A 115343-nucleotide genomic window follows, 5' to 3' on the forward strand; every position below is an offset into this window, starting at 1 on the left:
CCGCGCGCTGCGCGGGCCGCGCGCCCCGCCCAGGCAAACACGTAGAAGACCTCCGTCTCGCCGGTCATGACAGGCGTCTCGGGCATCGTCCCCGGCAGGTCCGGTGCCGAACCCGGTATCTCCGCAGGCATCCCGCCCGGCATCTCGGAGGGCGCCTCGGGCGGGGTCTCCGCTGGCGTGTCGCCGGGAAGCTCTGCCGGTGGGGCAGGGGGGGCCTCGCCGGGGGTCTCGCCCGGCAGCTCCGCCGGCTCGGGCTGCGGCTCCGGAAGCGGCTCGGGCGGCAGGTCGGGCTCTGGCATCTCCTGCGGCTCGCCGGGCGGCAGGTCGGGTTCGCGCGGGGGATCCTCGACGGGGGCGGGATCGGGCCGGTCCGGTTCGGCCGGAGGCGGCTCCGGCACGGGGGCGGGATCGGGCGTCTGCGCCTCGGGCGCCGCCGCGGCGCGGGCGCTGGCCGCTTTGGGCATGCGGAGCTTCGGCCGCTCGCCACGCTGGGCGCGGTAGCCCAGCCCCTCCATCAACTTCGCGAACTGTTCGAGCGACAACCCCGTGATCGACAGCATCTCGGGCGCGGCCTCGAATCCGGCCCGGCTGTCGCGCTCGCGAAGCAGGTCGGCCAGGCGTTCGAGCATGTCGATGCGGATCGCCCGTTCGCCGGCTGCGCGGAAACCGGCCATGGCCCAGAACCCGGCGGGATGGCTGCCCTGGGCGGGAAGGGTGACATGGCCGGGCGGCGGAGCGGGAGGAAACTCCTCGAGCCCCTTCCACAGCGACCACAGGACAAGGCGCAGCCGCGTTGGCGCCGGCTTGAGCAGCGCCGGCAGGAAGACCGTGAACTGGCCGAGCCGCACCGCATGGCGCCTCAGGGCGGCCCGCGCCTCGGCATCGAGCGCGCGCACCTCCTCGGCCACCTCGCTGCGCGGAATGATGCCGAAATGCTCGCCCAGACGATAGGCGAACCCGCGCGCAAGCGGGGGCATCGCCTCGTCCTTCTGCAGGGCGATCAGCGGCTCCATGGCCGAGGCGATCCGCCGGTCCATGAAATGCTGCAGCCGCCGCTGCACCTTCTGGGCGATCTCCGGCCCCGCTTCCTCGTCCACGAAGGCGACGATCTCCGGCTTCAGCGGATCGGCGCCGCGGGCCAGCCGTCCCACCGCCTGATCGCCCCACATCAGGCCGCCCTGTTCGGTGAAGTCGATCTCGCTGTCGGGGGCGTTGTAGAAGCGGTCTGCCCGCAGGGAGAACTGGGGAGCCAGCGCCTGCACTGCCGCCTGACGCAGCGTGCGCGCCTCCTCGGGATTGGCGGGGCGCTCGGCGCGAAAGCGGAAGCCCTCGAGCCGCCCGACGGGATGCCCCTCGACCGTCACTTCGCCCTTGTCGCTCACCTCGGCCAACAGGACCTCCTTCTGCCTCAGCCGGCGGGCGAGCGTGCTCGTCCGCTTGTCCACGAACCGTTCCGTCAGCGCCCGGTGGAGCGCATCCGACAGCCGGTCTTCTACAGCGCGGGTTTCCTCGCGCCAATGGGCCTCGTCGGGGACCCAGCCCCGGCGCTGTGCCACATAGGTCCAGGTGCGGATATGGGCGAGCCGCCGCGACAGCGTGTCGATGTCCCCCTCCGTGCGGTCGATTCGCCGCACGGCCTCTGCGATCAGGGGTTCGGGCACGCTGCCGCGCTGATGGAGATGGGTGTATATCGTGCCCAGAAGCGCGGCATGTTCCGTGCGCGAGATGCCGCGGAAATCCGGGATCCGGCAGACATCCCACAGCAGCCGCACCGAGGGGCCGTCCGAGGCGCGCGCCGCCACCTCCGCATCGCGGGCCAGCAGGCGCAGCGCGGCCAGATCGTCGCTTTCCCGCACCCGGCCGAGCCAGGGATTGTCGCTCTGTTCCTCGAGCGACCGGATCAGGCTGTCGATGCTGCCGAAACGCAGCCGCGAATTGCGCCATTGCAGACGCGTGACGGGGCGGAAACTGTGGGTCTCGATGGCCTCGACGACATCCGGGGAAAGCTCGGGCGCCTCGCCGGTGACGCCGAAGGTTCCCTGCGCAAGATGCCGGCCCGCCCGTCCTGCGATCTGGGCCAGCTCGTCGGGCCGCAGCTCGCGCATCCGCTGGCCGTCGAACTTCACCAGACTCGAGAAGGCGACATGCCCGATGTCGAGATTGAGTCCCATGCCGATCGCGTCGGTCGCGACCAGGTAATCGACCTCGCCCGCCTGATAGAGGGCCACCTGCGCATTGCGCGTGCGGGGGGACAGCGCCCCCATGACCACCGCCGCCCCGCCGCGCATGCGCCGGATGTATTCGGCGATGGCATAGACGCTCTCGATGGAGAAGCCGACGATGGCCGACCGTTCGGGCAGGCGCGCGATCGTCTTCGGTCCCGTATAGCTCAGGGTAGAGAAGCGCTCGCGCGACAGGAAGGTGACACCTGGCACCAGCGCGGCGATGGCGCTGCGCATCGTGGCGCTGCCCAGGAACAGCGTCTCCTGCAGGCCGCGGGCATGCAGCAGCCTGTCGGTGAAGACATGGCCCCGCTCGGGATCGGCACAGAGCTGGATCTCGTCCACGGCCAGGAAATCCGCGCCCATTCCCTCGGGCATCGCCTCGACGGTGCAGACCCAGTACTGCGTCCGCTCCGGGACGATCCGCTCCTCGCCCGTCACCAGCGCCACGACCGACGGACCCCGCAGCCGGACGATGCGGTCATAGACCTCCCGGGCCAGAAGGCGCAGCGGCAGCCCGATGATCCCCGTGCGATGCGCGAGCATCCGCTCGATGGCGTAATGGGTCTTGCCGGTGTTGGTCGGGCCGAGGACCGCGGTCACGCGGGGCCGGTCGGGCATCATGGTCATCGGGCGGCGTCCCCCGCACCAGGATCAGAGGCTGCGCCCTTCCAGCTCGAGCGCGAGGCGGGCCGCCTGCATCTCGGCCGCGGCATCCTGCGGGTTGATCTCGGTCACCCGACGCCAGACTTCAAGGGCCTCCGCCCGCATGCCGATCTCCTCGAGCAGAACGGCCAGCCCCTTCATCGCCTCCCAGTGATTCGGGTTGAGCGTCAGCGCCGCGCGCAGATCGTCGATGGCCGGGCCGGCCAGGCCGATCTGGTAATAGGCGGCGGCGCGGGCGGCATGGGCCTCGGCAAAGGTCGGATCATGGTCGATGGCGGCGGTCAGATGCTCGATGGCGGCCTGCCAGTCCCCGCGCGCCAGGGCGTCCTGCCCGCGCCGCAGAAGCAGATCGATCGCGGCCGATCCCGATTGCGACCACAGCGCCTCGATCTCACGCTCCACCAGGGCGGCGGCATGGGGGGTCTCCGCCGCGCGGAGCTGCGCCAGAAGCTCGGCCTCGCGGTCCTGCGCGGGCGCCGGCAGGGCTAGGGACAGCCAGAGCGCCGCCGACGTGACGGCATGTTGGACGAAGGGGACGGACAGCCGCATATCCTCACAGTAGCGGGCCGGCGTGCCGCCGCACAGGGGGCCCGGCATCACGATGAACGGAAGGACGGCAGCCATGAGCGCAGTGATCGATCAGGCGGTGACGGAACTGAACCAGCGGCTCGGGGGGCGCGGTTTCGACGGGACGGCGCGTTTCGTGCTGACAGGAGAGGGCAGCATCCTGCTCGATGCCGCTGGTGCACGCGCGGGCGAGGGCGAGGCCGATGTCACGCTCACCGCCGCGCCCGAGGTCTTCCGCGACATCCTCTCGGGCGAGACCTCGGCCACCGCCGCCTTCATGACCGGCCGGCTTCAGGTCGATGGCGACATGGGCGCGGCCATGCGGCTGGCCTCGGTCCTGTCCTGACGACCTTGCCCGCGCTTCTGCACAGACCGGAGCCGGAAGGGGCGCCGCTTCACGAGAGGATCGCGGAAGGTCCGCCGGGGGGACGGGCGGCATGGATCGCCGCCGATGACGGCGTTCGCCTGCGCGCCGTGCACTGGGTGCCGCCGGATCCCCGCGGAACGGTGCTGATCTTCACCGGCCGCACCGAATATGCCGAGAAATACGGCCCCCTTGCCGGCGATCTGGGGCGGGCCGGCCTTGCCGTCCTGACGATCGACTGGCGGGGGCAGGGGCTCTCGGCGCGGCTGCGGCCGGGCCGGATGCTCGGTCATGTGGGGCGCTTCACGGATTATCAGCGGGATGTGGCGGCTCTGATCGCCCATGCAGAGGCCCTCGGCCTGCCGCGCCCGTGGTTCCTGCTTGCGCATTCGATGGGCGGGGCCATCGGATTCCGCGCCCTGTGCGAGGGTCTGCCTGTCCGTGCGGCCGCCTTCACGGCCCCGATGTTCGGCATCCGCATGACCGGCGCCACCCGGTCGCTGGCCTGGGCGATCACCTCGCTGGGCCGCGGCGCGGGGCTGGGCCATCTGCTCACCCCCGGACAGGCGCGGCTGACCTATGTCCTGATGGCCGACTACGAGGGCAATGCTCTCACGAGCGATCGCGCCACATGGGACTGGCTCCGCCGCCAGGTGACCGAGGTGCCGGACCTCGCCCTCGGCGGCCCGACACTGCACTGGCTGAACGAGGCCCTGCGCGAAGGGCGGCGCCTGATGGCGCTGCCGCCGCCGGCCGTTCCCGCGCTCGGCCTGCTCGGCAGCGAGGAGATGATCGTGGATCCCGACCGCATCCGGCACCGTTTCGCCGACTGGCCGGGGGCCCGTCTGATCGAACTGCCCGGCGCCCGGCACGAGCTGCTGATGGAGGCGCCGCCGATCCGTGCCGCATCCCTGGCCGAGATCCTTGCGCTGTTCGACGTCCGGGGCTGAGGCCGACTTTCCAGGATAGGGGCGGATCGGGGGCTGTTGCGCAGCCGTCCGCTGCACCGTTCGCGGCCTTAACGGATCGTCAACCTTTCCCGGTGCAGGCTGACCGCATGATCACCCGCACAGGAGAGGCCGACGAATCACGACCGAATCACGACCCATCCGTTCCGCCCCGTGTGCCGGCGCCCGGACGGCCGGGTTCCGGCCTCTGCCCCCCTCTCTTCCCCTGCCCGAATCGCGGCCTGCCAGGGCCGCCCGATTCTCTCATGGAGAACCCCGCAGCCATGCCATGGACCGCAATGCCGAAGGCTCTCCTCCGCTCCGGCCAGAGGGGGGGTGCGGGCCGCCCGTCGCTGCACCTTTCAGAGAGCGGCGGTGACGATGATCTCCACCCGGTAGTCCGGCGCGGCCAGCCTGGCCTCTCCGGTCCAGCGGGCGGGGGGATTGGCAGGGTCCACCCACTGGTCCCAGACGGCGTTCATGGCCGCGAAATCGGCGATGTCGGCCAGCCAGATCTGTGCAGTCAGCAGCCGCGCCTTGCTGGTTCCAGCCAGCGCCAGAAGGCGGTCGATCTCGGCCAGAACGGCGCGGGTCTGCTCCTCGACCGGGGCGCCCGGCGCGCCGACCTGTCCGGCCAGGTAGACGATGCCGCCATGCAAGACGGCCTGGCTCATGCGCGGGCCGGGTTCGATGCGGGTGATGCTCTGGCTCTGGGTCATGATGGGTCCCTTCGTGAAGGCGCGGCCTCCCTAGAGGGACCGATGCGGAAGGGGAAGAGGCGGAAGGAAAAGACTGGAGCGGGCGAAGGGAATCGAACCCTCGTCGTAAGCTTGGGAAGCTTCTGCTCTACCATTGAGCTACGCCCGCCTCGCGCGCTTCAGGTAGCGGCTGGCGGGGCGCGCGTCAAGCTGCCGCCCGGTTCTGCGGCGCCTGCGATCCGGGTTGCGTTCAGGCGTCGGCCGCGATCAGCCCCGACGCCGCCGCCGGCCCTCTCCGCCGCCGCCTGTGTTGAAGGATGGCTCGGGCAGGGTCACGATCCGGGCCAGATTGGGGAAGGGGTCGCTGGCATGCGGGATCGCGTTGGCGGCGACGAAATGCTCCTGGAAGCGCGGTTCGATCGCGGTTTCGACCTTGTGGATGCGGCGGACCAGGCGTTCGACCTCCCGCCGTGCCGCAACCGAGCAGAGGGCGATTCGCGCGCCCGTTCCGGCGGCATTGCCCGCGCTGCGCACGGCCTCGAGCGGAACATCCGGGATCATGCCCAGGACCATGGCATGCTTCGGGCTGATATGGGCCCCGAAGGCCCCGGCCAGCACGACACGGTCCACGCGGTCCGTGCCCATCGCGTCCATGAGCAGCCGCGCCCCGGCATAGAGCGCCGACTTGGCCAGCTGGATCGCGCGGATATCGCCCTGGGTGACACTGATGCGCGGACCGCCTGTCGCGGTTCCGTCCCACAGCAGATAGGCATGGGTGCGGCCCTGTGCCTCGCAGCGCGGACTGCCCACCTGTTCGGCCGAACCGATGAGGCCTGCGGCATCGACGATGCCCGCCATGCGCATCTCGGCCACGGCCTCGATGATGCCGGATCCGCAGATCCCCGTGACGCCGGTTCCGGCGATGGCTTCGGCAAAGCCGGGCTCGTCGGACCAGAGGTCGCAGCCGATGACCTTGAATCGCGGCTCCTTGGTGACGGGGTCGATGGCGACGCGTTCGATGGCGCCGGGGGCGGCGCGCTGGCCGGCGCTGATCTGGGCCCCCTCGAAGGCTGGCCCGGTGGGCGAGGAACAGGCGAGGACCCGCTCCCGGTTGCCCAGGAGGATTTCGGCATTCGTGCCGACATCGACGATGAGGACCAGGTCGTCCGACAGGTCCGGCCGTTCGGACAGGGCTACAGCGGCGGCATCGGCGCCGACATGGCCCGCGATGCAGGGCAGGACATAGATGCGCGCGGCCTCGTTGATCTGCCGCAGCCCGAGATCCCGCGCCTCCAGATCGAGCGCCCCCGACATCGCCAGGGCGAAAGGGGCCTGCCCGAGCTCGACCGGATCGATACCCAGCAGAAGGTGATGCATCACGGGGTTGCAGACGAACACCGCCTCCACGATGTCGCGGGCGGTCACGCCGGCTTGCTGGGCCAGGGTGTCGGCCAGGCCGTCGATGGCCTCGCGCACGGCGCGGGTCATCTCGCGGTCGCCGCCGGGGTTCATCATGGCATAGGACACGCGCGACATCAGATCCTCGCCGAAGCGGATCTGGGGATTCATGACTCCGGCGCTGGCCCTGACGGTGCCGTTGCGCAGATCGGTCAGATGCGCGGCGATGGTCGTGGAGCCGACATCGACGGCCAGGCCGTAGATGCGCCCCTCGTGGAAGCCGGGCCAGACATCGATCACCCGCGCCGGCCCGTCGTCTCCGCGCCAGAGCGCCACCGTGACCGACCAGTTCCCCTTGCGCAGGGCGGTCTGGAGGCGGGCGAGGACGGACAGGGGGACGACGGTCCCGGCGATGCCCCATTGTTCGCGCAGTGCCTCGGCCAGTCTTTCGCAATCGCCGCGCGGCTCGTGCATGTCGGGTTCGGCGACCTCGACGAAATGGAGATGCGTCGCCGGGTCCATGACGATGGCGCGGGCATCGGCATCCTTGCGGACGACCTGCCGGTGGACCTGGCTTTCCGGCGGCACATCGATGACGATGTCGCCCTCGATGGTGGCCTGACAGCCCAGGCGCCGCCCCTCCTCCAGGCCGCGGATGCGATCATAGCGGTCCTCGACGGCATTGCGCGGCGAGAGGGCGTCGGGGGTTGCGGTCAGGCCGTGCTTGGGAAACTCGCCGAACTGGGGGGCGATCTGGCACTTGGAGCAGATGCCCCGTCCGCCACAGACCGAATCGAGATCGACCCCCAGCATCCGCGCCGCCTGAAGCACGCGCGTGCCCCTGGGGACATGGCCACGCTTGCCGGAGGGGGTGAAGACGACCAGCGCCTCCTGCTCGGAGGGATCGGCGTCGGGCAGGGGCTCGGGCAGGCTCACGGGACGGCTCCTCTGGGGGCAGCGGGGCCGTTCTACTCCCGCGGCGCGGGCCTGCAAGGCACGCAAGCGCCGTCTGCGTGCGGGTTTGCGTCAGGGCGCGGCCCATGTCATGACGCGCCATTCCATGGCAGGAGGGCGGATGATGGAGATTCGCGAGGCGCTCACCTTCGACGATGTGCTTCTTGTGCCGGCGGCATCCTCGGTCCTGCCTTCGACGGCCGATACCCGGACACGCGTGACGCGCAGCATCGGGCTGAACATCCCGCTGCTGTCCTCGGCGATGGATACCGTGACGGAGGCGCGCATGGCCATTGCCATGGCGCAGGCAGGCGGGATCGGGGTGATCCACCGCAATCTGGACATCGAGGCCCAGGCGGCCGAGGTGCGGGCGGTCAAGCGGTTCGTCTCGGGCATCGTGGATGCGCCGATCACGCTGCGCCCCGATCAGACACTGGCGGATGCCAAGGCGCTTCAGGCGCGACACGGGGTGACGGGTTTTCCGGTCGTGGACGAGCGGGGCCGGGTGGTGGGGATCGTCACGAATCGCGACATGCGCTTTGCCCACGACGACCGCACCCCCGTCAGCGTGATGATGACATCCGAGAACCTCGCCATGCTGCGCGAGCCGGCGGATCTGGAGGAAGCCCGTTCGCTGATGAAGGCGCGGCGGATCGAGAAGCTCCTGATCGTGGATGGCCAGGGCAAGCTCACGGGCCTGCTGACGCTCAAGGACAGCGAGCAGGCGGTCCTCAATCCCCAGGCCTGCAAGGATGCGATGGGACGCCTGCGGGTGGCGGCTGCCTCCACGGTGGGGGATGCGGGCTACGAACGCAGTCAGGCCCTGATCGATGCAGGGGTGGATATCGTGGTCATCGACACGGCCCATGGCCATTCCGAAGGGGTTGGAAAGGCTGTCAGCCGTCTCAAGGCCTTGTCGAACGAAGTTCAGGTGATTGCGGGCAATGTCGCCACTGCCGAGGGGACGCGTGCCCTGATCGATGCGGGGGCAGATGCGGTGAAGGTCGGCATCGGTCCGGGCTCGATCTGCACCACGCGGATGGTGGCGGGGGTCGGCGTGCCGCAGCTCACGGCGATCATGGACGCGGCTGCGGTGGCAGGGGATGTGCCGGTGATCGCCGATGGGGGGATCAAGTTTTCGGGCGATTTCGCCAAGGCGATCGCGGCGGGGGCGTCCTGCGCGATGGTCGGCAGCATGATCGCCGGAACGGACGAAAGCCCCGGCGAAGTGATCTTCTATCAGGGGCGCAGCTACAAGGCCTATCGCGGCATGGGTTCGCTGGGGGCGGATGGCGCGGGGATCGGCGGATCGCTACTTCCAGAAGGAGGCCGCCTCGGACAAGCTTGTCCCCGAAGGGATCGAGGGGCAGGTGCCCTACAAGGGGTCGGTCCATGCCGTCCTGCATCAGCTCGTGGGCGGTCTGCGGGCGGCGATGGGCTATACCGGCTGCGCCACCATCGAGGAGATGCGCCGCAACTGCCGCTTCGTGCGGATCACCTCGGCCGGCCTGCGCGAAAGCCATGTTCACGACGTGACCATCACGCGCGAAAGCCCGAACTACCGGATCGGTTGATCGAGGGCGCCTGTGGCCCCCAGGGTCCCTGTTGCCGGTTTCCCAGGGCAGCCAGACCCTTGGCGCCTGTTCTTCAGGTTCCGGGAAAGGCCGGGGGACAGGGTCCTCAGCGCGGCGGGGTCCAGCGCTCTGCGGGGGCGCCAGGCCGCAGGATGTGGAAGCTGTCGGCAGGCAGGCTTTCCCAGGGGCTGGCTTCGCCATGCGGCCACAGCACGCGCAGCTCCGCCTCCTCGGCCTCTCCCAGGCCGAAATGCCACCATCCCATGCGTCCGCCGGCATGGCCGCCGCCGACCGTCACCTCGAAGGCCTGCGTGCCGGCTGCGGTGCGGATCTCGATCCAGGCGCCCACGCCGTCACGGTTGGGTCCGGGCTGCTCGAGCCGGATCTGGAGCCAGTGCCCGGCACCGTCCGTCGCGTTGCGATAGATCTCGACATTCTCCCAGCGGTTCGTGACCACCAGATCCGGCAGCCCGTCGAGATTGAGATCCGCCAGCGTCCCCCCGCGCGAGATGCCGAAGGTTGCGATTCCGGCTTCCAGCCCGGCTTCGAGGAAGGTGCCATCCTCGCACAGCAGCAGCAGGTTGTTCGGGTCCTGCAGGGCAAAATCCGGCATTTCCGCGACATTGCCCTTGGCTATGAAGAGATCGGGGCGTCCATCGTTGTTCACATCGGCCCATTCCGCATGCCAGGCCGTCGAGGGGCGGATATCTCCGCCCGTATAGGGCCGCTGGGCGATGGCGCCGCGCGCAAAGGCGATGTCGGTGTAATCGGGCCGCGGGGCCTGCCCCGGCACCGGAGGCTCTACAAGCGTCTGGAGCTTGTTATCGGCCATCGAGGTCAGGGCGTATTCGGGCAGTCCGTCACCCGTGATGTCGCGTCCGGCAATGCCCATGCCCCAGATGCGCAGATGGCGCCAGCCTTCCTCCTCGGTATAGAGGCGCGGCGTCTCGCCCGGCGCCATGCGCCAGAGCTGTTCCTGCCCGCCCTTGTAGTATTCGCGGTCGTTGGAGATGCGCAGATCCTGCCAGCCTTGCCGGGCCCAGTCGGTGAAGAGGATCGACAAGGCACAATGCCCCGGCTTCAGGGCCCGGGGTGGGGCGAAGGCGTGCCCGTCAGGGCGGTAGAGGCGGTTGTCGGTACAGGATCCCCAGGGAAAGAAGGTCTCGCTCGGGTCGATATAGGTGCCGAGAGCCAGCGTCGGCCAGCTTTCGCCCGCCTCCCATGTCGCCGAAAAGGCGGTGTGCCAGGCATGGCCTCCGTCGAACTTCCAGCTCTCGTTGGCTCGCTCGAAGCGGCAGTCGGGCAGGCCGCGCATCAGGACGGCTTCGCCCTGACGCAGGAGCATGAGGTCCTGCATCCCGTCGCTGTCCACATCGAGCGGATAGAGGCCCGTGACCGCCTCCATCTCGATGCCGGAGACGACCTTCTCGAAGTGCAGCGCTCCGCCGCTTTCCGACAGGTTGCGCCACAGGCTTGCCGGTCCGGCGCCCCCTGCGAAGGCGAGATCGGGAAAGCCGTCCCCCGAACAGTCGAAGGCGGCGACGCCGCCCCCGACCATGTAGTCCCAGTCGCCCTCATAGACGCTGTGGATGCCCGCGTCTGCGCTTTCGTCGAGAAAACGGGGCAGGACGGGCTCCTGTGCCTGTGCCTGTGCCGGCAGGGCGGAAAGCAGGACAAGGGGCAGGGCTCTCATGCGCGCGTCCTCAGCCGGGCGGCATGGGCGCCGACGCAGCGTCCCTGGGCGAGGCCGTTCTCGTTCGCGGCCCGGAAATGGATACCGCCATAGAGGCGCGACATCGCGGCTTCCTCGGCGGCAGCCCGGAAGGAGGGGAAGCGGCGAGGGGGCAGGCCGTCGTCCTCGTGGGTGCGGTCGCTGAAGGGGTAATTCTCGCCGAAGAAAGCGGTCAGCACCTCGGCGGCGGCACCCGACAGGGTGGAATGGCCCGAAGGGTATTCCGGGAAGGGCGGGGTGATGAGGAGCGGTTCCCAGTCCGGGTCGAGATGCGCGCGGATATAGGTCACCGGGCGCAGGAGGTTGTACCGATACTTGCCGTCCCAGCAGGCGATGAAGGCATCAGCCATGGCCACCGACAGGACGGCCAGCACCTCGGCGCGGCGCACCGCATCGGCGCCCGCGGCCTCGAGGACCTGTTCGGCGATCCGGATCCAGTGACCGGGCGGCGTGGGGGAAAGCATCGGGTCGTCGGACCAGAAGCGGGCGATGAGGCGCTGTTCCTCGGTGAGGGTCCGCGACACGGTCAGCACCTCTTCGGCTTGGGCGCGGAAGGCCGATCCGGGTTCCTCGCTGTAGGCGGGCGGGGGCGGCAGGTCGCAGGCGTCGGCCGCCGGCACCGCGAAGGGCCGGTTGCGTCCCCATGCAGGGAGGAGCGGAGCCTGCTGCTGAACGATATGGCTCGTGGGGACCCAGTCGCCCGGCTTCGTCGGGGGGGCGCCAGTCATGGGGAAAGCCCATGTTCTCGATGTCGTGCCCGCCATCGTTGCGCGCCCATTCGAGGATGTGCTGCGCGATCCTCTCGCCGATGGCGCGGCTCCGGGCGGCTGCGGCGGGGTCCAGCCCTTCGGCCGTTTCCCGGGTAAGGCGCTCGGCCATGGCCGTCATCGCCCGCTGCCCGGTCGGGCCGGTATTGGCGAACAGTTCGGCCATCGCGGTGGCCATCGCCGCCTGAAGCGCGGCGGCGCGATCCGGCGGCGCCTCGGCCGGCAGCGGCCCGAGGTCCCGGAGCTGCCCTGCCAGCGACCGCAGCGTCGGATCGCCTGCGGCCATCGTCTCCCATGCGGCGACATAGAGATAGGCAAAGGCCCGGCTGGCCACGGGGGGCGAATAGGTCGGCGTGTGTCGGACGAGCTCCAGCACCAGACGGGTGTTGAGCGAGAGCACCTCCTCCGGGGATGGTCCGGCCCGGAGCGCGGGCGCGACGACGAGCGCAGCGATCACGGCAAGGACACGGACAAGTCTCATGGCGATCTTCCCCCCTTGCGGAAGATTGAGCATTCCGCATCGGATGAAGGCAAGAGGCGCCCTTTCGTGCCCGGCCATGGCGCGCTAAGCCCGTCGGGCCTGACGGAAGGAGAGGAGCCGATGTCCGACAGCCCCCTGCGCATCGCCTGCATCGGCGAAACGATGATCGAACTGTCCGGCTTCGATCCGGGCGCCGGACGGCTCGATGTCGGCGTGGCGGGGGACACGCTCAATACCGCCATCTATCTCGGCCGGGCGCTCGGGAGCCGGGCCGAGATCCGTTATCTGACCGCGCTGGGCGATGATCGCTTCTCCGACCATATCCTCGCCGTGATGACACGCGAAGGCCTTGTCACGGACGGTGTCGCACGCCTGCCCGGCCGGCTTCCCGGTCTCTATGCCATCTCGGTGGACGAACGGGGCGAGCGCAGCTTTGCCTACTGGCGGAACGAATCGGCGGCACGGGACATGTTCGGACCGGGGGGAATCGGTCTCGATTCACTGGTCGGTCATGATGTGCTGCTGCTGAGCGGGATCACGCTTGCCATCCTGCCGCCTGTCCATCGCGAGGCCTTGATCGCGGCCTGTGCTGCGGCAAAGGCGGCGGGGTGCATCGTGGCCTTCGATACCAATTATCGCCCCCGCCTGTGGCCGGACGAGGTGACTGCCCGTGACGTCTTCGACCGCATGTGGCGGGCGACGACCGTCGCGCTTCCCTCGCGCGATGACGAGGCACGCCTGCATCCCGGAGAATCGGTCGAGGCGCTGTTCGCGCGGCTGGCCGCAGCCGGAGTGCGGGAGATCGCACTCAAGGACGGTCCGGCGGGACCCCATCTGTGGGACGGACAGGCGCTGCCCCGCGACCGCTATCCGCCTGCACCGCGCGTCGTGGATACCACGGCTGCAGGCGACGGGTTCAATGCGGGCTATCTGGCTGCCCGGCTGCAGGGCGCATCCGTGCCGCAGGCGGCGCAGGCGGCCCATGCACTGGCGCTGCGCATCATCGGGCACAAGGGCGCCATCCTGCCCGCCGATGCGTGATGGTGGAAAATCGACCTTGCGAGGGGGGTTGGCTCCGGCGGCAGGGATCGAACCTGCGACCAATTGATTAACAGTCAACTGCTCTACCGCTGAGCTACGCCGGAACGCGGGACGGCCTATAGCAACCCTTCGGAGCAGCGTCCAGAGGGTGCGGCCGAAGGTGACGCATGGTTCGCCGGGCGGATGCCGTGGCCGGATGCTTTTGTCCGGTCCTCTCCCGGTCTAGCCTTCGGGAATGATCCGCCGCTGGCTTCATGACCGCATGCCCCGTTCGCTGCTCGTCCGGGCGGCGCTGATCCTGCTGCTTCCGCTGGTGCTGCTCCAGATCATCGTCTCCATCGGCTTCGTCCAGCGGTATTACGAGGATGTCACACGCCAGATGACCGCCACGCTGGTCCTGGAGCTGGCCTTTCTCTCCGATCTCGCCGCGCGGGCCCCCGATGTCGCGGCCGCACAGGAGAGCGTCCGTTCGGTGGCCGAACCGCTCGGTCTGGCGGTGACGCTGCCGGCGGCCGACCCCCCGCGCCAGGCCGTGGATCCCTGGGATCTGCAGGGGCAGGCCATGGCCGCCACGCTGCGTGCCGGCCTGCCGGCCCTGATGGCCGTGGCAAGCAGTCCGCCGCCGGGCGTGTCCGTCTGGCTCGAGACGCCCCACGGCACCCTGCAGGTGGACTTCCCGCGCCGCCGCGTTTCGGCCGCGGCGCCGCATCAGCTTCTGGTGCTGACGATCGGAACCGGGCTTCTGCTGGCGGCGATCGCCTGGATCTTCCTGCGCAACCAGATGCGCCCGATCAAACGTCTGGCCGAGGCCGCGACGGCCTATGGCCGGGGACGGATCCTGCCCTTCGTCCCTCCGGGGCGACAGAAGTGCGCGCGGCCGGCGCCGCCTTCCTGGACATGCGCGCGCGGATCGAACGCCAGACCCAGAGCCGCACGGCCATGCTCGCCGGCATCAGCCATGATCTGCGCACACCGCTGACGCGGCTGAAGCTCGGTCTGTCGATGATCGAGCACGAGGATATCCCCGACCTGCTCCGCGATGTGGACGCCATGAGCCGGATGGTGGATGGCTTTCTGGACTTCGCCCGAAGCGAGGCAGAGGACCGGGTCGAGCCCACCGCGCTGGGACCTCTCGTCGCCGAGGTGGTCGAGACCTTCCGCCGTCAGGGACATGATGTGGAACATCCTGCACCGGATGATCCGGAAGGGCCGCTCCTGGATCTGCGCCCGTTGGCCATCCGCCGCGCGCTCGAGAATCTCCTGGCCAATGCCTGCACCTATGGCAGGCATGTGCGAGTGACGCTCTCCTTCGGGGAGAAGGCTGTCCGGATCACGGTGGAGGATGACGGCCCCGGCATTCCCCCCGAACGGCGCGAGGAGGCGATCCGCCCCTTCGTCCGTCTCGACGATGCCCGCAACCAGGATCGCGCGGGTGTGGGGCTCGGACTGGCCATCGTGGCGGATATCGCGCGCGTTCATGGGGGCGCGCTGCGGCTGGGCGAAAGCGGGATGGGCGGCCTTCGGGCCGATATCGTCCTGGCGCGTTAGGCCGTCCCCTGTCTGCCCGCCATGGCCCAGACGGCGAATTCCTGCGGACGGGCCGCGCGCAGCCGCGCCTCGGTTGCCGGGGATAGGGCAATCTCCATCGCGGGCGATTCATTGAGACGCGGCAGATCAAGCCGCAGCCCCAGCCTTTCGGACAGGAAGGCATGCAGCCGTTCGGGCTCTTCATAGCGGAACAGATGGGTGACGCCCTGCGTGCCGTCCTCGTTGAGGACATAGCGGGCCTGCTGTCCGACCTGCGCGAAGGGGGCAGGCCGGTCCTTGCAGTATTCCTCCACGAAGGCATCGAAGGTCATGCCTCGCGTGCTGTTGGGCCGGCCGGCGATGTCGTCCCTTGTGCGATAGCGGAACCAGCTTCCCAGCCAGCTCACCGGTTCGCGCAGCACGGCAACGGTCTCGAAATCCGAGGCTCCGCCGGCGGCCAGCAGCGGCTCGATGAAGCGGCGATAGCGATAGAGGGGCGAATGCTTGATCTGCGGCGGGTCGCGCAGCACGAGCGCGGCACGCGGCGCCAGTGCGCCTTCGAGCGCGGTTGTGCCCGTCTTGGGCACGGCGAGCAGCACCAGCCGCTCCTTCCAGAACACGAGCACGCGGTCTTCTCCTGCGACAGATTGCTCCCTCCTGCCGAAGGGGCAGCGTTAACCCCGTGTTAACCATGCTCTGGCAGGATGCTTCAAGGTCGATTCGTCTTGATTTGTTCGCGTTTCGGTCCCATATCGGGGTCTGGAACAGATCAGGAACGAAACGCCTGATTGCCGTCATGGGGGCGGCCGTGCAACAAGGGGCCAGACATGGCAGTGGCGAACATTCTCAACATGACCGACAAGAAGACGGCCGACAGGCAGAAGGCCCTCGAAAGCGCCCTCCAGCAGATCGAGCGGCAGTTCGGCAAGGGCTCCATCATGCGCCTCGGCCAGGGCCAGGCCATCCCGGAGATCGAGGCGACATCCACCGGCTCGCTCGGTCTTGACATCGCGCTCGGCATCGGCGGGTTGCCCAAGGGCCGCATCATCGAGATCTACGGTCCCGAATCCTCGGGCAAGACCACGCTGACCCTCCATGTCGTCGCGGAGGAACAGAAGAAGGGCGGGGTCTGTGCCTTCGTGGATGCCGAACATGCGCTCGACCCGCAATATGCGCGCAAGCTGGGCGTCAATCTCGACGAGCTGCTGATCTCCCAGCCGGATACGGGCGAACAGGCGCTCGAGATCGTCGATACGCTGGTGCGTTCGGGGGCGGTCTCCCTTGTCGTCGTGGATTCGGTCGCCGCCTTGACCCCGAAAGCCGAGCTCGAGGGCGACATGGGCGACAGCTCGGTCGGCGTCCATGCCCGCCTGATGTCCCAGGCGATGCGAAAGCTCACGGGGTCCATCGCGCGTTCGAACTGCATGGTGATCTTCATCAACCAGATCCGCATGAAGATCGGCGTGATGTTCGGCTCGCCCGAGACGACGACGGGCGGCAATGCGCTCAAGTTCTATGCCTCGGTCCGTCTCGACATCCGCCGTATCGGCGCAGTCAAGGACCGCGACGAGGTTGTCGGCAACACCACCCGCGTGAAGGTTGTCAAGAACAAGGTCGCCCCGCCCTTCAAGGAGGTGGAGTTCGACATCATGTATGGCGAGGGGATCTCCAAGACCGGGGAACTCATCGATCTCGGCGTGAAGGCCGGCGTGATCGAGAAGTCCGGATCCTGGTTCTCCTATGGCGATGAAAGGATCGGGCAGGGGCGGGAGAATGCCAAGCAGTTCCTGCGCGACCATCCGGATATCGCCCTCGCCATCGAGGACAAGATCCGCGCCGCCCATGGACTCGACTTTTCCATGAGCGATACCGCAGGCCGGGACGAGGACGGGGATCTGGTAGAGATCTGAAGTCCGGCTAGCCCCTGCGCATGGGCGGAGCCTTGTGGCTCCGCCCCGTTCTTCTTGACATGACGGGGTCAGACGACGGGGGTCAGAAGCGGTAACCGATTCGCATGCCCACCGTGAGGGCGTCGTTGCCTTCGAACACGGCGCCCACCTGTTCGGTCGAGGAGTCGCCCAGCCGCGTGTAGCGCACCGCCCCCGTCACCTCGAGGGCGTCGCTCACGTAGTAGGTTCCCGTCACCTGGAGTCCGAGCTGCCCGTCCACCGGCGACAGGTTGGAGACCCCGCCTTGGCCCGTCACGGGGTCGTAGTCGCTGGCGATCCCCGGCTCGTAGATGATCGAGGCGGAGGCGGCGAACTGATCGGTGAAGCGGCGGCCGAGGCCGATCGTGTAGGTCGTGTAGTCGCCTTCATAATCCACGACGGGGCGGCCCGTCAGATAGGCGGCCCGTCAGATAGTTGTCGAGCTCGATCACCGTCTCGGACCATTCCGCCCAGCGGATCGAGCCGAACAGCAGCGTGTTCGCCGCAATGCCGGTGCGGAAGTCGAGATTGATCGACCGGGGCATCGTGTAGCGTGTCGTCCCCGTGCCTGACATGGTGCCGAGGGGGGACGACACCGTGTAGCGGTAATCGTTCTCGAAGCTCAGTTCCGAGGAATAGGTGAGCGCCACGCGCAGCGCGATCTCGGGCTTCTCGTAGGCGGCGCCCACGACAAAGCCGATGTCCCGGTCGGGATCGAAACTGGCCTCGTAGGTGGCGAAGACCGGACCTGTGGCGGTGATCGCGGCGATCGAGCGGACGAACAGGTCGGCGTCGACCTGCACCATCCGCGCCCCGGCATGGATGCTGAAGTTGTCGTTGAGGCGGTAGCGTCCCAGAGCCGTGATCCCGCTCGACTCGAAGGACGCGCGCGACCCGGCGATGGGGTAGGTCGGGTCCGCGTCGCCATAGTCCGCATCTGCGCCGAAGGGCTGGTCGTAGATGACGGCAAAGGAAAGCTGTTCGTTGACGTCGAACTTGCCCGACACCACGCCCTGCCCGAAGGCTTCGGCCGCATTGCCCGACCGGCTTGTGCCGAAGGGGGTGCTGTGCGTGCCCTCGACCGTAGGCATGGTGTAGCCAAAGCTCAGCTCTACATAGTTGCCCGGCTCGAAGAGAGCTGACACAGGCTGCGCGGATCGATCGAGGGCCCCTGCCAGAACCGACGATGCGGACAACGCCAGCCATGTCGGTGCGCCCAGCCATATGCGAAGCATGATTTCCTCCCCATCCCGCAAGGGTTGTTTTGAGAAGAAACATCACGGCCCTGTCAGGAGGGCGTCAACTTCGACGCTGCGTCACGGTGGGTCAGGCCCCGGCGACCGCCCTGCAGCGTCAGGGTATTTCCCCCCAGGATCAGCGCCGCCCCCAGGAATACCGCCGCATCGAGCGGCTCGGCATAGAGGATCCAGGCGACGATGGCGATGACGGGCAGGCGCAGGAAGTCCATCGGCATCACGACCGAGGCGGGCGCCGCCCCCAGCGCCGAGGTGAGGCACAGATGCGCCGAAAGCCCCGTTGCCCCGATCACCAGCAGCCAGGGGATCTGCGCCGCTTCGGGCATGGTCGGCCAGGTCCCATCCCATCCCACCGTGACGGCCGAGAAACCGAGCTGCATCAGGTTGAGCCAGAACAGGACCGCGACGACCGGCTCGGTCCGCGTGAGGCGCCGCGTGATCAGGGAGGTCAGCGCGAAGAACAGGGCACAGGCCAGCCCCGCCGCCAGACCGGGGCCGTGCAGGCCCGAAACGCCGGGTCGCACCACGAGCAGAACCCCAGCAAAGCCGATCAGCCCGCCAAGAAGCTTTCGCCGTGTCAGTGCTTCCCCGGCCAGCAGAGGCGCAAGCAGGATGACCCAGAGGGGCGAAGTGAATTCGAGGGCGAAGACCTGTGCGAGCGGCAGCAGCGTCAGCGCATGAAGCCATGTGACCTGTCCGCAGAAATGGAGCAGGTTGCGCAATCCGTGCAGGCCCATCCGTCGCGGTCGAGCGGCTGCCATCCGCCCCGTCGCGGCGAGAAAGAGCGTGACCGCCGCCAGGCCGATCGCACTGCGGAACAGCATGATCTCGAAGGCATCGAAGGTGGCGGAGACCTCGCGCACCCCGACGGCGAGGAGAGAGAAACTCGCGATGGCACCGGTCATCCAGAGGGCCGCTGCCGTCGTGCCGCGGAGCCTCACGCCGTCACCAGAACCTTGACCTCGGAGGGGCCCGGCACTTCGGACAGAACCGCGGGGAGCTCGTCGAGTCCGATCTCGCGCGTGACCAGTGGCCCCGCCCGCACCGCGCCCGAGGCAAGAAGCGCCAGCGCGCGCCCCTGGGTGAAGGGGTTGAGGAAGGCGGTCCGCAGCGAAACTTCGCGGAAGAGCCAGTCGAAGGGTTCCCAGCTCACCGTCTCGCCCGCCGGCATGACGCCCAGGATCACCGCCCGTCCGCCCCGCGCGGCAAGGCGCGGGGCCTCGCGCGCCGTTTCGGCCACCCCGGCGCATTCGAGGACGCAGTCCGCCCCCTTCGGCCAGGCCGCACGGGCTTCGGCGGCATCGGCGACGGTCTCTGCACCCAGATCCTCTGCGATGCGCCGCCGATGAGGCGAGCGTGTGGCCAGCATCACCTCGCCGCCTGCAAGGCGGGCGAGCTGGACGCAGAGCAGACCGATCACGCCCCCGCCCAGAACCAGAACCCGTTCGCCCGGCTGGATGGCGGCGATGTCGATCGCATGCAGGCAGCAGGCCAGGGGTTCGGCCAGGGCGGCATCGCGCAGGGACAGGCCTGCGGGCAGATGCAGGGCCCGATGGGCGGGAAAGGCGCAGAGCTCGCCGAAGCCGCCGTCCCGCCCCACGCCGACCGCAACCAGCCGCTCGCAGAGATTGACGCGGCCCATGAGGCAGGCTGCGCAGCCCCCGCAGGCGATGTTGGGGTCGCAGGCCACGCGGTCGCCGATGGCATGGCTCGACACGCCCTCGCCCAGAGCGACCACCTCGCCCGAGAATTCATGCCCCAGCGTGACAGGCGGGCGGCAGGGGAACTCTCCCTTCAGCAGGTGCCGGTCGGTTCCGCAGATGCCGGCATGGGCGACCCGGACAAGAACCTCACCCGGTTCCGGTTCCGGCTCGGGCGTGTCGAGGACCGCGAAGCGGCCGACCGAGAGGAGGCGACCGGCCCGCATCATTCGAGCTCGATCGTGCCGGGGGGCTTGGATGTCACGTCATAGAACACGCGGTTTACTCCCCTCACCTCGTTGATGATACGGGTGGCGGTCTCGGCAAGGAAGCCCGGCTCGAAGGGGAACCAGTCGGCCGTCATGCCATCCACCGATGTCACCGCCCGCAGGCCCACGGCCCAGTCATAGGTGCGTCCGTCGCCCATCACGCCGACCGTCCGCATGGGCAGGATCGCCGCAAAGGCCTGCCAGATCCTGTCATAAAGGCCGTGCCGGCGGATCTGGTCGATGAAGACGGCATCCGCCTCGCGCAGGATCGCGAGCTTTTCCCGCGTCACGGCCCCGGGGCAGCGGATGGCGAGCCCGGGTCCGGGGAAGGGATGGCGGCCAACGAAGCTTTCGGGCAGGCCCAGCTCGCGCCCGAGGGCGCGCACCTCGTCCTTGAACAGCTCGCGCAGCGGCTCCACGAGCTTCAGCCCCATGCGCTCGGGCAGGCCGCCGACATTGTGGTGGCTCTTGATCGTCACCGATGGCCCGCCGGTGACGGAAACCGATTCGATCACATCCGGATAGAGCGTGCCCTGGGCCAGGAACTCCGCCCCGCCGGCGGCCTGTGCATGCTCCTGGAAGACCTCGACGAAGAGCCGTCCGATGATCTTGCGCTTGGTCTCCGGGTCCTCGACCCCCTCGAGTGCCGCGAGAAAGCGTTCCGATTCGTCGGCATGGACAAGGGGGATGTTGTAATGGTCGCGGAACATGGTCACGACCTGTTCCGCCTCGCCCTTGCGCAGCAGGCCATGATCCACGAAGACACAGGTCAGGCGGTCGCCGATGGCCTCGTGGATGAGGACGGCGGCGACCGAGGAATCCACCCCCCCCCGACAGGCCGCAGATGACCCGTCCCGTCTCGCCCACCTGATCGCGGATGCGGGCGATGGCCTCCTCGCGGAAGGCGCCCATCGTCCAGTCTCCGCGAAAGCCGGCGATGCGCAGGAAGTTGCGGTAGAGGATCCCGCCATTGGGGGTGTGATGCACCTCCGGATGGAACTGCACGGCATAGAAGTGCCGATCCGGGTCGGCGACGATGGCGAAGGGCGCGCCGGCCGATGTCCCGAAGACGCGGAAGCCGGGGGCGAGGCGACTCACATGATCGCCATGGCTCATCCAGACCTGTTCGGGGCCGTTGCGGAACCAGCCTTCGAGAAGATCCAGAGGCTCGCCCGTGGATTGCACGAAGGCCCGCCCGAATTCCGCGCGACCGTCGCCCCGCTCCACCTGCCCCCCCAGCTCCTGCATCATCGCCTGCTGGCCGTAGCAGATGCCGAGCACCGGCACGCCCAGTGCGAAGATCTCGCGGCGGGGGGAGGGGCGTACCCGGCGCATAGACCGAGGACCGGCCCGCCCGAGAGGATCACCGCCTTGGCGCGAAGGCCTTCAGGAAGTCGGGGGGTGACCGCATGACAGGGGTGGATCTCGCAATAGGCGTTCAGCTCGCGCAGGCGGCGCGCGATGAGCTGCGTCACCTGGCTGCCGAAATCCACGATCAGGCAGCGGTCGTGCTGGGCGGGGGGCGTCGTCGCATCCTGGGTCATGGGCCGGGCATAGGCGCCGGACCGGGGGCGTGCAAGCGCTGCCCCTGTCCCCGCGATGTCGTTTTCCGCCCGCGGGTGGCGTATCCTCGCCCTTGTCGCGCTGCCGCCTCCGGTAGGAGGCCATCGAATGACTGGAGGACTCAGCATGTCGGATGTCGCCGAAGCGGGAACGGGGCGCCGGGCGCGGGGGGGCGGCGGGGCCGCGCGCCGGGCCGAACGCAGTGCGCTGAGCATCGAGACCGCCCGGTTCATCGAGCGGCGCATCCCGAATTTCGAGGTGCTGAACGAGGAAGCCCTCGAGATCATCGAGCACAATGCCGAAACCGTGCTCGAGGAGATCGGCGTCAAGTTTGTGGAGAATCCCGCCGCCCTCGAACGCTGGAAGGCGGCCGGTGCCGACGTGAAGGGCGACCATGTCCGCATTCCCCGCGGCCTGGCGCGTCAGCTCTGCTCGACCGCGCCGTCCCGCTTCACCCAGCATGCCCGCAACCCCGCCCGCAACGTGGAGATCGGGGGGCGGAACCTGGTGCTGGCGCCGGTCTACGGCCCGCCCTTCGTGCGCGATCTCGAAGGCGGGCGCCGCTACGCCACGCTCGCGGATTTCCGCAATCTGGTGAAGCTCGGCTACATGTCGAAATGGCTGCACCATTCGGGCGGCACCGTCTGCGAACCGACCGACGTGCCCGTGAACAAGCGCCATCTCGACATGCTGCTGGCGCATATGACGCTGTCGGACAAGCCCTTCATGGGGTCGGTCACCGCGCCCGAGCGCGCGCAGGACAGCGTGGACATGGCCTCGCTCCTCTTCGGGGCGGACTTCGTCCAGCAGAACACGGTGATGACGTCGCTCATCAACATCAACTCGCCGCTGGTGTTCGACGGCATCATGATGGGTGCGCTCGAGGTCTATGCCTCCAACAATCAGGCGACCATCATCTCTCCCTTCATCGTCGGCGGGGCGATGGCCCCCGTGACCGTCGCAGGGACGCTGACGCAGGTCCTGGCGGAGATCCTGGCCGGCGTCGCCTACAGCCAGCTCGTCCGGCCCGGCGCGCCGGTGATCGCCGGCGCCTTCGTGACATCCATCGACATGAATTCGGGCGCGCCCACCTTCGGCACGCCGGAGGCCTCGCACATCACCTACGGGGCGGGTCAGCTCGTCCGGCGCCTCGGCCTGCCCTACCGGAGCGCCGGGGCCTTCTGCGGCTCCAAGCTGCCCGATGCACAGGCGGCCTACGAATCGGCCAATTCGCTGAACATGGGCCTGCTGGCGGGCGTCAACTTCATGCTCCATGCCTGCGGCTGGCTGGAGGGGGGGCTTGTCTCCTCCTACGAGAAGTTCGTCATGGATGCCGACCAGCTCGGGATCCTTCACCATTTCGCGGCCGGCGTGGACCTGAGCGAGAACGGGCAGGGCCTGGACGCCATCCGCGAGGTCGGCCCCGGCGGCCATTACCTCGGCTGTGCTCATACGCAGGCCAACTTCAAGACGGCCTTCTGGCGGACCGAGCTTCTCGACTACAAGCCCTTCGAGACATGGGAGGAAGAAGGCGGGCGCGATACCGTGACCCTTGCCGCCGAGAGGGTGAAGCGGCTCCTCAATGCCTACCAGCCGCCGGCGCTGGACGAAGGCATCCGCGAATCGCTCGAGGCCTTCGTGGCACGGCGCAAGGAGTCGATGCCCGACGCCTTCGTCTAGGGCTCTCATCCCCGCACCGCCTGCAGACGCGAGGCCGCGCGCAGCAGCCGCGCCTCGCCTAGCAGCGCCGACAGCACCGCCACATGCCGCGCGGGGGAATAGTCGCCCGCGCCGTTCACCCTTGCCTGTTCGATGGCCGATTCGAGCTCGATCAGGCGCAGGATCGCCTCGCCGAAGCGGGGCGGGCGCTCGCCGCCGATGAGTCGGCACAGATGCAGGGCGCGGTCATAGCTTTCGGCCCCGAATCGCGCCGCGCTCACAAGGAGTCGGGGGCGGTTGATGGTGGCAATCAGTCCCAGAAGATCGTGCATCGGCCTGTCCCTTGCCCTGATGTGGCGCAGTGGTGGCGGAAGTGTGGCACAACCTTGGCGGGTGTTGCGCGAATCGGGGGAGGAGCGCGCGGTGCTGCAACGATTGGTTAAGATTCGGAAACCATTCTGCTGCTCAACCGGGTGATCTTAAGATTCCGGTAACCAATACAACCTCAGGTTGCCCCTGCGCCAAAGAGCCGTCAGGCCGCGGCGCCAAAGGGCAGGAGTGGCAGGACATGACGAAGGGAAAAGGGCTTCCCGCGCGGGAGCCGCAGACAGCAACGCGCAGCAGGCAGCCGGGAATGCCGGCTTGGGTGCCGGAAGCGGCACGCATCTATCTGGCCCATGTGGAGGAGGGGCGTTCGATCCGGGATCTCGCACGCGAGGCCCAGGTGCACCCTTCGACGATCCTGCGACAGGTGCGCCGGATCGAATCGTCCCGCGATGATCCCCTCGTGGACGAGGCGTTGCGCAGGCTGGCCGGATCGTCGCGCCCCCTTGCGTTGACCGATCCCGCGCTCGAACGCCGGGCGCTGCCGGCGCTGCGGCGCCTGGCCGAGCCGGATGCGGTCCTGGCCGTGGCCCGCGACATGGAAAACGGTGTCATCCTGCGCGAAAGGCCGGGATCCGATCCGGTGCGGCTTCATGTCCTGGAACGGGGGGTGGCTGAATCGATGGCTCTGCGGGGCTGGATCGATTGCCCCGATCTCGGGGCGCGCATCCGCCGCTATCGCATCACCGGACCGGGGCGCGAGGCGCTGCGCCGGGCGCTGGCGGAGGACGCGATGGCCGCACGTGGCCTGGCCGAGGCGCCGACCCCCTTCCGCGGTCCCGAGAACGCATCGGACCCCCATCTGAGCCATCTGCGCCCGACGCTGGTCGAATCGCCCCTTGTGGCCCTGTCGAGGCGCCGCGACGGCGAAGGGCAGCCCTTCCTCTGTCGCGAACTCGTCGCCGCGGGCGAAAGACTGCGCGAGGATTACGACATTGCCGGCACCGGTCCCGCGTTCGACTGGGAAGGGGTGCTGCGCGATCTGGCCGAAGGCGCCCTGCCAGGTGCGCCCGAGCGCACCGGGCCGCTGGCTGCGCGCGGGCGCGTGCTCGCCGCGCTCAACGATCTCGGCCCGGGGCTGGCCGACGTGGCCCTGCGCTGCTGCTGCCTGACCGAGGGGCTCGAGCTCGTGGAGCGGCGCATGGGCTGGTCGCAGCGCTCGGGCAAGATCGTCCTGCGCATCGCGCTCCAGCGGCTGCGCCAGCATTATGACCTGCATCGTCCGGCTCCGGGACCGCTGATCGGATAGGGAAGACAGGGCCCGGCCCCGTCGTCGCACCAGGCCGGGCCCTGCATGGACTTTGCAGAGCGGCAGGGCTATCTCCGTCGCATGACGCGAGGGAGAGCCATGCGCGACCTGACCGATCCCGCCTCTCGCCACCCCGAAAAGGCCCATCGCCCCGATCAGGCCCAGCCGCGCAAGCCCGCCTGGATCCGTGTCAAGGCGCCCACCTCGCCCGGCTATCGCGCCACAGCGGCCCTCATGCGCGAACATCGCCTGACCACAGTGTGCGAGGAGGCCGGATGCCCCAATATCGGCGAATGCTGGGCGCAGGGGCATGCGACCATGATGATCATGGGCGAGATCTGCACCCGCGGCTGCACCTTCTGCAATGTCGCCACGGGCCGGCCCGATGCGCTCGACCCCTTCGAGCCGGGCCGCGTGGCCGATGCGGTGGCAAGGCTCGGTCTTTCGCATGTCGTCGTGACCTCGGTGGACCGTGACGACCTGCCCGATGGCGGGGCCGAGCATTTCGCCATGACGATCCGCGCCATTCGCCGCCGATCCCCCGGCACGACCATCGAGGTGCTGGTTCCCGATTTCCTGCGCTGCGGGCCCGAGGCTCTCGAGACCGTCGTTGCCGCCCGGCCGGATGTGTTCAACCACAATCTCGAGACGGTGCCCGGCCTCTACCCGGAGGTGCGGCCGGGCGCGCGCTATTTCCATTCGCTGCGGCTTCTCCAGCGTGCCAAGGAACTGGACCCCGCCCTGTTCACCAAATCCGGGATCATGGTCGGTCTGGGCGAGGATCGTCAGGCCGTTCTTCAGGTCATGGACGACATGCGGTCGGCGGATGTCGATTTTCTGACCATCGGCCAGTATCTCCAGCCCACGCCCAAACATCACCGGGTGGACCGCTTCGTCACGCCCGAGGAGTTCGCCGCCTATGAGGCCGCGGCGCGCGGCAAGGGTTTCCTGATGGTCTCGGCCAGTCCGCTGACCCGCTCCAGCTATCACGCCGGAGAGGACTTTGCCCGGCTGCGGGCCGCCCGCGAGGCCAGGCTGGCCGCCCGCTAGACGCGACAGGCAAAACCGGCCGAGGCGATCCCCGTCCCGGGCCGCATTCGCCCCCGCATCCCCGGAAGACGCGATGCGGGCGGCGCGCCCCTATGCGGAGCCCAGGCGGATCACCGGCTCCATCCGGGTCAGCACATCATCCGGCAGATGACATTTCACCTGATGGCCGGGGGCAAGCCGGCGCAAGGGCGGCACGACCGTTTCGCACAGGGTGCCGGGGGGTTCGATCCCGTCGCGCGAGGGAACCTGCGCCTTGCGCGGGCAGCGCGTCTGGAAGGGACAGCCCGGCGGCGGGTTCATGGCCGAGGGGATCTCGCCCTCCAGCACGATATGCGTCTTTTCCACCTGCGGATCGGCGATCGGCACAGCCGACAGCAGCGCCTCGGTATAGGGGTGGTAGGGCGGGGCGAAGACCTGCTCGGTGGTGCCGATCTCGACCACATGGCCCAGATACATGACCAGCACCCGGTCCGACAGGTAGCGCACGATGGACAGGTCATGGCTGATGAACAGGAGTGTCGTGCCCTTCTCGCGCTGGATATCCATGAGAAGGTCGGTCACCGCGGCCTGCACCGAGACATCCAGCGCCGAGACGGGCTCATCCGCGATCACGACCTGCGCATCCCCGGCAAAGGCGCGGGCGATCCCCACCCGCTGCTTCTGCCCGCCGGAGAGCTGGCGCGGCATCCGGTCGGCAAAGGCGCGGGGCAGCTTCACCAGATCCAGAAGGCGGAGCATCCGTTCGCGCCGCTCTGCGCCCGACCGGCCCACGCCGAACACCTCGAGCGCGCGGATGATCTGCCGCCCCACGGTCATCGAGGGGTTGAGCGTGTCGAAGGGGTTCTGGAAGACCATCTGCAGGCGGCCGATGGTGGCCGGATCGCGCGCCTCGACAGGCTTGGACTGCAGCTCCTCGTTCAGAAGGACCACGCGACCGCCTGTTGCCGTCTCGAGGCCCATCAGCACCTTGGCCAGGGTGGACTTGCCGCAGCCTGATTCGCCGACGATGGCCAGCGTCTCGCCCGCGCGGGCCTCGAAGCTCAGGGATTCGTTGGCCTTGACGACGCGCGCCGCCCGGCTGGCAAAGGGGCCGCTGGCCGTGGTGTAATACTTGCGCAGATCCTCGACCCGCAGGACGACGTCGCCCTGTTCTGCGGGCGGGCGGGTCTGGACATCGGCGGGGGGGGGCATCCCAGTCGATCTCCTGCCAGCGCAGGCAGCGGGTGTCGTGCCGGTCCCCGCCCGGGCACGGGGGTCATGGGGATGTCCTGCGCGTCGCAGCGGCCCTGCTGGAAGTAGTCGCAGCGCGGCCCGAAATTGCAGCCCGGGGGACGTTCGTGCGGCAGGGGAAAGTTGCCGGGAATCGCCCGCAGCGGGCGGGCCGTCTTGTCCGCACCCGGCAGCGGGATCGAACGGAACAGCGCCTGGGTATAGGGATGGCGCATCCGCGTGAAGACCTCGCGCACGGTGCCCCGTTCCACGGCCTCGCCGGAATACATCACGCAGATGCGGTCGCAGGTTTCGAGCACGAGGCCGAGATTGTGGCTGATGAACAGCATGGAGGTGCCGTATTTCCGGCCCAGCTCCTTCACCAGTTCCACCACCGCCGCCTCGACCGTGACATCCAGCGCTGTCGTCGGCTCGTCGAGGATCAGGAGCGAGGGCCGCGCCATCAGCGCCATGGCGATGACGATGCGCTGCTGCTGACCCCCCGAAAGCTGATGGGGATAGCTCTTCAGGATGCGCTCGGGATCCGGCAGGCGGACATCGCGCACGACCTCGAGCGCGCGCTCGCGCGCTTCCTGCTCGCTGGCGCCCTGATGAATCATCGGCACTTCCATGAGTTGCCGGCCGATCCTCATGGCAGGGTTGAGCGAGGCCATGGGCTCCTGATAGATCATCGCGATCTGGGATCCGCGGATGCCCCGCAGCTCCGCCTCGGACAGGGTGGCCAGGTCGCGCCCCTTGAAGCGGATCGCCCCCCCCACGATCCGTCCGTTGACCCCCAGATCGCGCATGATGCCAAGGGCGACCGTGCTCTTGCCGCAGCCTGATTCGCCGACTAGGCCGACCGCCTCGCCCGGCATCACCGTGCAGGAGAAGTCCATGACGGCCGGGATTTCGCGCAGACGGGTGAAGAAGGAGATGGAAAGCCGGTCGATCTCGAGCAGCGGCTCGGCGCCTGCGGCGCCGGAACCCGCGATGCGGGGGGATGGGGCGGCAGGACCCGGCAGGCCGGCAGGGGGCATGGCGTCGGTCATCGGTCAGTCCTTCAGGGATTCTTCGCGCAGCCCGTCCGCGAGCAGGTTGAGCCCGAGCACCAGCGTCAGCAGCGCCACGGCGGGGACCAGAGCCGGATGCGGAAAGATCGACAGCAGCTGCCGACCGGCATTGATGGTGGAGCCCCAGTCCGGGCTGTCGGGCGGCAGGCCCAGGCCGAAGAAGCCGAGAGCCCCCAGCAGGATCGTCGTGTAGCCGATGCGCAGGCAGAAATCGACGATCAGCGGCCCGCGCGCATTGGGCAGGATCTCCCACAGCATGATGTACCAGGGGCGTTCGCCCCGTGTCTGGGCGGCGGCCACATAGTCGCGCGTCTTGATGTCCATGGTCAGGCCGCGCACGATGCGAAAGACGGTGGGCGAATTGACGAACACCACCGACACGAAGACCACGAGCACCCCCGAGGGGATGTCGAACAGGTCGAACCGTCCCATGAAATCGAGCGGCGTCCCCCGCTGGCTGATGAGCGACAGATAGAGCCATCCCAGTCCCGCGACGACGGCGGCGACGAGGATTGCGCCGCGCTTCGGGTCGGTGCGGAAGCGCGACCAGAGCAGGACGGCAGCGAACAGGATCGGGAACAGGAACAGCCCGGCGGCCATGTAGCTCGGCAGGCCGGTCTCGACGATCTCGGGCGTCACCAGAAGATAGAACAGGAGGATCACCGGGAAGGCGAGGATCAGGTTGGCGATGAAGGACAGCGCGACATCGAGCCGCCCGCCCCGGTAGCCCGCCGGGAGGCCCAGGACGATCCCCACCATGAAGGCAAAGAGCGTGGCCAGGGGGGCGATCTGGATCACCGTCCAGCTTCCCATCACCATGCGCGAGAAGACATCCCGCGCGAGATTGTCGCCCCCCAGGAGGTAATGCGCGCCCGGTCCCCAGACCTCGGCATGGGGCAGGGGCACCCCCGGCGGCTTGTTCTTGAGGCCGGAGATGGCGGTCAGCGGCTCATGCGTGGCGATCCATCCGAACAGCCCGGCGAAGAGCGCCGTGTAGACCCAGAACATCACCAGGCCGAAGCCGATCATGCCCACCGTCGAATCGAACAGGCGTCCATAGAGGCCCAGCCGGCGCCGGAAGAGGAAGGACAGGGCAAAGGTCAGGGCCAGGGCGATCCAGACGGGCAGGAAACGCCGCGAGATCGCCCCCACGATCCCGGCTTCGCCATAGGGCAGCAGCAGTCCGGCCAGGAGATAGCCGAGCAGGAGGAGAAGCAGGAGCGCCCCTGTCAGGCGGACAGCCAGAACGGCCCATCGGCGCGGCCGCTGCGACAGCCTGACTGTCCCATCCGGCTGAGGCAGCGGCCCGGACGCCGGAATGAACATCCCCACGAGCAGGGAGGCCAGGACGGACAGGCCGAACAGTCCCGCCGCCACCCCGAGGAGCGGATCGAGCCATGTGCCGATGGGGCCGGTCCAGGTCAGCGGTTCCATCCGAGGGCCTTTCTAGGACAGCCGGATGCGCGGATTGAGCAGCGCATAGCCGATGTCGGAGACGAGCTGTGTCACCAGCACCACGAAAACCGCCACGACCGAGATGCCAAGCAGCAGGTCGATGTCGTTGTTGGACGAGGCCTCGACCAGCGTCCAGCCGAATCCCTTGTAGTTGAACAGGCTTTCCACGATCACCACCCCGGTCAGGAGCCAGGGGAACTGGAGCATGATGACCGTGAAGGGTGCGATCAGCGCATTGCGCAGAGCGTGCTTCAGCACCACCTTGGGGAAGCTCACGCCCTTGAGCCGCGCGGTGCGGATATATTGGGCGGTCATCACCTCGGCCATGCTCGCCCGTGTCATGCGGGCGATGTAGCCCATGCCATAGAGGGCGATGGTCATCACCGGCAGGGTGAAATTCGCGAAAGTTGCATCCTCCATCGCCGAGGTGGCCGAGCCGTTGAACCAGCGCAGCCCCACGGCCGAGGAGGTGAAGACCGCGATGAACACCACGCCCGAGACATATTCGGGTGTTGCCGTCGTCAGGATCGAGCCGGCCGAGAGCGCACGGTCGAGGCGCGAGCCCTCCCGCATCCCGGCCAGCACACCGATGACCAGCGCGCCGGGCACCATGACAACCAGCACCCAGAACATGAGCTTGCCGGTCAGCGCCAGTCCGCGCGCGACGACATCGGCGACCTCCATCCGGAAGACGCGGGAATAGCCCCAGTCCCCCTGAAGGATTCCGCAGTAGCGGGGGGCCTGCTCCGGGGTCATCCCCGGCTGGATGCAGCGGCCGCGGGTGATTCCGTCGCTGCCCTCGATCACCCATCCGGGCAGCACCCCCAGCCACTGCCCATAGCGCAGCAGGATCGGTTCGGCATAACCGTTCTTCTCGAGCCAGGATTCGACCTCGGCATCGGTGATCCGCGATCCGGCTTCGGACTTGGCCACCTTCTCGAGATTGGGTGCCAGATTGGTGAGCCAGAAGACGATGAAGGTCAGGCAGAAGGCCGTGACCAGCATCGTGAGAGTCCGGCGCAGGATGAAGACTGTCATCGTGACACCCTCTCAGCCTGTTTCCGAGGGCGAATCGAGCGGCGCGCATGGCACGCCGCTCCGGTTCCGTTCCGCGCCGGTCAGGCCTGCTCGATCCACCACTTGTAGTGGTGATGTTCGAAGGTGGGATGCTTTTCGGCACCATGCACCCCCGGGCGGGTATGGCGGAACAGCGACCGCCAGTAGGGCTGGATCAGGACCCCCTCGTCCAGCATGATCTGCTGGAGCTTGGCCATCACCTCGCGCCGGGCATCGGCATCGGCGATGGAGTTCGCCTCGGCCAGGAGGCGGTCGAATTCGGCATTCGAGAAGGCCGTCTCGTTCCAGGCGACCCCCGACTTGTAGGCGAGGTTCAGGACCTGCACGCCGAGCGGACGCATGTTCCATTCGGTGGCCGAGAAGGGATATTTCGTCCAGTCGTTCCAGAAGGTGGAGCCGGGCAGCACGGTGCGCTTCACCTTGAAGCCGGCATCGCGCATCTGCGCCGCCACGGCATCGCATGTCGCCGCCTGCCAGGAATCGTCGAGCGAGATCAGCTCGAACTCGGTGTCGCCGTGCCCGGCCTCGTCGAGCATCGCCTTGGCCGCGGCGGGGTCGGCCGGCTCGTTGATGCCGGGGGCGTATTCGGGATGGATGGGGCAGACATGGTGGTTCTCGGCCACCTGCCCGAGCCCGTTGTAGCCCAGCTCCAGCACGACATTGTTGTCCACGGCCCTCTGGATCGCCTTGCGCACGGCGCGGTTGTCATAGGGCGGGGCTGCCTGATGGAAGCGCACGGCCAGCGTCGCGGCGGTGAGGGCCTCCGACTTCACCCAGCCGATGCTGTCATAGATGTCGATGAAATCGCCGGTGGTCTGATAGTTGGCGTCGATCTCGCCGGATTCCGCGGCAGCGAGGACCGCGGCCGGATCGGTGCCGTAGTCGATATACTCGATCCGGTCGAGATAGGGGCCGCCATAGACCGCCGTGCCCCACCAGGTATGGTTCGGGTTGCGCACCAGGACCTGCCGCACTCCGACCTCGTTGACCTCGGGCAGCCAGGCACCTGTGCCGATCGGGTTGGCGGCCGGATCCTCGCCGTTGTAGCTGCGATGGACGACGGCGGCGGGATAATCCGCCATGTTGACGACAAGCGCGATGTCGGGGGCCGAGGCGTTGAGCTGCACCGTCAGGTCGTCGATGACCGTCACGGCATCCTCGCGCATCTGGTTCGTGCCGCCTTCCGCAATGTCACGCAGCACGTCGAAGCGCGAGGCCATCGAATTGCCTTCGGCCGTGCCGTCGCACCAGCGGCGGAGGTTGTGGACCACATCCTCGGCGGTGAAGTCGTCGCCGTTGTTCCACTTCACCCCGGGGCGCAGATGCAGCGTCCAGACGGTGGCATCCTCATTGGCTTCCCAGCTCTCCAGAAGCATGCCGCGCAGCGATCCGTCGCGCTGGTACTCCACCATGTAATCGAGCCAACCGCGGCAGAAATTCGCGTGTTCCGACCAGTCCCATGTGCGGGGGTCCTTGGTCGGGCGCAGCTCCATCTGCATGCGCAGCGTCCCGCCATGGACCGGGGTCATGCCCTCCTGCGCTTGGGCCGGGGCGGGAAGGCCGATCAGCGCATAGGCGGCCGCAGCCGACACGCCGAGCCCGGTGGCCCGCGTCAGGAATTCGCGCCGGGACAGCAGGCCCGCCTGCACCTCCCGGGCATACATCAGCGCGGCTGGATGGATGGTTTCCGCGCTCCGCTTGACTCCGGTCATCGTCTCTCCCCTCTGGCAGCCGTTCTTGTTGTGCCTGTTGCGGGCCTTTCGGGCCCGTCCGCCGCATCCGGCCTGCGGACGGCTCCATTGGGCACCGGGCAGGGGCGGGCGTCAAGGAACGGATTCGACGCTTTGGGGATCCGAAGCGTCACTCTGGAGTGCCGAAGCGACATATGTCCCGATCTCAGGGAAGGGGAATGGATGCCCATCCTGTCATCCGGTTGCGGAACCAGGTGCGCTGTCGCTTGGCATAGAGGCGGCTTGCCTGAACGGCGGCATCGCGTGCCTCGCGCAGGGACAGGCGCCCCTCCAGATGGGCGCGCAGCGGCGCGGCGCCCAGGGCCCGGAAGGCGGGGGCATTCTCGCGCCAGCGGGGCAGAAGCGCCTGCACCTCTGCCAGAGCGCCCTGTTCGAGCATGGCATCGAAACGGGCGGCGATCCGTGCATCAAGCCATGGCACGGCCGGGCGCAGGACAAGGGCCGTCGCCCGCGACAGGGGCAGCAGGGGCGGGGCGTCTCCGCCTGCCAGTCGGCCAGCCCGCGGCCCGTGGCGCGCAGCACCTCCCAGGCGCGCTGGACGCGCGCCCGGTTGCGCCGGTCCAGTCCGTCGCGCGTGCGCGCATCGAGACCGGCCAGCAACCTGTCGAGCGGCAGGGCATCCGCTTCGGCCCGGATGGCGGGGGGGAATGGGCGGGATCTCGGCCAGGCCCTGCGTGAGGGCCGTGAAATAAAGCCCTGTTCCACCTACAAAGATCGGCCTTTGCGGGGCATCGACGAAGGCCGCGGCCTCGCGCAGCCAGTGGCCGACCGAATAGGGCTGCTCCATCGCCACATGGCCGAACAGCGCATGGGGGACGGAGGCCTCTTCCTCGGGCGAGGGGCGGGCGGTCAGGATGCGCCAGCCGTCATAGACCTGAAGCGCATCGGCATTGACGATCACGCCGCCCTGCTCCTGCGCCAGGCGCAGGGCGAGGGCGCTCTTGCCGCTGGCCGTCGGACCGGCGATCAGGACGGGGCGATCGGGGGGGATGTCGCGCAGCAGGGCAGCCTCCCATTGAAACCCTCCGCTCTTTGCTTCATTGCGGCCCCCGGCGGAAGCGGGCAGGAGGCAGGCATGGGCGACCTTCAGGGAACGGGCGTGGAGACGGAAACGCCGGTGCCGCGCTTCAGGCGGGTGATGCTCAAGATCAGCGGCGAGGCGCTGATGGGCGATCAGGGCTACGGCCTGCATCCGCCGACGGTGGAGCGCATCGCGCGAGAGGTGAAGGCGGTCCGCGACATGGGTGTCGAGGTCTGCATGGTCATCGGCGGGGGCAACATCTTCCGCGGCCTTCAGGGATCGGCCCAGGGGATGGAGCGGACCACAGCCGACTACATGGGCATGCTGGCCACCGTGATGAACGCCCTGGCCATGCAGTCCGCCCTGGAGGCCATGGGCGTGTTCACCCGGGTCATCAGCGCCATCCCGATGGACCAGGTCTGCGAGCCCTATATCCGGCGCCGCGCCGTCCGCCATCTGGAGAAGAAGCGGGTCTGCATCTTTGCCGCGGGCACCGGAAACCCCTATTTCACGACAGATACGGCCGCAACATTGCGTGCGTCGGAAATGGGTTGCGAGGCGATCTTCAAGGGAACCAAGGTGGACGGGGTCTATGACAAGGATCCCAAGCAACACCCCGATGCCCGGCGCTTCGACCGGATCGGCTATACCGAGGTTCTGGCCCGGAATCTGGGCGTCATGGATGCCTCGGCCATCGCCCTGGCGCGGGACAACGACCTGCCCATCATCGTCTTCTCACTCGACGAGCCGGGGGGCTTCCGCGGCATCATCGAGGGGCGGGGCACCTACACGGTGGTGCATGGCTGAAGGGCGCTCCCGAAGCTCTTGATCCGTCGGCCCCTGCACCGGATACTGGGCGTGGCAGGGTCGGCGGAGGAAGGGCCGTGACGACACTGAAGGAATTCGAGAAGGCGCTGCGTGAACAGGGGATGCGCCAGGCTCTTCGCATCCTGGAGCGGCTGCGCGAACAGGACCGCAAGGCGCGGTCCCCGGCGGCGGCGCCCCGCCGGGTGGCGGCGGTCCGCATGACGCCCGAACTGGCGCGGGAGGTTCTGCGACTTCATCGCCGAACACGGATGACCCAGCAGGAGATCGCCTTCGCGCTCGGCGTCAATCAGGGTCGCGTGAACGAAGTCATCAAGCACGGCAAATGGTTGTCGGGCGAAGCGGAGTCCCCGCCGGCGCGTCGGGAGGGCAGGGCGCGGGCCCGCGGCAAGGCGTCCGGCCCGCGGCGAGAGCCGCCATCGCCGCTCCAGTTGTCGCTGTTCTGAGGGCCGCTCCGGGGCAGGCGGCTGTCCGCCCGGACGGTTCCGCACCTATACAAGAGCAGGAGGTTGTGCGTTAAGAGGCACGAACCCGCCACGATTACGGGACGAGCAGGACGATGGCTGACGACTTCGATCTGGATACCGACGATCTCGAGCGGCGCATGGAGCGCGCGATCCAGGCCCTGCGGACGGAGCTGGCCTCCCTGCGCACCGGACGGGCCTCCGGCGCCATGCTGGAGCCGATCCAGGTGGAGGCCTATGGCCAGATGACGCCGATCAACCAGCTCGGCACGATCAACGTGCCCGAACCGCGCATGGTCACCATCAATGTCTGGGATCGCGGGCTGGTCTCCAAGGTCGAGAAGGCGATCCGCGATTCGGGGCTCGGGATCAATCCGCAGACCAACGGCACGATCATCATGCTGCCGATCCCCGAGCTGAACGAGGAGCGCCGCCGCGAGCTGACCAAGGTCGCCGCGGGCTATGCGGAACATGCGCGCGTTGCCATCCGCAATCTCCGCCGCGAGGGCATGGACAGCATCAAGAAGGCCCGCGCCAAGGGGCTGTCCGAGGACGACGCCAAGCTTTGGGAGGGCGAGGTCCAGGATCTCACCGACCGCTTCATCAAGCAGGTGGATCAGGTCCTCGAGGCCAAGCAGGCCGAGATCATGCACGTCTGAGGCCGGGAGAGAACGACATGGAACCGACGCCGGGCCCGAGGCATGTGGCCATCATCATGGACGGCAACGGGCGCTGGGCGCAGATGCGCGGCCGGCCCCGCCATTCTCGGCCATCATGCCGGGGCGCGGCGCGTGCGCGAGATGTCGAGGCCTGTCCCGGTCTGGGCGTGCAGTATCTGACGATCTTCGCCTTCTCGACCGAGAACTGGAAGCGCACCCAGGCCGAGGTGGCGGGTCTGATGTCGCTGTTCCGCCGCTACATCCAGCGCGAGGCGCAGGATCTGCTGGAGGCCGGGGTGCGCGTGCGCTTCATCGGCGACCGCATCCGGCTCGATGAGAGGCTGGTGCAGCTCATGGACGATCTGGAGCTGCTGACCTCGCGCAATGACCGGCTGCATCTGACGGTTGCGCTCAATTACGGCGGCCGGGACGAGGTGACGCGCGCGGCGCGGCGGCTTGCCTACGAGATCGAGCAGGGCCGCCTGACCCACAAGGACGTGGATGCCGAGACGCTGGCCCGCTATCTCGATACCCATGTGCTGCCGGATCCGGATCTGGTGATCCGCACCTCGGGCGAGGCGCGCATCTCGAACTTCCTGCTCTGGCAGTCTGCCTATGCGGAATACGAATTCGTCGATACGCTCTGGCCGGATTTCACCGCCGCCGAATTCGCGCGGATCGTCGCCGCCTACAGCCGGCGCGAACGCCGCTTCGGGGCGGTCGGGGTCTGAGGCGTGACGGGGGCATCCGTCGGGGGTCCTCCAAATGGGCGGATCTCCGCCCCGGGCGCTCTCGGCCGTGGCGATGATCCTGATCGGTTCGGCCTGCGTGATCGCGGGCGGCGTGTGGTTCCAGATGATCACGGTCTTCGTGACGGCCGTGATCGTCTGGGAGCTGTGGATGATGATCGAGCCCGACCGCCCCACACCGGGGATGCTGCTGGCGGCTCTGGTGGCGTCGGTCATGTCGGGCCAGCTGACGGTCCAGTCTTCCTGGGGGATGCTGCTCTTCCTGATCGCCCCGCTGGCCGGTCTGTGGGGCATCCGGCGCGAGCGGCTGATGTGGTTCGCCTTCTCGCTGGCTGTGCAGGTTGCCGGCTGGGGCCTTGTCATCTCGCGCAGGGGCATGGCTTCACCTGGCTGCTGTGGCTGATCGGCGTGGTCGTGGCGACCGATGTGGGGGGCTATTTCGCCGGCCGCCTGATCGGCGGGCCGAAGTTCTGGCCGCTTGTGAGCCCCAAGAAGACCTGGGCCGGCACCGTTGCCGGCTGGATTCTGGCCGCGGCGGTCGGCCTGGCGTTCGACCTGTTCACCCGCGTCGGACCCGAGATCGTGCCGCTTTCGGTGCTGCTGTCCATCGCCTCGCAATGGGGCGACATCTCCAAGTCGGTCCTCAAGCGGAGGATGGGCGTGAAGGATTCGTCGAACCTGATCCCCGGTCACGGCGGCATGCTGGACCGCTTCGATGCCATGCTGGGGGCATCGCTGTTCATGCTGGCGCTGAATCTGCTGTTCGACATGCCGGGGCTTGTGTTTTGAGAACCGTCACCATCCTTGGCAGCACCGGCAGCATCGGCCAGGCCACGCTGGATCTGATCAGCCGGCGCGAGGGGGATTTCGCGGTGGAGGCGCTGACGGGGGCGGGCAATATCCCCCTGCTGGCCGCCCAGGCGATCCGCCATCGCGCCCGGTTGGCCGTGACGGCGCGCGAGGATCTCCATGCCGATCTGAAGGCCGCGCTCGCCGGAACGGGGATCGAGACGGCGGCGGGCCCTGCGGCGGTGGCCGAGGCCGCCGCACGGCCCGTGGACTGGACGATGGCGGCCATCGTCGGGGCGGCGGGTCTGGTGCCGTCGCTGGCGGTGCTCCGGCGGGGGGGCACGCTGGCGCTGGCCAACAAGGAAACGCTGGTGGCGGGCGGGCCTCTGGTGATGGCCGAGGCCGCGCGGACAGGCGCATGCCTCCTGCCGGTGGACAGCGAGCATTCCGGCCTGTTCCAGGCCCTGCGCGGCGAGCGGGCCGAGGAGGTGGAGCGGCTGATCCTGACCGCATCGGGCGGGGCCTTCCGCGACTGGCCGCTCCATCGCCTGCGCGAGGCCACGCCCGAGCAGGCTAGCACGCATCCCAACTGGGCGATGGGCCAGCGGATCACCATCGATTCCGCCTCGATGTTCAACAAGGCGCTCGAAATCATCGAGGCACATGTCCTGTTCGGCCTGCCCGCCGACCGCATCGAGGTGGTGATCCATCCCGAATCGCTCGTCCATGCGCTGGTGGGCTTTCGCGACGGCGCCCTGATCGCCCATCTTGGCGCGCCGGACATGCGTCATGCCATCGGTTTTGCCCTGAACCATCCGCTGCGCGAGGCGCTGCCGGTCGAGCGGCTCGATCTGGTCCGCGCCGGCCGCCTGACCTTCCGTGAACCCGATCCGGCGCGTTATCCCGCCCTGCGGCTGGCGCGGCTGGCCATGGAGCAGGGGGGGCTGATGCCCGCCGTGTTCAATGCCGCCAAGGAAGCCGCGCTCGATGCCTTTCTGGCCCGTGCGATCCGCTTCACGCAGATGGCAGAGATCGTGGAACGCACGCTCGACCGTCTCTCTGGTGATGGACGGATGCCGCGCCTATGTCGCGCGGGCGAGATGCCGGGTCTCGATGACATCCTCGAGGCCGACCGGCTGGGGCGCAAGGAGGCGGCCGCGCTGGCCGGTCGCATGACGAGGGAGGAGGCATGAGGACCGCTCGCGGCAGGACAGTCTGGGGGTTGCAGGGCCTCGGCAGGCCGATGGAGGGGCGGGGCGTCGGTCTCCGGCGGGATGTCCCTTGCGGCGCTTGCCGTTCCGGCATGGGGGAATGACCTGATGGACGCCCTGATCCCCAGCTTCGGCAATGCCGCGTTCACGATCGTCGCCTTCGTCATCGCCCTGTCGATCATCGTCGCGGTCCACGAATACGGCCACTACATCGTCGGCCGCTGGACCGGCATCCGGGCAGAGGTGTTCTCGCTCGGCTTCGGTCCGGTGCTTCTGGCGCGGACGGACCGCCACGGGACGCGCTGGCAGATCGCTGCCTTGCCTTTCGGGGGCTATGTCAAGTTCCTGGGGGATGCGAATGCCGCCTCGGTCGGCGGGGCCGAGCATCGGGTTCCCGAAGCCGAGCGGCGCCACACCATGATGGGGGCGCCGCTCTGGGCCCGCGTGCTGACCGTGGCGGCCGGGCCTTTGGCCAATTTCCTTCTCACGATCCTGCTTTTCCTGGCCCTTATCCTGTCCCAGGGCCGCCCGAGCGAGCCGCTGACCGTCGCATCGCTGACGCCTCTGCCGCCGGCCTATGGCGCCGGCCTGCAACCGGGGGACGAGATCCTGGCCGTGGCGGGCCGCCCCCTGTCGGCGGCCGGGGGGCTGACGCCGGACAGCGCACCCCTGCCGGCAGAGCCGGTCGTCGAATGGACCGTGCGCCGCAACGGGCAGGAGATGGTCGTGCCCGGTCCGCACCCCATTCCCAGCCTTGTGGGCGGGGTGAATCCCGGTAGCGCTGCCTGGGATGCCGGACTTCAGCCCGGCGATGTGGTGACGGCGGTGGATGGCCGCCCTGTGGTCGCCTTCGATCAGCTGGCCGAGGCGGTGGCGGCTTCGGCCGGGGCGCCGCTGCGCCTCACCGTCTGGCGTGCGGGCGAGACGATGGAGTTCACCCTTCTGCCCCGCCGGACGGATCTTCCCCGGCCCGAAGGCGGGTTCGAGACGCGCTGGCTCATCGGACTGACGGCCGGAGATGTCTTTGTCCCCGTCACCGAGACTCCCGGTCTGGCCGAAGCCCTGGCGGCGGCGGTAGAGCGTCTGTGGTTCATCATCACCTCCTCGCTCTCGGGGATCGTGCACATGATCTCGGGCGCGATCAGCACCTGCAACCTCTCCGGTCCCGTGGGCATCGCCGAGACATCGGGCGCGATGGGCCTCGCAGGGGGATCGTGGCCTTCCTGGGCTTTGTGGCGGTGCTCTCGACGGCGGTGGGGCTGATGAACCTGTTCCCCATCCCGATCCTGGACGGCGGGCATCTCCTCTTCCATGCGTGGGAGGCGGTGACGGGCCGTCCGCCGGGGGATCGGGCGCTGCGGCTGCTCATGGCGGCCGGTCTGGCCGCGATCCTCACCCTGATGCTGTTTGCCGTCGCCAACGATCTTTTCCTCTGTCCCTGATTCATCCCCTCGGGGCCCTATTGCTGCCGCATTCCCCGGCCAGACATGACGGCACGGAGGGATGCCATGAACGCGATCATGAATCATTCGCGGGGCCTGGGGCTCCTGATGAAGCTCAACGGGGACCTGGTCCTGTATGGCCTGACGGTCCTCTTTGCGCTCTGCGCCGGGATCTATGTGGGCACCCTGGGCATGAGCATGGGCTGATCGCCGCGCAGCGCCGTCTGCGGCCGGGCGCGGGGGGACGGCGAGGGGCCTTCGGCTTTTGACAAGCCCGCGCTCAGCCGCTACCGCTTGGGGGCAATGGGTTCAACGGGCGGGCGGTGATGATGAGGGGATCACGCAGGGGCGCGTGGCGCGCAGCGGGTCTGCGCATGTCCGTTCTGGCGGCGGCTCTCCTTGTGGCGCCTCCGCTGGGGGCGCAGTCGTTCAGCTTCGGCGCTGTCCGGGTCGAGGGGAACCAGCGGATCGAGGAATCGACCATCCTGGCCCGCCTCGGAATCTCGCGGGGGCAGACGGTCACGGCAGGCGAACTGAACGCCGCCGCCCAGCAGCTGCGCGCCTCCGGCCTGTTCGAGACCGTCGAGGTCATCCCCCAGGGATCCACCCTGCTGGTGCGTGTCGTCGAATGGCCGACGATCAACCGCATCAGTTTCGAGGGCAATTCCGCCATCCGCGACGAGGCCCTTTCGGCTCTCGTCGGCTCCGTGGAGCGGCGTGTCTTCTCTCCCACCCAGGCCGAACAGGATGCCGAGGCGATCGCCCGCGCCTATGCCGAAAGGGGCCGCATCAATGCCGTGGTCGTCCCGGCGATCATCCGCCATCCGGACAACCGCGTGGATCTGGTGTTCCAGATCGCCGAAGGCGGCATCACGGAGGTGGAGCGCATCTCCTTCGTCGGCAACCGCGCCTTCGGGGACCGCCGCCTGCGCGGCGTGCTCGAGACGCGCCAGGCCGGCCTGCTGCGCCAGATCATCCGGGCCGACACCTTCGTGGCCGACCGGATCGCCTTCGACCGCCAGGCCCTGACCGATTTCTACCGCTCCCGCGGCCATGCCGATGCCCGCGTGACCTCGGTCGATGTGAACCTGACCCGCGAGAGGGACGCCTATCTCATCACCTTCACGGTGGAGGAAGGCCAGCAGTTCCGCTTTGGCGAGGTGACCGTCACCTCCGCCATCCCCGAGGCCGACCCCGCGCTGTTCCGCCAGGTCGTCCGCACCCGGCCCGGCCAGGTCTATTCCCCCCTGCTGATCGAGAACGACATCGCCCGGATCGAGAATCTCGCCATCCGTCAGGGCATCCCCTTCCTGCGGGTGGAACCGCGGATCACCCGCGATGACCGCAACCTTCTCCTGGCTGTCGAATATGCCCTCGTCCCCGGAGCGCGCATCTTCGTCGAACGCATCGACATCGAGGGGAACCGGACCACGCTGGATCGCGTGATCCGCTCCCAGTTCCGCACCGTGGAGGGAGACCCCTTCAACCCGCGCGAGATCCGCGAAAGCGCCAACCGCATCCGCGCGCTGGGTTATTTCGTGGATGCCGAGGTCGAGGCCCGTCAGGGCAGCGGACCCGATCAGGTCATCATCGATGTCAATGTCGAGGAACAGCCCACCGGTTCGCTCTCCTTCGGCGCCAACTACTCGACCGATTACGGCCCCGCCCTGCTGGCAAGCCTGTCCGAGCGGAATTTCCTCGGCCGCGGGCAGGATCTCGCCTTCGAGCTGCAATGGGGCCGGGACAACCAGCTTTTCAGCTTCGACTTCACCGAACCCCAGTTCCTCGGCCGCGATGTTGCGGCCTCCATCGACCTGCTCTACCGCACCACCCAGCGCGCCAGCGCGCTCTATGATACCGACGTGTTCCGCTTCTCGCCCTCGCTCACCTTCCCGGTGAGCGAGCGCGGCCGGCTCGAGCTGCTCTATGCCCTCGACTACAGCGACATCACCAATGTGGACGATGAGGCCTCCGACATCATCAAGGCCGAGGCGGCCGAAGGCGGGGTCCTGACCAACGCTCTGGGCTACACCTACAGTTTCGACACGCGGCGCGACAATCTCGAGACGCCGACCCGCTTCTTCTTCCGCTTCGGGCAGGAATTCGGCTTCGGCGACAGCAGCTTCATCCGCACCAGGGCTCTGGCCTCGGCCGAGACCCGCATCCTGGCCGAGGAAGTGACCCTGCGCGCCACGCTGGAAGGCGGATTGCTCGACTATTCCGAGGGAGCCAGCCGCGTGACCGACCGCTTCTTCCTCGGCTCGCGGGTGATGCGCGGCTTCGAACGGGGCGGCATCGGCCCGCGCGATGCGGACACCGATGATGCGCTGGGCGGCAATGCCTTTGCCGTCCTGCGGCTCGAGGCCGAGTTCCCCCTCTTCCTGCCCGAGGAATACGGCTTCTCCGGCGGGGCCTTCATCGATTACGGCTCGGTCTGGGATGTGGGGGATCTGCGGGGCGTGCCCGAGGACCGCGTCCTCTACAACGACTTCACGCCCCGCACCGTCGCCGGCCTGTCGCTGTTCTGGACCACGCCGATCGGACCGCTGCGCTTCAACTTCAGCCGTCCCATCGATGTGGAGGAATTCGACCGTCCGAACAATTTCGACATCACCGTCTCCACCCGGTTCTGATGCGTGCCCTGGCTGCCGTCTTCGCCCTTGCGCTTGCGGCGATGCTGCCGGGGGGTGTCGCCGCGCAGGCGCAGGATGCGGCCCCAGCGCCGCGGCGGATCCAGAGCCCTGTCCTGACGATCGATGTCGAGCGCCTTTTCGCCGAGACGCTCTTCGGTCAGCGCGTGAACGAGGATCTGCGCCGGCGGGGCGCCGCGCTCCAGGCCGAGAACGAACGCCTGACCGCCGAGTTGACGGCGCGGGAGCGCAGCCTGACCGAACGGCGCCCGACCATGGACCCGGAGGCCTTCCGCGCCGAGGCGGATGCCTTCGATGCGGATGTCCAGCGGATCCGCGCCGAACAGGACGCCAAGGAGGCCGCCCTTCAGGCCGCCTTCGACGAGGAACGGCAGCGCTTTCTGGCGGCCGTGACGCCGGTTCTGGTGCGGCTGATGATCGAACGGGGGCCGTGGTCGTCATCGAACGGCGGGATGTCTTCCTCAGCGTGGGCCTTGTGGGACATCACCGATGACGCGGTGGCCGCGATCGACGCGGAGATGGGTGATGGCCGCGTGCCCCCGGAGGGGGCCGGCGCGCCGGCACCGGCCGCGGCAGAGAGGACGGACGGGGCAGCGTCCGGGGGCGCCGCGGCCGAGTGACGGCGAGTGACGGAAGGGGTCGCCTTGCGGGACGGGGGGGCTGTTGCTAGGCAGGCCGCGCCCGGATGGTGACATGGGAGAGAGGGATGACGCAGGACGCAACGGTGCAGGACAATGCGGCGCCGGATCAGGGCCCCGTGACCGAGGCCGATATCCAGCTCATCCAGCGTATCCTGCCCCATCGCTATCCCTTCCTTCTCGTGGACCGCGTCCTTCGGATCGATGGGATCCGCAGCGCGCAGGGCATCAAGAACGTCACCATGAACGAGCCCCATTTCCAGGGGCATTTCCCCGGCGAACCCATCATGCCCGGTGTCACCATCATCGAGGCCATGGCCCAGACGGCGGCCGTCATGGTCGGGGCCTCGCTCGGGCTGACGGGGGGGAACCTGCTGATCTACTTCATGTCCATCGACAATGCGAAGTTCCGGCGCAAGGTCGTCCCGGGTGACCGGCTGGTGATGGATGTGACGACACTGCGGGGCAAGCCGGGCGCCCGGGTCTGGCGGTTCCGCGGCGTTGCCAGCGTGGAGGGCGAGCTGGCCGCCGAGGCGGAGTTCATGGCCATGCTCGACATGAAGGCTGTCTGATGCGCATCCACCCGACCGCCGTCGTCGATCCGGAGGCGCAGCTCGACACGGATGTGGAGATCGGCCCCTTCTGCGTCGTCGGGCCCGAGGTGTCTCTGGGCGCGGGGGTGGTCCTGAAATCGCATGTCGTTGTCCAGGGCCGGACCGAGATCGGCGCCGGCACGGTCGTCTTTCCCTTTGCCGTTCTGGGTGAGATCCCGCAGGACCTGAAATATGCCGGAGAGCGGACGCGGCTTCGCATCGGCCGCAACAACCGCATCCGCGAACATGTGACCATGCATCCGGGCACTGCCGGGGGGGGCGGAGAGACGGTGATCGGCGATGATGGGCTCTACATGGCCGGCAGTCACGTCGCCCATGACTGCCGGGTCGGCAACGGGGTCATCATGGCCAATTCGGCGGCGCTCGCCGGCCATTGCGTTGTGGGCGACGATGTGCGCATCGGAGGGCTGGCCGGTGTGCATCAGTTTGTCCGCATCGGCCGGGGGGCGATGATCGGTGCGCTGACCATGGTGACGCATGATGTGATTCCCTACGGACTCGTGCAGGGCCCGCGGGGTGTGCTGGAGGGTCTCAATCTCGTCGGACTGCGTCGCAGGGGTCTTCCGCGGGAGGAGATCGCGGCGCTGCGGGCGGCCTATGACCGGCTGCGCGACGGCGAAGGCACGCTGGCCGAACGGGCCGGGGTTCTGCGCGAGGATCCCTCTCCTCTCGTGCGCGAGATGGCCGCATTCCTGATGGCGGAATCGGGCCGCCAGTTCCTTGCCCCGCGATGATCGCGCTGATCGGCAATCCGGATCCGCTGACCTACAGCGTCGCCAGTGCGCTGCGTGCGCAGGGGCGCCCCGTGGTCATCTGCCGCCTTGTGGACCATGATCCGGAGGGCGACCTGCCGGGCGATCAGATCGCCTTCCGCATCGAGCATCTGGGCACGCTGCTGGAGCGGCTGGTCGCCATGGGCGTGACCGAGGCCTGTCTTGTCGGGGCGGTCAGCCGGCCGCGCGTGGATCCGTCGCGGATCGATGCTGCGACCCTGCCCCTGATGCCCCGGATCGCCGCCGCCATGCGCGAGGGGGATGACGGCGCCCTGCGTGCCCTGATCGCGCTCCTGGAAGAAATGGGCCTGGCCGTGCGGGCGGCGCATGAACTTGCCCCCTCGCTGCTGCCCCCTGCCGGGGTTCTCAGCGTCGCCCGGCCCGCGCGGAGCCATGAAGCCGATGTGCTGCGGGCCGAAGCCGTCCATCGCATCATCGCCCCTGCCGATATCGGTCAGGGCCTTGTCGTCCGCGATGGCCAGGTGCTGGCGGTCGAGGCGGCTCCCGGCACGGACTGGATGCTGCGCTCGCTCCGCGGTCAGGCCGAAGGGGCCGTGTTCTACAAGGCGCCCAAGCGCTGCCAGGATCGCCGCGCCGATCTTCCCGTCATCGGACCGGCTACCATCGACCGCGCGCGAGAGGCCGGGATCGCCGCCGTCGTCATCGAGGCAGGAGGCGTCATGATGCTCAACCGCGAGATTGCCGTTGCCCATGCCGATGCCGCCGGCATCGTCCTGTGGGTTCGTGAGCCGGGCCCGTGAGGGGGCTCCGGTGAGGCTGTTCCTCGTGGCAGGCGAACCGTCGGGCGATCGGCTCGGCGGGGCGGTGATGGAGGGGTTGCGCAGCCTCTGCCCCGGGATCGCCTTCGATGGCATCGGCGGCCCCGAGATGGCCGGGCAGGGGCTCCGCAGCCGCTTTCCGATGTCGGATCTGACCGTGATGGGCCTGGCGGAAATCCTGCCCCGCTATCGTCTCCTCCGCCGCCGCCTTGCCGAGACCATCGCCGCCGTCCTCGAGACCCGACCGGATGTGCTGCTGACCATCGACAGCCCCGATTTCGGCCTCCGTGTCGCCCGTGCGGTCAAGCGGGCCGGGGCGCCGATCCGCTGCGTCCACTATGTTGCCCCCACGATCTGGGCCTGGCGGCCCGGCCGCGCGCGCAGGCTGCGGGGCGTCACGGATCACCTCCTGGCCCTGTTTCCCTTCGAGCCGCCGCTGTGGGAGGCCCAGGGCATTCCCTGCGATTTCGTCGGCCATCCCGCCGCGGCCGAGCCCGTCGCCACCGAAGAGGAGGCGCGCGCCTTCCGCTCGGCCTTCGGCCTGACCGGGAGGCCCCTGATCCTGGTCCTGCCCGGTTCGCGGCGCTCCGAGGTCCAGCGCCTTGCCCCCGCGATTCGGCGAGGCGCTTGCCCTTGCCGCGCGGCAGAGGCCGGATCTGCGCGCCGTCCTTCCCGTTGCGCCGGGGATGGAATCGCTGGTGGGCGAGGCCGTCGCGGAATGGCCCCTGCGGCCTCTGGTCCTGGCGCCCCGCACCGATCCCTTTGCCCGCAGCGTGCGCCGTGCGGCCTTTCGGGCGGCCGATGCGGCCCTTGCGGCCTCGGGCACCGTCACGCTCGAGCTCGCTGCCGCCGGCACGCCCATGGTGGTGGGCTACGACTTCTCCTGGCTGACCTGGCAGATCATGAGGCGCATGGCGCTCATGGATACGGTGACGCTTGTCAATATCGTCAGCGGAACGCGGAGCGTGCCGGAATTCCTGGGTCCGGCCTGCCGGCCCGGGCCGATGGCGCAGGCGCTTCTGGCCCTGCTCGAGACTCCGCAGGCGCAGGCCGAGGCGATGCAGCTCACCATGGAACGGCTGGGCCGGGGTGGCGAAGCGCCCGGACTGCGCGCGGCCCGGGCGATCCTGTCCCGGCTCTAGCCGGCCGCCCGGACCGTCCCGGCGATCCAGCCTCCGCCCAGGACGCGCGTGCCCTCGGTCGCGTAGAAGACGCAGGCCTGACCCGGTGCAACCCCTTCCTCGGGAGAGAGCAGCTCCACCTCTGCGTCAGGCCCGGCGGGGCGCAGCAGGGCGGGCACGGGCTCGCGGGTGGAGCGGACGCGCGCCAGGATCTCGCGCTCGCCGTCCAGCGGCCCGTCGCCGAGCCAGTTCACCTCGCGCAGGCGGATGCTCCGTGTGAGCAGGGCCTCGCGCGGGCCGACGATCACCTGCCTGCGCTCCGCATCGAGCCGGATGACGAAGAGCGGCTCTTCGAGCCCGCCGATGCCGAGGCCGCGTCTCTGCCCCACCGTATAGCGCAGCACGCCGTCATGTCGCCCGAGCACCCGCCCATCGAGATGGACGATCTCGCCCGGCTCGGCGGCGCCGGGACGCAGCTTCTCGATCACGGCGGCATAGTTGCCCGACGGGACAAAGCAGATGTCCTGCGAATCGGGCTTGTCGGCAACGGGAAGGCCATGCTGCGCGGCCAGGGCCCGCGTTTCCGCCTTGGAGGCGAATCCCCCCAGCGGAAACCGCAGATAGTCGAGCTGTTCGCGCGTGGTGGAGAAGAGGAAATAGCTCTGGTCCCGTGACGGATCTGCGGCACGGTGCAGCTCGGCGCCGTGAGGGCCGGTTTCGCGGCGGATGTAATGCCCCGTGGCCATGCAGTCTGCGCCCAGGTCGCGGGCGACCTCCATCAGGTCGCGGAACTTCACCCGCTCGTTGCAGCGGATGCAGGGCACGGGGGTAGCGCCGCCGAGATAGCTGTCGGCGAATTCCTCGATCACGGCTTCCCGGAAGACGGATTCGTAGTCGAGAACGTAATGGGGAAAGCCCATCCGTTCGGCGACGCGCCGGGCATCATGAATGTCGCGGCCAGCGCAGCAGGCGCCCTTCCGGGCCAGTGCTGCCCCGTGGTCATAGAGCTGCAGCGTCACCCCCACGACATCATAGCCTTCCTCCTTCAGCATCGCGGCCACGACCGACGAATCGACGCCGCCGGACATGGCGACGACGACGCGGGTTTCTGCGGGCGCCTTGGCGAAGCCGAGCGAGTTGAGGGCGGGGTCGAGGGGCATGCGCGCCTCCGGGCTTGGGGCAGGGGCATTTAGATAAAATGCCCTGCGTTCACAAGGCCGATATTCACCCGATCTTAAGGATGTCCTGCGCAATCTGCCTTCAGCATGACCCATGAGCCGGATGACAGCACGAAGGGATGCGCGATGTATCTTCGCAAGGTCGAGGGGCCGCGCGCGGTGGCGTTGCCCGATGGAACGACGATGACGCGGGCGGATCTGCCGCCGCCTGATACGCGCCGCTGGGTCGCCTCGCGCAAGGCGGCCGTCGTCAAGGCGGTGGCTTGCGGTCTGATCTCCCGCAGCTTTGCGCTGGAGACCTATGCGCTCAGCGAGGAGGAGCTGTCCGAATGGGAGCGGGCGGTCGAACGCCATGGCGTGGGGGGTCTGCGGACGACATGGCTGCAACGCTATAGACAACTTGAAGTAGAAAACGGTTCGTCTTCTTAAACGGTAACGTGTTGTTAACCTTTTGGCGCTAAGGCTGGCGCAAGGCTCGAAGAACAGGAGAACCTGGGATGCGAATCCTCCTCGTCGAAGACGATCCGACCACCTCGCGCAGCATCGAACTGATGCTCACGCATGCCAACCTGAACGTCTATGCCACCGATCTGGGGGAGGAGGGCATCGATCTGGCCAAGCTCTACGATTATGACCTGATCCTGCTCGATCTGAACCTTCCCGACATGCCGGGGCATGAGGTGCTGCGCCAGCTCCGCCTCGCCCGGGTGGAAACGCCGATCCTCATCCTGTCTGGCGACGATGCGACCGAAAGCAAGCTTAGGGGATTCGGCTTCGGCGCGGATGACTACATGACCAAGCCCTTCCACCGGGAGGAGTTGATCGCCCGGATTCACGCGATCATCCGCCGGTCCAAGGGGCACAGCCAGTCGGTCATCCGCACCGGTCGGCTGACAGTCAATCTCGATACCAAGACGGTCGAGGTGGCGGGCAGCGCCATCCATCTGACCAGCAAGGAATACCAGATCCTGGAGCTGCTCTCGCTGCGCAAGGGCACGACGCTGACCAAGGAGATGTTCCTCAATCATCTCTATGGCGGCATGGACGAGCCGGAGCTGAAGATCATCGACGTCTTCATCTGCAAGCTGCGCAAGAAGCTTGCGATGGCCACCGGCGGCGACAGCTATATCGAGACGGTCTGGGGCCGCGGCTATGTCCTGCGCGATCCCGAGCCTGTCGCCCGTCAGCATGCGGAACGTCTGGCCGTCGGCGCCTGAGCGGCGCGGCATCGTCGGACAGGTGGGATCGTTCCGCAGCCCGGACAGAAGGCTGGCACCTCGCGCGCGGCTCCCGTATCTCTCGCCCGGTGTCGGATCGAGGTCGGGCGATGGACGGGTCAGGGCAGGACAGACCGGTGGAGGAGCTGACCGCGGCCGAAGCCGCGCAGGAGGCGGCGCGCCTCGCTGCCCTGGTAGAGGCTGCCGATGCGGCCTATTACCGCGACGATGCGCCGGTGATGTCGGATGCCGACTATGATGCGCTCAAGCGCCGTCTGATCGCCATCGAGGGGCGGTTTCCGGCCCTGCGGCATCCCGACAGCCCGACCGGCAGGGTCGGCTATGCCCCCGCCGAAGGGTTCGGCCAGGTCCGGCACCGCGTTCCGATGCTGTCGCTCGAGAATCTGGAGATCGCCCCTTCCGGTCTCGAGGAGGCGGCCCGCATCGGGTGGGAACGGCGTGCGGCGCAGGAGTTCGATGCCCGCATCCGTCGCTTTCTGGGCCTTCCGGCCGACAAACCGCTTGCCTATGTGGCCGAGCCGAAGATCGACGGTCTGTCGCTGTCGCTCCGCTACGAGGGGGGCGAGCTGGTGCAGGCCGCCACGCGCGGCAATGGCGAGACGGGCGAAGACGTGACGCAGAACGCCCTGACGGTGGCCGATATTCCCCGGCGTCTTGCGGGGTCTCCTCCCGCCGTGATCGAGATCCGGGGCGAAGTCTACATGCGGCATGATGACTTCGCGGCCCTCAATGCCCGCGTGACGGAAGAGGGGGGGCAGCCCTTCGCCAATCCCCGCAATGCGGCCGCCGGGTCGCTGCGTCAGCTCGATCCCGCGATCACCGCCGCAAGGCCGCTGCGCTTCTTCGCCTATTCCTGGGGCGAGGTGAGCGAGCCGCTGGCCGCGACGCAATGGGATGCGCTGGGCCGGCTTTCCGCCTTCGGCCTGGCGGTGAATCCCGATGCCCGCCGCTGTGCCGGGATCGACGAAGCGCTTGAGCACTACTTCGATCTCGATCGGCGGCGCACATCGCTCGGCTACGACATCGACGGGGTCGTGTACAAGGTGGACGATCTGGCGCTGCAGCATCGTCTGGGCTTCCGTTCCACCACGCCCCGCTGGGCGATCGCGCACAAGTTCCCGGCCGAGACGGCTTGGACGCGCCTTCTGGCGATCGACATCAATGTGGGGCGCACGGGAACGCTGGCCCCGCTGGCCCGGCTGCATCCGGTGACCGTGGGCGGCGTGGTCGTCTCGAACGCGACGCTCCACAACGAGGATTACATCGCCGGCCGCAACGCGAAGGGAGAGCCGATCCGCGGCGGCAAGGATATCCGCATCGGCGACTGGGTGCAGATCCGCCGGGCGGGCGATGTGATCCCGCAGATCGTGGATGTCGATCTGGCACGTCGTCCGGTCGATGCCGTCCCCTTCGTCTTTCCGACGGTCTGTCCCCGCTGCGGCGCCGAGGCCGTGCGCGAGGCAGGCGATGCCGCCCGCCGCTGCACAGGTGGCCATGCATGCCCTGCCCAGGCGGTGGAGAAGCTCAAGCATTTTGTCTCCCGCAAGGCCTTCGATATCGAGGGCCTCGGCGAGAAACAGATCGAGATGTTCTTCGACGATCCGCTCCTTCCCATCCGCGAGCCGGCCGACATCTTCACGCTCGAGGCCCGGGATGCCGCCAATCCCCAGCGGCTCAGGGACCGCCCCGGCTATGGGGAGACGAGCGCGCGCAACCTCTTCCGCGCCATCGAGGAAAGGCGGCGCATCCCTCTCGAACGGCTTATCTTTGCCCTCGGTATCCGCCATGTGGGCGAGGTGGCGGCACGCGATCTGGCCCGCCGCATGGAGTCGTGGGAGGCACTGGTCCGCGCGCTCGATCGCTCCCGCCCTGCGGCCCTGGCCCATCGTGCCGCTGATGAGGCGGAGGCGGCCGAGCGCCTCCGCGCCGCAAGGGAAGGCCGCCGCCCCCGCATCATGGCCATCCGCGCTGCCCCTTGGCAGGGCGTCCCCGCCGAAGCGCGGGAGGCCTGGGACGAGATCGTGCAGGTGGACGGGATCGGTCCGGCTGTGGCTCTCTCCCTCTCCGACGCCTTTGCCAGCCCGATCGAGCGCGCCGCCATCGAGCGGCTCATCCCCCATCTCACCATCCTCCCGCCCGCACGGCCTGCTGAGGCCAGCCCGCTCGCCGGCAAGACGGTGGTCTTCACCGGCACGCTCGAACGGATGACCCGTGACGAGGCCAAGGCCAGGGCCCAGGCGCTGGGGGCCAGGGTTGCGACATCCGTGTCCGCCAGAACCGATCTGCTGGTTGCCGGCCCCGGTGCGGGCTCCAAGCGCCGCGAGGCCGAGCGTCTGGGCGTGCGCGTCATCGGCGAGGATGACTGGCTCGCCCTGATCGGGGACGCATGACCCCCCCCCCGGGAGGGACGGCCGGAGATCCTCTGGCCCCTCTTCGCACCGCTCGAAGGGCTGAAGGGGATCGGCCCCCGAACGGCCCGCAGCTTTAGCCGGGCGGGTCTGGACAGGCCGCGCGATCTGCTGATGACGCTGCCTTCGGGGGGCGTGGACCGGAGGCTTCGCCCCTCGCTGCGGGGGTCGCCCTGCCGGCCACGGTCACCGTGGCGGTGACGGTTGAACGCCATCGCCCGCCTGCGCGGAAGGGGCGCCCCCATGTCGTCACCGTCCGCGACGCGCAGACAAGCTTTCAGATCGTGTTCTTCCACGGCACGGCCGACTGGCCCGCCCGTGCCCTGCCGCCGGGAAGCCGGCGGATCGTCTCGGGCCGGGTGGAGGTGTTCGATGGCATCGCCCGCATGGTCCATCCCGATCTGATCCTGCCCGAGGAGGAGGCCCCCGGCATCCCCCCCTTCGAGCCCGTCTATCCCCTCTCCGCCGGTCTCACGCAGAAGACGATGGCGCGGGCCATGCGCGCGGCGCTGGCCCTCGCCCCCGATCTGCCCGAATGGATCGACCCCGCCCTGCTGGCTCGGGAGGGCTGGCCCCGCTGGCGCGCGGCGCTGCAGGCCGCGCATGAACCGCAAGGCGAAGCCGATCTGCGCCCCGAGGCTCCGGCGCGCCGCCGCCTCGCCTATGATGAACTGCTGGCCCATCAGCTCACCCTGGCCCTGGCCCGGGCCATGCGTCGCCGCATGCCCGGCCAGCCGACGCGGGGCGATGGCCGGCTGCGGGGGCGCGTGCTCGCCGCGCTGCCCTATGCCCCGACCGCCGCGCAGATCCGCGCCCTCACCGAGATCGAAGCCGACATGGCCGCGCCCCAGCGGATGAACCGTCTGCTTCAGGGCGATGTGGGGGCCGGCAAGACGCTCGTGGCCTTTCTGGCGCTGCTGATTGCCGTCGAGGCGGGGGGGCAGGGGGCGCTGATGGCGCCGACGGGGATCCTGGCCCAGCAGCATCATGATGCCCTGCAGCCGCTGGCCGCGACGGCGGGGGTCCGCATCGGGATCCTGACGGGCCGGGACAAGGGGGCCCAGCGGGCGGCCAAGCTCGGATCGCTGGCACGGGGAGAGATCGACATCCTCATCGGCACGCATGCCCTGTTCCAGGAGGATGTCGCCTTCCGCGACCTGCGCCTTGCGGTCGTGGACGAACAGCATCGCTTCGGCGTCGCCCAGCGGATGGAGCTGGGGCGCAAGGGGCACCGGACCGATGTCCTCGTGATGACGGCAACCCCCATCCCCCGATCGCTCGCCCTGACCCAGTATGGCGACATGGATCTGTCCGTGCTGGACGAAAAGCCGCCAGGGCGCCGGCCGATCCGGACCGCCCTGGTCTCCGCGGCCCGTCTTGACGAGGTGATGGAGAGGCTCCGCCGCGCTCTGGCCGAGGGACGCCGCGCCTACTGGGTCTGCCCCCTCGTGGAGGACTCCGAGCAGACCGACCTCACCGCCGCCGAAGAACGCTTCCGCAGTTTGCACGCGCTTTTCGGCGGGGCGACGGGGCTGGTCCATGGACGGATGTCACCGGCGGAGAAGGATGCCGCGATGGCCGATTTCGCCAGCGGGAAGACCCGCATCCTCGTGGCGACGACGGTGATCGAGGTGGGCGTGAACGTGCCCGAAGCGACGATCATGGTCATCGAGCAGGCCGAGCGGTTCGGGCTGGCCCAGCTTCATCAGCTTCGCGGGCGCGTCGGGCGGGGCAGCGCCGAATCGACCTGCATCCTGCTCTACACGCCCCCCCTGGGCGAGACGGCCCGGCGGCGCCTGACCCTTCTGCGCGAGACCGAAGACGGTTTCCGCCTCGCCGAGGAGGACCTGGCCATCCGCGGGGCAGGCGATGTGATCGGCACGGCGCAATCCGGCCTTCCGCGTTTTCGCATCGCCGATCTGGAGCGGCAGTCCGCTCTCATGGCCCTGGCCCGCAGCGATGCCCGCAAGCTGCTTCAGGAGGATCCCCGGCTCGAGAGCCCGCGCGGACAGGCGGCAAGGCTCCTGCTGTGGCTCATGGAGCAGGACAAGGCGATTCGCCTGATCGGCGTGGGGTGAGGGCAGGGCGCTCATGGCCCGTCCTGCCCCGGCAATCTCAAGGATCCGGTTGACGCGCAGGCCACGCACGATGTTCACACAAAGTTCTTGACCTGCTGTCCTCATTGTGAGAACAATATAGCAACGAAGAACGATCAGGTGAGGAACAGGATGGACCGTCTCCCGATCTCCCTCATGGTTGCCGATGCAGTCGGCCTTGTCTCGCTGGTGGCGCTTCTCGTTGCGGCCCTCTACCTCCCTGCGATCTTCTGACCCCTGCCTCGCGCTCCCGTGCCGGCACCGCCCCTGCCTCTGTCCCGCAGGGATCGCCCGCCCCCGGTCTGCCCCCGGGGATGCGGTTGCGGTGGCCGGAGTCCCGTGCGGGATCGCGCACTTGGTCCGCCGTGCCTCATCGGGCCGGCGGCCCTTTTCTTTCCGGTCGGCCTTTCGCGGGTCCATCCCGATCGCCGGTCCCGTGCATGCTGGCGCGCGGCTTTCCGGCCGGGCCTCCCGGGCTTCGACGTCCGTCCCGCCCGCCTGCCTCCGCTCGCCCCCGCCCCTCCGGCCCTCCGGCCCCCCCGTCCGTCCGGCGGCCTGTCAGCCTTCCTTGGCCGCGCGGGGCTGGCCCAGCGCTGCTTCCACGGCCTCGAGCGTGGCCTCGATCGCCAACATGACCGAGGCATGGCGGTTCGGATGATCCCGCGCGGGCAGCAGCGCCTCGAAGCCGTCCCAGGGCGCGGAGGGCGGGGGCGCGCCGTCCTTCAGCATGGCCCGCAGGCCGTCGCGCCCCTGCCGCACCTCTTCGACCGTGCGACCGACGGCGACCCCACCGACGACGGCCGCCGCCGCCTGGCCCAGCGCACAGGCGCGCACTTCCTGCGCGAAATCGGCGATGCGGTCTCCTTCCATCCGCACCTCCACCGAAACCGTGGATCCGCAGAGGGGCGAACGCCGTCTCGCCGCTCCGTCCGGTGCGGCAAGCCGGCCGATTCGCGGCACATCCGCCGCCAGCGCCAGCAGGCGCTGGGAATAGAGATGGAGCAGATCGCGGTCGGACATGGCTGGCCTCTGCTGCCGGCCGATCCTAGATAGGCCTGCTTGTGCCGCTTGCCAATGGAAAGGCCTGCCGATGCTCGATCCCGCCGCGCTCCGCTATGACGACAGAGGGCTGATTCCTGCCATCGCGCAGGATCATGCGACGGGAGAGGTGCTGATGCTCGCCTGGATGAACGAAGAGGCGGTGCGTCGCACCCTGGACACGGGGGATGTCACCTACTGGTCCCGCTCGCGCGGGGCCTTCTGGATCAAGGGAGAGACATCGGGCCATCGCCAGCGCCTTGTCTCGATGCGGGCCGATTGCGATGCCGATGCGCTGCTGCTCCTTGTGGATCAGACCGGACCGGCCTGCCATACCGGCGCGCGGAGCTGCTTCTTCCAGGCGATGGGTCCGGAGGGGCTATAGGCCGACCATCCGACGGATGTCCTGCGGCGTCGCGCCGTCCTCGCGGAAGCGGCGTATTGCCCTTGCATCCTCGCGCTTGGCCAGGCGCCGCCCGGTCTTGTCCCGGATCAGGCGGTGATGGTGATAGACGGGTGTGGGCAGCCCCAGCAGGTGCTGGAGCAGGACATGAATGGGGGTCGCGTCGCGCAAATCCTCGCCCCGGGTGACATGGGTGATACCCTGCGCCGCATCGTCCACGACAACAGCCAGGTGATAGGCGGTTCCGAAATCCCGCCGCGCCAGGACGACATCCCCCACCGTTCGCAGCATCCAGGCTGGGTCGAGACGCTGTCGGCCCGGCAGGGTTCCGGTCTCTTCCCATTCCGCTTCCGCTGCGATTCCCTCGATCGCGCGCGCCATGTCGAGCCGCAGGGCAACCCCCTCCGGCAGCGGACCCGTCCGGGGTTCTCCGCGGCATGTGCCGGGATAGACCACACCGTCCGGCCCGATCAGCGGCGCCCCCTCCTGCGGGGCGCTCGCCGCAGCCAGGATGTCACGCCGCAGGCAGCGACAGGGATAGAGCAGCCCCCGCGCCCAGAGTCGTCCCAGCGCCTCGCGATAGAGTGTCAGCCGCGCGGACTGGTGCAGCGGCGGTTCATCCCAGGACAGGCCGAGCCAGCGCAGATCCTCCTCTGCCAGGGCCTCCCATTCGGGGCGGGAGCGCTGGCGGTCGATATCCTCCCAGCGTAGCAGGAAGCGGCCGCCTGCCTTCCGTGCCATGTCATGGGCCAGGATCGCCGCGAAGGCATGGCCGAGATGCAGCGGTCCGGTGGGAGAGGGGGCGAAGCGCGTTCTCACTCCGCCGCCCGTGCCACGCTGCCCGCCAGCCAGGCCGTCCAGTCCGCCTTGGCGCGATCGGTATAGCCCTTGTAGCGGTCCGCGCGGCCCCGCCGTCCGCCGCGGGCCTCCTCCAGGGGCGGGAAGAGGCCGAAATTGACGTTCATCGGCTGGAAGGTCCGCGCATCCGCCCCGCCCGTGATGTGGTTCAGCAGGGCGCCGACGGCCGTGGTCGGGGGACGGGGGGCAGGGTTTCGCCCTTCGCCTCCGCTGCAGCCAGACGCCCGGCCAGCATCCCCATGGCGGCCGATTCGACATACCCCTCGACCCCCGTGATCTGCCCGGCAAAGCGCAGCCAGGGCCGCAGGCGCAGACGCATCGCCCCATCAAGCAGGCTGGGCGAGTTGATGAAGGTGTTGCGGTGGATGCCCCCCAGCCGGGCGAAGGCGGCATTCTCCAGCCCGGGGATGAGGCGGAACACCTCCACCTGCGCGCCATGCTTCATCTTCGTCTGGAAGCCCACCATGTTGTAGAGCGTGCCCAGCGCGTTGTCGCGGCGAAGCTGGACGACGGCATGGGGCTTCTCCTGCGGGCGATGCGGATTGGTCAGGCCCACGGGCTTCATCGGCCCGTGGCGGAGCGTGTCGCGCCCGCGTTCGGCCATCACCTCGATGGGCAGGCAACCGTCGAAATAGCCGGCTGTCTCGCCCTCGCGGAAGGGGGTCTTCTCGGCGGCGAGAAGGGCATCGACGAAACGCTCATACTCCTCGCGCGTGAGGGGACAGTTGATGTAGGCGGTGCGTTCCTCCTCGGTCTCGCCCTTGTCATAGCGGGACTGGCGCCAGCAGATGCTCATGTCGATCGTGTCGGCATGGACGATGGGGGCGATCGCGTCGAAGAAGGCGAGCTGCTCGGCCCCCGTGACCTTGCGGATGTCCTCGGCCAGCGCCCCGGAGGTAAGCGGCCCCGTGGCCACGATCCAGCGTCCGCTGTCGGGCAGCGCCGTGATCTCCTCCTCGATCACGGTGATGAGCGGATGGGCCCGCACCGCCGCGGTGACAGCTTGGGCAAAACCCTCGCGGTCCACGGCCAGGGCCCCTCCGGCCGGCAGGCGGTGACGGGCAGCCATCTCCATCACCAGGCTGCCGGCGGCCCGCATCTCCCAGTGCAGAAGGCCGACGGCGTTGTGTTCGTCATCGTCCGACCGGAAGGAGTTGGAGCAGACCATCTCGGCCAGAAGGCCCGTGCGGTGGGCAAAGGTGCCGACCTTGGGTCGCATTTCGTGGATGACGGCGGGCACGCCGGCACGGGCGCAGGCCCAGGCGGCCTCCACCCCGGCCATGCCGCCGCCGATGATGTGGACGGGTTCGGTCATGCCCCGCATGTAGCCCCCTCCGCCCCCCCGAGGGAAGCGCGGCGCGGGATCAGATCAGCGCGATCCGCTCGCGCTGGGTAGGGTCGGGGTAGGGGCGATAGAGGCCGGCCTCTGCCCGCGCGATCATCTGATGCATCCGGTCATAGAGGCGTTCGCCTTCGTCATCCGCATCGGCAAGGGCGGCGAAGGCGCCGTCGAGCTGGGCCATGCCGTCCACCTCGATCTCGAGCAGGAAATCCGGATGCGGCCCGGCGGCCAGCCCGAACTTGCGCCGCAGCAGCCGCCAGGATCGGATCGCGCCACGGGCCCGCAGTCGTTCCATCCAGGCTTCGCAGGCACCGGCGAAGGCCAGGGCCTTCGCGCCATCCCGCAACTCGATCATGCAGTGATAGAGATTCATCCGGCTCTCCCGTCTTCCTCTGGCAGGAGAGCATGGATTCCTTGCGATTCGGTTGATGTCAGAAGCCGGGGATGACCTCGAGGATCCCCCGCGAGCCGAAGGTTGTCCCTCCCTTCGCCCCGATGCCGACCCGAGCGCCAAGGCTCAGATAGGTTTCGCCCTCTCCGTCCGAGGAGAGATGACCCAGTTCGCCATAGAAGGTGGGGCCGAAGCCCAGGCTGTATTCCGCCCCCAGCCCGATGCGCGTGGCATCCGCCTCTCCCCCCAGCCGACCGAAACGTGCTGTCGCGGCCAGCCCGTCGACCGGCATCATGCCGGCCAGATCGAAACGCCCCTCGGCCAGCAGAAGCGTCGCGCGATCGCCCTCGCCGTCCACCATGCCGATTGCGGCCTGCGCCGCAAGGCCGCCGAAATCGCCGGCGGCCTCGAGGCCCAGACCATTCGCGGAGTCGTTCTCGAAACTGTCGCGGGCGAGATAGGCACCGACCGTCGCAAAGCCCAGTCCATCCCAGAGGCCATGGATCGTCACATTGCGCCCGTCCATGTCCAGCCCCCGCCAGCCGTGATAGGACAGGTCCGCAGCGACGCCGAAACCGGGGCCGATCCCGAATTCCAAGGCGCCGCGATAGCGGATCTCGCCAAGGTCGAGATCGTCCGCGAATGCGAGGATGCCGGTAGAGACCTCGGCCCCCGAAAAGCCCTGTGCGCTGGCGGTTCCCGCCGCAAGGCTGACCAGAACTGCCACCGCCCCGGTGCGCAATGCGTGCGTCATGCTCGTGCCCTCATCTCCACGGCAGCCTTGACCGGCCGCACTTTCGTCATGGGGCCAGTGTGGTCCGAAGGACCCAGCGACGCAAGCCTGTGCCCCCGAAGTGGGCGGTTCCCCGCCGGGGCCTGTCTGGCGGGCGGGAGGGGGGCTCAGCCCTCGGCCCCCTCCTCGGACTGTTCGGCCACCTTGGCGACGGACACGACCTCGTCCCCGCCGGTATCGAAGACCCGGACCCCGCCCGCATTGCGCGACCGGAAGGGGATCCCTTCCACCGGCACGCGGATCGACTGACCCCCTTCCGTGACCAGCATCACCTGATCGGCGGGATCGACAGGGAAGGCGGCCACGATACGGCCCACATCGCGCCCGCGCCGTTCGCTCAGATCCATGGCCCGCACGCCCTGACCGCCGCGGCCCCGGACCGGATAGTCATGGGCCGATGTCAGCTTGCCCATCCCGCGTGAGGTGACGAACAGGATCAGCTCCTCGGCGGCGGACATCTCGGCATAGCGGTCCTGAGAGATGACGCCGGCGGTCACGGCCTCCTCCTCCTCGGGGTTGGCGGATTCGGGATCCTCGGTCTCGGTGTCGCCCATGATGGCGCGGCGCATCTTGATATAGGCTGCGCGTTCCTCGGGCGTGGCCTCGAAATGGCGGATGACGGCCATGCTGACGACGTGATCCGTCTCGTCCTGGAGGCGGATGCCGCGCACACCGGTCGAATCGCGCCCCTTGAAGACGCGCACCTCCGTCGCGGCAAAGCGGATCGCCCGCCCGTGATCGGTCACGAGGAGGATGTCATCCTCCTTCGAGCAGATCGCCGCATTGACGAGGCGGGTCTGCCCCTCGAGCTTCATGGCGATCTTGCCGTTGCGCATGACATTCACGAAATCCGACAGGGCGTTGCGCCGCACATCGCCGGTGGATGTGGCAAAGACGATCTGCAACTCGTCCCAGTGGTCCTCGGGGCGGTCGACGGGGACGATGGCCGCCACCGTCACGCCCTGGGCGATGGGCAGCAGGTTGACAAGGGCCTTGCCCTTGGAGGTCCGCCCGGCCAGCGGCAGCCGCCAGCACTTGAGCTTGTAGACCATGCCGTCGGTGGTGAAGAACAGCAGCGGCGTGTGGGTATTCGCCACGAAGAGGCGCGTGACCACGTCCTCTTCCTTGGTCTGCATGGAGGTCAGCCCCTTGCCGCCGCGCCGCTGGGCCCGGAATTCCGAAAGCGGGGTGCGCTTGATCCAGCCGCCCTGGGTCACGGTGACGACCATGTCCTCGCGCTCGATCAGGTCCTCGTCCTCGAGATCGCCTTCCCACTCCACGATCTCGGTCCGCCGCGGGACGGCGAAGAGGTCGCGCACCTCGCGCAGTTCGTCGGCGATGATCCCCATGATCCGCTCGCGCGAGGCGAGGATGGCGAGATAGTCGCCGATCTTCGCCGCCAGCGTCTCGAGCTCGTCGGTCACCTCGCGCACGCCGAGCTGCGTGAGCCGCTGGAGCCGCAGATCGAGGATGGCCTTCGCCTGTTCCTCGGACAGGTTGTAGGTGCCGTCCGTGTTGAGCGGATGCAGGGGATCGTCGATGAGGCGGATATAGGGGGCGATGTCCTGGGCGGGCCAGCGCCGCTCCATCAGCCTCGAGCGGGCCTCTGCCGCATCGGCCGAGGAGCGGATCGTGGCGACCACCTCATCGACATTCGACACGGCCACGGCCAGACCGCACAGGATATGCGCCCTTTCGCGGGCCTTGCGCAGCTCGAAGGCGGTGCGGCGTGCCACGACCTCCTCGCGGAAGGCGAGGAAGGCGGTCAGGAACCCCCGCAGGGTCATCGTCTCGGGCCGCCCGCCATTGAGCGCCAGCATGTTGCAGCCGAAGCTCGTCTGCATCGGCGTGAAGCGGTAGAGCTGGTTCAGCACCACATCCGGCGTCGCATCCCGCTTGAGTTCGATGACGACGCGCACGCCCTGCCGGTCGCTCTCGTCCTGGACATGGGCGATGCCCTCGATGCGCTTCTCGCGCACGGCTTCGGCGATGCGATCGATCATCGCCGACTTGTTGACCTGATAGGGGATCTCGTCCACGACGATGGCACTGCGCCCGCGGATCTCCTCGAAATGGGTCCGGGCCCGGATCGTCACCGATCCGCGCCCCTCCAGATAGGCCTTGCGCGCCCCGGAGCGGCCAAGCAGCAGCCCCCCCGTCGGGAAATCCGGCCCCGGCACATGCTGGATCAGATCCTCGGATGTCAGGTCCGGGTCCGCGATCAGGGCCAGCGTCGCATCGATCACCTCGCCGAGATTGTGGGGTGGGATGTTGGTCGCCATCCCCACGGCGATGCCGCCTGCCCCGTTGACCAGCATGTTCGGGAAGCGCGCCGGCAGGACGGTGGGTTCGCGGTCCTTGCCGTCGTAATTGTCCTGGAAATCGACCGTGTCCTTGTCGATGTCGGCGAGCATGAAGGCCGCCGGCCGGCCCATGCGGACCTCGGTATAGCGCATCGCGGCGGCCGGATCGCCATCCATGGAGCCGAAATTGCCCTGCCCGTCGAGCAGCGGCAGCGACATCGAGAAATCCTGCGCCATCCGCACCAGCGCCTCGTAGATCGCGCTGTCGCCATGGGGATGGTATTTCCCCATCACGTCGCCGACGGGGCGCGCGCTCTTGCGATAGGGCTTGTCATGCGTGTTCCCCGTCTCGTGCATGGCATAGAGAATCCGCCGGTGCACGGGCTTGAGCCCGTCGCGGATGTCGGGAATCGCCCGGCTGACGATCACGCTCATCGCGTAGTCGAGGTAGGAGGTCTTCATCTCCTGCTCGATCGACACGGTCGGCCCGTGCGGGGTCTTCGCATCGGGCGCCTGGGGTGTGTCCGGCCGGTCGCTCATCTGGGGGAGCCTGCTCAAGATATGGGGGATGACCCCTATATAAGCCCCCTGCATATGGGCGCAATGGTGCCGCCGCGGCTGCTGTCAGCAATCAGGAACGACTGATAACAAACTGTTTTCATTGATTGTCAAGGAAATCATGCTGGAATGGGGTCATCGAGTCCCCCATCCCCAGGGAGAGGCCCATGACACCGAGACCGACCTCCGAGACGGAGCTGATGCTCAAGGGCTATGGCCTGACCACGGCCGAGTTCTTCTATCGCATGCCCGATTACCGCAACGTCCTCAACAGCTTCATCTGGCAGGACTACGACATCGCCCCCGATCATCCCCGCCTGTTCGAGTTCATCGAATTCTGGCAGCGCGAGATCGAGGGGCCGCTGCATTCCGTCCGCTTCACGCATCGCCGGATGATCTCTCCCGGGCCGCTGGACGAATGTGGTGGGAGAGTTCCGCTACCACTAGGGGCGCGCCGGCAGGCCGGCTCTGCTCCGTCCCCCGCGCCCCGAGGCGGGGGGCGGCGCGGTCACCAGGGCTGGCGCGCCTCAGGCCCCGCTTCGCCGCGCGACGAAATCCACCAGATGGGGCACATAATCCTCCGGCCCCCCGCCGCCCTGCGGCAACGGCCTCGACATAGCTGTTCTTCACCGCACTGGCGAGGGTCGTGGGCACGCCTGCCGCGTTCGCCATCGCCTCCAGATAGCGCAGGTCCTTGGCTGCATTCGACAGGGTGAAACGGTGCGCCTCGCGGTTCCCCTCCAGGGCATAGCCCATGAAGGTCCGGTAGAAGGCGCAATCCATCCGCCCGTCGCGGATCACCGAATCGAAGGCGGCGACACCGATTCCCGCCTTGCGCGCAAGGGCCAGCGCCTCGGCATAGAGTGCGCCATAGCCGAGGCTGATGAAATTGTTGATCAGCTTCATCCGGTGCCCGGCCCCCGGCCCGCCGACATGCAGGATCCGCGCGGCAAAGAGGCGCAGGATCCTCTCGGCACGGGCCAGGTCGCGGTCCTCGGCCCCCATCATCACGTCCAGCGTGCCCTCCCAGGCCTCCTTCGGCGTGCGCGAGAGCGGCGCATCGACCAGGCCGATCCCGCGTGCCCGCAGCATCGCGCCCAGTCGGTCGGTGGAGACCGGATCCGAGGTGGAACAGTCGATCACCAGCGATTCGCCTGACCGCAGGCCGGGAAGCAGGCCGCCGACCGTCTCCTCGACCTGGGGCGAGCCGGTCAGACAGAGCACCACCACATCGGATCGCTCGGCCAGCTCGGTCAGGGTTGCGGCCTCATGCGCGCCCCTGGCCACGAGGTCGTTCACCGCCTCGCGCCGCCGATGCGCGATCACCGTCAGGGGATGCCCCTTGGTCAGGATGTTGTGGGCCATCCCATGCCCCATGAGCCCCACGCCCACGAACCCGACCCGCTCGGCCATGCCATCCTCCCTCTGTTCCTCGGCGGGGATCATGAGGGCACGGCGCGGGAAAGGACAGACCGGCCATGGGGGCGGCTGTCGTCAACGGTTTCTTAACCTTTTCATGCGATGACAGGGGCAGGGCGGTGCAATCCGCGATTCGCCCGCCGATTCATCCGCAGCCTTTTCAGAAGGGAGGGGCCGTCATGACTGTCGCATCGCCGGCCCCTTGCCGGTTCTCAGGGTCTTGCCCGCATCAGCATGCCGAACAGGTCGCGCGGATCGTCGGGATCCGCGATCATGTCGAGCCGGTCGTAGAGGCCTGTCTCCATCGCCCTGGCCCGCACATAGACGAGGGCCGAGAAATCCTCGATCGCGAATCCCACGCTGTCGAACAGCGTGATGGCATCGCGCGACCGCCGTCCCGGCTTGCGTCCGGCGATGACCTCCCACAGCTCCGTCACGGGGTGATCGGGGGGAAGCTGCTGGATCTCGCCCTCGATCCGTGTCTGCGGCGGATACTCCACGAAGATGTCGGATCGCAGCAGGATCTCCCGCGCAAGCTCGGTCTTGCCGGGGCTGTCACCGCCGACGGCATTGATATGGATGCCGGGGCCGACCATGTTGTCGCTCAGGATCGTGGCGAACTTCTTGTCTGCGGTCACGGTGGTGACGATCTGGGCACCCAGGATGGCCTCTTCGGCGCTGGCGCAGGGGATGACGCGCAGATCCCGGTTCCGAAGGTTGCGCACGGCCTTGTCGGTGGCGGCGGGGTCGATGTCCCACAGGCGCACTTCCTCGATGCCGAGCAGGGCCCTGAAGGCCAGGCACTGGAACTCGCATTGCGCGCCGTTGCCGATCACCGCCATGACCTTCGACCCTTCGGGGGCCAGGTGCCGGGCGGCCAGGGCGGACATCGCCGCGGTGCGCAGTGCGGTCAGGATCGTCATTTCGGACAGCAGCACCGGATAGCCCGTGTGCATGTCGGCCAGCAGCCCGAAGGCCGTCACCGTCTGCAGGCCAGAGCGGCTGTTGATCGGGTGTCCGTTGACATATTTGAAGCCATAGACCTCGCCGTCCGTGGTCGGCATGAGCTCGATCACGCCTTCTGCCGAATGGGCGGGGATGCGTTCGCGCTTCTCGAAGCTCTCCCAGCGGCGGAAATCGTGCTCGATCGCCTCGGCCAGGTCCCGCAGCATCGTCTCGAGGCCGATGCGATGGACAAGGCGCATCATGTTCTCGACGCTGACAAAGGGGATCAGCGCCTTGTCGGAGGGGGCGGGGCGGTCGGTCTGCGGGGCGGCGGCGGGCATGGGCTGGTGCATCGTCATGCGTCTCTCCGGCTGTCAGGCGTGGGATCGGGTGGGGCGGTCGAAGATGCGCCGCCCGAACAGCGATGCGGCCAGGTCCACCATCACGCCGGCGGTCCGCCCGCGTTCGTCGAGGAAGGGGTTCAGCTCCACGAGATCGAGCGAGGTCACAAGGCCCGAATCGCAGAGCATTTCCATCACCAGATGGGCTTCGCGCAGGGTGGCTCCGCCGGGCACGGTGGTGCCGACGGCCGGGGCGATGGCGGGGTCGAGGAAATCGACATCGAGCGAGACATGAAGCATGCCGTTGGCGGCTTCGACGCGCGTCAGGAATTCGGCCAGGGGCGCGCGGATGCCATGTTCGTCGATATGGCGCATGTCGTACAGATGCACCTCGGTTTCCCGAAGGGCCTCGCGTTCGCCCGGATCGACCGAACGGATGCCGATCATGCAGACTTGGCGCATGGGCAGGGGGGCGGGCATGGCCGGAAAGGCCTCGAACCCCTCGCGTCCGGCCAGATAGGCGACGGACACCCCGTGGAGATTGCCCGAGGCGGTCGTCAGGGGGGTGTGGAAATCGGTATGCGCATCGAGCCACAGCAGGAAGAGCGGCCGGCCCGCTTCGGCGGCATGGGCGGCAACACCCGCGACCGAACCCATCGACAGCGCATGATCGCCGCCGAGGAAGACGGGAAAGCCTTGTGCCGCCGCTTCCTTTCCGGCCCGCATCAGGGCGGCGGTCCAGCCCACCGTCTCGGGCAGGCCGAAGAGATGGGGGTCTTCGGGCAGGTCGACCGGATCGGGGCAGAGATTGCCCAGATCCTTCACGCGATGGCCGAGGGATTCCAGGGCTTCGGCCAGGCCGGCCACGCGGAAGGCGTCGGGCCCCATCAGGCAGCCGCGGCGGCGTTTGCCGCTGTCCACCGGGGCGCCGATCAGGATGATGTCATGTTCGCTCATGGCTGGCATCGCTCGGCCAAAGCGGTGGCAGACGGAAGCCCGGAATTCGTGCAGAATGGCGATGAATTGATCGAATCGGTCAACCGAAATGGACGAACTGGATCATCGCCTCATTGCCGCCCTGCGTCGGGACGGGCGGGCCTCGCTGTCGGATCTGGCCCACCATCTGGGGGTGACGCGGACGACCGTGCGGATGAGGCTCAACCGTCTTGTGACATCTGGAGAGATCGCGGGCTTCACGGTCCTGACGCGGTCGGATGTGGCACAGGCTCCGGTGCGCGGGCTGATGATGCTGCAGGTGGAGGGGCGCTGGACCGATCGGGTGATGGCGCGTCTTTCCGGCATCCCGGAGGTGACGGCATTCCACACGACGAATGGCACATGGGACCTGATTGCCGAGGTGGCGGCCGACAGTCTCGAGGGCTTCGATCAGGCGCTCTTCGCCATCCGCCGGATCGAGGGTGTGGCGCGGAGCGAGACGAATCTGCTTCTCTCGACGCGCCGCCCGGTCAGGCGGCCGGTCTGAGGGTCAGCCGCGGCGCGAGGCGCGGATGGCCAGGATCCAAAGGACAACGAGGCCGAGCGACAGCACCGCGCTCCAGGAGGCCATCGACAGGCCCAGCCATTCCCAGGAGACCTGGTCGCACATCACGGCCCGGTCTCCCTCGAGCGAGAGCAGCTCGGCCCCGGACATTCCGCCCAGGCCTCCGCCTGCGGTGCAGGCTGTCTGGATATCCCACCAGTCGCGCTCCACCCCCGTATGCATCAGGCCCAGCGCTGCGGTCGTCAGCGCCGCCAGGGCGCCCAGAAGGGGGAAGGCCGGCCCCCGCACCGCCAGCGCCACGAGGCCCGCCGCCACGGCGACGAAATGGGGATAGCGTTGCCACCAGCACATCGGGCAGGGGGGGTAGCCCTGCCATTGCCAGTACCAGGCCCCCGCCAGAAGCGCCGCCGACCCGCCCGCGGCCAGAAGGAGAAGGAGGGTTCGGCTCACCGGCATGCTCCCTTGTGGATCCTTCGGGACGCTTGCGGAAGGAGGCCGCCGAAGGCAAGGGGTCAGGCATGGACCCGGCAGGCCGTTCACGGCGTTGTGGAGCCCGATGGACTGAACCTGTGACGGGGGGGCGCGATGCGGTGGCAGGGACGACGGGGCAGCAGCCATATCGAGGACCGCCGCCGCATGGGTCCGCGCATGGGTCCGGGTGGGCGCGGCGTCTCACTTGGCGGAATCGGCGGGCTGGGCGCCGTGGCGGTCGTGCTCATCGGCCTGTTTCTCGGGGTGGACCTGACGCCGCTGCTCGATGGCGACACGACTGCCGGGCCCCCGCGCGAGATCACGGCCGAAGACGATGCGATGGCCCGCTTCGTCTCTGTCACCCTGGCCGATACCGAGGAGGTCTGGGCCGAGATCTTTCGCGAGGATCTCGCCCTGACCTATGATCCGGTCACCCTCGTGCTGTTCGCGGGGGCGACACAGTCGGCCTGCGGGGGCGCGAGCCTGCAGACAGGTCCCTTCTATTGCCCGCAGGACAGGCGCATCTATCTCGACACGGACTTCTTCCGCATCATGGAGCGCCAGCTCGGCGCGGAAGGGGATTTCGCGGCCGCCTATGTCGTGGCACATGAGGTCGGCCATCATGTGCAGGACGAGCTCGGGATCCTGGCCGAAGCCCGGCGCGGACGCCAGCAGGGGGCGGACAGCGCGGGGGTGAGGGTCGAACTGCAAGCGGACTGTTTCTCCGGCGTCTGGGCACGCAGGGCCGAATCCCGTTTCGGCAGTCTGGAGCCGGGCGATGTGGAGGAGGCCATGAATGCCGCAGCCCGGATCGGCGACGATGTCCTGCAGCGCCGGTCAGGCGGTCCCGTGCGGCCCGAGACCTTCACCCATGGCACGAGCGAACAGCGTCAGCGCTGGTTCTGGACCGGGTATGAGGCCGGCGACATCCGCGCCTGCGACACGTTCCGCGCCGCGGCTCTCTGACCGTTTGACGGCCCGGCGAGGGGGGACTAGAGGCTGGCACGGCAGCCGGTGTGGCGGAATGGCAGACGCAGCGGATTCAAAATCCGTCGCCCCCAGGGGCATGAGAGTTCGAGTCTCTCCACCGGCACCAGCCACCGGCATCGGGGGACCGGCTTCCCCCCGGCCGGATGCGGGATCCGCAGGCTTGGCAGGGGCCCCGATGCCGGATTGCGGAGGCCTCCCGTGATGGAGGTGGATCGCCTCGCGGGGATCGGTCGGGCCGGGCGGCTGGCTCATCCGGCCAGGGTCATCCCGATGACCTTTCTCCTGGCCATCGCGCTGGGCACGGCACTGCTGATGCTGCCTGCGGCAAAGGCGGGGAAGGGGGCGCACCCCTCATGACGGCGCTCTTCACGGCCACTTCGGCCGTGTGCATCACCGGCCTCATCGTCGTGGATACCGCGACCTACTGGAGCCCCTTCGGCCAGGTCGTGATCTTCGGACTGTTCCAGATTGGCGGCTTCGGGATCATGACAGGGGCGACGCTGCTCGGCCTTCTGGTCAGCCGCCGCCTGCGGTTGAGTCAGCGGCGAATCGTCCAGGCCGAGACCCGCAGCCTGACCCCTGCCGATGTCCGCGGAGTCATGGGGGTGCTGCTGCTGGTCACGCTCTCGGTCGAGCTCGTCGTCATGGGCGTCCTCGCCCTGCGGTTCCGCTTCTCCTACGGAGAGCCCTGGGGCATCGCCCTCTGGCACGGACTGTTCCATGCCGCCTCGGCCTTCAACAATGCGGGCTTCTCCCTCTACCCCGACAGCCTCATGCGCTTTGCGCTGGACCCGGTCGTGCTGGTCCCGGTCATGCTGGCCGTGATCCTCGGCGGCATCGGGTTTCCCGTCATCCATGAACTGCGCCAGGAATGGCGCACTCCCGGCCTGTGGTCGATCCATGCCAAGATCACCCTCTTCGGCACGGCGATCCTTCTGCCTCTCGGCTTTGCGGGCATCGCGATCCTCGAATGGAACAACGGGCGGACCCTGGGGGATCTGCCCGCGTGGGGCCGGGCGCTGGGGGCGCTGTTCCATTCGGTGATGACCCGCAGCGGTGGCTTCAACAGCTTCGATACGGGGGCGCTGCGTGCCGAAAGCCTTCTGCTCAGCGACATGCTGATGTTCGTGGGCGGCGGCAGTGCGGGGACGGCCGGTGGCATCAAGATCACAACCGTCTTCCTGCTGGGCTTTGTCGTCTGGTCCGAGATCCGCGGCCATTCCGAGGCGTCTGCCTTCAATCGCAGCATCAGCCCCGAGGTGCAGCGGCAGGCCCTGACCATCGCGCTGCTGGCCGCCATGCTTGTCAGCCTGTCGACACTCGCCCTGCTGTCGCTGACACCCTTTCCGCTCGACCGCGTGCTGTTCGAGGTCCTGTCGGCGGCCGCGACGGTGGGGCTGTCCACCGGCATCACGGATGATCTGCCCCCGTCCGGCCAGCTCATCCTGATCGGCTTGATGTTCGTCGGACGCGTCAGCACGATCACGCTGGCGGCGGGGCTTGCGCTGCGGACCCGCAAGCGGCTTTACCGGTTCCCGGAGGAGCGCCCGATTGTTGGCTAGACTGTTTACTCCGCAAGGCGACAGCGTTGTCGTCATCGGGCTCGGCCGGTTCGGCAGTGCGGTGGCCGAATCGCTCGTCCGGCTGGGCCATGACGTGCTCTGCATCGACTCGGATCCGGCGATCGTACAGGACTGGAGCGACCGCCTGGCCCATGTCGTCCAGGCCGACAGCTGCAATCCCGATGCGCTGCGCCAACTGGGCGTGGCGGAGTTCCAGCATGCCGTGGTCGGCATCGGCATCAACATCGAATCGAGCGTCCTGACGACGCTGGCACTCAGCGAACTGGGCGTGCCGGATATCTGGGCCAAGGCCGTCACCCGCAATCACGGACGCATCCTCGAACGCACCGGGGCGCATCACGTCGTCTTTCCCGAGGCTGCGATGGGCGAGAGGGTGGCCCATCTGGTCACCGGCAAGATGATCGACTTCATCGAGTTCGACGACGATTTCGCCATCGTCAAGACACGGGCCCCGCGCGAGGCGGTCGGCCGCACCCTGGCCGAATCCGCGCTGCGGACCCGCTACGGGATCACCATCGTCGGGGTGAAGCGACCCGGTCTCGACTTTGCCTATGCCCGGCCCGAGACCGTGATCCTCGAAGGAGACCTCCTCATTGTCTCGGGTCAGACGGCGGCTGTGGAGCGCTTTGCCGCCATGGCGCCGGGCTGAGATCGCACCGGGCGGAGCCGTCTTCATCCCCTGATTCGTCCGCCCGCCGCCTGTCGTCGTGGCGGCGCCGGCGACAGCGCTGCCCAAACAGGCCGATTGATATCAACCCGGTGACAACCCCGGGAGCTGTCCCGCGCCGCATGCTGCCCCGAGGGAGGGCGAGGCGGAACAGGGCACTCTTTCCTGTTTGCGGACAAACTCGCGCAAGAGGCGAGAAAGAGCGACCCTGGCGTGTCCATTGCTGCAAAGTCGGAAACGATGCCCGATGCGTCCTCTCCGGGAAGGGGGCGGGGATGCCCCATTCCTGCCCCAATCGTGCCGGGTTCCGGACGCCTGCCGAACATTTTTTCCTTCTTTCTCCACCTTCTTGCCTTTATTGATAGGGGAGGCCCATCTGGGGGGCTTCGATGGCTGCGGGGGCAGCCAGACGGCGGTATCCGCCGGGAAGGGAGATGCGGGCAGGGCGGGCAGACAGTCCGCTTCTGCACTGTCGGTCTGCATGCGCAGGCATGCGGGCGGACCTGTTTGGGTCAGAGGAGTCGGCAGATGGTCGATGATCGGGTGGATGGATCGGGAGCCCCGTCGGGTGCGCCGTCCAGAACACGGGATGGGATCGTGTCCGGAACGCCGGGCGACGACCGGATCGATATGGCCTATGCTGGGGATCCGGACGGTGACCGGATCGACAATCTGGATGCCATCCTGCCCGGCACGCGGGAGAATGACGATGTCGTGGACGCCGGAGACGGCAACGACACCGTGATGGCCGGGCTGGGCAACGACACCGTCTTTGGCGGGGCCGGCAATGATGTGATCCATGGCGGCGCCGACGACGACCGACTGTTCGGCGGGGACGGCGATGATACGCTCTTCGGCGGAGACGGGCAGGACATCCTGTTCGGCGGAGCCGGCAATGACAGGCTCTGGGGCGAAGCGGGCGACGATACCCTCAAGGGCGGCGAAGGACAGGATCTCCTTGTCGGCGGCGCCGGCAATGACTGGATCAATGGCCAGGAGGGGAACGACACCCTCTTCGGGGGCGAGGGCGACGACCGGATCTTCGGCGAGGACGGCGACGACACGGCCTATGGCGGCGCGGGCGACGACAGCATCGAGGGCGGCGCAGGCAACGATGTCCTTTTCGGCGGCGCAGGCAGCGACACGATCTTCGGCGGCACGGGCGATGACGTGATCGGCGGGGACGCCGGCGACGATGTCCTGTTCGACGGCGACGGCGACGATGTGATCTTCGGCGGCGCCGGGAACGACACCATCCATGGCGGGTCGGGCCGCAACATCCTGTCGGGGGGCGACGACCGCGACCTGTTCCTGGGCGGATCGGGCGGCAGCGCAGTGGACGGCGGATCGGGCGGGGACGACTTCGACACGCTCGACCTGCGCGGATCGGGCGTTCGCCGCATCGAATACACGAGCGACGACCGCGAGGACGGGATCGTCCATTTCCGTGACGGCACCACGATGACCTTCACGGAGATCGAGAATGTCATCCCCTGCTTCACGCCCGGCACCGTCATCGCCACGCCGCACGGCGAACGCCCTGTCGAGGAGCTGAAGGTCGGCGACCGGATCATCACCCGTGACAACGGCATCCAGGAGATCCGCTGGATCGGACGCAAGGATCTTTCGGCCCGCGCCCTTGTCGCCGCTCCGCATCTGCGGCCGATCCTGATCCGGGCCGGTGCGCTCGGGCATGGCCTGCCGGAGCGGGACATGCTGGTCAGCCCGAACCACCGCATCCTTGTCGCCAATGAACGCACCCAGCTCTACTTCGAGGAATCCGAGGTTCTTGCCGCGGCCAAGCACATGGTCGGCAGCCCCGGCATCCATGCGGTGGACGTAATGGGCGTCAGCTACATCCATTTCATGTTCGATCAGCATGAAGTGGTCCTCTCCAACGGCGCCTGGACCGAAAGCTTCCAGCCCGGCGACTGGAGCCTGAAGGGGATCGGCAACGCCCAGCGCAGCGAGCTGTTCGAGCTCTTCCCCGAACTGCGCACCGCGCAGGGGATCCACAGCTATCACGCCGCGCGCAAGACGCTGAAGAAGCACGAGGCACGGCTGCTCGTCCGTCAGGGCTGAGGTCACGCAGCCCCTCTGCGCACAGGGGCGGAAAGCGGGAGCGGCAAGCGGGGGGCAGCGCATGGCCCCCCGCGGCTCCTTTGCGCCTAGGCCCGCATCCGTCCGCCATCGTCCCACAGCGGCGCAAGATGCACACGCGCCGGGCGGCGCTCACCCAGGATCTCGATCTCGACAGGCAGGCCGTCCGCGATCCGGTCGGTCGGCAGGAAGCCCTGGGCGACGCTCTGCCCGGTCCAGTGGCTGAACCCCCCGGATGTGCACCAGCCGACCACCGCCCCGTCGAGCCAGATCGGCTCCCAGCCGACGACATCGGCATCGGCCGCTTCCACCACGAAAGGCACGAGGCGACGCTTCGGCCCCCGGGCCCTTTCGGCCAGGGCCGCCGCCTTGCCGATGAAGTCTGCCGTCTTGTCCAGCCGCAGGAAGCGGTCGAGACCCGTCTCTGCCGGCGTGTAGTCGGGCGAGAATTCGCGCCCCCAGCTGCCGAACCACTTGTCGAGCCGCAGCGACATCATCGCCCGCATCCCGAAGGGACGCAGCCCCAGATCGCGGCCCGCCTCCCACAGGACATGCCACAGATGTCGCTGGCTCATGGCATCGCAGAAGATCTCGTAGCCGAGATCGCCGGTATAGCTGACGCGCTGCACGAGGCAGTCGGCCATGCCCACGGTCATCCGCCGGCAATCCATGAAGCGCAAGGGCGCATGATCGCGCGTGACACGGTGCAGAAGCTCGGTGGCGCGGGGTCCCGCAATCTGGAAGCCGGTGCGGGTATCGGAGATGTTCTCGATCCGCATCCCGTCCTCGGCATGGCTTTCGAACCAGCGCAGATGCCAGCCCTGGGCGCCATAGCTGGCGGTCAGCATGAACTCGGTGTCCGAAAGGCAGGAGACCGTGAAATCGCCGATGATCCGGCCCGAAGGAGCCAGCAGGGGGTTGAGCGCGAGGCGCCCGGGCCGCGGGATCGTCCCGGCCATGATGCGGTCCAGCCAGTCGCGCGCGCGGGGCCGGTCACACGATACTTGCCGAAATTCGACAGCTCGTTGATGCCCACCCCCTGGCGGACGGCGAAAACCTCCTGCCGCGTGGCCTCCCAGGCGTTGGACCGCTTGAAGGTCGGCGTCTCGTGGCGCGGCTCTCCCGGAAGGGCAAAGTAGTTGACGACCTCGAGCCCGTATTGCTGGCCCCAGACCGCGCCCATGGCATCGAAGATGTCGTACATGGGCGAGGTGCGGAAAGGCCGGGCTGCAGGCTTCTCCTCGTTCGGATAGGCGACGGAGAAGCGCGTCCGGTAATTCTCGATGACCTTGGGGACGGTGTAGCCCGGCGTCGTCCAGTTGCCGAAGCGGGCGATGTCGAAGCCGCGGGGGTCGCGCTCCGTCTCGCCCTCGATCATCCACTGGGCGAGCGAGAGGCCCATGCCCCCGCCCTGGCTGAAGCCTGCCATGACGGCGCAGGCCGACCAGAAGTTGCGCAGCCCCGGCACGGGACCGATCAGCGGGTTGCCGTCCGGGGCGAAGGTGAAGGGGCCGTGGATCACGCGCTTGATCCCCGTGCGGCCGAGGACCGGAAAGCGGCGGGTGGCGAAGGCGACCGAATCCTCGATCTTGGTCCAGTCCTCGTTCAGCAGTTCATGCCCGAAGGTCCAGGGGGTGCCGTCGATCGACCAGCCCTCGCAGGGCTTCTCGTAGAAGCCGATGCAGAAGCCGCGGCCCTCCTGCCGCAGATAGCTTTCGCCGCCGGGGTCGATCACATGGGGAAACTCGGTTCCCCGTTCCAGATAGGCCACGACCTCGGGCACCTCGTCGGTGACCAGATACTGATGGGCCATCGGCAACAGCGGCCCGTAGACGCCGGCCATGGCAAAGACCTCGCGCGCCCAGAGACCCGCGGCATTGACGACATGTTCGGCATGGATGGTGCCCTTCTCGGTCACGACATCCCAGCTTCCGTCCGCACGCGGGTGCAGCTCCAGCACGCGGTTGTGCAGGACGATCTCCGCCCCCCCATGCGGGCTGCGCGGGCATAGGCATGGGTGGTGCCGGACGGGTCGAGATGGCCATCCAGCGGATCCCAGAGCGCCCCGAGGATACCGTCGAGATTGACGAGGCCGGCGGTCTTCTCCTCGATCTCCTTCGGACCGAGGATGGCGGTCTCGAGGCCCATGTAGCGGTGCTTGGCCCGTTCGGCCTTGAGCATGTCGAAACGTTCGGGCGTGTCCGCCAGGGTCAGCCCGCCCACATGATGCAGGCTGCAGGACAGGCCGGTGATCGCCTCCAGCTCCCTGTAGAGGCGGATCGTGTAGCCCTGCAGCGCCGCCATGTTGGTATCGCCGTTGAGCGTGTGGAACCCCCCGGCCGGCATGCCAGGTGGAGCCCGATGTCAGTTCGGATCTCTCGATCAGCATGACATCGGACCAGCCGAGCTTTGTCAGATGGTAGAGCACCGAGCAGCCGACGACGCCGCCCCCGATCACGGCCACGCGTGTGGTGGTCTTCATGTCCTTCGTTCCCCCGTTCCCTTGGGTCGCGGCAGCCTAGGCCGCGTTGCCCGCGCGATGGTTGCCGGAACGCGACGCGACAAGTCGCTCCTGGCCTTTCCGTTGCGCTCAGGATCCCAGGAAGGGGTTAATGATCCGTTACGGCATCGAACGGTCGATGGCCGATCCGCGCAACACCCTGACGGGCTCCGCTTGACGCGAAACGCGATCGGCGCAGTTCCGGACATCCTCTCGGGGTCGATGCTCGCGGTGACGACCTTTTCGCTGACGGCCATGGTCACCCTTCAGCGGTCGGCAGCCCGGATGTTCACGCCGCGCGTCCATCTCGTGCTGATGAAGGACCGAACGACGCAGAATGCGCTGGCCACCTTCATCGGCGCGTGGATCTACGCGCTGCTCGCGACCGTCATCCTCGATCTTCCGTATTTCGGCGAGCGGGGGCGGGTGGCGTTGTTCGTCACGACGGTCCTGTTGCTGAGCCTGATCGTGATGAGCACCCTGCGCTGGATCCTGCATCTGCAATCCGCGGGATCGCTCATCGATACCGCCCGGCGGATCGAGGACGAGGCGGCCGGGCCGCTGGCCGCGGGACCGGGCGCTCGCCGGCTCTCGACCCAGCAGGAGAAGGCCCAGCTTGCCCGGGCCGCGGCGTGGCTCAGGGAATGATGCGGGTGTATTTCGTCCCTTCGATCGTCGCCCCGAGGCGCAGGCCCGACTGGGCAAAGACGACGGCAATGACCGGCATCATCGCCGTCGTGGTATCGGCGCGCAGGATCTCGCCACGGTCATTGACCGCATATTGCAGGTTGGCCCCGGCCACCCAGCCGGGAGACTGACGGAATTCGAGCAGCGCTTCCTGCGTCATGAAGAAGAGGACGTGGGAATACTGCTGGGCCCCGATCTGGAGCCCGGCCGAAGCGGCGGTGGCGGCATAGTAGTCCACGGTCGCGCCCCCCACCCGAAGGGCCCCGGTGCCATAGGCCCCGCCCAGGCCCAGGCCCAGCTCGGTGACCACGGGCATCACCAGCATCCCTGCGGCCTGATTGGCCAGATCGCGCGTGGCGGGATAGTTCTGGAAGAGAAAGTTCAACGCCGCATCGACACGGGCATCGATCGTCGCCGCGCCGCCCGATCCGATGCCGTTCGCGCAACCGGCCAGCGCGGATGCCGCCACGAAGCAGCCCAGAAGCGCGCGTCGGGTAAATGCCGTCATCGTCACCGCCCTACAGGTTTCCGGCCTTGTCCCGGCCCGTTGTGCCGCAGTCTAGGACGGGCCGGGTCTCCTGTCATCCCGGTCCCTCATCCGGATCCCGGGGTGTCGGCGGGGTTCGGCCGCCGGCCCCGGGCCGAGCCCAGCGCCGCCAGCATCCCTGCCAGTGTGACCATCACGATCCCGGCCAGCGCCAGGGGATCGGGCAGATGGCCGAAGGCCAGCCAGCCCAGTCCCGCGGACCAGATGAGCTGCACATAGTTGAACGGGGCCAGCGTGGCGGCCGGCGCCTCGCGATAGGCGGCTGTGAACAGGACATGTCCCAGTGTCGCCAGCAGGCCCAGCCCCGTCAGGGCCGCGATGTCGAAGGGCGGAACGGCGCGGTCCGGCAGGTTGAAGGGTAGCAGCGCCGCAAAGATCGCCAGACCGGCCAGGGCCGTGAAGACGAGCAGGGCCTGCGTGCTCTCCGTCCGGGACAGCAGGCGGGACAGCATCTGATAAACGGCTGTCGCCGCGGCACAGAGAAGGGCGAAGGCCACGCCCTGCGCCGAAAGACCGCCGCCCGGTCGCACGATCAGGAGCACCCCCGCCAGTCCCAGCATCACGGCGGCCCAGCCCAGCGGGGCGACCCGCTCGCCCAGAAGGGGGACAGCCAGGATCATCACCGCCAGAGGGGCGAGATAGACGATGGCGATCGTTTCGCCCACCGGCATGTGACGCAGGGCCAGCCCGACCGCGATCGAGGCGACCGACAGGCTGCCGGCCCGGACCAGGACCAAGCCGGTGCGGCGGGTGCGGAACAGCGCCGCGCCGCCGGTCGGCAGATAGATGGCCAGAAGGATCGTGGCATTGATCAGATAGCGCACGGCCAGCACGAAGGGCACCGGCCAGCGCGCGGTGAGGTATTTCGTCACCACATCCGACAGCGCGAACATGAAGACGGCAGCCAGGATCAGCCCGATCCCGCGCCAGGGTTGCTGTCCGTCCATGACCTCGTGCCCTTACCGCCTCTCGCCGGGTGGCGCTCGCCTGCCCTGTTTCGCGCCCTAGTCGTTGAGCATGCGTGCCGCCTCGGGTGCGAAATAGGTCAGGATGCCGTCGCATCCCGCACGGCGGAAGGCCATGAGGCTTTCGATCATCGTCTTCGGGCCGTCGATCCAGCCATTCGCGGCCGCGGCCCGCAGCATCGCATATTCGCCGGAGACCTGATAGGCGAAGGTCGGCGCGCCGAAGCGGTCCTTCACGCGGCGGCAGATGTCCAGATAGGGCAGGCCCGGCTTCACCATCACCATGTCCGCCCCTTCGGAGAGGTCGCGCGCGACACAGCGCAGCGCCTCCTCGGCATTGGCGGGGTCGATCTGATAGGTCGCCTTGTCGCCCCTGAGGGCGCCGCTTGCCCCGACCGCATCCCGGAAGGGGCCATAGAAGGCGCTGGCATATTTGGCGGCATAGCTCAGGATCGCGACATGGCCGTATCCTTCGGCCTCGAGCGCGCGGCGGATGGCGCCGATCCGGCCATCCATCATGTCCGAGGGGCCGAGGATGTCCGCCCCCGCCGCAGCCTGCGCAAGCGCCATGCGCACCAGCGCCTCCACCGTCTCGTCATTGACGATCTCGCCGTTGCGGACGAATCCGTCATGGCCGTCGATATTGTAGGGATCGAGGGCGATGTCGGTCATCACCGCGATTTCCGGCACGGCGTCCTTGATCGCCCGGATGGCGCGGTTGACGAGGTTGTCGGGCGACCAGGCCTCGGCACAGTCCGCCGTGCGCTGCTCCAGGGCCGTATAGGGAAAGAGGCAGAGCGCCGGAATGCCGAGCGAGCGGGCTTCGCGAGCGGTCTCGACGATGCCGGCGACGGTTCGGCGGCGGATGTCGGGCATGGAGGCGATGGTCTCGCCATCCTCGCCGCCGGTGAGGAAGACCGGCCAGATGAAATCCGAAGCTGTCAGCGTCGTCTCGCGCAGCAGGGCACGCAGAGCGGGCGTGCGGCGCAGCCGGCGCAGCCGGGTGGCGGGGAATGGGGCAGGGATCGGTGTCATGGGGGCCTCCGGCGGCGGGCCGGGCGGACCGGCCACAGCATGGGGCGTGGCATGGAACGGCCGCAGGCTCAAGTCTGGGCAAGGCGACGGCAACCCGCTAGGTTCGGGGCAACGAAACAGGGACAGGCCGGAGCTGACCTTGCAATTCACCACGATCCTCTTCGAGGTCATCGATTTCCGGTCCTTCTCCAACCTCTGGTACTGGATCATGCTGGCCGTCCTGTGGTCGAGCGCGAGCCACTGGGTGCTGGGCGTGCCCTTCGACATGATCCAGCGGGCCAGGCGGCAGGGCGGCCAGGCGCTGGCCGATCTGCAGGACATGGTGCGCATCAATGTCACGCGGCTTCTCTATATCGGCGAGGTGGCGGGGCTGTGGCTCGTGGGATTTGTGGCCTTCCTGCTGACCACGCTGCTGCTGCTCGCCTTCTGGTACTGGATCGAGTTCGCGCAGGCCGTCGTGCTGATCGCCCTGCCCATGACGCTTGTCGGGGTCATGAGCATCGCCACCGCGCGGCGCATCGCGCAGGAGGCCCCAGAGGGCGAGGCGCTGTTCCGGCGCCTCTCGCGCCATCGCCTGCATGTGCAGATGGTGGGCATGCTGTCGATCTTTGTCACGGCAATGTTCGGGATGTATCAGAATCTCGTGGCGGTGCGGAGCTTCTGACGGTTGACGGCGCCTGCCTGCGCGGTAGGTGAGCGCGCATGCTCCGCTCCCCTCTCCATGTCACGGTCGGTGGCGCCCCCGAAGGCCATGATGCCAGGCTGATCCTGCAGGAGCTGGACCGCTCCGGCCCCTGCCGTCCTGCATGTCGCGCGCGATGACCGGCGCCTTGCGGCGATGCGCGCCGCGCTGGCCTTCTTCGACCCCGGCCTGCCGGTCTTCACCTTTCCGGCCTGGGATGTGCTGCCCTATGACCGCGTGTCGCCCAACCCCGAGATCGCGGCCGCGCGGATGGCGACGCTGGCCGCACTCGTGCACGGGATGCCGGGACGCTTCGTCCTGCTGACCACGCTCAATGCCGCGACGCAGCGCATCCCCCCGCGCGAGCTGCTGCAGAGGACCGCCTTCACCGCGCGGGTGGGCGACCGCGTGGACGAGGCGGCCCTGCGGGCCTTCCTGACACGGATGGGCTTCACCCAGGCCCCCACCGTCACCGAACCGGGCGATTATGCCCTGCGCGGCGGGCTGATCGATGTCTGGCCGCCGGGCCATGAGATGCCTGTGCGACTCGACTTCTTCGGCGACATGCTCGATGGCGCGCGCCGCTTCGACCCCGCCACGCAGCGCACGACCGAGAAGCTGACCGTGGTGGAGCTCGCCCCCGTCTCGGAGGTCCTGCTCGAGGAGGACGCCATCGCGCGCTTCCGTCAGGCCTACCGGCAGGAATTCGGCCCCGCCGGCAGCGACGATCCCCTCTACGAGGCCGTCAGCGCCGGACGCCGGCAGGCGGGGATGGAGCACTGGCTGCCCTTCTTCCATGAGCGGCTGGAGACGCTGTTCGACTATCTCCCCGGCGCGACCGTCACGCTCGACGACCAGACCGAGGCGGCGCGCGAGGTGCGATGGGCTACCGTCCAGGACGCCTATGAGACGAGGCGGGCCGCCATGGCCGATCGCAGCCGCATCGATACCGTCTACAAGCCCGCGCCGCCGGGGCTTCTCTATCTGGACGCAGAGGCCTGGGATGCCGTGCTGCGGGACCGGCGGGTGCTGCGCTTCCATCCTCTGCCGCAACCGTCCGGCCCCGGCACGATCGATGCGGGCGGGCGGATCGGGCGGGATTTCGCCCCCGAGCGGCAGTCGGAGAAGCTGTCGCTCTTCGGGGCGCTGGCCGCGCATGTGAAGGCGCGGCTGGCCGAAGGCCCGGTCATCCTGGCCAGCTATTCCGAAGGCTCGCGCGAGCGGTTCGAACATCTGCTGGAGGAGGAGGGCCTGGGCGAAACCGTGGCCGTCCCCGACTTCTCGCGCGTGGGGCGGCATGGCATCCATCTGGCGGTCTGGCCTCTCGAACGCGGCTTCGAGGCGCCGGGCCTGACGGTGATCGCCGAACAGGATGTGCTGGGCGACCGGCTGATCCGCCCCGCGCGACGCAAGCGGCGGGCCGAGAACTTCCTGACCGAGGTCCAGAGCCTTCGCCCCGGCGATCTGGTCGTGCATGTGGAACATGGGGTGGGGCGCTTCGTCGGCATGGAGACGGTGCGCATCGCCCTGCCCGGCCAGAAGGGGCCCGGCGCCCCGCACGAATTCCTGCGGCTCGAATATGCCGAAGGCGGCTCGCTCGGCCTGCCGGTGGAGAACATCGATCTGCTGTCCCGCTACGGCCACGAGGACGGGCTTCTGGACAAGCTCGGGGCAGGGGCCTGGCAGGCCCGCAAGGCCCGCCTCAAGGAGCGCATCAAGCTGGCGGCGGAACGGCTGATCCGGACCGCCGCCGAACGGGCGTTGCGCAAGGCGCCCGAGATCGACCCGCCCGAGGATCTGTGGGAGCAGTTCCTCGCCCGCTTTCCCTATGTGGAAACCGAGGACCAGATCCAGGCCATCGATGATGTGCTGGCCGACATGGCCTCGGGCCGGCCGATGGACAGGCTGGTCTGTGGCGATGTCGGTTTCGGCAAGACCGAGGTGGCGATCCGCGCCGCCTTTGTCGCCGCCATGTCCGGCCTGCAGGTGGCCGTGGTGGCGCCCACCACCCTCCTGGCCCGCCAGCATTACCGCACCTTCGCCGAAAGACTGCGCGGATTCCCCATCGAGGTGCGCCCCCTTTCTCGCTTCGTCAGCGCGAAGGAGGCCGCAAGGACGCGCGAGGGGCTGGCCGATGGAACCGTGGATATCGTCGTGGGCACCCATGCGGTGCTCGCCAAGCAGGTGAAGTTCCGCAATCTCGGCCTTCTGGTGATCGACGAGGAGCAGCATTTCGGAGTCGCCCACAAGGAGCGGCTCAAGGAGATGCGGTCGGACATCCATGTGCTCACGCTGACCGCGACGCCGATTCCGCGCACGCTCCAGATGTCGCTCACGGGCGTGCGCGACCTGTCGGTGATCGCCACGCCGCCCGTGGACCGTCTGGCCATCCGCACCTATGTGTCCGAATTCGACACGGTGACGATCCGCGAGGCGCTGCTGCGCGAGCATTACAGGGGCGGGCAGTCCTTCTTTGTCGTGCCCCGCATCGCCGACCTGCCCGAGATGGAGGACTGGCTGAAGCGCGAGGTGCCGGAGCTCAGCTATATCGTCGCGCATGGCCAGCTTGCGGCGGGCGATCTCGACGAGCGCATGAATGCCTTCTACGACGGCAAGGCCGATGTCCTTCTGGCCACGACCATCGTGGAATCGGGGCTCGACATTCCCACCGCGAACACGCTGATCGTCTGGCGGGCCGATCTGTTCGGCCTGGCGCAGCTCTATCAGATCCGCGGCCGCGTGGGGCGCTCCAAGACGCGCGCCTATGCCTATCTGACGACAAAGCCCCGCCTGAAGCTGACCCCGCAGGCGGAACGGCGGCTCAAGGTGCTGGGCAGCATCGACAGCCTCGGGGCGGGTTTTGCCCTCGCCTCGCAGGATCTCGACATCCGCGGTGCAGGGAACCTGCTGGGCGAGGAGCAGTCCGGCCAGATCCGCGAGGTGGGCTTCGAGCTCTATCAGCAGATGCTGGAGGAGGAGATCGACCGCCTGCGCGCCGGCAAGGGCGAAATGGTCGAAACCGAAGGCGGCTGGTCCCCGCAGATCAGCCTGGGCGTGCCCGTCCTGATCCCGGAGGATTATGTGCCCGACCTCGATGTCCGGCTCGGGCTCTATCGGCGGCTGGCCTCTCTCGAGACCAAGATGGAGCTGGAGGGTTTTGCGGCCGAGCTGATCGACCGTTTCGGCCCCCTCCCGCGGGAGGTGAACACCCTCCTTCTCGTGGTGCGCATCAAGGCCGCCTGCCGTCGGGCGGGGTGGCGCGTCTCGATGCGGGGCCGAAGGGGGCGACGATCCAGTTCCATCAGGATCGCTTTGCCAATCCGGCCGGCCTTGTGGAATTCCTCCAGGCGCGCGCAGGAACAGCACGGATCAAGGACAACAGGCTCATCGTGCTGGGCGACTGGCCGACAGAGGCCGAGCGCATCAAGGCTGCCTTCGGCATCGTCCGCGATCTGGCCGAGAAGGCGGCCGAGGCGAAGGGCGCCTCAGCCGATCGGCCAAAGGCCGCTTCTGCGCAATAAGGGGCCGATTGTGTGCCCCGCGGGGGGCGTGCTAGGCGCCTGGCATGTTGGATCGCCGCCTCTCCGTCGTGATTCCTGCCTATAACGAGGAAGGGGCCATCGCCGCCCTCGTGCAGGAGACCTTTGCCGTCCTTCCGGCGGAGCTGCTGGGCGAGGTGATCGTCGTGGACGATGCCAGTGCCGATGGAACCGCAGGGGCGGTTCGCGCGCTCATCCCCCTCTACGGCGGGCGTCTGCGCCTGATCCGGCATGCCGCTCGCGCGGGGCAGAGCGCCGCGGTGCGCAGCGGCGTTGCTGCCGCGCGGATGCGCCTGGTCGGCACCATGGACGGGGACGGCCAGAATCCGCCGGCCGATCTCGCCCGCCTGGCCGCGGCCTGGGCGCCCGAGGGGCCGCAGCTCGTGGGCGGGCACCGGACGACGCGGCGCGACAGCTGGTCCAAACGGATCGGATCGCGCATCGGCAACGGGGTGCGCCGGGCCCTGCTGCGCGACGACTGCCCCGATTCGGGCTGCGGGCTGAAGGTGTTCGAGCGCGACCGCCACCTCGCGCTGCCCTTCTTCCACGGCCAACACCGCTATCTGCCTGCGCTCTTCCGGGCACAGGGCTGCACGGCGCTGTTCCTGCCCGTGGGTGATCGTCCGCGCCAGCATGGCCGGTCCAACTACACCAACTGGCGCCGCGCCCTGCAGGGCGTGCCCGACCTGCTGGGTGTCGCCTGGCTCGTCCGGCGTGCACGGCCCGTCGCTGCGCAGGAGGAGGGAGCCTGATGACCCAGATGCTTGTGGAGTTCTGGCGCAGCCATTCCACGGCCGAGCTGATCTGGATCGCCGTGGGCCTGATCGCGCAGGGGATGTTCTCGGCCCGGTTCCTCGTCCAGTGGGTCGCCTCCGAAAGGGTTCGCCGCTCCATCGTGCCCGAAGCCTTCTGGTATTTCTCCTTCTTCGGCGGGGTGCTGCTCCTGGCCTATGCGATCCATCGCCGCGATCCGGTCTTCATCCTCGGACAGGCCTTCGGCCTGATCGTCTACACGCGCAACATCTGGTTCCTGCACCGGGCCCGCCGCGAGGGGATCGGCCCCGCGTGAGCGAGAACAGCGTCTGGCGGGCCGTCATCCTCGGCTATGTCCTGCTCCATGCCCTGCTGCGCCTGACGCATGGATCCGCCCTCTACTGGGACGAGGCCGAGGCGCTCTTCCATGCCCGTCGGCTCGAATGGGGCTACGGGCCGCAGCCGCCGCTCTATTTCTGGCTCCAGTGGGGAGTGTTCCGGCTTCTGGGCGAAGGAAGGCTGGCCGTCATTCTCCTGCGCGATGCCGTGCTGGCGGGGGCGCTGCTGGCCCTCTTCGGTCTGCTCTCGCGCGAGGCGGGGCCGCGCATCGCGGGGGTGTCGGTGCTGCTGCTCGGCCTGTTTCCGGTCTTCTCCTGGACGACACAGACCTTTCTGACCCACTCGGTCCTGGCCTTCCTGTGCGCCGTCCTCGTGACGGGCGCGATGCTCCGGCTGATGCGCGCCCCCTCCCGGCCTGCGGCGCTGACCCTGGGGGTGCTGCTGGGCCTCGGGACGCTCTCCAAGCTCAACTTCGTCCTGTGGCCCCTGGCCCTTGTCCTGGCCGCGCTTCTGCTTCCCGAATGGCGGGCCCGGCTGCGCCCCGGCCTCTTGGCTCTGGCCCTGCTGCCGGCGGGCCTGCTGGTCGCCCCTTATGCGCTCTGGGCTGCGCTGAACCCCGCTATGGCGGGGGCCAGCCTCGATTCGCTGGGGCTTGCACGGGATGGCGGGCTGGATGCGGCTGCGGATGGTCTGCTGGCCCTCGCCCAGGCGCTGGCGGCCTTCGGGGGGCTTTGCCGCGCTCGGCCTCATTCCCGTCGCGCTGATCGCCCGAGGGCGGCACCGGATCCGGCAAGGACGGAGCTTCGGCCCCTTGCACGGCTGCTGCTGATGGCGCTGGTCTGCACGGTGCTCCTGATCGGTTTCGCGGTTCTGGCCGGGGGCGTCACGAATCTGCGCGAACGCTGGTTCCTGCCGGTGGGCTGGGCGCTGGCGCCCTGGCTTGCGATCCGGCTCTGGCCCGCCCTGGAGCAGAGGGGGCAGCGCGCGCTGATGGTGCTGGGCGGGGGCGCCTGGGCAGTGGGTCTGGCGGCCTTCGCCATGCTTCCGCTGGTCGATCCGGGGCGGGCCATGACCGATTTCCGCCCCCTCGCGGAGCGTGTCGGCGCATGGCAGGCCGCCGGCCTGCCGGTTCTGGTGGACGGCGCCATTACCGGGGGGAACCTCCGCCTCGCGGCGCCTGGGCTTGATCTTCATCTGGCGGATCCGGGCCGCTGGCCATCCGGGTCCTTTCTTCTGGTGATGGAGGGGCAGGGCGCCTGCCTGCAGGATCTCCCTCTGCGGATCGCGCAGGCCGACCAGGTCTTCGTTCCACGGGGGGATGAGAGAGAGCCGTTCCGGCTCTGCGTGATCGGGGCAGGCTGAACGGGCCCCATGCGCAAGGCAGGGGCGATATCCGCGAATTTCTTCCGCCGCGGAAGAAACTTTCCGGGATTTGATTCACTGACCCTCAAATGCCCTTCCGATTTTCTTCTCATTATGAAGAAAGCTGCCCGTTGCCGCCCCGTCACCCGCGGTGTAAGCAGCCGGCATGGCCGGCGCCGATCCCCGATCCCTGTTCCGCATCGCCCGGGCCGACGGGTCCGAAGGGCATGCCCCGCCCATCGATCTGGGGGCCCGCGTGCGCGAACTGCGCCGCGCGCGGGACTGGACGCTCGAGCAGGCCGCGCGAAAGGCCGGTCTGGCCCGTTCGACGCTTTCCAAGATCGAAAACGGGCAGATGTCGCCCACCTATGACGCGCTCAAGAAGCTGGCCGTGGGGCTTGGCATCTCGGTGCCGCAGCTCTTCACCCCTGCGCCGGCGCCGCAGGCGAACGGGCGGATGACGGTGACCCGCGCGGGCGAGGGGGCGGCGCATCTGACCACCACCTATGAGCATGAGCTTCTGGCCGAATCGCTCAGCCGCAAGCGGATGCTGCCTTATCGGGCCCGCGTCCGGGCCCGCCGCATGGAGGAGTTCGACGGCTGGGTCCGGCATGAGGGGGAAGAGTTCCTCTATGTGCTGACGGGGCGCATCCGGCTCTTCACCGAGTTCTACGAACCGGTGGACATGGCCCGCGGCGACAGCGCCTACTACGATGCCGCGATGGGCCACAATGTCATCAGCATCAGCCAGGACGACGCCACCATCCTCTGGGTCACCTCGCTGGGCTGAGGGGGGGCATCCGAGGGGCGGCCGTCGGCCGAAGATGTTTACCGGATCTTAACCTTTTCATGGCAGTCTGGGTCTGCGCGCGGGAATCGCCGGGGCCGGGGGGCTCGTCCTCCCCCGGCAGGCACGCCGGAGGAGGAAGGCGCGCGGGCTCTTGCGGCTCTCCCCGGATGGGCTCCGGCCGCGATCCCTGCTCTTTGTCGGAACCCGGGTGCCCGGTTCACCATAGCCACACCCCGGGGTGGCCTGCGCCGCCTGGACGGCTCCGCGCTTACCCGCCCGGCGGGCGGGTGGCGGATGGCGCAGCGCCCCGGTCTGCCCCTCCGTGGGGGGGGATCGCTGGCGCCCCGTCGCCTGTCCCGCTCTCGGGTGTCCCGCTCTCGGGGTGCGTCCTGCACCTGGACGAGCAGGGGAGGGTCACAGACCACAGCAGAGGGCGCCCGCAGGGCGCCCCGGATGGCCAGGGATGGGCCTGTCCGCGCTATTGCGCAGGCGTGTCTTCCCACCACCAGACATCCGGCTGCCAGCCCGGCCAATCGCCCATGAGGGGGAGCCGCTCGGGGAATTTCAGCTCGGCGGCATGGGCGATGCGGGCGACATTCCACTGGTAGAAGGGAATGACATAGCGCCCGGCTGTCAGGACACGATCCAAGGCCTGGACGGCAGCGACGAAGTCCTCGTTGCTTTCGGCGTTGAGCATGTCGTTGATCAGCCCGTCGATGGCGGGGCTCTTGACGCCCATCAGGTTGCGCCCGCCCGGTTCGTCCGCGGGGCCGGAGCCGAAATAGAGCACCTGTTCGTTGCCGGGGCTGAGCGAGACCGCACGGCGGTAATAGGTCATGTCGAAGTCGTAATTGTCCGTGCGTTCCTTGTATTGCGCGCTGTCCACCGAAGTGACGGTCGCCTGGATGCCGAGCCGTGCGAGCGACTGGACATACATGTTCACGATCGCCGCCACCTCGGAGGAGCCGTTCTCGAGGAGGATCTCGAAGGCAAAGGGTTCGCCGGCGGCATTGCGCAGCACGCCATCCTGGCCGAGCGTCCAGCCCGCCTCGCCCAGCCTTTCGAGGGCGAGCGTGATATTGGCGCGGTTGCGCTCGGTCCCGTCGCCGACGGGCAGGCTGTAGCCTTCCATGGCGCCGGGGGGCAGGTAGTCCTCGTATTGGCAAGATATTCGGCCACGCGGCCTTCGGCCGGGCCGGGCGTCATGCCGAGGGGGCTGTTGGAATAGAAGGACGTGATTCGCGGCTGTTCGCCCCCGGTCATCGCCTCATTGATGAACTCGAAATTGAAGGCGAGGATGAGCGCATCGCGCACGCGCCAGTCCCTCGAACAGCGGATCGCGCGTGTTCATCACGAGGCCCGTCATCCCCGAAGGGCGCTGATGCGGCACTTCGGACAGCACGATTTTCCCCTCGCGGGCCAGGGGGAAGTCGTATTGCGTCTGCCAGCGCGCGACATTGCTTTCGCGCATGATGTTGGTTTCGCCGATCTTGAAGCTCTCGAAGGCGGCCGTCTCGTCGCCGAAGAATTCGTAGCGCACCTCGTCAAGATTCATGGTGCCGCGGCGGAAGGGGATGTCGGCGCCCCAGTAGTCCGGGTCGCGCCGCAGCACGACATAGCGGCCGGCCTCGAAGCTTTCCACGACATAGGGGCCGGAGGTGATGGGAATGATCTCGAGCCCGTCGGCATTGGCGAAGTCCACCCCTTCCCACTGGGCCTTCTGCAGGATCGGGCGCAGCCCGGCGAGCATGGCAAGCTCGCGGTCCTGGGTATTGAAGGTGATGCGGATACCGCGTTCGCCGACGGGTTCGATGGATTCGACCTTTTCCCAGAAGGTCCGGTAGCGGGGATGCCCCTGAGTGCCGAGCGTCTCGTAGGACCAGATCACATCCTCGACGGTGACGGGATCGCCGTTGGAAAAGCGGGCCTCCGGGCGCAGATGGAACTCGACCCATGACCGGTCGGGCGCGGTCTCCACGGTCTCGGCCAGCAGGCCGTAGAGGGTGAAGGGCTCATCGAGCGTCCGGCCCATCAGGCTCTCGGTCACGAGATAGGTCAGCTGCCAGGGAACCGTGCCCTTGAGGATATAGGGATTGAGGCTGTCGAATGTGCCGACCTCGGCCGAGATCACGGCGCCGCCCTTGGGCGCGTCCGGATTCACATAGGGAAGATGCGTGAAGTCCGGCGGCAGGGCAGGCTCACCATACATGGCGATGCCATGGCTGGGTTCGGCCCAGGCGGCGGTCGAAAGAAGGAGAGCCGCAAGAGCGGCATTTCGCCCTCCGGTTGCAATGCGAAGTGGTGTCATGGCTTGGTTCGGACCTCCTGCCCCGGTTCTGCCCTGTTCGCCGAGGTTACGGGCGGCGGGCCGCGAAATCAAACTTTTGGCTGGCGAAACGTCGAGGAAAGGTCTATAAGGGACTCACTGCTCGATAGGTTTCTTGCCTGTATGAAACCTGCCTCAACAACTTGACGCCCGCCCCGCGGCGGGCGTTTTTTCTTGCCCCATCGTTCCGCTGCGGACAACTTCAAGCAAAATCTCAGGATTCCCGGGGCTTCGCATCGCGGCCCCAAACCCCAGGCCGTCGGGTGGCGGGCGGAACGCGGCCGCGCTGCCGTCCGAATCGCCCTCGCAGGCGGGAATCACCCGGTGATGTTCCATCTTTATCCACAGGGGCAAGAGGTTGACCGAATCACTTGAGGCGGGACGGGAGTCGCCGCTTCTCCCCTCTTGATGGACAAGGATGAGCAAGGCAGGCGGCAGGCCGTTGCACCGGAAGCCTGACCTGGTCATGCTGCATCTGCGTAATCCGACGGAGCCGACAGATGTCCTCTTCCCGCCCTCTCGAAGGCCGTCATGCGATCGTGACCGGTTCGACATCCGGGATCGGCCTGGGTGTGGCGCGCGCCCTGGCGGGGGCCGGTGCGGCCGTGACCCTCAACTCCTTCACCGACCGGCCCGAGGATCATGCCATCGCGCAGGCCATGGCCGATGAATTTTCGGTGACGGTCCGCTACATCCGTGCCGACATGAGTCAGGGGGAGGAATGCCGGGCGCTGATCGCGCAGGCCGGCGGCTGCGATATCCTCGTGAACAATGCGGGGATCCAGCATGTCGCACCCATTGAAGACTTCCCACCCGAGACCTGGGATCGAATCCTGGCGATCAATCTGGCTTCTGCCTTTCACACGATCGCGGCCGCGCTGCCGGGCATGCGGGCAAGGGGATGGGGCCGGATCATCAACATGGCCTCGGCGCATGGCCTCACCGCCTCCCCCTACAAGGCGGCCTATGTCGCCGCGAAGCACGGTCTGGTCGGTCTCACGAAGACGGTTGCGCTGGAGGTGGCAGGGCAGGGCATCACCTGCAACGCGATCTGTCCCGGCTATGTCCTGACCCCGCTCGTGGAGGCGCAGATCCCGGATCAGATGCGGACGCATGGCATGGACCGCGAAACCGTCATCCGCGAAGTGATGCTGGCGCGCCAGCCGTCGCGGCAGTTCGCGACGGTCGAGCAGATCGGCGGCACGACGGTCTTCCTCTGTTCGGAGGCCGCGGCGCAGATCACCGGCACGACGATCAGCGTCGATGGCGGCTGGACGGCGCTCTAGACGCCCTCGCCGTTGCGAAGCGTGCCGCGCGGCATCTCCCCCGGATAGACCAGCCCGGCCGAGATCACGAGCTTGGCCGCATCCTCGAGCGTCATGTCGAGTTCGATGATCTCCGACCGGCGGACGAAGAACAGATAGCCGGTGGTGGCGTTCGGGGTATTGGGACGGAACAGGCAGACCCAGGGATCGTCCTCTCCGTCGGACAGGCGTTCGCGCAGCTCTCCCTTGGCCGGTGCCGTGATGAAGGCGATCGTCCAGCAGTCCTTGCGCGGGAACTGCACCAGACAGGCCTTCTCGAACTTCACCTCGGAGTTCGAGATGAGCGTTTCCGCGATCTGCTTGACGGCGTTGTAGACGGATCGGACGACGGGCACGCGGCCCAGGATCTCTTCTCCGGCGCGCAGCAGGCTGCGACCGATCAGCCCCTTGGCCATCCAGCCGATGAGGACCGTGAAGATCAGGAAGACGACAACTCCGACACCGCGGATGTTGACATCGATCCATTCGGGCGATCCCCGGGGATTGCCCAGCCACCGGTTGATCATCGCATCCGGATGCCAGTAGCGCGGCACGAAGGGCATCACGAAGCCGTCCACCCAGCCGACCGCCGTCCAGATGAGCCAGACGGTCAGGCCCAGGGGCGCAATGACCACGACGCCCGCGAAGAAGTTGTTGCGGATCGCGCTGGCGATGCGGGTGATCAGCCAGTGACGGGGCCGGGGAGGCTTCGCGGGTGCGGTCATGTCAGGGGGACTCGGTCCTCTGGCGGATCCTGTCTAGGGCAGGGACCGGCCTTCCCGCAATGGCGGCCAGCGCCATCCTTCATGCCATTTCCGCGAGTGACCGGGCGATCCGCGCCGCCAGGCGCGCATTGTTGAGAACAAGGGCGATGTTCGCCTCCAGACTGCGCCCGCCCGTCAGTTCGAGCAACCGGGACAGCAGGAAGGGAGTCACCTCCTTGGCAGCGATCCCTGCCCGTTCCGCCTCGGCCTGGGCCTGCTCGATCAGGGGGGCGAGCGTTTCGGCGGGGATCTCGTCCGCTTCGGGAATCGGATTCGCCACAAGCTGACCGCCTGGCAGGCCCAGCGCCGCGCGCAGACGATGGGCGCGGGCGATCAGGGCCGGGTCGTCCAGCCGCTGCGGCGCGCGCAGACCCGAGCGGCGAGACCAGAAGGCGGGCAACTCGTCCTGAGCGAAGGCGATGACCGGAACGCCCAGCGTTTCGAGCACCTCGAGCGTCCGGGGCAGATCGAGGATGGCCTTCGGTCCTGCGGCCACGACCGTGACCGGCGTCTGGGCCAGTTCCTGCAGATCTGCCGAGACGTCCCATGTCCGTTCCGCCCCGCGATGAACCCCCCCGATTCCGCCGGTCGCGAAGACCTCGATCCCCGCATGCCGTGCCGCGATCATCGTGGCGGCCACCGTGGTCGCCCCCGTTGCCCCCTCGGCAAGGCAGAGCGCCAGATCGGCACGCGAGACCTTGCGCACGCCGTCGGCCCGGGCGAGCCTCTCCATCTGGTCCGGTTCCAGACCGACATGCAGGATGCCGTCGAGAATCGCGATGGTGGCCGGTGTGGCGCCGGCTTCGCGGATGGTGGCTTCCACCTGTCGGGCCGTCTCGAAGTTGCGCGGCCAGGGCATCCCATGCGTGATGATGGTTGATTCGAGCGCGACAAGCGGTCGGCCCTCCTGCCGTGCTGCTTCAACCTCGCGTGAAAATCGCAGATCGATCAAATCTCTGTCTCCCCTGCCACATATCGTGCTGCAGCTTCGGCCGCGAAGGCGAGAGCCTCGTCCCGCGGGATGCCCCGGCGTTCGGCGACGAGATGAGCCGCCATCAGCGTGTCACCCGCGCCGGTCACCCTCTGAACCGTGACGGCGCGCGGGCGGATCTGAACAAGGCCGTTCCCGTCGGCATCGGCAAGGCCACGGCCGCCATCCGTTACGATGACACGCCGCGCCCCGAGGGCCAGCAGGGCCGCAGTGGCGTCTGCGGCATCGGACAGCCGTCTCCGGCAGAGAAGACAGGCTTCCTCGAGATTGACATAGAAGGTCGCCTTCGGATGCCCGAGCAGGGCAAGCAGCCGTTCGGCCTTGCCGGGACTGGCGGGCGCCACCCGCAGATCGGCCTGTGCGAAGAGGGGAGAGCCGGCGATGCGGGCCAGCAGATCGGGTGTGAGATTGCCGTCGAGGGCCACGGGACCGCTCCAGGGCGCCGCGTCGGAGCCGAGCCGGCCATCGGCCAGCGGAGCCAGGATGCGGTCTCCGGCCGCCTCGAGGGAATGGGCATCGGCAATGGCGGCAAAAAGGCCTTCGGGACCTTCGATCGCCATGTAGCGATCGGTCGGCAGATGATCGGAGCGATGGACGAAATCGGTGCGCATGCCCATGCGCGCGGCCTCGGCCAGAAGGGTATCGCCCTCTGCATCCCGACCGATGGCGGTAAGCAGGGCGGGGGTCAGGCCGAACCGGACGAGCGTCATGGCGATGTTCATGGCCACCCCGCCGGGAAGGCGGATGATGCGGCCGGGCATGTCGGCCCCCGGGGCGAGGGGGGCGGTGGTGCGGCCGATCACATCCCACAGCACCGCACCGATGCAGAGGATGTCGGGAGGAGGGGGGCAGACCGCGCGTTCGACCATGTCGCGGGTGATGCCCGGGTCGAGGCGTCCGGTCAACGCAGGCGCGGGCCTTGTCTTTTCGGCAGGCTGCCGCTAAGGCCGCCACACTTCGCAGGCGGAGGCGGGCGTCGGGGGGAGACATCCTCCGCCGTCCACCGGTTGGGGCAGGGGTGCCGGAAGGCATCCGGGTCCTGATCCTCCGTCGAAGGCTCAAACCGGAAAGGACGAGGACATGGCTCTTCCCGAATTCACCATGCGCCAGCTTCTCGAGGCGGGCGTTCATTTCGGCCATCAGACCGCGCGGTGGAATCCGCGCATGGCTCCCTACATCTACGGCTCGCGCAACGGCATCCACATCATCGACCTGACCCAGACCGTGCCACTGCTGGAGCAGGCGCTGCGCGTTGTGCGGGATACCGTCGCCAAGGGCGGGCGCGTCCTGTTCGTCGGGACCAAGCGGCAGGCGCAGAAGCCCATCGCCGACGCGGCCGAGCGTTCGGCACAGTTCTACATCAATCACCGCTGGCTGGGCGGCACGCTCACGAACTGGCAGACGATCTCGCAGCGGATCAACACCCTGCGGGCCATCGACGAGGCGGCCGAGCGGGGCTTCGAGGGGCTGACCAAGAAGGAGCGGCTCGGGATGGAGCGGCAGCAGCAGAAGCTGCAGGCCTCGCTGGGCGGCATCCGCGAGATGGGCGGCATCCCCGACCTCCTCTTCGTGATCGATGTGAACAAGGAGGATCTCGCGATCAAGGAGGCGCGCAAGCTCGGCATTCCGGTGGTTGCGGTGGTCGACACGAACTGCTCGCCGGAAGGGGTGGACTACATCATTCCGGGCAATGACGACGCCTCCCGTGCGATCACGCTCTATTGCGACCTTGTGGCGCGTGCCGCACTGGACGGAATGAGCGCCCAGCTCAATGCCGCCGGCGTGGATATCGGTGCGATGGAAGCGCTGGTCGAAGAGGCCATGCAGGAGGCTGCCGCGCAGGGCTGACGGACCGGGCCGGGCCGTCCGGGACGCTTCATCGGGCGGGTTCAGACCCGCCCGAATCCGTTTGAAGGAGGATGAGATGACGATCACCGCGAGCATGGTGAAGGAACTGCGCGAGGCGACCGGCGCGGGGATGATGGACGCCAAGAAGGCGCTGACCGAAACGAATGGCGACATGGATGCCGCCATCGACTGGCTGCGGACCAAGGGATTGGCCAAGGCGGCAAAGAAATCCGGGCGCACCGCGGCCGAGGGTCTGGTCGGCGTTGCTGTTGAAGGGGGACGGGGCGTCGTCGTCGAGGTCAACTCGGAGACCGATTTCGTCGCCAAGAATGCGGAATTCCAGGCCCTTGTGCGTGATGTTGCCCATGCGGCGCTCAAGGCGACGGATCTTGAATCGCTCAAGCAGACCGATATCGGCGGCAAGACAGCCGAGGCCGCGGTCACCGATGCTATCGCCCGGATCGGCGAGAACATGACGATCCGCCGGATGGTCGCGCTCGAAGGCGAGACGGTGGTCAGCTATGTCCACAACGCCGCTGGCGAAGGCCTGGGCAAGATCGGTGTGCTCGTGGCGCTGAGCGGGCCGGACAACGGCATCGGCCGGCAGATCGCGATGCATGTCGCTGCGGCCAATCCTGCGGCGCTGGACGAAGCCTCGCTCGATCCGGCCGTGCTGGCCAAGGAGCTGGAGATCCAGACGCAGAAGGCGCTGGAGGAGAACGCATCCGCCGCCAAGCCGAAGCCCGAGGCGGTGATCCGCAACAACATCATCCCCGGCCGGATGAAGAAGTTCGTCGCCGAGAACACGCTGCTCGGTCAGGCCTTTGTGGTGAATCCCGATCAGACCGTTGCCGAGGCCGCGCAGGCGGCGGGGGTGACCGTGACGGGCTTCGTGCGTCTCGCTGTCGGTGAAGGAATCGAGAAGAAGGAAGAGGACTTCGCGGCCGAAGTGGCGAAGATGAACGCGGCGGCCGAAGCCGCCCGCAGCTGAGGGAAGAACCGGCGACACCGCGCAGGACAATGTGCGGTGTCGCCGACGACCCCCGAGACCCGGCGCAGCGACGCCGAAACTTCGCGGGATCTGGCGGCGGTCCGGTGCAAACACCGGACCCGCCACCACCGGCCTCTCGAGCAAGAGAGGCCGGTCCGCTGCGCGCCGGTCCGAAATTGCGGAGGTGTCGCCGCGGTCGTCAGAGCCGGCCGTCAGGGCCGGATCCGTCATTCCACCGAGAGATAGCGCATCTTTCCCTTGATGGCGAGAGCTGGCGTCCGAACGGCCGGCATGACTCCGGTCACATGCTTATTTTACATAATATATATTATGCGACTTCCTTGTTCCGTCACTCCACGGGCAGGATCACGCTGAACCGGCTCCCCTTTCCCGGTTCGCTCTCGATCCGCAGCCGACCGCGATGGCGGTTGATCACATGCTTCACGATGGCCAGGCCCAGACCTGTCCCCCCCACCTCGCGCGAACGGTGCGTGTCTACGCGATAGAATCGTTCCGTGAGGCGCGGAATGTGATGTGCCGCGATCCCCGGACCGCGATCCTCGACGACAATCCGCACACAACGACGGCGCAGCGAAGGCTCGTCCTGCGGCGGCATCACCCGCACCGTCACGGGGCCGCCCGACCCGCCATACTTGACCGCATTCTCCATGAGATTCAGCAGAACCTGCCGGAGCTGGCCGACATCCCCCGGAACGATGGCTCCGAGCTCGGGCACCTCGAGATGGATCGCCGTCGTCCATTTTGCAGCCAGCGGCTCAAGTGTCGCGGCCACCGATCTGGCCAGATCGGCGATATCGACCCGTGCCACGGGACGCTGCCGTTCCTCGGCCTCCACGCGGCTCAGATTGAGCAGGTCGTCTACGAGACGCGCCATGCGCGAGGCCTCGGCCGCGATGATCTTGAGGAAGCGTTCGCGCGCCTTTGGATCCTCCCGCGCCGGTCCCTGGAGGGTTTCGACAAAACCCAGCAAGGCCGTCAGGGGCGTGCGCAGCTCGTGACTGACATTGGCGACAAAGTCGCGGCGAATCTGGCCGGCCTCCTCGACGGCGGTGATGTCCTCGAAGCAGACCAGAACACGGGCTCCGCTCGGAAGCTCGAGCGGACGGGTGAAGATTCTCCACGTCGTGTCACGGCTTCCCTCCCGGCCGAGATAGCGCCCCTCGGGGGCTGACGGTCGGTCAGGGTCCGCTCGATCGCTTCCAGGGTGGCGGGCTGCCGCAGGACGGTGATGTAATGCCGCCCCGTTCCGTCATGGCCGAACAGGGCACGGGCAGCGCTGTTGATCGCCTCGATCCGTTCGTCCGGGCCGATCAGGAGGGTCGGCGTCGGCAGCGCCAAGACGGTCAGGATGGCATCCTGTGACATGCACGACTCCTTCGCCCGATTTCCCGCTGAAGTTGAACATGCGGCATTGTCTGTCGCGGACGAGCTTCTATGATCGCCCCCCGTGTCAGGGATTCCGCGGTCACAACGTGCTGCGGCGATCCGGCTGTCAACCCGTGCCCTGTCTTTCCCTCATGCGTGTCCTGTTCCCGTGAATCCGGTGCCCATGCCATCCGAACCTGCAGCGATCCATGATTCTGGTTATCGGCAATTTGCGCAGCTGGCACGCAGAAGGCCGCATTCTGCCGGAGATCGAGGGATTCCACTTCGCAAGGTTCGAGGATCTGTCGGCCGATCTTTTGCACGCGTTGAAGCCCGATCTGGTTCTCTCGCCCCTAATGGGTGAGGATTTCGACGCCCTGGATGTGGCCCAGCGGCTCGATGCCCTGGGATATGCCGGGCGATACCGCGCGCTGACCAATCCCGTGCCAGACCCTGATGCCATTCGCGCCGAAATGCGTTCGGTCGCCCCGGATCTCGACTTCGATCTCTTCGTGATCAACGACAGCCGGTCGTGACGGCAGACAGTCCTGCGGCAAAGCGCGCTGCATTTGCGGCATAGCCCTCCGCGGATCGGTGCAGCCCGGCGACGGCCATGGCATCGAGCTCGCGAACGGCCCGCGCCGGCACGCCCATCAGCAGGCTGCGTGCCTCGAACCGTTTCCCTTCCGTCACGAGGGCCCCTGCCCCGACGAGACATTCCGGCCCGATGACCGCACCGTTCAGGATCGTCGCCGACATGCCGATCAGGGTCGTCTCGCCGATGGAGCAGCCATGCAGCATCGCCTTGTGGCCGATGGTGCAGCGCGCGCCGATCGTCAGGGGAAAGCCCCAGTCGGTGTGGCAGACGACATTCTCCTGGATGTTGGTCTCTTTCCCCACCTCAATCCATTCATTGTCGCCCCGCAGGACGGCGCCGAACCAGACCGAGGCCCGTGCGCCGATGCGGACCTTGCCGATCACCTGCGCAGAGGGCGCGATCCAGGCCGTGGGATGGATCTCCGGTTCCTGACCATCGAGCGCCCAGATCATCCCGCCATGCCCTCGAACTCGGCGGCAAGACCGCGGACAAAGCCGTTGAGCCATGGCTGCCTCTCGCGACGGAGGCGTTCGGCCCGGACGATTTCCTGCACCATCCTGTCGGTTTCATCCAGATCGCGGTTGACGAGGACGTAATCATATTCTGCCCAATGGCTTGTCTCTGCCATCGCGCGTGCCATCCGTCCGCGGATCACCTCCTCGCTGTCCTGCGCGCGACTGCGCAGACGCCGCTCCAGTTCGGCCATGGAGGGCGGCAGGATGAAGATGGAGACCACCTCGCGCCCCAGGGGCGAGTTGCGGATCTGCTGCCCCCCCTGCCAGTCGATGTCGAAGAGGGTGTCGCGCCCGGCAGCCATGGCCGCCTCGACCGGGGCGCGCGGCGAACCATAGAGATTGCCGAAGACCTCGGCATGTTCCAGAAGCTCGCCCCTCTCGACCATCGCGCGAAAGGCCTCGCGCGAGACGAAGTGGTATTCCCGGCCATCGATCTCGCCCGGTCGGGGGGGGCGTGTGGTCGCCGAGACCGAGAAGGAGACTCGGGCTGAGCGGCAAGAAGGCGGCGGGCCAGGGTCGACTTGCCTGCCCCTGAGGGCGAGGACAGGATGATCAGAAGGCCGCGCCGCGGTGGCAGGGTCTGGGATGTCACGCCCTCACTCCACGTTCTGGACCTGCTCGCGCATCTGGTCGATGGCCGCCTTCAGGTCAAGGCCGATCCGGGTCAGGGCGGCATGGCTGGCCTTGCTGCACAGGGTGTTGGCCTCGCGGTTGAATTCCTGGGCCAGGAAGTCGAGCCGCCGTCCGGCAGGCTTCGGATCGGTCACAAGGGCACGGGCCGTCTCCACATGGACACGGAGACGGTCGATTTCCTCGGTCACATCATTGCGCAGCGCGATCAGGGCGAGCTCCTGGGTCAGCCGGTCTTCGTCGGCATGGGCCAGCTCTGCCGTCATCCGGCGAAGCGCCTCCGGCAGCTTCTGTCGGGTCTCCTCGAGACGGGCCCGGGCCAGTTCTGCGGCCTCCTCGACAAGACGGGCGATGCCATCGACCTGTTCTGCGATCACGCGGGCCAGCGCCCGTCCCTCCGCTTCGCGCATGGCCAGCAGATCGTCGAGAACCGCATCGAGCCCCTGCAGAAGCGCGCCGTGCAATCCTTCCTCTTCCGTTGCGGCGCCCATGACGACGACACCGCGCTGGGCCAGCACATCAGAGACAGATGCCGGCGCGAGGGTCAGTCCCTTTTCGTGGGCCCGCGCCTGGACCATGCGGATCCCATCGAGCACGCGATCGAGCTGTTCGCTGTCGATGGCGAAGATGCCCTCCCGCAGGGGGCGCGACAGGCGCAGCGTGACGGCGACATGACCACGGGTCAGCCGCGCCGTCACCGCGGAACGCACCGCCGGTTCCAGCCCCTCGAGACCGTCCGGCAGGCGCAGCCGGAGATCGAGCCCTCGGCCGTTCACCGACCGCGCTTCCCATTCAAAGCCAAGAGAGCCGATCTGGCTCCGCCGATGCGCAAAGGCCGTCATGGAGCGGATCACGGCCTCACCTCGCTTTGTCCTGCTCACGCGCACATTAACGATTTAATACTTTAGTAACAGTCTTCTCCCGCCGATGCGCTAGACTGGGAAAAGAGGGGGCGGGAGACAGGAGATGGAACGGAACGGAATGGGGCCGGATGTGCTCTCGCGGCGCGACATGCCGGCTGGGTCATCGGCCAAGGCCGTCATGGAAGCCTGCTGGAGGGCGCTTCCCCGGCAGGACATCCTTCCCAGACGCGGAGACATCGATCCCTCCCTCATGGAGGAAGCCCTGCCCCATGCCTTCATCCTCACACGCGTGGCCCCAGGCGTTGGCCGCTTGCGCCTCGTCGGTCAGGCCCTGGCAGGGTATCTCGGGGGCGAGATGCGGGGCATGCCCCTGTCCGTGCTGTTCGCCCTGCCCTCGCGTCCGGCCCTCGGCCGCTGGATCGACTGCTGTCTGGACAGCCCCGGCCTGGCCGATCTGCCGATCCGCTCGCAGCCAAAGGCATTCCGGCCCGGCCTGTCCGGACGATTGCTGCTGCTGCCGCTTCTCGATCACCGGAACGAAGCGACCCAGATCCTGGGGGGCCTGTTCCTCGATGGGCCGACGCGGCGTGCGGCGGCCCCCTTCACGATCAGCGAAGACAGCCCGGCACGGTGGGAGCGAATCGCGTCCCCGCCATACCGGGCTGCCATGGCCCTGGGCCCCGGATCCCCGCGGCAGGACCCGGGGGCAAGGCCCCGGCTCCGCCTTGTGGTGGACAACACCGTCTAGACGGCCTCGGCCCGCAACATCCCGGCGCGGCGCGCAGACAGCTCCTCGGCCACGAGGAAGGCCAACTCCAGCGCCTGGCTGGCATTGAGGCGCGGATCGCAGGCGGTGTGATAGCGATCGCTGAGATCCTCGTCCGTCACCGCCCGCACCCCCCCGGTGCATTCGGTCACGTCCTTGCCCGTCATCTCGAAATGCACGCCGCCGGGAATCGTCCCCCTCGGCATTATGGATGGCAAAGAACTCGCGCACCTCGCGCAGGACGCTTTCGAAGGGGCGGGTCTTGTAACCGGTTGACGACTTGATCGTGTTGCCGTGCATCGGATCGCAGGACCATACCACATGGGCGCCCTCTTCCTGGACGGCGCGGATCAGGCGCGGCAGATGGTCCCCGACACTGCCCGCGCCGAAGCGCGCGATCAGCGTGAGGCGGCCCGGTTCGTTGCGCGGATTGAGCTTGGCCATCAGCGCCTTGAGATGGCCGGTCGTCAGCGAGGGACCGCATTTCAGCCCGATCGGATTCTGCACGCCGCGGCAGAATTCCACATGCGCCCCATCGGGCTGGCGCGTCCGGTCGCCGATCCAGATCATGTGCCCGGATCCTGCAAGCCATTGGCCCGTCGTCGAATCGATGCGGGTCAGCGCCTCCTCGTAATCGAGCAGCAGTGCCTCGTGCGAGGTGAAGAACTCGACCGTCTGAAGAGTATGCGAAGCCTCCTCGTGGATGCCGGCGGCACGCATGAAGTCCAGCGTGTCGGTGATGCGGTTGGCCATCTCCCGATACTTTTCGGCCTCCGGCGAGGCGGTGAAGCCGAGCGTCCACGCATGAACCTTGTGGATATCCGCATAACCCCCTGTCGAGAAGGCGCGAAGCAGGTTCAGAGTCGCGGCCGACTGGAGATAGGCCTGGAGCATGCGGTCGGGGTCCGGTTCGCGCGCCTCCGGCGTCGGCTCGAAGCCATTGATGATGTCGCCCTTGTAGGACGGCAGCTCCCTGCCCCCGACCACCTCGACCGGCGAGGAGCGCGGCTTGGCGAACTGACCGGCCATGCGGCCCACCTTCACCACCGGCACCTTGGCGCCGAAGGTCAGGACCATCGCCATCTGCAGGATCACCTTGAAGGTGTCGCGGATATTGTCGGCCGAGAATTCGGCAAAGCTCTCGGCGCAGTCGCCACCTTGGAGCAGGAAGGCCTCCCCCGCGGCAACCTTCCCCAGCAGGGTCTTGAGCCGCCGCGCCTCGCCGGCAAAGACGAGGGGCGGATAGGAGACCAGCCGTGCCAGAACCTTCTGCAGGCGCTCCTGATCGGCATAGTCGGGCATCTGCACCCTGGGCTTGCGGCGCCAGTCGGTCTTCTGCCAGTCGGCCATGATGTCGCTCCCCTCGGATCGTCCGGCGCGGCTTATAGGGCGGGCATCGAGGAACGCCAACGGAAAACGCACGGACCGGCCGTCCGGCAGCGACCCAAAATGACGCATCCGGCATCGCGGCGATCTTGAAGACGGCCGACAAAGATGCCAGATGTTCCTGTCGGGCGCTCGTGCCGCGAGCGTCCATCGCCAGGTGTCCCATGAACATGCGCCCCCAGCCCGTCGGGTCCGTCGCTGCTGCGCCGCGGTTGCGACGCTTCGTCTTTGTCCTGCTCCGCGATTTCACGATGCTGAGCTTTGCCTGCGCCCTCGAGCCCCTGCGCATCGCCAACCGCATGGCCGGGCGGCGTCTCTACGAATGGGTCCTCGCCGGCGAGGGAGGCGAGAGCGTGACCTGTTCCAACGGAACCGTCTTCAAGCTGGACATGGATCTGGAGCCGCTGGACCGGGATGACACGATTCTTGTCTGCGGCGGCATCGACGTGCATGCCGCCAGCACCCGGACCGTCGTCAACTGGCTGCGACGCGAGGCCCGGCGCGGCGTGACCATCGGGGGGCTGTGCACCGCAGCCCATACTCTGGCAAAGGCGGGCCTTCTCGATGGCAAGCGCGCGACGATCCACTGGGAAAACCAGGATTCCTTCAGCGAGGAGTTCGAGAACGTCACGCTGACCAAATCCGTCTTCGTTATCGACGGCAACCGCATGACGACGGCCGGAGGGACGGCCTCGATCGACCTGATGCTGAAGATCATCGCCAGTGACCATGGCGAGGATCTGGCCAATGCCGTGGCCGACCAGCTCATCTATTCCAGCATCCGCACTGATCAGGACACGCAGCGGCTGTCGATTCCCACCCGGATCGGCGTGCGGCATCCCAAGCTGTCCCGCGTCATCCACATGATGGAACAGGCCATCGAGGAGCCGGTCTCGCCCGCCTCTCTCGCCCATGAGGTGGGCCTGTCCACCCGCCAGCTGGAGCGGCTGTTCCGGCGTTATCTCGACCGCTCGCCCAAGCGCTACTACATGGAGCTGCGCCTGCAGAAGGCCCGCAACCTGCTGATGCAGACCGACATGAGCGTCATCAACGTGGCGCTGGCCTGCGGCTTTGCCAGTCCTTCGCATTTCTCCAAATGCTACCGTGCCCATTACGGGACCACTCCCTACCGCGAGCGCGGCACGCAGGGCTCTCCACCCATGCGCCTGTCGATCTGACGCAGGGGCGCATGACCGAAACCCCGCTTCACAACGGCGGCAACTGTCACTAGCCTGTCGCCGCAGGGATTCAGTCCTGTCAGGGAGACAATGATGAAAAGACTGCTTCTGGCCGTCGGGGCCACGGCGCTGCTCGCCGGTGCGGCCGCGGCGCAGGACGCCGCGCCGAAGATCGGCATCATCCTCGGCTTCACCGGTCCGCTGGAATCGATCACGCCCTTCATGGCGCAGGCTGCCGAAGTCGCCATTGCCGAGGTCAATGCCGCCGGCGGCATCCTGGGGCAGCAGGTCGTCTCCGAGCGGGCCGATTCCACCTGCATCGATGCCGCCGCGGCCACAGCCGCAGCCGAAGGCCTGGTGGAAGGCGGCATCAACGCGATCATGGGGGCCGACTGCTCGGGCGTCACCAATGCCATCCTGACCAATGTCGCAGTGCCGAACGGCATCGGGATGATCTCGCCCTCGGCCACCTCGCCCGGTCTCTCGACCGTCGAGGACAACGGTCTGTTCTTCCGCACCGCGCCTTCCGACGCCCGTCAGGGTGTGGTGATGAGCGAGATCCTGATGGACCGCGGCATCACCGAAGTCGCCCTGACCTACACCAACAACGACTATGGCAAGGGTCTGGCCGACTCCTTCCAGGCCGCCTTTACCGAGATGGGCGGCACGGTCACGCTGGCTGCGCCGCATGAGGACGGCAAGGCCGACTACTCGGCCGAGGTCGCGGCGCTGGCGGCCACCGGTTCCGAAGTGCTGGTCGTGGCGGGCTACACCGATCAGGGCGGTCGTGGCATCATCCAGAATGCGCTCGATACCGGGGCCTTTGACACCTTCGTGCTGCCCGACGGCATGATCGGCCAGGACATCGTCGATGCGCTGGGCGCGGGGCTCGAGAACTCCTTCGGTCAGTATCCCGGCACCGACAGCCAGGGCGCCGCGATGTGGCAGGAGATCGCCGCTGCGCAGGGCTTTGACGGCACGTCGGCCTTTGCGCCCGAAAGCTACGATGCCGCCGCCCTCATCATGCTGGCGATGGCCAAGGCCGGCTCCACCGACTCGGCTGCCTGGACGGCGCAGGTCATGGACCTTGCCAATGCGCCGGGCGAGCAGATCTTCCCCGGCGAGCTGGCCAAGGCGCTGGAGCTGATCGCCGCCGGTCAGGACATCGACTATGAAGGCGCTACGGCCGTGGAACTGATCGGGCCGGGCGAATCCGCAGGCAACTACCGCGAAGTCGAGTTCAAGGACGGCGAGATCGTCACTGTCCGCTTCCGTTGAACCGAAGGGCAGATTGACCTGCCGTTGCGGCCCGGGGTATGGCCCCGGGCCGCCGCGCATCGGGGGCGCGGCCCCCCAAGACAAAGGGGACAGGGATGATCGAGGTCCACGACCTGCACAGGCATTTCGGCGGCTTCCGTGCCGTGGACGGAGTTTCGCTGAAGATCCGGCAGGGTAGCATCACCGGATTGATCGGCCCGAACGGCGCCGGAAAGACAACGCTTTTCAATGTGATTGCGGGTCGTCTGCCCCCGACCTCGGGCCGCGTGACCATGGCCGGAGAGGACATCACGGGCCTGCCGCCGCACGAGCTCTTCCACAAGGGCCTGCTGCGCACCTTCCAGATCGCGCATGAATTTCCCACCCTCACGGTGCGCGAGAACCTGATGATGGTGCCCCCCGGCCAATCCGGCGAAAGGCTCTGGAATACCTGGTTTGGCCGCCGCCGCATCCGCGAGGAAGAGGCCGCCCTGGCCCGCAAGGCCGACGAAGTCCTGGAGTTCCTGACCATCGCCCATCTGGCGGATGAAAAGGCAGGCAACCTGTCGGGTGGGCAGAAGAAGCTGCTCGAGCTGGGCCGGACGATGATGGTCGAGGCCCGCATCGTCTTCCTCGACGAGGTGGGGGCCGGCGTGAACCGCACCCTGCTCAATACCATCGCCGACGCGATCCTGCGCCTCAATCGCGAACGCGGATACACCTTCTGCGTCATCGAACACGACATGGATTTCATCGCCCGGCTCTGCGACCCGATCATCGTCATGGCCGAGGGCAAGGTGCTGGCCGAAGGCAGCGCAGCCGAGATCATGAAGAACGAGGCCGTGATCGAAGCCTATCTGGGGCGCGGCCTGAAGAACAAGGGGGCGGCATGATTAGCGAAGATCCGCTCCGCGATGATCGCGGCAATCGTGACCTGTCCATCACCCGGCCTCGAGACGCGATACCCATGGACCCGATCGTCCCGACGGCCACGCAACCTGCGACGAGCGTCGTCAACGCCTTCCTGGTGGGCGAAGCGATGGTAGGCGGCTATGGCCGCGGGCCATCGATCCTCAACGGCTGCACCATCGCGGCGGAGAAGGGCCAGATTGCCGTCATCGTCGGGCCGAACGGGGCTGGCAAATCCACCGCGATGAAGGCGATCTTCGGGATGCTCGATCTGCGCCAGGGCAGCGTTCGGCTGAACGGCGAGGACATCACCCGGCTCAGCCCGCAGGACCGCGTCGCCAAGGGGATGGCCTTCGTCCCTCAGACCCGCAACATCTTTCCTTCGCTGACCGTGCAGGAAAACCTGGAAATGGGCGCCTTTCTTCGAAAGGACGACATTTCCCGAACGATGGAGCAGGTTTACGAGCTGTTCCCGATCCTGCGCGAGAAGCGGCGACAGCCCGCCGGCGAATTGTCCGGCGGCCAGCGCCAGCAGGTTGCGGTCGGCCGCGCCCTCATGACCCAGCCCAGTGTCCTGATGCTCGACGAGCCGACGGCCGGGGTCTCTCCCATCGTGATGGATGAGCTCTTCGACCGCATCATCGAGATCGCCCGGACGGGAATCACCATCCTGATGGTCGAGCAGAATGCGCGCCAGGCGCTCGAAATCGCGGACAAGGGCTATGTTCTCGTGCAGGGGGCGAATGCCTTCAGCGGAACCGGCAAGGATCTGCTGGCCGACCCGCAGGTGCGCAAGAGTTTCCTCGGAGGTTGAGATGAGCACGGCAAGCCATTCCTCTTCCAGAGAAAGGGTTCGCTGATGGACCTTCTCAACGCCCTCGTGGTCTTTCTCAATTTCGTGTTCGTTCCCGCTGTCTCCTACGGGGCGCAGCTGGCCCTGGGCGCGCTGGGAGTGACGCTGATCTACGGCATCCTGCGCTTCTCCAACTTTGCCCATGGCGACACAATGGCCTTCGGGACCGCCATCACCATCCTCTGCACCTTCGGGCTGCAGGCGCTCGGCATCACATTCGGCCCACTGCCGACGGCCCTTCTGGCGCTGCCCGTGGGGATCGTGGCGACGGCCCTGCTCCTGCTGGGCACGGACCGCGTGGTCTACCGCTTCTACCGCGAAAGGAAGGCCGCACCCGTCATCCTTGTCATCGTGTCGATGGGCGTGATGTTCGTCATGAACGGCATCGTGCGCTTCATCATCGGCGTCGGGGATGTCACCTTTGCCGACGGTGCCCGCTTCCTCGTCTCGGCGCGCGGATTTCAGGAATGGTCCGGCCTCGAGGAGGGGCTTGCCATCCGGTCCTCGCAGGCCATCACCGTCGTCACCGCCGCCATCGCCGTGGCGTTGCTGTTCTGGTTCCTCAACCACACCCGCACCGGCAAGTCGATGCGGGCCTTCAGCGACAACGAGGATCTCGCCCTGCTGTCCGGGATCAACCCCGAACGCGTCGTGGCCATCACCTGGATCATCGTCGCCGCGCTGGCGACCACGGCGGGGGTGCTCTACGGCCTGGACAAGAGCTTCAAGGCCTTCACCTATTTCCAACTGCTCCTCCCCATCTTCGCAGCGGCCATCGTGGGGGGGCTGGGCAATCCGCTGGGCGCCATCGCCGGCGGCTTTGTCATCGCCTTCTCCGAGGTGATGCTGACATATGCCTGGCGGAAGGTCGTCCTGTACGCCCTGCCGGAGGGCTGGGCCCCCGACGGGCTGCTCCAGCTCATGTCCACGGAATACAAGTTCGCGGTCTCCTTCGCGATCCTCATCATCGTGCTGCTGTTCCGGCCCACGGGCCTCTTCAGGGGGCAATCGGTATGACCACCGTCCCGCAGACCCGCGCCATCGCCACACCAGCCCGCGACAGCCTGCGCACACCGCTCCTGTTCCTGGGGATGGGAGTGCTGCTGGTCCTCACGGGGTTCCTGATGGGCGCGAATTATGCGCTGCTCGTCGTCAACATGGGCCTCGTCTCGGCGATCATGGCGCTGGGGGTGAACCTGCAATGGGGCTTTGCCGGCCTGTTCAACATCGGGGTGATGGGATTCCTCGCCCTCGGCGGCCTTGCCGCGGTGCTGATCGCCATGCCCCCCGTGACAGAGGCCTGGGCCGCTGGCGGCCTGCGCATCCTGCTGGGCCTGCTGCTCGGGGCGGCGACGGTGGTCCTGCTTGTCCTGCTGCGCATGCGCATGGCCCCGTCGCGCCGGCGCATGGCGGTCATGATCGCCGTGGGCATCGCCGGATTTGTGCTGTTCCGGCGCGTGATCGACCCCGGCATCGTCGCCGTCGAGGCCGTGACGCCCGCCGCCACGGGCTATCTCGGCGGCCTGGGCCTGCCGGTGCTGCTCGCCTGGCCGGCCGGGGGGCTCCTGGCGGCAGGCGCAGCCTGGCTGATCGGCAAGACAGCCCTGGGGCTGCGGTCCGACTACCTGGCCATCGCCACGCTGGGCATCGCCGAGATCATCCTGGCCGTGCTCAAGAACGAGGACTGGCTGGCCCGCGGGGTCAAGAACGTGATCGGCATCCCCCGCCCCGTCCCGCGCGAGATCGACCTTCAGCGGAGCCCCGATTTCGTCGAGCAGGCGGCGCGCTTCGGCCTCAATGCCGTGGATGCCTCCAAGATCTGGGTCAACCTCCTCTACATGCTGCTGATCCTGGCGGTGCTGGGCCTCGTGCTGCTGCTGTCGCAGCTCGCCCTGAAGAGCCCCTGGGGCCGGATGGTTCGCGCGATCCGCGACAACGAGGTCGCAGCCGAAGCCATGGGCAAGGATGTCACCGCCCGGCACCTGCAGATCTTCGTCCTCGGCTCGGCCGTCATCGGCATTGCCGGGGCGATCATGGTCACGCTTGACGGTCAGCTGACCCCCGGCAGCTACCAGCCGCTGCGCTACACCTTCCTGATCTGGGTGATGGTGATCGTCGGCGGATCGGGCAACAACTGGGGGGCGATCCTGGGAGGCCTCCTGATCTGGTGGCTGTGGGTGATCGTCGCGCCGCTGGGGCAGCTCGTGTTCGGCAGCCTCGCCACGATGATGCCCGAGGGATCCTTCATGGCCCAGCGGCTGGCCGATGCGGGCGAACAGATGCGCCTGCTGACCATGGGGGTGGTGCTGCTCCTCGTGCTGCGCTTTTCGCCCCGCGGGCTCATCCCGGAGCGATAGCCGCCGATCGGGCCTTCCCTCGCCGGGGGAAGGCCGGACGGCATGGCAGCAGGCGCGAGACAGGGGCATGACCGACAATCCTCCGGGCGCGGGATGCGCCGACGGGCCCGGTTTGCCTCAGACGGGTTAACGAATCGTAAGCGCAACGCGCGGTGGGTGTTGCGCGAATCGGGCCGGTCCGGGGGCCAGACCGTGGAGCGGATGGCCCCCGGCCCTGCCCTCAGCGGCGCAGCCGGAGGATGAGGCTCGAGGTATCCCAGCGCCCCCCGCCCATAGCCTGGACATCGGCGTAGAACTGATCCACCAGCGCGGTGACGGGCAGTGCGGCGCCGATCTCGCGCGCGGTGGCCAGGCAGATGGCCAGATCCTTGCGCATCCAGTCCACGGCGAAGCCATGATCGAAATGGCCGTCGAGCATGCTCTCGTGCCGGTTGACCATCTGCCAGGATCCGGCGGCCCCCTGCGAGATGACCTCCACCAGCGCACGACCGTCGAGGCCTGCCTTTTCGGCGAAGGCCAGCGCTTCGGACAGGGCCTGCACCAGTCCGGCGATGGCGATCTGGTTGGCCATCTTGGCAAGCTGGCCCGAGCCCACCTCACCCAGCCGGCGGCAGATGCGCGTATAGGGCTTCATGATCGCCTCGGCCCGGGCATAGTCTTCCTCCGAGCCGCCGCACATGATCGAGAGCTGGCCGGTCTCGGCCCCCTTCTGGCCGCCGGAGACGGGGGCATCGACATAGCCGATGCCACGCCGCGCCGCCTCGGCCGCCAGCTCCCGCGTGACCTGGGCGCTGACAGTGGTGTGGTCGATGAAGAGGCCGCCGGGATCCATCCCCGCAAAGGCCCCGTCCGGCCCGAGACAGACGGCACGCAGGTCGTCGTCATTGCCGACACAGGCCAGGACGACCTCTGCGCCCAGGGCCGCCTCGCGCGGGGTGGGCATGGCCCGACCGCCGTGACGGGCGACCCAGGCCTCGGCCCGGGCGGCGGTGCGGTTGTAGACCGTCACCGCGGCACCGGACGCGGCCAGATGACCCGCCATCGGACCGCCCATGACCCCGAGCCCGAGAAAGGCCAGCCTCGGCCTGTCGTGATCTGCCATGCGCTTGCTCCCCGACGCATTCCCTGCCAATGGGTGACCCGCCCGTCCCGCGCCGTCAACCGCCCCGGTCCACGCCAGAACACGCGAGAGTTCCGTCCTTGGCCACCCTCTTCCGATGGCTGTTCCGCGCGACCGTGACGCTCATCCTGCTGGGCCTGCTCGGCTTCGGCCTGGTGTGGTGGCTCGCCGCGCGTTCCCTGCCCGATTACGACGGCGAGCGGACGGTCAGCGGGATTACCGCACCGGTCGAGATCGTCCGCGACCATTCCAATGTGCCCCATATCTTCGGCCAGACCGATGCGGATGTGTTCTTCGGTCTGGGCTATGCCCATGCGCAGGACCGGCTGTGGCAGATGATCGTCCTGCGGCGCACCGCGCAGGGGCGGCTGTCCGAGGTCTTCGGCGCGCGCACCCTGCCCATCGACCGGCTGCTGCGGCGGCTGGATCTCTATGGTCTTGCGACCGCCTCGGTCGCGGCTCAGGACGAGACGACGCTGGCGGCGCTCGAGGCCTACAGCGCGGGTGTCAATGCCTGGCTTCACGAGATCAATGCCGAGGCGAGAGGGCGCGGCGCCCCCGAGATGTGGCTGTTTCCGCAGGCCGTGGCCCCCTGGCAGCCGGCCGACAGCCTGGCCCTGCTCAAGCTGATGGCCCTGCAGCTGAACGGCCATCTGGAAGCCGAGGTGCGCCGGGCGCGCTTGTCGCTCGTCCTGCCGCCCGAGCGGGTGGCAGACCTCATGCCCGAGGCGCCGGGACCGGGGGTTGCGGCCCTGCCGCGCTATGCCGATCTCGTGCCGGCCGAAGGTCTGCCCCGCTTTGCCGCTGCCGATCCCGCGCCCCGCGATCCGCTGATGCCCGCGGCGCCCCTGCCCCTTGCCGGGGCGTCCAATGCCTGGGCCGCGGGGGTGTCGCGCACCGCCTCGGGCTCGACGCTGCTGGCCTCGGACCCGCATCTGCCCCTTTCGGCGCCGGGTCTGTTCTATCTCGCGCGGATCGAGCTGACATCGGGCGGGGTGATCGGCGGGACGATTCCCGGCATCCCCGCCATCCTGTCGGGGCGATCGGCCGATCTCGGCTGGGGGATCACGTCGAGCTGGCTCGACGATCTGGATGTCTATGCCGAGGAAGTGAATCCCCGGAATGCCGGCGAATACCGCACGCCGGACGGCTGGGCCCCGTTCCGCACGCGCGACAGCATCATCCAGGTGAAGGATGCTCCGGCCGAGACGCTCCACCTGCAATGGACGGCGAACGGGCCGGTGTTGGGGCCGGAGGATTTCAACCTGGGCCTCGTGCGCCCGCCCGGCCATGTCATGGCGGTGAGCTGGACCGCCCTGTCGGACCGCGACACGACCATGACCGCAGCCATCCGGCTGATGCGGGCGCAGAACATCGAGGAGGCGCTGGAGGCGGCCCGGCTCTTCGTGGCGCCGAGCCAGAACCTTGTCGTCGCCGACCGCAACCGCATCGCGATGACGACGATGGGCACCCTGCCCGTCCGCGACCCCGCCCATCAGAGCCAGGGCCGGATGCCCACTCTGGGCTGGATCGCGCAGAACCGCTGGCTGGGCGTCAAGGCGCCCGAGGCCAATCCGGTCTGGATCGACCCGGAAGGCGGCATCGTCGGCAACACGAACAACAAGGTCATCGACGCGCCCTTTCCCGATCACCTCTCCTGGCTGTGGGGCGACAGCCAGCGCGTCCAGCGATGGCGGTTCCTGATGCAGGCCCGCGAGATCCACACGCGCGAGAGCTTCATCGAGGCGCAGCTCGACACCGTCTCGCCCGCTGCGCGCACGCTCTTGCCTCTGGTGGGGCGGGATCTGTGGTTCACCGGCGAAGCCGCCCCGGACGGCACCCCCGAGCGCCTGCGCCAGCGCGCGCTGGCCCTTCTGGCCGAATGGAACGGCCAGATGAACGAGCATCTGCCCGAGCCTCTCATCTACGCCGCCTGGATGCGTGCCCTGCAGGAGCGCCTGATTCGCGATGATCTGGGGCCGCTGGCCGACGAGTTCACGCAGGTCGAGCCGCTCTTCATCGAACGGGTGTTCCGTAATGTGGACGGGGCCTCGGCCTGGTGCGATGTGCGGCAATCGGCCCCGGTCGAGACCTGCACGGACATCGCGCGGCTGGCGCTTGACGATGCGCTACTGTGGATCCGCGAACGATGGGGCACCCAGATCGAATCCCTGCGCTGGGGCGATGCGCATGAGGCCGTCCACGCCCATCCCGTGCTGGGAAGCATCCCCCTGCTGTCCTGGTTCGTGAATATCCGGCAGAGCACCTCCGGCGACGATCAGACCCTGATGCGGGGGGTCACGGCCGGCACGGAGGCCGAGCCCTTCCGCAATGTCCATGCGGCGGCCTATCGCGGGGTCTATGACTTTGCGGATCCCGATTCCTCGGTCTTCATCATCGCCACGGGACAGTCCGGCCATCCCCTTTCGCCGCATTACGACGATCTGGGCGTGCTGTGGCGGCGGGGGGAATACATTCCCATGTCGCTCGACCCCGCGCTGGCGCGTGCCGCGGCCGTGGGGATCACCCGTCTTCTGCCCGAGAGCGCCGAGTAGCGGCCTGCAGGGCGCGGTAGCGGTCGCGCTGGCGCGCGGTCCAGCGGATGCGCAGATGCGTGCCCCCCTCCGCTTCCTCCTCGCCCAGAACGACGCCCTGGTCATGCAGCCAGGCGCGCAGGCGCCCCTCGGCATGGGGAAGGAACAGATCCTCTTCGCTTCGCGGATCGTCCAGCCGGGCCGCCACGGCCGAAAGCAGAGGGGCAATCCCCTCTCCCGTCAGGGCCGAAACGGGGAAGACCGCCGGTTCGCGGCCGGAGCGAATGGCGATGCGGTCGCGCATCTCCTCCGGCAGAAGATCGATCTTGTTCCACACCTCGATCAGAGGGGTGCTCTCGGCCACGCCCAGAGAGGCGAGAATCGCCTCCACATCGCGGGCCTGCGCCTCGCTTTGGGGATGGGCGATGTCGCGGACATGGAGGATGAGATCGGCGTCCAGCACCTCCTCCAGCGTGGCGCGGAAGGCGGCGACCAGTTCGGTCGGCAGGTTGGAGATGAAGCCCACCGTATCCGAAAGGATCACATCGAGCCCGGCAGGCAGCCGGACACGCCGCATCGTCGGATCGAGCGTGGCAAAGAGCATGTCTTTTGCCAGCACGTCGGAGCCGGTGAGGCGGTTGAACAGCGTGCTCTTGCCGGCATTCGTGTAGCCGACGAGGGCAACCACGGGAAACGGCACCTTGGCGCGGGCAGCGCGGTGGAGCGTCCGGGTGCGCGAGACGCGGTCAAGCTGACGGCGCAGCTTGACAAGCTGGTCGTCGATGGCGCGGCGGTCTGCCTCGATCTGCGTCTCGCCGGGACCGCCGACGAAGCCGAAGCCGCCGCGCTGGCGTTCCAGATGGGTCCAGGAGCGGACAAGCCGCGTGCGCTGATAGGAGAGCGCGGCCATCTCGACCTGCAGAACGCCTTCGCGCGTGCGGGCCCGGTCGGCAAAGATCTCGAGGATGAGACCGGTGCGGTCGAGGAGCTTCGTCCCCCATTCCTTCTCGAGATTGCGCTGCTGGACCGGAGAGACGGGCCCGTCCACGAGGACGAGTTCCACGCCCGCTTCCGCGAAGCGTGCCTTGAGCTCGGCCACCTTGCCCGAGCCGAAGAGCATTCCCGGATGCGGTCTGGCAAGGGGAACCACCTCGGCCCCGCGCAGATCGAGGCCGGGCAGTGCGGCGGCCAGCGCGACGGCCTCTTCCAGGGCAGGACCGGCCGGGCGGGCATCGCGCCCGCCCCTGAGAGCCGGATGCAGGACCCAGGCCGGGGTCCTCTTGGCCGCGGTATCGCGCAAGCGTCAGTCGTCCCCGTCGTAGAGGTTGACGGGCTGCGACGGCATGATGGTGCTGATCGCGCTCTTGTAGACGAGCTGGCTTTGCCCGTCGCGGCGCAGCAGCACGCAGAAGCTGTCGAACCAGGTGATCACGCCCTGGAGCTTCACGCCGTTGATCAGGAAGATCGTGACCGGCACCTTGGTCTTGCGGACGTGATTGAGGAAGGCGTCCTGGAGGTTCTGTTTGCCTTCGGCCATTCCGGCTCCCGCCTTGGTCTTGCGGCCCTGGGACGGGCCGTCGCCTTCGGCGTCACTATGGCGGGACACCGGGGGGCTTTCCAGCCCCCGCAACATGTTCTCCGGCATGGCTGTGGCCGGTTTGCCCGGGATCGGCTGCGCGGAGGCTGCCGGACGGACGATGCCCAGTGTCCGGCGCGGCGCAGGATTGTCTTCGGATGCCATCATCCCTCCTCGGCATAGACCAGGCGCGGCGTGGCCTTGAGGCCCGTCACGACGCCCAGAGACTTGAGCTTGCGATGGAGCGCCGACCGCTCCACTCCCCACGAAGGCCGCCGTGCGCGAGATGTTGCCCCCAAAGCGGTTGATCTGCGTGAGAAGATATTCCTTCTCGAACAGTTCGCGCGCCTCGCGCAAGGGCAGGGTGGCCAGTCCCCCCGACAGCACGACGCGGTTGTCATCCGGGGCGCTCTCATCCATCGAGGGCAGCTCGCGCGCGGTGATGTCGCCGGTGGGCTCGCCCAGGATCAGGACGCGCTCGATGACATTGCGGAGCTGCCGGACATTGCCCGGCCAGTGCATCGTCTGCAGAAGGGCTCGGGCATCCTCGCCCAGACGGCGCAGGGGCAGGCCCTGGGTCTTGTTGAGAAGCTGGATGAAATGTTCGGCCAGCAGGGGAATGTCCTCGCGCCGGTCCCCGAGCGAGGGCACCGCGATCGGCACGACATTCAGGCGATGATAGAGTTCCTGGCGGAAGGTGCCGGCGGCGATGGCGGCCTTCAGGTCGCGGTTGGTCGAGGAGATCACGCGCATGTCCACATGGATCTTCTCGGTTCCGCCGACGCGGACGAACTGCTGATCCACCAGGACACGCAGGATCTTGGACTGCGTGCCCAGCGGCATGTCGGCCACCTCGTCGAAATAGATGATGCCGCCATGGGCCTGTTCCAGAAGCCCCTTCTCGATCCCCTTTCCGGCGCTTTCGCGGCCGAACAGCACCTCCTCGAAGCGCTCGGGCTCGATGGAGGCGGAGCTGACCACGACGAAGGGGCCCGATGCGCGGTTGGAATGGGCGTGGATCCAGCGTGCGGCCGTCTCCTTGCCCGATCCCGGCTCTCCCGTGAGCATGACGCGGCCGTTGGACTTCGTGACCTTCTCGAGCTGGGCCTTGAGGCTGCGGAAGGCGGGGCTGTCGCCCAGCATCTCGGTCTTCTGCGCACCGCCGCGCTTGAGTGCCTGGTTTTCGCGCCGCAGCCGCGAAGTCTCCATCGCCCGGCGGATGACGACAAGAAGCTGTTCGATGTTGAAGGGTTTCTCGATGAAGTCGTAGGCGCCCTGCTTGATCGCGGCCACTGCGATCTCGATGTTGCCGTGACCGGAGATGATGATGATCGGTACCTCGGGGTGTTCGCGCTTCATCGTCTTGAGGATGTCGATCCCGTCCATCCGGCTGTCCTTGAGCCAGATGTCGAGAATCATCAGCGCCGGCACCTCCCTGGCGATCTCGGCCATGCACTGTTCCGAAGTCCCGGCAAGCCGGGTGGTATAGCCCTCGTCCCTCAGGATGTCCGAGATCAGTTCGCGGATGTCACGCTCGTCGTCGGTGATCAGGATGTCGCCCATCTCTTATACCGCCCTTCTTGTTGCCTGCATGATATGCACTGCTTCGCTCTGATGGCCTGCCCCTTCCGTGGGGGCGACCTTGGCCGGCAAGCGGATCACGGCGCGTGCGCCCCGCCCTTCGGCATCCTCGAGGGCCAGCGTTCCGCCATGCTCCTCGACGATCTTCCGGACGATGGGAAGGCCCAGACCGGTGCCCTTTTCCCGTGTCGTCACATAGGGTTCAAAGAGACGGCTGCGGTCCTGCGGCAGGCCCGTGCCGTTGTCCTCGACGATGATGGTGGCGCGCGCGCCCTCCTGCGTCAGCATCACCCGGATGCAGGGATCGAAGGGGCTGTCGGGTTCGCGTTCGGCGCGAGCTTCGATGGCCTCGCCGGCATTCTTCATCAGATTGGTCAGCGCCTGGGAGATCAGGCCGGGATCCACCTCGGCCGGGACGGGATGGGCTGGCAGGACCAACTCGAAGCGCACACCGGGCTGCCCCGCTTCCTGAAGGGTGACGGCATCGCGCAGGATCCGCGAGAGATCCGCATCGCGGCGTTCGGGCACGGGCATCCGGGCAAAGCGGCTGAACTCGTCCACGATGCGGCGCAGATCCTCGGTCTGGCGGACGATGACATCGGTCATCTGCTCGAGATCCGCCGCCTCCTCGGCGGACAGGCGGCGGGCGAACTTGCGCTTCACGCGTTCGGCCGACAGACGGATGGGCGTGAGGGGATTCTTGATCTCATGCGCGATGCGGCGCGCCACATCGCCCCAGGCGGCCATGCGCTGGGCGGACACCAGATCCGTCACATCGTCGAAGGCCAGGACATAGCCTTCGAGCGCGCCCTCCTCGGACAGGCGGGGAGAGAGACGGACCAGCAGGATCTCCTGCCGCCCCCCGCGCAACAGCGAAACCTGTTCCTGCAGCAGTTCCCGCCCTTCGGCCCGCAGCATCTGGAAAAGCGGGGCGAATTCCGGCACGGCGAGGGATAGCGGCATGTTGGCCTCCACCTCGCCCAGGAGGCGGCGGGCCGAGCGGTTGGCAAAGGTCACGCGTCCTTCCGCATCCAGGCCGACGACACCCGAGCTCACGGAGGACAGGACCGAATCGAACAGCCGCCGGCGTCCCTCGATCTGCTCGGCGGTGTCGAGAAGGCGATCACGCTGAGCCTTCAGTTTGCCCGTCATGTCATTGAAATGACGTGCAAGGGCGGCGATCTCGTCATCGCCCTCCTCTTCGATCACGCGCACATCCAGATCGCCGCGGCCGACCCGTTCGGAGGCCACCAGAAGCCGGCCCACGGGTCGCGACAGGCCTTCGGCATACCACAGGGCAAGCCAGACCGCGGCAAGGATCAGGATGACCGAGAAGCCCAGATAGAGCAGACCGAATTCGAACAGCAGGCGCCCCTTGTCGGCATCGAGCTGGCGGTAGAGCTCCACGGTGGCCTGAGTCTCGTCGAGAAGGGACAGGATTCCCCCATCGACGGCGCGCGTCACGAAGAGCCAGCGGTCCACGAATCCATCGAGAGGGATCAGGGCGCGGAATTCGTTGTTGGCCCAGTCCTCGATGATGGCGACGCCTTCGGCCTGGGCTGTGGCAAAATCCTCCGGAGAGGGGCGCTCATAGCCGAATTCGTAGGACCGGGCGCCGCGGGCGCGGATGGTGCCGTCCCCGTCGATGACGAAGGCCTCGGTCAGGCCGCGTTCGATACGCGCCTGCACGCGCCCCAGCGCCTGACGCAGATCGCCATCCGACAGGCCGAAATCGGCGCGCCGGCGGGCTGCCTCGTTCTCGGCTTCGAGAAACTCGGCAAGCTCGCGCCCGTCGCGGGCGAGCTCCTCGCGATGTTCCTGTTCATAGGCCTGCGCAGCGGCCAGAGAGGTAGAGACGACCTGGCGGACCCGTTCGGAGAACCAGCCCTCGAGCCCGACATTGATGGTCAGGACGGAGAAGACGGCGACCAGGACAGCGGGAATCAGCGCCAGAAGGGCGAACACCCCCACCAGCCGCATATGGAGCCGGCTGCCGGCCGAACGGGCCCGGCGCGCCGCCACCATGCGGGCGACGTCACGGCCCACCAGCGCCGCCACGACGAGGGCATAGACAAGATCAGCCAGGATCACGAGCCGCAGGGCCGGCGAGGATGCGCCCTGATCGAGCGGGCCGAGGACGTAGTAGGTCAGCCCGGCCAGGACCGGACCGAGGAGAACGAGACCCAGTGTTGCGGCGTTGCGGAACCGGGGCTGGCGTATCAGACGCCCCAGCCGCACCAATCCCCTGCCTGTCAGACCACGCCGCACGCCCCTCGCCTCATGTTACGGGCGGCGCACAGCGCCCCCGCCCCCGCCTTCCGCAGTCACGCGAGGCAGGGCCCCGGAGCCACGGTTCTGTGACCTGTTTACATCAACCGGCGGCGGCGTGTCACGCGGATATCATGGTCCGTGATCTTCTTGCGCAGCGTATTCCGATTGATGCCGAGCAGATCCGCAGCCCGCGCCTGGTTCCCGCCTGTCGCATCCAGCGCCGCCTCGATCAGCGGCACTTCAACTTCGGCCAGTATCCGGTCGTAAAGCCCGGGCGGCGGCAGGGATGCGCCATGGAGGTCGAAATAGCGCCTGAGATATCGCGCAACCGCGGCAGAGAGGCGCTCTCCCCCCTCGGCAGGTCGTGGCAGATCGGCAACAGATTGGGTGCCGATGACCGCCTCCACCTCGGCGCGGCTGATCTCCTCGCCTGTCGCCGTGGCGGCAAGGCGGCGAATCACATGTTCGAGCTGGCGCACATTGCCGGGCCAGGTATAGGCGCGCAGCACCTCGAGCCCGCCAGGCGAGAGCCGCCGCGCCGGAAGGCCGTCACGTTCGGCCCGCGACAGGGCATGCTGGGCCAGAGGGACGACATCGTCCACCCGTTCGCGCAAGGGCGGCATCGCAAGCGTCACGCCGTTCAGGCGGTAGTAGAAGTCCTCACGGAATTTCCCTGTCTCGATGAGAGCCTGCAGGTCGCACCGGGTGGTAGACAGGAGGCGCGGACCGCTGCCATCGAGTGAATCGATGAGTCGCGCGGCGCGGGCCTGGGCTTCCTCGGGCCAGTCGGCCACCTCATCGAACAGCAGGGATCCCCCCCTGGCTCGGGCGACAGCCTGCGACAGCGCATCGCCCTGGGACAGATCGGCCGCGGAGACCGTGACGAAGGGCAATGTGCGGCGATCCGAGAAATCATGCAGGGCGCGCGCCACAAGGCTCTTGCCGGTTCCGGATTCCCCTGTGATCAGAACAGGAAGCGCGGAGTTCATCACCTTGGCAACAAGGCGATAGAGGGCCTGCATCGCCGGCGTGCGGCCAACAAGGGGCAGATCGGCATCGCCCGTCGCGGCGGGGCTCTGCTCTCGCGGGGACCGGGGCGCAACAGCGGCGCGCCGGCGCGTCTCGAGCGCCCGCGCGGCCCGTTTGAGAAGGTCCGGCAGGTCAAATGGCTTGGGCAGATAGTCGAAGGCTTCGGCCTCGGCCGCACGGATGGCCGTCAT

87 protein-coding genes, 3 tRNA genes and 17 pseudogenes (1 of these 107 running past the window's edge) are annotated in these 115343 nt (G+C 68.0%); 57 read left to right on the top strand and 50 right to left on the bottom strand.

Annotated features, from left to right (window positions below):
• Together RUTHE_RS03810 and RUTHE_RS03815 are read right to left on the bottom strand one after the other, a co-directional pair.
• Nucleotides 1-2843, bottom strand: a 2843-nt coding sequence (locus RUTHE_RS03810) for a helicase-related protein (RefSeq protein WP_084464993.1), incomplete at its 3' end; no start/stop codon positions are given.
• A gap of 33 nt (nucleotides 2844-2876) precedes the next feature.
• Nucleotides 2877-3512, bottom strand: coding sequence for a tetratricopeptide repeat protein (locus RUTHE_RS03815; protein ID WP_245542187.1), 636 nt, complete (start codon nucleotides 3510-3512; stop codon nucleotides 2877-2879).
• Here RUTHE_RS03815 and RUTHE_RS03820 point away from each other — a divergent pair.
• A complete protein-coding gene (locus RUTHE_RS03820) occupies nucleotides 3511-3801 on the top strand; it encodes an SCP2 sterol-binding domain-containing protein (RefSeq protein WP_021096965.1) in 291 nt (96 codons plus the stop codon). The two genes, RUTHE_RS03815 and RUTHE_RS03820, sit on opposite strands and share 2 nt — an antisense overlap.
• A 5-nt stretch (nucleotides 3802-3806) precedes the next feature.
• On the top strand, nucleotides 3807-4769 hold the full coding sequence (locus RUTHE_RS03825) for an alpha/beta fold hydrolase (RefSeq protein ID WP_021096966.1): 963 nt from the start codon (nucleotides 3807-3809) through the stop codon (nucleotides 4767-4769).
• 359 nt (nucleotides 4770-5128) lie between these two features.
• On the opposite strand, the gene RUTHE_RS03830 is transcribed toward RUTHE_RS03825, so the two are convergent.
• The 3 genes from RUTHE_RS03830 to RUTHE_RS03840 all read right to left on the bottom strand — a co-directional run bounded on the left by RUTHE_RS03830 (nucleotide 5129) and on the right by RUTHE_RS03840 (nucleotide 7798).
• Nucleotides 5129-5485 (bottom strand): RidA family protein, encoded by a 357-nt coding sequence (locus RUTHE_RS03830; protein ID WP_021096967.1) that lies wholly within the window; start codon nucleotides 5483-5485, stop codon nucleotides 5129-5131.
• Nucleotides 5486-5559: 74 nt separating this feature from the next.
• A tRNA-Gly gene (locus RUTHE_RS03835) sits at nucleotides 5560-5633 on the bottom strand.
• Between the two features lie 98 nt (nucleotides 5634-5731).
• Nucleotides 5732-7798 (bottom strand): ASKHA domain-containing protein, encoded by a 2067-nt coding sequence (locus RUTHE_RS03840; RefSeq protein ID WP_021096968.1) that lies wholly within the window; start codon nucleotides 7796-7798, stop codon nucleotides 5732-5734.
• 142 nt (nucleotides 7799-7940) lie between these two features.
• On the opposite strand from RUTHE_RS03840, the pseudogene guaB reads away from it, so the two are divergent.
• Nucleotides 7941-9390: pseudogene (guaB, locus tag RUTHE_RS03845) on the top strand (IMP dehydrogenase).
• Between the two features lie 106 nt (nucleotides 9391-9496).
• Here guaB and RUTHE_RS03850 read toward each other — a convergent pair.
• Nucleotides 9497-11083, bottom strand: coding sequence for a CRTAC1 family protein (locus RUTHE_RS03850; RefSeq protein ID WP_021096970.1), 1587 nt, complete (start codon nucleotides 11081-11083; stop codon nucleotides 9497-9499).
• Nucleotides 11080-11850 carry a vanadium-dependent haloperoxidase gene (locus RUTHE_RS16935; protein WP_021096971.1) on the bottom strand — a complete coding sequence of 257 codons (771 nt, stop codon included), beginning with the start codon at nucleotides 11848-11850 and terminating at the stop codon, nucleotides 11080-11082. Before RUTHE_RS16935 ends, RUTHE_RS03850 begins: the two co-directional genes overlap by 4 nt.
• A gap of 640 nt (nucleotides 11851-12490) precedes the next feature.
• Between RUTHE_RS16935 and RUTHE_RS03860 the strand changes: the two genes are divergently transcribed.
• Entirely contained in the window at nucleotides 12491-13411 is a 921-nt protein-coding gene (locus RUTHE_RS03860; RefSeq protein ID WP_021096972.1) for a sugar kinase, read from the top strand.
• Between the two features lie 29 nt (nucleotides 13412-13440).
• Here RUTHE_RS03860 and RUTHE_RS03865 read toward each other — a convergent pair.
• Nucleotides 13441-13515, bottom strand: a tRNA-Asn gene (locus tag RUTHE_RS03865).
• A 131-nt stretch (nucleotides 13516-13646) separates the two neighbouring features.
• On the opposite strand from RUTHE_RS03865, the pseudogene RUTHE_RS03870 reads away from it, so the two are divergent.
• A pseudogene (locus RUTHE_RS03870) lies at nucleotides 13647-14959 on the top strand (ATP-binding protein).
• Here the strand turns inward: RUTHE_RS03870 and RUTHE_RS03875 are convergent.
• Complete coding sequence (locus tag RUTHE_RS03875) at nucleotides 14956-15564, bottom strand: hypothetical protein (RefSeq protein WP_021096975.1); 609 nt, start codon at nucleotides 15562-15564, stop codon at nucleotides 14956-14958. The pseudogene RUTHE_RS03870 and the gene RUTHE_RS03875 sit on opposite strands and share 4 nt — an antisense overlap.
• A gap of 201 nt (nucleotides 15565-15765) precedes the next feature.
• On the opposite strand from RUTHE_RS03875, the gene recA reads away from it, so the two are divergent.
• Nucleotides 15766-16848: a recombinase RecA gene (gene recA, locus RUTHE_RS03880; protein WP_021096976.1), complete on the top strand. Its 1083-nt coding sequence runs from the start codon at nucleotides 15766-15768 to the stop codon at nucleotides 16846-16848.
• 82 nt (nucleotides 16849-16930) lie between these two features.
• On the opposite strand, the gene RUTHE_RS15315 is transcribed toward recA, so the two are convergent.
• The 5 genes and pseudogenes from RUTHE_RS15315 to guaA all read right to left on the bottom strand — a co-directional run bounded on the left by RUTHE_RS15315 (nucleotide 16931) and on the right by guaA (nucleotide 21635).
• Nucleotides 16931-17263, bottom strand: coding sequence for a hypothetical protein (locus tag RUTHE_RS15315; RefSeq protein WP_021096977.1), 333 nt, complete (start codon nucleotides 17261-17263; stop codon nucleotides 16931-16933).
• On the bottom strand, nucleotides 17253-18011 hold the full coding sequence (locus RUTHE_RS15320) for an outer membrane protein transport protein (protein ID WP_051150373.1): 759 nt from the start codon (nucleotides 18009-18011) through the stop codon (nucleotides 17253-17255). Before RUTHE_RS15320 ends, RUTHE_RS15315 begins: the two co-directional genes overlap by 11 nt.
• A 143-nt stretch (nucleotides 18012-18154) precedes the next feature.
• Nucleotides 18155-19027, bottom strand: a complete 873-nt coding sequence (locus tag RUTHE_RS03890) for a DMT family transporter (RefSeq protein ID WP_051150402.1) — start codon at nucleotides 19025-19027, stop codon at nucleotides 18155-18157.
• A 32-nt stretch (nucleotides 19028-19059) separates the two neighbouring features.
• Nucleotides 19060-20049, bottom strand: a complete 990-nt coding sequence (locus tag RUTHE_RS03895; protein WP_021096980.1) for a zinc-dependent alcohol dehydrogenase family protein — start codon at nucleotides 20047-20049, stop codon at nucleotides 19060-19062.
• Nucleotides 20049-21635: pseudogene (gene guaA / locus RUTHE_RS03900) on the bottom strand (glutamine-hydrolyzing GMP synthase). The gene RUTHE_RS03895 and the pseudogene guaA overlap by 1 nt, the downstream one beginning before the upstream one ends.
• Nucleotides 21636-21780: 145 nt before the next feature.
• Between guaA and RUTHE_RS03905 the strand changes: the two are divergent.
• Nucleotides 21781-23334 carry a trimethylamine methyltransferase family protein gene (locus RUTHE_RS03905; RefSeq protein WP_021096982.1) on the top strand — a complete coding sequence of 518 codons (1554 nt, stop codon included), beginning with the start codon at nucleotides 21781-21783 and terminating at the stop codon, nucleotides 23332-23334.
• Between the two features lie 5 nt (nucleotides 23335-23339).
• Here the strand turns inward: RUTHE_RS03905 and RUTHE_RS03910 are convergent, their stop codons facing one another.
• Nucleotides 23340-23645 carry a DUF6477 family protein gene (locus tag RUTHE_RS03910; RefSeq protein ID WP_021096983.1) on the bottom strand — a complete coding sequence of 102 codons (306 nt, stop codon included), beginning with the start codon at nucleotides 23643-23645 and terminating at the stop codon, nucleotides 23340-23342.
• Between the two features lie 302 nt (nucleotides 23646-23947).
• Here RUTHE_RS03910 and RUTHE_RS03915 point away from each other — a divergent pair, with 302 nt between their 5' ends.
• A complete protein-coding gene (locus RUTHE_RS03915; protein ID WP_040644974.1) occupies nucleotides 23948-24946 on the top strand; it encodes a DUF6456 domain-containing protein in 999 nt (332 codons plus the stop codon).
• A gap of 81 nt (nucleotides 24947-25027) precedes the next feature.
• Nucleotides 25028-25996, top strand: coding sequence for a lipoyl synthase (lipA, locus tag RUTHE_RS03920; RefSeq protein ID WP_245542205.1), 969 nt, complete (start codon nucleotides 25028-25030; stop codon nucleotides 25994-25996).
• A gap of 90 nt (nucleotides 25997-26086) precedes the next feature.
• On the opposite strand, the pseudogene RUTHE_RS03925 reads toward lipA, so the two are convergent.
• The 5 genes and pseudogenes from RUTHE_RS03925 to miaA all read right to left on the bottom strand — a co-directional run bounded on the left by RUTHE_RS03925 (nucleotide 26087) and on the right by miaA (nucleotide 33564).
• Nucleotides 26087-28200 (bottom strand): annotated as a pseudogene (locus tag RUTHE_RS03925) (dipeptide ABC transporter ATP-binding protein).
• Between the two features lie 60 nt (nucleotides 28201-28260).
• The gene (locus RUTHE_RS03930) at nucleotides 28261-29712 is read right to left on the bottom strand and encodes an ABC transporter permease (RefSeq protein WP_021096988.1); all 1452 of its coding nucleotides are present in this window, start codon (nucleotides 29710-29712) and stop codon (nucleotides 28261-28263) included.
• Nucleotides 29713-29724: 12 nt separating this feature from the next.
• Nucleotides 29725-30771 carry an ABC transporter permease gene (locus RUTHE_RS03935; protein WP_021096989.1) on the bottom strand — a complete coding sequence of 349 codons (1047 nt, stop codon included), beginning with the start codon at nucleotides 30769-30771 and terminating at the stop codon, nucleotides 29725-29727.
• Nucleotides 30772-30851: 80 nt separating this feature from the next.
• A complete protein-coding gene (locus RUTHE_RS03940; protein ID WP_021096990.1) occupies nucleotides 30852-32522 on the bottom strand; it encodes an ABC transporter substrate-binding protein in 1671 nt (556 codons plus the stop codon).
• Nucleotides 32523-32706: 184 nt separating this feature from the next.
• Nucleotides 32707-33564, bottom strand: a pseudogene (gene miaA / locus RUTHE_RS03945) (tRNA (adenosine(37)-N6)-dimethylallyltransferase MiaA).
• Between the two features lie 72 nt (nucleotides 33565-33636).
• On the opposite strand from miaA, the gene pyrH reads away from it, so the two are divergent.
• The 16 genes and pseudogenes from pyrH (at nucleotide 33637) to lpxB (ending at nucleotide 46318) form a co-directional block, all read left to right on the top strand.
• Nucleotides 33637-34389: a UMP kinase gene (gene pyrH / locus RUTHE_RS03950; protein WP_021096992.1), complete on the top strand. Its 753-nt coding sequence runs from the start codon at nucleotides 33637-33639 to the stop codon at nucleotides 34387-34389.
• 77 nt (nucleotides 34390-34466) lie between these two features.
• The gene (locus RUTHE_RS03955) at nucleotides 34467-34853 is read left to right on the top strand and encodes a hypothetical protein (RefSeq protein WP_021096993.1); all 387 of its coding nucleotides are present in this window, start codon (nucleotides 34467-34469) and stop codon (nucleotides 34851-34853) included.
• Between the two features lie 113 nt (nucleotides 34854-34966).
• A complete protein-coding gene (gene frr, locus RUTHE_RS03960; protein ID WP_021096994.1) occupies nucleotides 34967-35530 on the top strand; it encodes a ribosome recycling factor in 564 nt (187 codons plus the stop codon).
• 17 nt (nucleotides 35531-35547) lie between these two features.
• Nucleotides 35548-36261 carry a polyprenyl diphosphate synthase gene (gene uppS, locus RUTHE_RS03965; protein WP_021096995.1) on the top strand — a complete coding sequence of 238 codons (714 nt, stop codon included), beginning with the start codon at nucleotides 35548-35550 and terminating at the stop codon, nucleotides 36259-36261.
• Nucleotides 36262-36295: 34 nt separating this feature from the next.
• Complete coding sequence (locus RUTHE_RS17375; protein WP_021096996.1) at nucleotides 36296-36682, top strand: hypothetical protein; 387 nt, start codon at nucleotides 36296-36298, stop codon at nucleotides 36680-36682.
• Between the two features lie 5 nt (nucleotides 36683-36687).
• Nucleotides 36688-37068, top strand: a complete 381-nt coding sequence (locus RUTHE_RS17380; RefSeq protein WP_021096997.1) for a phosphatidate cytidylyltransferase — start codon at nucleotides 36688-36690, stop codon at nucleotides 37066-37068.
• On the top strand, nucleotides 37065-38261 hold the full coding sequence (gene dxr / locus RUTHE_RS03975) for a 1-deoxy-D-xylulose-5-phosphate reductoisomerase (protein WP_021096998.1): 1197 nt from the start codon (nucleotides 37065-37067) through the stop codon (nucleotides 38259-38261). The genes RUTHE_RS17380 and dxr overlap by 4 nt, the downstream gene beginning before the upstream one ends.
• Nucleotides 38262-38387: 126 nt before the next feature.
• Nucleotides 38388-39542 (top strand): RIP metalloprotease RseP, encoded by a 1155-nt coding sequence (gene rseP / locus RUTHE_RS03980; protein WP_021096999.1) that lies wholly within the window; start codon nucleotides 38388-38390, stop codon nucleotides 39540-39542.
• Complete coding sequence (locus RUTHE_RS18170; RefSeq protein WP_021097000.1) at nucleotides 39494-39721, top strand: site-2 protease family protein; 228 nt, start codon at nucleotides 39494-39496, stop codon at nucleotides 39719-39721. The genes rseP and RUTHE_RS18170 overlap by 49 nt, the downstream gene beginning before the upstream one ends.
• A gap of 78 nt (nucleotides 39722-39799) precedes the next feature.
• Nucleotides 39800-39928 carry a hypothetical protein gene (locus tag RUTHE_RS17970; RefSeq protein ID WP_281167456.1) on the top strand — a complete coding sequence of 43 codons (129 nt, stop codon included), beginning with the start codon at nucleotides 39800-39802 and terminating at the stop codon, nucleotides 39926-39928.
• A gap of 122 nt (nucleotides 39929-40050) precedes the next feature.
• Nucleotides 40051-42354 carry an outer membrane protein assembly factor BamA gene (gene bamA, locus RUTHE_RS03985; RefSeq protein WP_483826386.1) on the top strand — a complete coding sequence of 768 codons (2304 nt, stop codon included), beginning with the start codon at nucleotides 40051-40053 and terminating at the stop codon, nucleotides 42352-42354.
• Nucleotides 42354-42992, top strand: a complete 639-nt coding sequence (locus tag RUTHE_RS03990) for an OmpH/Skp family outer membrane protein (RefSeq protein ID WP_021097003.1) — start codon at nucleotides 42354-42356, stop codon at nucleotides 42990-42992. Before bamA ends, RUTHE_RS03990 begins: the two co-directional genes overlap by 1 nt.
• A gap of 86 nt (nucleotides 42993-43078) precedes the next feature.
• A complete protein-coding gene (gene fabZ, locus RUTHE_RS03995; protein WP_021097004.1) occupies nucleotides 43079-43582 on the top strand; it encodes a 3-hydroxyacyl-ACP dehydratase FabZ in 504 nt (167 codons plus the stop codon).
• Entirely contained in the window at nucleotides 43582-44358 is a 777-nt protein-coding gene (gene lpxA, locus RUTHE_RS04000; RefSeq protein WP_021097005.1) for an acyl-ACP--UDP-N-acetylglucosamine O-acyltransferase, read from the top strand. The genes fabZ and lpxA overlap by 1 nt, the downstream gene beginning before the upstream one ends.
• Nucleotides 44355-45158, top strand: coding sequence for an LpxI family protein (locus RUTHE_RS04005; RefSeq protein ID WP_021097006.1), 804 nt, complete (start codon nucleotides 44355-44357; stop codon nucleotides 45156-45158). The genes lpxA and RUTHE_RS04005 overlap by 4 nt, the downstream gene beginning before the upstream one ends.
• 10 nt (nucleotides 45159-45168) lie before the next feature.
• Nucleotides 45169-46318 (top strand): annotated as a pseudogene (lpxB, locus tag RUTHE_RS04010) (lipid-A-disaccharide synthase).
• Here the strand turns inward: lpxB and mnmA are convergent.
• Nucleotides 46315-47457: a tRNA 2-thiouridine(34) synthase MnmA gene (mnmA, locus tag RUTHE_RS04015; protein WP_021097008.1), complete on the bottom strand. Its 1143-nt coding sequence runs from the start codon at nucleotides 47455-47457 to the stop codon at nucleotides 46315-46317. The pseudogene lpxB and the gene mnmA sit on opposite strands and share 4 nt — an antisense overlap.
• A gap of 144 nt (nucleotides 47458-47601) precedes the next feature.
• Between mnmA and sciP the strand changes: the two genes are divergently transcribed.
• The 4 genes and pseudogenes from sciP to recG all read left to right on the top strand — a co-directional run bounded on the left by sciP (nucleotide 47602) and on the right by recG (nucleotide 53199).
• The gene (sciP, locus tag RUTHE_RS04020; protein WP_021097009.1) at nucleotides 47602-47904 is read left to right on the top strand and encodes a CtrA inhibitor SciP; all 303 of its coding nucleotides are present in this window, start codon (nucleotides 47602-47604) and stop codon (nucleotides 47902-47904) included.
• A gap of 68 nt (nucleotides 47905-47972) precedes the next feature.
• Nucleotides 47973-48692 (top strand): response regulator transcription factor CtrA, encoded by a 720-nt coding sequence (gene ctrA / locus RUTHE_RS04025; protein ID WP_021097010.1) that lies wholly within the window; start codon nucleotides 47973-47975, stop codon nucleotides 48690-48692.
• 110 nt (nucleotides 48693-48802) lie between these two features.
• Nucleotides 48803-51103 (top strand): NAD-dependent DNA ligase LigA, encoded by a 2301-nt coding sequence (gene ligA / locus RUTHE_RS04030; protein WP_021097011.1) that lies wholly within the window; start codon nucleotides 48803-48805, stop codon nucleotides 51101-51103.
• A 27-nt stretch (nucleotides 51104-51130) separates the two neighbouring features.
• Nucleotides 51131-53199 (top strand): annotated as a pseudogene (recG, locus tag RUTHE_RS04035) (ATP-dependent DNA helicase RecG).
• A 576-nt stretch (nucleotides 53200-53775) separates the two neighbouring features.
• On the opposite strand, the gene RUTHE_RS04040 reads toward recG, so the two are convergent.
• Nucleotides 53776-54237: an iron-sulfur cluster assembly scaffold protein gene (locus tag RUTHE_RS04040; RefSeq protein WP_021097014.1), complete on the bottom strand. Its 462-nt coding sequence runs from the start codon at nucleotides 54235-54237 to the stop codon at nucleotides 53776-53778.
• A 70-nt stretch (nucleotides 54238-54307) separates the two neighbouring features.
• On the opposite strand from RUTHE_RS04040, the gene hisI reads away from it, so the two are divergent.
• Nucleotides 54308-54640: a phosphoribosyl-AMP cyclohydrolase gene (gene hisI, locus RUTHE_RS04045; protein ID WP_021097015.1), complete on the top strand. Its 333-nt coding sequence runs from the start codon at nucleotides 54308-54310 to the stop codon at nucleotides 54638-54640.
• On the opposite strand, the gene gluQRS is transcribed toward hisI, so the two are convergent.
• The 5 genes and pseudogenes from gluQRS to gyrA all read right to left on the bottom strand — a co-directional run bounded on the left by gluQRS (nucleotide 54635) and on the right by gyrA (nucleotide 60885).
• Nucleotides 54635-55477, bottom strand: coding sequence for a tRNA glutamyl-Q(34) synthetase GluQRS (gluQRS, locus tag RUTHE_RS04050; protein ID WP_021097016.1), 843 nt, complete (start codon nucleotides 55475-55477; stop codon nucleotides 54635-54637). The genes hisI and gluQRS overlap by 6 nt on opposite strands.
• Nucleotides 55474-56831: pseudogene (trmFO, locus tag RUTHE_RS04055) on the bottom strand (methylenetetrahydrofolate--tRNA-(uracil(54)-C(5))-methyltransferase (FADH(2)-oxidizing) TrmFO). The gene gluQRS and the pseudogene trmFO overlap by 4 nt, the downstream one beginning before the upstream one ends.
• Before the next feature lie 49 nt (nucleotides 56832-56880).
• Complete coding sequence (locus RUTHE_RS04060) at nucleotides 56881-57231, bottom strand: DUF6614 family protein (protein WP_021097019.1); 351 nt, start codon at nucleotides 57229-57231, stop codon at nucleotides 56881-56883.
• Between the two features lie 58 nt (nucleotides 57232-57289).
• On the bottom strand, nucleotides 57290-58003 hold the full coding sequence (locus RUTHE_RS04065) for a porin (protein WP_021097020.1): 714 nt from the start codon (nucleotides 58001-58003) through the stop codon (nucleotides 57290-57292).
• A gap of 146 nt (nucleotides 58004-58149) precedes the next feature.
• Nucleotides 58150-60885 (bottom strand): DNA gyrase subunit A, encoded by a 2736-nt coding sequence (gyrA, locus tag RUTHE_RS04070; RefSeq protein WP_021097021.1) that lies wholly within the window; start codon nucleotides 60883-60885, stop codon nucleotides 58150-58152.
• A gap of 185 nt (nucleotides 60886-61070) precedes the next feature.
• On the opposite strand from gyrA, the pseudogene RUTHE_RS15910 reads away from it, so the two are divergent.
• A pseudogene (locus RUTHE_RS15910) lies at nucleotides 61071-61350 on the top strand (usg protein).
• A 198-nt stretch (nucleotides 61351-61548) separates the two neighbouring features.
• Here RUTHE_RS15910 and RUTHE_RS17385 read toward each other — a convergent pair.
• The 3 genes and pseudogenes from RUTHE_RS17385 to rocF form a co-directional block, all read right to left on the bottom strand.
• A pseudogene (locus tag RUTHE_RS17385) lies at nucleotides 61549-62349 on the bottom strand (NAD(P)-dependent oxidoreductase); the annotation flags it as partial.
• Between the two features lie 185 nt (nucleotides 62350-62534).
• Nucleotides 62535-63626, bottom strand: coding sequence for an ornithine cyclodeaminase (locus RUTHE_RS04080; RefSeq protein WP_021097023.1), 1092 nt, complete (start codon nucleotides 63624-63626; stop codon nucleotides 62535-62537).
• Between the two features lie 15 nt (nucleotides 63627-63641).
• The gene (rocF, locus tag RUTHE_RS04085; protein ID WP_021097024.1) at nucleotides 63642-64565 is read right to left on the bottom strand and encodes an arginase; all 924 of its coding nucleotides are present in this window, start codon (nucleotides 64563-64565) and stop codon (nucleotides 63642-63644) included.
• A gap of 88 nt (nucleotides 64566-64653) precedes the next feature.
• Here rocF and RUTHE_RS04090 point away from each other — a divergent pair, with 88 nt between their 5' ends.
• Entirely contained in the window at nucleotides 64654-65091 is a 438-nt protein-coding gene (locus RUTHE_RS04090; protein WP_021097025.1) for an Lrp/AsnC family transcriptional regulator, read from the top strand.
• A gap of 3 nt (nucleotides 65092-65094) precedes the next feature.
• Here the strand turns inward: RUTHE_RS04090 and RUTHE_RS04095 are convergent, their stop codons facing one another.
• Entirely contained in the window at nucleotides 65095-65565 is a 471-nt protein-coding gene (locus RUTHE_RS04095; RefSeq protein ID WP_040644979.1) for a disulfide bond formation protein B, read from the bottom strand.
• Nucleotides 65566-65694: 129 nt separating this feature from the next.
• Here RUTHE_RS04095 and ypfJ point away from each other — a divergent pair, with 129 nt between their 5' ends.
• From ypfJ to RUTHE_RS04120, 6 genes are all read left to right on the top strand, one after another.
• A complete protein-coding gene (gene ypfJ, locus RUTHE_RS04100) occupies nucleotides 65695-66546 on the top strand; it encodes a KPN_02809 family neutral zinc metallopeptidase (RefSeq protein WP_040644980.1) in 852 nt (283 codons plus the stop codon).
• A gap of 44 nt (nucleotides 66547-66590) precedes the next feature.
• Nucleotides 66591-66676, top strand: a tRNA-Leu gene (locus RUTHE_RS04105).
• Nucleotides 66677-66771: 95 nt separating this feature from the next.
• On the top strand, nucleotides 66772-66927 hold the full coding sequence (locus RUTHE_RS16615) for a hypothetical protein (protein WP_021097028.1): 156 nt from the start codon (nucleotides 66772-66774) through the stop codon (nucleotides 66925-66927).
• Complete coding sequence (locus tag RUTHE_RS04110) at nucleotides 66924-68132, top strand: TrkH family potassium uptake protein (protein WP_021097029.1); 1209 nt, start codon at nucleotides 66924-66926, stop codon at nucleotides 68130-68132. Before RUTHE_RS16615 ends, RUTHE_RS04110 begins: the two co-directional genes overlap by 4 nt.
• Nucleotides 68122-68802, top strand: a complete 681-nt coding sequence (locus tag RUTHE_RS04115) for a potassium channel family protein (RefSeq protein WP_211217720.1) — start codon at nucleotides 68122-68124, stop codon at nucleotides 68800-68802. Before RUTHE_RS04110 ends, RUTHE_RS04115 begins: the two co-directional genes overlap by 11 nt.
• Nucleotides 68803-69348: 546 nt before the next feature.
• A complete protein-coding gene (locus tag RUTHE_RS04120; protein ID WP_021097031.1) occupies nucleotides 69349-70902 on the top strand; it encodes a Hint domain-containing protein in 1554 nt (517 codons plus the stop codon).
• 86 nt (nucleotides 70903-70988) lie between these two features.
• On the opposite strand, the pseudogene RUTHE_RS04125 reads toward RUTHE_RS04120, so the two are convergent.
• Nucleotides 70989-73402: pseudogene (locus tag RUTHE_RS04125) on the bottom strand (GcvT family protein).
• Nucleotides 73403-73594: 192 nt separating this feature from the next.
• Between RUTHE_RS04125 and RUTHE_RS16620 the strand changes: the two are divergent.
• On the top strand, nucleotides 73595-74068 hold the full coding sequence (locus RUTHE_RS16620) for a DUF2254 family protein (protein ID WP_158453417.1): 474 nt from the start codon (nucleotides 73595-73597) through the stop codon (nucleotides 74066-74068).
• Here the strand turns inward: RUTHE_RS16620 and RUTHE_RS04135 are convergent.
• The 3 genes from RUTHE_RS04135 to hemB form a co-directional block, all read right to left on the bottom strand.
• On the bottom strand, nucleotides 74058-74615 hold the full coding sequence (locus RUTHE_RS04135; RefSeq protein ID WP_021097036.1) for a lipid-binding SYLF domain-containing protein: 558 nt from the start codon (nucleotides 74613-74615) through the stop codon (nucleotides 74058-74060). The genes RUTHE_RS16620 and RUTHE_RS04135 overlap by 11 nt on opposite strands.
• Before the next feature lie 86 nt (nucleotides 74616-74701).
• Complete coding sequence (locus tag RUTHE_RS04140) at nucleotides 74702-75601, bottom strand: DMT family transporter (protein WP_021097037.1); 900 nt, start codon at nucleotides 75599-75601, stop codon at nucleotides 74702-74704.
• A 57-nt stretch (nucleotides 75602-75658) separates the two neighbouring features.
• On the bottom strand, nucleotides 75659-76654 hold the full coding sequence (gene hemB, locus RUTHE_RS04145) for a porphobilinogen synthase (protein ID WP_021097038.1): 996 nt from the start codon (nucleotides 76652-76654) through the stop codon (nucleotides 75659-75661).
• Nucleotides 76655-76793: 139 nt separating this feature from the next.
• Here hemB and RUTHE_RS04150 point away from each other — a divergent pair, with 139 nt between their 5' ends.
• The 6 genes and pseudogenes from RUTHE_RS04150 (at nucleotide 76794) to RUTHE_RS04175 (ending at nucleotide 84119) form a co-directional block, all read left to right on the top strand.
• Entirely contained in the window at nucleotides 76794-77318 is a 525-nt protein-coding gene (locus RUTHE_RS04150) for a hypothetical protein (protein WP_021097039.1), read from the top strand.
• A gap of 38 nt (nucleotides 77319-77356) precedes the next feature.
• Nucleotides 77357-80857: pseudogene (mfd, locus tag RUTHE_RS04155) on the top strand (transcription-repair coupling factor).
• Nucleotides 80858-80901: 44 nt separating this feature from the next.
• A complete protein-coding gene (locus RUTHE_RS04160; protein ID WP_021097041.1) occupies nucleotides 80902-81627 on the top strand; it encodes a glycosyltransferase family 2 protein in 726 nt (241 codons plus the stop codon).
• Nucleotides 81627-81944, top strand: a complete 318-nt coding sequence (locus tag RUTHE_RS04165; protein ID WP_021097042.1) for a lipid-A-disaccharide synthase N-terminal domain-containing protein — start codon at nucleotides 81627-81629, stop codon at nucleotides 81942-81944. Before RUTHE_RS04160 ends, RUTHE_RS04165 begins: the two co-directional genes overlap by 1 nt.
• Nucleotides 81941-83329 (top strand): glycosyltransferase family 39 protein, encoded by a 1389-nt coding sequence (locus RUTHE_RS04170; RefSeq protein ID WP_021097043.1) that lies wholly within the window; start codon nucleotides 81941-81943, stop codon nucleotides 83327-83329. Before RUTHE_RS04165 ends, RUTHE_RS04170 begins: the two co-directional genes overlap by 4 nt.
• A gap of 166 nt (nucleotides 83330-83495) precedes the next feature.
• Nucleotides 83496-84119, top strand: a complete 624-nt coding sequence (locus RUTHE_RS04175) for a helix-turn-helix domain-containing protein (protein WP_021097044.1) — start codon at nucleotides 83496-83498, stop codon at nucleotides 84117-84119.
• Nucleotides 84120-84597: 478 nt separating this feature from the next.
• Here RUTHE_RS04175 and RUTHE_RS04180 read toward each other — a convergent pair.
• A pseudogene (locus RUTHE_RS04180) lies at nucleotides 84598-86427 on the bottom strand (extracellular solute-binding protein).
• 518 nt (nucleotides 86428-86945) lie between these two features.
• Between RUTHE_RS04180 and RUTHE_RS04185 the strand changes: the two are divergent.
• Nucleotides 86946-87731: a 3-hydroxybutyrate dehydrogenase gene (locus RUTHE_RS04185; protein ID WP_021097047.1), complete on the top strand. Its 786-nt coding sequence runs from the start codon at nucleotides 86946-86948 to the stop codon at nucleotides 87729-87731.
• On the opposite strand, the gene RUTHE_RS04190 is transcribed toward RUTHE_RS04185, so the two are convergent.
• The 3 genes from RUTHE_RS04190 to RUTHE_RS04200 all read right to left on the bottom strand — a co-directional run bounded on the left by RUTHE_RS04190 (nucleotide 87728) and on the right by RUTHE_RS04200 (nucleotide 90373).
• Nucleotides 87728-88474, bottom strand: a complete 747-nt coding sequence (locus RUTHE_RS04190; protein WP_021097048.1) for a DUF502 domain-containing protein — start codon at nucleotides 88472-88474, stop codon at nucleotides 87728-87730. The genes RUTHE_RS04185 and RUTHE_RS04190 overlap by 4 nt on opposite strands.
• Nucleotides 88475-88553: 79 nt before the next feature.
• Nucleotides 88554-89465, bottom strand: coding sequence for a pseudouridine-5'-phosphate glycosidase (locus RUTHE_RS04195; protein WP_021097049.1), 912 nt, complete (start codon nucleotides 89463-89465; stop codon nucleotides 88554-88556).
• Nucleotides 89462-90373, bottom strand: coding sequence for a PfkB family carbohydrate kinase (locus RUTHE_RS04200; RefSeq protein WP_040645282.1), 912 nt, complete (start codon nucleotides 90371-90373; stop codon nucleotides 89462-89464). Before RUTHE_RS04200 ends, RUTHE_RS04195 begins: the two co-directional genes overlap by 4 nt.
• A 211-nt stretch (nucleotides 90374-90584) precedes the next feature.
• Between RUTHE_RS04200 and rpsB the strand changes: the two genes are divergently transcribed.
• Together rpsB and tsf are read left to right on the top strand one after the other, a co-directional pair.
• Complete coding sequence (gene rpsB, locus RUTHE_RS04205) at nucleotides 90585-91352, top strand: 30S ribosomal protein S2 (RefSeq protein WP_021097051.1); 768 nt, start codon at nucleotides 90585-90587, stop codon at nucleotides 91350-91352.
• Nucleotides 91353-91428: 76 nt separating this feature from the next.
• On the top strand, nucleotides 91429-92343 hold the full coding sequence (gene tsf / locus RUTHE_RS04210) for a translation elongation factor Ts (protein ID WP_021097052.1): 915 nt from the start codon (nucleotides 91429-91431) through the stop codon (nucleotides 92341-92343).
• 349 nt (nucleotides 92344-92692) lie between these two features.
• Here tsf and RUTHE_RS04215 read toward each other — a convergent pair.
• Nucleotides 92693-93729 (bottom strand): annotated as a pseudogene (locus RUTHE_RS04215) (ATP-binding protein).
• 209 nt (nucleotides 93730-93938) lie between these two features.
• Here RUTHE_RS04215 and RUTHE_RS04220 point away from each other — a divergent pair.
• Nucleotides 93939-94265 (top strand): hypothetical protein, encoded by a 327-nt coding sequence (locus RUTHE_RS04220; protein WP_021097055.1) that lies wholly within the window; start codon nucleotides 93939-93941, stop codon nucleotides 94263-94265.
• Here the strand turns inward: RUTHE_RS04220 and RUTHE_RS04225 are convergent.
• The 3 genes and pseudogenes from RUTHE_RS04225 to RUTHE_RS04235 form a co-directional block, all read right to left on the bottom strand.
• Complete coding sequence (locus RUTHE_RS04225; protein WP_021097056.1) at nucleotides 94246-94779, bottom strand: gamma carbonic anhydrase family protein; 534 nt, start codon at nucleotides 94777-94779, stop codon at nucleotides 94246-94248. The two genes, RUTHE_RS04220 and RUTHE_RS04225, sit on opposite strands and share 20 nt — an antisense overlap.
• Nucleotides 94776-95419: pseudogene (gmk, locus tag RUTHE_RS04230) on the bottom strand (guanylate kinase). The gene RUTHE_RS04225 and the pseudogene gmk overlap by 4 nt, the downstream one beginning before the upstream one ends.
• A 19-nt stretch (nucleotides 95420-95438) precedes the next feature.
• Nucleotides 95439-96353, bottom strand: coding sequence for a YicC/YloC family endoribonuclease (locus tag RUTHE_RS04235; protein WP_342662205.1), 915 nt, complete (start codon nucleotides 96351-96353; stop codon nucleotides 95439-95441).
• A 160-nt stretch (nucleotides 96354-96513) separates the two neighbouring features.
• On the opposite strand from RUTHE_RS04235, the gene RUTHE_RS04240 reads away from it, so the two are divergent.
• Entirely contained in the window at nucleotides 96514-97083 is a 570-nt protein-coding gene (locus RUTHE_RS04240) for a PAS domain-containing protein (RefSeq protein ID WP_425413930.1), read from the top strand.
• Here RUTHE_RS04240 and RUTHE_RS04245 read toward each other — a convergent pair.
• Nucleotides 97080-98451 (bottom strand): annotated as a pseudogene (locus RUTHE_RS04245) (class II 3-deoxy-7-phosphoheptulonate synthase). The gene RUTHE_RS04240 and the pseudogene RUTHE_RS04245 overlap by 4 nt on opposite strands.
• Nucleotides 98452-98651: 200 nt before the next feature.
• Between RUTHE_RS04245 and RUTHE_RS04250 the strand changes: the two are divergent.
• The 6 genes from RUTHE_RS04250 to RUTHE_RS04275 all read left to right on the top strand — a co-directional run bounded on the left by RUTHE_RS04250 (nucleotide 98652) and on the right by RUTHE_RS04275 (nucleotide 105041).
• Entirely contained in the window at nucleotides 98652-99665 is a 1014-nt protein-coding gene (locus RUTHE_RS04250; protein WP_021097060.1) for a GlxA family transcriptional regulator, read from the top strand.
• Between the two features lie 93 nt (nucleotides 99666-99758).
• Nucleotides 99759-100943, top strand: coding sequence for an ABC transporter substrate-binding protein (locus tag RUTHE_RS04255; RefSeq protein ID WP_021097061.1), 1185 nt, complete (start codon nucleotides 99759-99761; stop codon nucleotides 100941-100943).
• A gap of 95 nt (nucleotides 100944-101038) precedes the next feature.
• The gene (locus RUTHE_RS04260) at nucleotides 101039-101815 is read left to right on the top strand and encodes an ABC transporter ATP-binding protein (protein WP_021097062.1); all 777 of its coding nucleotides are present in this window, start codon (nucleotides 101039-101041) and stop codon (nucleotides 101813-101815) included.
• Between the two features lie 74 nt (nucleotides 101816-101889).
• The gene (locus RUTHE_RS04265; RefSeq protein ID WP_051150374.1) at nucleotides 101890-102645 is read left to right on the top strand and encodes an ABC transporter ATP-binding protein; all 756 of its coding nucleotides are present in this window, start codon (nucleotides 101890-101892) and stop codon (nucleotides 102643-102645) included.
• 45 nt (nucleotides 102646-102690) lie between these two features.
• A complete protein-coding gene (locus tag RUTHE_RS04270) occupies nucleotides 102691-103701 on the top strand; it encodes a branched-chain amino acid ABC transporter permease (protein WP_021097064.1) in 1011 nt (336 codons plus the stop codon).
• Between the two features lie 74 nt (nucleotides 103702-103775).
• Nucleotides 103776-105041: a branched-chain amino acid ABC transporter permease gene (locus RUTHE_RS04275; RefSeq protein ID WP_425413931.1), complete on the top strand. Its 1266-nt coding sequence runs from the start codon at nucleotides 103776-103778 to the stop codon at nucleotides 105039-105041.
• A 220-nt stretch (nucleotides 105042-105261) separates the two neighbouring features.
• On the opposite strand, the gene RUTHE_RS04280 is transcribed toward RUTHE_RS04275, so the two are convergent.
• Nucleotides 105262-106143 (bottom strand): NAD(P)-dependent oxidoreductase, encoded by an 882-nt coding sequence (locus RUTHE_RS04280; protein WP_021097066.1) that lies wholly within the window; start codon nucleotides 106141-106143, stop codon nucleotides 105262-105264.
• A 98-nt stretch (nucleotides 106144-106241) separates the two neighbouring features.
• On the opposite strand from RUTHE_RS04280, the gene RUTHE_RS04285 reads away from it, so the two are divergent.
• Nucleotides 106242-108716 (top strand): penicillin acylase family protein, encoded by a 2475-nt coding sequence (locus RUTHE_RS04285; RefSeq protein ID WP_021097067.1) that lies wholly within the window; start codon nucleotides 106242-106244, stop codon nucleotides 108714-108716.
• On the opposite strand, the gene hflX is transcribed toward RUTHE_RS04285, so the two are convergent.
• The 5 genes and pseudogenes from hflX to RUTHE_RS04310 all read right to left on the bottom strand — a co-directional run.
• On the bottom strand, nucleotides 108685-109995 hold the full coding sequence (gene hflX / locus RUTHE_RS04290; protein WP_021097068.1) for a GTPase HflX: 1311 nt from the start codon (nucleotides 109993-109995) through the stop codon (nucleotides 108685-108687). The genes RUTHE_RS04285 and hflX overlap by 32 nt on opposite strands.
• A gap of 3 nt (nucleotides 109996-109998) precedes the next feature.
• The gene (hfq, locus tag RUTHE_RS18175; RefSeq protein WP_084464996.1) at nucleotides 109999-110439 is read right to left on the bottom strand and encodes an RNA chaperone Hfq; all 441 of its coding nucleotides are present in this window, start codon (nucleotides 110437-110439) and stop codon (nucleotides 109999-110001) included.
• Nucleotides 110436-111834 (bottom strand): annotated as a pseudogene (ntrX, locus tag RUTHE_RS04300) (nitrogen assimilation response regulator NtrX). Before ntrX ends, hfq begins: the two are co-directional and overlap by 4 nt.
• A 3-nt stretch (nucleotides 111835-111837) precedes the next feature.
• Complete coding sequence (locus RUTHE_RS04305; protein WP_021097070.1) at nucleotides 111838-114120, bottom strand: sensor histidine kinase NtrY-like; 2283 nt, start codon at nucleotides 114118-114120, stop codon at nucleotides 111838-111840.
• Between the two features lie 98 nt (nucleotides 114121-114218).
• Nucleotides 114219-115343 carry the 3' portion of a sigma-54-dependent Fis family transcriptional regulator gene (locus tag RUTHE_RS04310; protein ID WP_021097071.1) on the bottom strand. The gene runs 258 nt beyond the window's last position, so 1125 of the gene's 1383 nt are visible here — the last part of the coding sequence; its start codon lies beyond the right edge, outside the window; its stop codon occupies nucleotides 114219-114221.

Origin of the sequence: Rubellimicrobium thermophilum DSM 16684 (genome assembly GCF_000442315.1) — a bacterium.
GTDB lineage: Bacteria > Pseudomonadota > Alphaproteobacteria > Rhodobacterales > Rhodobacteraceae > Rubellimicrobium > Rubellimicrobium thermophilum.

Coding starts and splice junctions, on each gene's coding strand:
- sciP (WP_021097009.1), top strand. CDS start 47,602: ATGTATCTTCGCAAGGTCGAGGGGCCGCGCGCGGTGGCGTTGCCCGAT.
- RUTHE_RS04095 (WP_040644979.1), bottom strand. CDS start 65,565: ATGCCGGTGAGCCGAACCCTCCTTCTCCTTCTGGCCGCGGGCGGGTCG.
- tsf (WP_021097052.1), top strand. CDS start 91,429: ATGACGATCACCGCGAGCATGGTGAAGGAACTGCGCGAGGCGACCGGC.
- RUTHE_RS04275 (WP_425413931.1), top strand. CDS start 103,776: ATGGGAGTGCTGCTGGTCCTCACGGGGTTCCTGATGGGCGCGAATTAT.
- RUTHE_RS03850 (WP_021096970.1), bottom strand. CDS start 11,083: ATGAGAGCCCTGCCCCTTGTCCTGCTTTCCGCCCTGCCGGCACAGGCA.
- RUTHE_RS04060 (WP_021097019.1), bottom strand. CDS start 57,231: ATGAATCTCTATCACTGCATGATCGAGTTGCGGGATGGCGCGAAGGCC.
- RUTHE_RS04190 (WP_021097048.1), bottom strand. CDS start 88,474: ATGACCGCACCCGCGAAGCCTCCCCGGCCCCGTCACTGGCTGATCACC.
- RUTHE_RS04250 (WP_021097060.1), top strand. CDS start 98,652: ATGAACATGCGCCCCCAGCCCGTCGGGTCCGTCGCTGCTGCGCCGCGG.
- hfq (WP_084464996.1), bottom strand. CDS start 110,439: ATGATGGCATCCGAAGACAATCCTGCGCCGCGCCGGACACTGGGCATC.
- RUTHE_RS04270 (WP_021097064.1), top strand. CDS start 102,691: ATGGACCTTCTCAACGCCCTCGTGGTCTTTCTCAATTTCGTGTTCGTT.
- RUTHE_RS04200 (WP_040645282.1), bottom strand. CDS start 90,373: ATGGTCGAACGCGCGGTCTGCCCCCCTCCTCCCGACATCCTCTGCATC.
- ypfJ (WP_040644980.1), top strand. CDS start 65,695: ATGCGGTGGCAGGGACGACGGGGCAGCAGCCATATCGAGGACCGCCGC.
- RUTHE_RS04065 (WP_021097020.1), bottom strand. CDS start 58,003: ATGACGCACGCATTGCGCACCGGGGCGGTGGCAGTTCTGGTCAGCCTT.
- RUTHE_RS04040 (WP_021097014.1), bottom strand. CDS start 54,237: ATGTCCGACCGCGATCTGCTCCATCTCTATTCCCAGCGCCTGCTGGCG.
- rpsB (WP_021097051.1), top strand. CDS start 90,585: ATGGCTCTTCCCGAATTCACCATGCGCCAGCTTCTCGAGGCGGGCGTT.
- RUTHE_RS04160 (WP_021097041.1), top strand. CDS start 80,902: ATGTTGGATCGCCGCCTCTCCGTCGTGATTCCTGCCTATAACGAGGAA.
- RUTHE_RS03815 (WP_245542187.1), bottom strand. CDS start 3,512: ATGGCTGCCGTCCTTCCGTTCATCGTGATGCCGGGCCCCCTGTGCGGC.
- RUTHE_RS03820 (WP_021096965.1), top strand. CDS start 3,511: ATGAGCGCAGTGATCGATCAGGCGGTGACGGAACTGAACCAGCGGCTC.
- RUTHE_RS04175 (WP_021097044.1), top strand. CDS start 83,496: ATGGCCGGCGCCGATCCCCGATCCCTGTTCCGCATCGCCCGGGCCGAC.
- recA (WP_021096976.1), top strand. CDS start 15,766: ATGGCAGTGGCGAACATTCTCAACATGACCGACAAGAAGACGGCCGAC.
- gyrA (WP_021097021.1), bottom strand. CDS start 60,885: ATGAGCGACCGGCCGGACACACCCCAGGCGCCCGATGCGAAGACCCCG.
- uppS (WP_021096995.1), top strand. CDS start 35,548: ATGGAACCGACGCCGGGCCCGAGGCATGTGGCCATCATCATGGACGGC.
- RUTHE_RS04240 (WP_425413930.1), top strand. CDS start 96,514: ATGGAAGCCTGCTGGAGGGCGCTTCCCCGGCAGGACATCCTTCCCAGA.
- RUTHE_RS04135 (WP_021097036.1), bottom strand. CDS start 74,615: ATGACGGCATTTACCCGACGCGCGCTTCTGGGCTGCTTCGTGGCGGCA.
- RUTHE_RS16615 (WP_021097028.1), top strand. CDS start 66,772: ATGGAGGTGGATCGCCTCGCGGGGATCGGTCGGGCCGGGCGGCTGGCT.
- ligA (WP_021097011.1), top strand. CDS start 48,803: ATGGACGGGTCAGGGCAGGACAGACCGGTGGAGGAGCTGACCGCGGCC.
- RUTHE_RS17375 (WP_021096996.1), top strand. CDS start 36,296: ATGGGCGGATCTCCGCCCCGGGCGCTCTCGGCCGTGGCGATGATCCTG.
- RUTHE_RS17970 (WP_281167456.1), top strand. CDS start 39,800: ATGAATCATTCGCGGGGCCTGGGGCTCCTGATGAAGCTCAACGGGGAC.
- RUTHE_RS03890 (WP_051150402.1), bottom strand. CDS start 19,027: ATGACCGGTGCCATCGCGAGTTTCTCTCTCCTCGCCGTCGGGGTGCGC.
- mnmA (WP_021097008.1), bottom strand. CDS start 47,457: ATGCCCCTCGACCCCGCCCTCAACTCGCTCGGCTTCGCCAAGGCGCCC.
- lpxA (WP_021097005.1), top strand. CDS start 43,582: ATGCGCATCCACCCGACCGCCGTCGTCGATCCGGAGGCGCAGCTCGAC.
- RUTHE_RS03830 (WP_021096967.1), bottom strand. CDS start 5,485: ATGACCCAGAGCCAGAGCATCACCCGCATCGAACCCGGCCCGCGCATG.
- RUTHE_RS04255 (WP_021097061.1), top strand. CDS start 99,759: ATGAAAAGACTGCTTCTGGCCGTCGGGGCCACGGCGCTGCTCGCCGGT.
- RUTHE_RS16935 (WP_021096971.1), bottom strand. CDS start 11,850: ATGACTGGCGCCCCCCCGACGAAGCCGGGCGACTGGGTCCCCACGAGC.
- fabZ (WP_021097004.1), top strand. CDS start 43,079: ATGACGCAGGACGCAACGGTGCAGGACAATGCGGCGCCGGATCAGGGC.
- frr (WP_021096994.1), top strand. CDS start 34,967: ATGGCTGACGACTTCGATCTGGATACCGACGATCTCGAGCGGCGCATG.
- RUTHE_RS03940 (WP_021096990.1), bottom strand. CDS start 32,522: ATGACCGGAGTCAAGCGGAGCGCGGAAACCATCCATCCAGCCGCGCTG.
- RUTHE_RS03895 (WP_021096980.1), bottom strand. CDS start 20,049: ATGCGGGCCGGTCGCCTCCTCTCGGTCGGCCGCTTCGCGGTCCTCGAC.
- RUTHE_RS04140 (WP_021097037.1), bottom strand. CDS start 75,601: ATGGACGGACAGCAACCCTGGCGCGGGATCGGGCTGATCCTGGCTGCC.
- bamA (WP_483826386.1), top strand. CDS start 40,051: ATGAGGGGATCACGCAGGGGCGCGTGGCGCGCAGCGGGTCTGCGCATG.
- RUTHE_RS03905 (WP_021096982.1), top strand. CDS start 21,781: ATGTCGGATGTCGCCGAAGCGGGAACGGGGCGCCGGGCGCGGGGGGGC.
- RUTHE_RS03990 (WP_021097003.1), top strand. CDS start 42,354: ATGCGTGCCCTGGCTGCCGTCTTCGCCCTTGCGCTTGCGGCGATGCTG.
- RUTHE_RS04280 (WP_021097066.1), bottom strand. CDS start 106,143: ATGGCAGATCACGACAGGCCGAGGCTGGCCTTTCTCGGGCTCGGGGTC.
- RUTHE_RS04265 (WP_051150374.1), top strand. CDS start 101,890: ATGGACCCGATCGTCCCGACGGCCACGCAACCTGCGACGAGCGTCGTC.
- rocF (WP_021097024.1), bottom strand. CDS start 64,565: ATGAGCGAACATGACATCATCCTGATCGGCGCCCCGGTGGACAGCGGC.
- lipA (WP_245542205.1), top strand. CDS start 25,028: ATGACGCGAGGGAGAGCCATGCGCGACCTGACCGATCCCGCCTCTCGC.
- RUTHE_RS03935 (WP_021096989.1), bottom strand. CDS start 30,771: ATGACAGTCTTCATCCTGCGCCGGACTCTCACGATGCTGGTCACGGCC.
- RUTHE_RS03860 (WP_021096972.1), top strand. CDS start 12,491: ATGTCCGACAGCCCCCTGCGCATCGCCTGCATCGGCGAAACGATGATC.
- RUTHE_RS03910 (WP_021096983.1), bottom strand. CDS start 23,645: ATGCACGATCTTCTGGGACTGATTGCCACCATCAACCGCCCCCGACTC.
- RUTHE_RS03915 (WP_040644974.1), top strand. CDS start 23,948: ATGCCGGCTTGGGTGCCGGAAGCGGCACGCATCTATCTGGCCCATGTG.
- RUTHE_RS04260 (WP_021097062.1), top strand. CDS start 101,039: ATGATCGAGGTCCACGACCTGCACAGGCATTTCGGCGGCTTCCGTGCC.
- hemB (WP_021097038.1), bottom strand. CDS start 76,654: ATGACACCGATCCCTGCCCCATTCCCCGCCACCCGGCTGCGCCGGCTG.
- ctrA (WP_021097010.1), top strand. CDS start 47,973: ATGCGAATCCTCCTCGTCGAAGACGATCCGACCACCTCGCGCAGCATC.
- pyrH (WP_021096992.1), top strand. CDS start 33,637: ATGGGCGACCTTCAGGGAACGGGCGTGGAGACGGAAACGCCGGTGCCG.
- RUTHE_RS04090 (WP_021097025.1), top strand. CDS start 64,654: ATGGACGAACTGGATCATCGCCTCATTGCCGCCCTGCGTCGGGACGGG.
- RUTHE_RS04165 (WP_021097042.1), top strand. CDS start 81,627: ATGACCCAGATGCTTGTGGAGTTCTGGCGCAGCCATTCCACGGCCGAG.
- RUTHE_RS04225 (WP_021097056.1), bottom strand. CDS start 94,779: ATGATCTGGGCGCTCGATGGTCAGGAACCGGAGATCCATCCCACGGCC.
- RUTHE_RS04005 (WP_021097006.1), top strand. CDS start 44,355: ATGATCGCGCTGATCGGCAATCCGGATCCGCTGACCTACAGCGTCGCC.
- RUTHE_RS04185 (WP_021097047.1), top strand. CDS start 86,946: ATGTCCTCTTCCCGCCCTCTCGAAGGCCGTCATGCGATCGTGACCGGT.
- RUTHE_RS04120 (WP_021097031.1), top strand. CDS start 69,349: ATGGTCGATGATCGGGTGGATGGATCGGGAGCCCCGTCGGGTGCGCCG.
- RUTHE_RS04110 (WP_021097029.1), top strand. CDS start 66,924: ATGACGGCGCTCTTCACGGCCACTTCGGCCGTGTGCATCACCGGCCTC.
- hisI (WP_021097015.1), top strand. CDS start 54,308: ATGCTCGATCCCGCCGCGCTCCGCTATGACGACAGAGGGCTGATTCCT.
- RUTHE_RS04080 (WP_021097023.1), bottom strand. CDS start 63,626: ATGACGATGCACCAGCCCATGCCCGCCGCCGCCCCGCAGACCGACCGC.
- RUTHE_RS04220 (WP_021097055.1), top strand. CDS start 93,939: ATGATTCTGGTTATCGGCAATTTGCGCAGCTGGCACGCAGAAGGCCGC.
- rseP (WP_021096999.1), top strand. CDS start 38,388: ATGGACGCCCTGATCCCCAGCTTCGGCAATGCCGCGTTCACGATCGTC.
- RUTHE_RS03930 (WP_021096988.1), bottom strand. CDS start 29,712: ATGGAACCGCTGACCTGGACCGGCCCCATCGGCACATGGCTCGATCCG.